This is a genomic window from Sphingobacterium prati (assembly GCF_013167215.1).
Classification (GTDB): domain Bacteria; phylum Bacteroidota; class Bacteroidia; order Sphingobacteriales; family Sphingobacteriaceae; genus Sphingobacterium; species Sphingobacterium prati.
In genome coordinates, this window is record NZ_JABJWY010000039.1 from 131,144 (window position 1) to 246,486 (window position 115,343).

Annotated in this window: 89 protein-coding genes and 1 tRNA gene (1 of these 90 cut by a window edge); 47 read left to right on the forward strand and 43 right to left on the reverse strand. The window is 41.9% G+C overall.

Going from position 1 to position 115,343, the window contains the following annotated elements; all coding sequences use genetic code 11:
- Positions 1-131: 131 nt before the first annotated feature.
- Positions 132-1,142, reverse strand: coding sequence for a GntR family transcriptional regulator (locus HPC41_RS23745; protein WP_216660867.1), 1,011 nt, complete (start codon positions 1,140-1,142; stop codon positions 132-134).
- A 247-nt stretch (positions 1,143-1,389) separates the two neighbouring features.
- Between HPC41_RS23745 and HPC41_RS23750 the strand changes: the two genes are divergently transcribed.
- From HPC41_RS23750 to HPC41_RS23795, 10 genes are all read left to right on the forward strand, one after another.
- Positions 1,390-4,524: a SusC/RagA family TonB-linked outer membrane protein gene (locus HPC41_RS23750; protein ID WP_246251017.1), complete on the forward strand. Its 3,135-nt coding sequence runs from the start codon at positions 1,390-1,392 to the stop codon at positions 4,522-4,524.
- Between the two features lie 17 nt (positions 4,525-4,541).
- Entirely contained in the window at positions 4,542-6,107 is a 1,566-nt protein-coding gene (locus HPC41_RS23755) for a RagB/SusD family nutrient uptake outer membrane protein (RefSeq protein ID WP_172396583.1), read from the forward strand.
- A 31-nt stretch (positions 6,108-6,138) separates the two neighbouring features.
- Entirely contained in the window at positions 6,139-7,023 is an 885-nt protein-coding gene (locus tag HPC41_RS23760) for a DUF5017 domain-containing protein (protein ID WP_172396584.1), read from the forward strand.
- Entirely contained in the window at positions 7,020-9,668 is a 2,649-nt protein-coding gene (locus HPC41_RS23765; protein WP_246251020.1) for a glycerophosphoryl diester phosphodiesterase, read from the forward strand. The genes HPC41_RS23760 and HPC41_RS23765 overlap by 4 nt, the downstream gene beginning before the upstream one ends.
- Positions 9,669-9,690: 22 nt before the next feature.
- Positions 9,691-11,124, forward strand: coding sequence for a glycoside hydrolase family protein (locus HPC41_RS23770; RefSeq protein WP_172396585.1), 1,434 nt, complete (start codon positions 9,691-9,693; stop codon positions 11,122-11,124).
- A 35-nt stretch (positions 11,125-11,159) separates the two neighbouring features.
- Positions 11,160-12,596 carry an SGNH/GDSL hydrolase family protein gene (locus HPC41_RS23775; protein WP_172396586.1) on the forward strand — a complete coding sequence of 479 codons (1,437 nt, stop codon included), beginning with the start codon at positions 11,160-11,162 and terminating at the stop codon, positions 12,594-12,596.
- Positions 12,597-12,762: 166 nt separating this feature from the next.
- Positions 12,763-13,440: a GDSL-type esterase/lipase family protein gene (locus HPC41_RS23780; protein ID WP_172396587.1), complete on the forward strand. Its 678-nt coding sequence runs from the start codon at positions 12,763-12,765 to the stop codon at positions 13,438-13,440.
- A 66-nt stretch (positions 13,441-13,506) separates the two neighbouring features.
- Positions 13,507-15,789 (forward strand): FAD-dependent oxidoreductase, encoded by a 2,283-nt coding sequence (locus HPC41_RS23785; protein ID WP_172396588.1) that lies wholly within the window; start codon positions 13,507-13,509, stop codon positions 15,787-15,789.
- A gap of 43 nt (positions 15,790-15,832) precedes the next feature.
- Positions 15,833-17,515 (forward strand): sodium:solute symporter family protein, encoded by a 1,683-nt coding sequence (locus HPC41_RS23790; protein ID WP_172396589.1) that lies wholly within the window; start codon positions 15,833-15,835, stop codon positions 17,513-17,515.
- Positions 17,516-17,688: 173 nt separating this feature from the next.
- Positions 17,689-18,669: a 3-keto-disaccharide hydrolase gene (locus tag HPC41_RS23795; protein ID WP_172396590.1), complete on the forward strand. Its 981-nt coding sequence runs from the start codon at positions 17,689-17,691 to the stop codon at positions 18,667-18,669.
- A 50-nt stretch (positions 18,670-18,719) separates the two neighbouring features.
- Here HPC41_RS23795 and HPC41_RS23800 read toward each other — a convergent pair whose 3' ends face one another.
- Together HPC41_RS23800 and HPC41_RS23805 are read right to left on the reverse strand one after the other, a co-directional pair.
- Positions 18,720-19,013 (reverse strand): Smr/MutS family protein, encoded by a 294-nt coding sequence (locus HPC41_RS23800; protein ID WP_172396591.1) that lies wholly within the window; start codon positions 19,011-19,013, stop codon positions 18,720-18,722.
- A 45-nt stretch (positions 19,014-19,058) separates the two neighbouring features.
- A complete protein-coding gene (locus HPC41_RS23805) occupies positions 19,059-19,478 on the reverse strand; it encodes a hypothetical protein (protein ID WP_172396592.1) in 420 nt (139 codons plus the stop codon).
- 284 nt (positions 19,479-19,762) lie between these two features.
- Here HPC41_RS23805 and HPC41_RS23810 point away from each other — a divergent pair, with 284 nt between their 5' ends.
- On the forward strand, positions 19,763-20,509 hold the full coding sequence (locus HPC41_RS23810; protein WP_172396593.1) for a copper homeostasis protein CutC: 747 nt from the start codon (positions 19,763-19,765) through the stop codon (positions 20,507-20,509).
- A gap of 34 nt (positions 20,510-20,543) precedes the next feature.
- Here HPC41_RS23810 and HPC41_RS23815 read toward each other — a convergent pair whose 3' ends face one another.
- Both HPC41_RS23815 and HPC41_RS23820 read right to left on the reverse strand, forming a co-directional pair.
- On the reverse strand, positions 20,544-20,723 hold the full coding sequence (locus HPC41_RS23815) for a spore protein (RefSeq protein ID WP_104385646.1): 180 nt from the start codon (positions 20,721-20,723) through the stop codon (positions 20,544-20,546).
- 33 nt (positions 20,724-20,756) lie between these two features.
- Positions 20,757-20,827 (reverse strand) — tRNA-Cys (locus HPC41_RS23820).
- Positions 20,828-21,206: 379 nt separating this feature from the next.
- Here HPC41_RS23820 and HPC41_RS23825 point away from each other — a divergent pair.
- The 4 genes from HPC41_RS23825 (at position 21,207) to HPC41_RS23840 (ending at position 25,232) form a co-directional block, all read left to right on the forward strand.
- A complete protein-coding gene (locus HPC41_RS23825; RefSeq protein WP_108636782.1) occupies positions 21,207-21,821 on the forward strand; it encodes a porin family protein in 615 nt (204 codons plus the stop codon).
- Between the two features lie 116 nt (positions 21,822-21,937).
- Positions 21,938-23,071, forward strand: a complete 1,134-nt coding sequence (locus HPC41_RS23830; RefSeq protein WP_172396594.1) for an AI-2E family transporter — start codon at positions 21,938-21,940, stop codon at positions 23,069-23,071.
- A gap of 511 nt (positions 23,072-23,582) precedes the next feature.
- Positions 23,583-24,239: a hypothetical protein gene (locus tag HPC41_RS23835; protein WP_172396595.1), complete on the forward strand. Its 657-nt coding sequence runs from the start codon at positions 23,583-23,585 to the stop codon at positions 24,237-24,239.
- 369 nt (positions 24,240-24,608) lie between these two features.
- Positions 24,609-25,232: a porin family protein gene (locus HPC41_RS23840; protein ID WP_172396596.1), complete on the forward strand. Its 624-nt coding sequence runs from the start codon at positions 24,609-24,611 to the stop codon at positions 25,230-25,232.
- A 223-nt stretch (positions 25,233-25,455) separates the two neighbouring features.
- On the opposite strand, the gene HPC41_RS23845 is transcribed toward HPC41_RS23840, so the two are convergent.
- Positions 25,456-26,676: an ROK family transcriptional regulator gene (locus HPC41_RS23845; protein WP_172396597.1), complete on the reverse strand. Its 1,221-nt coding sequence runs from the start codon at positions 26,674-26,676 to the stop codon at positions 25,456-25,458.
- Positions 26,677-26,908: 232 nt separating this feature from the next.
- Here HPC41_RS23845 and HPC41_RS23850 point away from each other — a divergent pair, with 232 nt between their 5' ends.
- The 13 genes from HPC41_RS23850 to HPC41_RS23910 all read left to right on the forward strand — a co-directional run bounded on the left by HPC41_RS23850 (position 26,909) and on the right by HPC41_RS23910 (position 46,676).
- Positions 26,909-28,015, forward strand: coding sequence for a DUF4434 domain-containing protein (locus HPC41_RS23850; RefSeq protein WP_172396598.1), 1,107 nt, complete (start codon positions 26,909-26,911; stop codon positions 28,013-28,015).
- Between the two features lie 42 nt (positions 28,016-28,057).
- Positions 28,058-29,461 (forward strand): sugar porter family MFS transporter, encoded by a 1,404-nt coding sequence (locus HPC41_RS23855; RefSeq protein WP_172396808.1) that lies wholly within the window; start codon positions 28,058-28,060, stop codon positions 29,459-29,461.
- Positions 29,462-29,505: 44 nt separating this feature from the next.
- The gene (locus HPC41_RS23860; RefSeq protein ID WP_172396599.1) at positions 29,506-30,699 is read left to right on the forward strand and encodes a n-acyl-d-glucosamine 2-epimerase; all 1,194 of its coding nucleotides are present in this window, start codon (positions 29,506-29,508) and stop codon (positions 30,697-30,699) included.
- A gap of 62 nt (positions 30,700-30,761) precedes the next feature.
- Entirely contained in the window at positions 30,762-32,327 is a 1,566-nt protein-coding gene (locus HPC41_RS23865; RefSeq protein WP_172396600.1) for an ADP-ribosylglycohydrolase family protein, read from the forward strand.
- Positions 32,320-33,768: a calcineurin-like phosphoesterase C-terminal domain-containing protein gene (locus HPC41_RS23870; protein ID WP_172396601.1), complete on the forward strand. Its 1,449-nt coding sequence runs from the start codon at positions 32,320-32,322 to the stop codon at positions 33,766-33,768. The genes HPC41_RS23865 and HPC41_RS23870 overlap by 8 nt, the downstream gene beginning before the upstream one ends.
- Positions 33,743-34,804 (forward strand): glycerophosphodiester phosphodiesterase, encoded by a 1,062-nt coding sequence (locus tag HPC41_RS23875; RefSeq protein WP_172396602.1) that lies wholly within the window; start codon positions 33,743-33,745, stop codon positions 34,802-34,804. The genes HPC41_RS23870 and HPC41_RS23875 overlap by 26 nt, the downstream gene beginning before the upstream one ends.
- A 10-nt stretch (positions 34,805-34,814) precedes the next feature.
- Positions 34,815-36,227 carry a DUF4434 domain-containing protein gene (locus HPC41_RS23880; RefSeq protein ID WP_216660868.1) on the forward strand — a complete coding sequence of 471 codons (1,413 nt, stop codon included), beginning with the start codon at positions 34,815-34,817 and terminating at the stop codon, positions 36,225-36,227.
- Between the two features lie 161 nt (positions 36,228-36,388).
- A complete protein-coding gene (locus tag HPC41_RS23885) occupies positions 36,389-39,556 on the forward strand; it encodes a SusC/RagA family TonB-linked outer membrane protein (protein ID WP_172396603.1) in 3,168 nt (1,055 codons plus the stop codon).
- Positions 39,557-39,567: 11 nt separating this feature from the next.
- The gene (locus HPC41_RS23890) at positions 39,568-41,151 is read left to right on the forward strand and encodes a RagB/SusD family nutrient uptake outer membrane protein (protein ID WP_172396604.1); all 1,584 of its coding nucleotides are present in this window, start codon (positions 39,568-39,570) and stop codon (positions 41,149-41,151) included.
- A 16-nt stretch (positions 41,152-41,167) separates the two neighbouring features.
- Positions 41,168-42,565 (forward strand): DUF5018 domain-containing protein, encoded by a 1,398-nt coding sequence (locus HPC41_RS23895; protein ID WP_172396605.1) that lies wholly within the window; start codon positions 41,168-41,170, stop codon positions 42,563-42,565.
- Between the two features lie 65 nt (positions 42,566-42,630).
- Entirely contained in the window at positions 42,631-43,734 is a 1,104-nt protein-coding gene (locus HPC41_RS23900) for an SGNH/GDSL hydrolase family protein (RefSeq protein WP_172396606.1), read from the forward strand.
- A 7-nt stretch (positions 43,735-43,741) separates the two neighbouring features.
- Positions 43,742-45,106 (forward strand): hypothetical protein, encoded by a 1,365-nt coding sequence (locus HPC41_RS23905; protein ID WP_172396607.1) that lies wholly within the window; start codon positions 43,742-43,744, stop codon positions 45,104-45,106.
- Positions 45,107-45,140: 34 nt separating this feature from the next.
- Entirely contained in the window at positions 45,141-46,676 is a 1,536-nt protein-coding gene (locus HPC41_RS23910; protein ID WP_172396608.1) for a DUF4434 domain-containing protein, read from the forward strand.
- Between the two features lie 164 nt (positions 46,677-46,840).
- On the opposite strand, the gene rpsJ is transcribed toward HPC41_RS23910, so the two are convergent.
- The 5 genes from rpsJ to HPC41_RS23935 all read right to left on the reverse strand — a co-directional run bounded on the left by rpsJ (position 46,841) and on the right by HPC41_RS23935 (position 50,705).
- Positions 46,841-47,146 (reverse strand): 30S ribosomal protein S10, encoded by a 306-nt coding sequence (rpsJ, locus tag HPC41_RS23915; protein WP_028070501.1) that lies wholly within the window; start codon positions 47,144-47,146, stop codon positions 46,841-46,843.
- 128 nt (positions 47,147-47,274) lie between these two features.
- Positions 47,275-49,398, reverse strand: coding sequence for an elongation factor G (gene fusA / locus HPC41_RS23920; RefSeq protein WP_172396609.1), 2,124 nt, complete (start codon positions 49,396-49,398; stop codon positions 47,275-47,277).
- A 133-nt stretch (positions 49,399-49,531) separates the two neighbouring features.
- The gene (gene rpsG / locus HPC41_RS23925; RefSeq protein WP_172396610.1) at positions 49,532-49,999 is read right to left on the reverse strand and encodes a 30S ribosomal protein S7; all 468 of its coding nucleotides are present in this window, start codon (positions 49,997-49,999) and stop codon (positions 49,532-49,534) included.
- 19 nt (positions 50,000-50,018) lie between these two features.
- A complete protein-coding gene (gene rpsL, locus HPC41_RS23930) occupies positions 50,019-50,432 on the reverse strand; it encodes a 30S ribosomal protein S12 (protein ID WP_108636809.1) in 414 nt (137 codons plus the stop codon).
- 96 nt (positions 50,433-50,528) lie between these two features.
- Positions 50,529-50,705 carry a hypothetical protein gene (locus HPC41_RS23935; protein ID WP_172396611.1) on the reverse strand — a complete coding sequence of 59 codons (177 nt, stop codon included), beginning with the start codon at positions 50,703-50,705 and terminating at the stop codon, positions 50,529-50,531.
- 522 nt (positions 50,706-51,227) lie between these two features.
- On the opposite strand from HPC41_RS23935, the gene HPC41_RS23940 reads away from it, so the two are divergent.
- Positions 51,228-51,707 carry a hypothetical protein gene (locus tag HPC41_RS23940; protein ID WP_172396612.1) on the forward strand — a complete coding sequence of 160 codons (480 nt, stop codon included), beginning with the start codon at positions 51,228-51,230 and terminating at the stop codon, positions 51,705-51,707.
- A 72-nt stretch (positions 51,708-51,779) separates the two neighbouring features.
- Here the strand turns inward: HPC41_RS23940 and rnr are convergent, their stop codons facing one another.
- From rnr to fsa, 3 genes are all read right to left on the reverse strand, one after another.
- Positions 51,780-53,912, reverse strand: a complete 2,133-nt coding sequence (gene rnr / locus HPC41_RS23945) for a ribonuclease R (RefSeq protein ID WP_172396613.1) — start codon at positions 53,910-53,912, stop codon at positions 51,780-51,782.
- 292 nt (positions 53,913-54,204) lie between these two features.
- Positions 54,205-54,633, reverse strand: coding sequence for a Fur family transcriptional regulator (locus HPC41_RS23950; protein ID WP_172396614.1), 429 nt, complete (start codon positions 54,631-54,633; stop codon positions 54,205-54,207).
- Between the two features lie 130 nt (positions 54,634-54,763).
- A complete protein-coding gene (gene fsa, locus HPC41_RS23955) occupies positions 54,764-55,423 on the reverse strand; it encodes a fructose-6-phosphate aldolase (protein WP_121126753.1) in 660 nt (219 codons plus the stop codon).
- A 178-nt stretch (positions 55,424-55,601) separates the two neighbouring features.
- Here fsa and HPC41_RS23960 point away from each other — a divergent pair, with 178 nt between their 5' ends.
- Positions 55,602-56,822 carry an MFS transporter gene (locus HPC41_RS23960; protein WP_172396615.1) on the forward strand — a complete coding sequence of 407 codons (1,221 nt, stop codon included), beginning with the start codon at positions 55,602-55,604 and terminating at the stop codon, positions 56,820-56,822.
- Positions 56,823-56,827: 5 nt separating this feature from the next.
- On the opposite strand, the gene HPC41_RS23965 is transcribed toward HPC41_RS23960, so the two are convergent.
- The 7 genes from HPC41_RS23965 to HPC41_RS23995 form a co-directional block, all read right to left on the reverse strand.
- Entirely contained in the window at positions 56,828-57,319 is a 492-nt protein-coding gene (locus HPC41_RS23965) for a retropepsin-like aspartic protease (protein WP_246251029.1), read from the reverse strand.
- A 208-nt stretch (positions 57,320-57,527) separates the two neighbouring features.
- On the reverse strand, positions 57,528-58,466 hold the full coding sequence (locus HPC41_RS23970) for a malate dehydrogenase (protein WP_172396616.1): 939 nt from the start codon (positions 58,464-58,466) through the stop codon (positions 57,528-57,530).
- Between the two features lie 183 nt (positions 58,467-58,649).
- Complete coding sequence (gene tamL / locus HPC41_RS23975; RefSeq protein ID WP_172396617.1) at positions 58,650-60,980, reverse strand: translocation and assembly module lipoprotein TamL; 2,331 nt, start codon at positions 60,978-60,980, stop codon at positions 58,650-58,652.
- A complete protein-coding gene (locus tag HPC41_RS23980; protein WP_172396618.1) occupies positions 60,946-66,231 on the reverse strand; it encodes a translocation/assembly module TamB domain-containing protein in 5,286 nt (1,761 codons plus the stop codon). The genes tamL and HPC41_RS23980 overlap by 35 nt, the downstream gene beginning before the upstream one ends.
- A 364-nt stretch (positions 66,232-66,595) precedes the next feature.
- Positions 66,596-66,970, reverse strand: a complete 375-nt coding sequence (locus tag HPC41_RS23985) for a MauE/DoxX family redox-associated membrane protein (RefSeq protein WP_172396619.1) — start codon at positions 66,968-66,970, stop codon at positions 66,596-66,598.
- A gap of 23 nt (positions 66,971-66,993) precedes the next feature.
- Complete coding sequence (locus HPC41_RS23990) at positions 66,994-67,296, reverse strand: DUF4342 domain-containing protein (RefSeq protein ID WP_172396620.1); 303 nt, start codon at positions 67,294-67,296, stop codon at positions 66,994-66,996.
- A gap of 194 nt (positions 67,297-67,490) precedes the next feature.
- Positions 67,491-70,127: a valine--tRNA ligase gene (locus HPC41_RS23995; RefSeq protein ID WP_172396621.1), complete on the reverse strand. Its 2,637-nt coding sequence runs from the start codon at positions 70,125-70,127 to the stop codon at positions 67,491-67,493.
- Between the two features lie 421 nt (positions 70,128-70,548).
- Here HPC41_RS23995 and HPC41_RS24000 point away from each other — a divergent pair, with 421 nt between their 5' ends.
- The gene (locus tag HPC41_RS24000) at positions 70,549-72,432 is read left to right on the forward strand and encodes an LTA synthase family protein (RefSeq protein WP_172396622.1); all 1,884 of its coding nucleotides are present in this window, start codon (positions 70,549-70,551) and stop codon (positions 72,430-72,432) included.
- Positions 72,433-72,436: 4 nt separating this feature from the next.
- Entirely contained in the window at positions 72,437-74,362 is a 1,926-nt protein-coding gene (locus HPC41_RS24005; RefSeq protein ID WP_172396623.1) for an LTA synthase family protein, read from the forward strand.
- 6 nt (positions 74,363-74,368) lie between these two features.
- On the opposite strand, the gene HPC41_RS24010 is transcribed toward HPC41_RS24005, so the two are convergent.
- The 4 genes from HPC41_RS24010 to HPC41_RS24025 all read right to left on the reverse strand — a co-directional run bounded on the left by HPC41_RS24010 (position 74,369) and on the right by HPC41_RS24025 (position 81,162).
- Complete coding sequence (locus HPC41_RS24010) at positions 74,369-75,448, reverse strand: hypothetical protein (RefSeq protein WP_172396624.1); 1,080 nt, start codon at positions 75,446-75,448, stop codon at positions 74,369-74,371.
- 230 nt (positions 75,449-75,678) lie between these two features.
- A complete protein-coding gene (gene odhB, locus HPC41_RS24015) occupies positions 75,679-76,920 on the reverse strand; it encodes a 2-oxoglutarate dehydrogenase complex dihydrolipoyllysine-residue succinyltransferase (RefSeq protein WP_165309020.1) in 1,242 nt (413 codons plus the stop codon).
- 63 nt (positions 76,921-76,983) lie between these two features.
- Positions 76,984-79,725 (reverse strand): 2-oxoglutarate dehydrogenase E1 component, encoded by a 2,742-nt coding sequence (locus tag HPC41_RS24020; protein WP_172396625.1) that lies wholly within the window; start codon positions 79,723-79,725, stop codon positions 76,984-76,986.
- A gap of 180 nt (positions 79,726-79,905) precedes the next feature.
- The gene (locus HPC41_RS24025; RefSeq protein ID WP_246251031.1) at positions 79,906-81,162 is read right to left on the reverse strand and encodes a deoxyribodipyrimidine photo-lyase; all 1,257 of its coding nucleotides are present in this window, start codon (positions 81,160-81,162) and stop codon (positions 79,906-79,908) included.
- 444 nt (positions 81,163-81,606) lie between these two features.
- On the opposite strand from HPC41_RS24025, the gene HPC41_RS24030 reads away from it, so the two are divergent.
- From HPC41_RS24030 to HPC41_RS24040, 3 genes are all read left to right on the forward strand, one after another.
- Positions 81,607-82,476 (forward strand): NAD(P)-dependent oxidoreductase, encoded by an 870-nt coding sequence (locus HPC41_RS24030; protein WP_172396627.1) that lies wholly within the window; start codon positions 81,607-81,609, stop codon positions 82,474-82,476.
- A 141-nt stretch (positions 82,477-82,617) separates the two neighbouring features.
- Positions 82,618-84,456 (forward strand): UbiD family decarboxylase, encoded by a 1,839-nt coding sequence (locus HPC41_RS24035; protein ID WP_172396628.1) that lies wholly within the window; start codon positions 82,618-82,620, stop codon positions 84,454-84,456.
- A 38-nt stretch (positions 84,457-84,494) separates the two neighbouring features.
- Positions 84,495-84,830 carry a HopJ type III effector protein gene (locus HPC41_RS24040; RefSeq protein ID WP_172396629.1) on the forward strand — a complete coding sequence of 112 codons (336 nt, stop codon included), beginning with the start codon at positions 84,495-84,497 and terminating at the stop codon, positions 84,828-84,830.
- A gap of 217 nt (positions 84,831-85,047) precedes the next feature.
- Here the strand turns inward: HPC41_RS24040 and HPC41_RS24045 are convergent, their stop codons facing one another.
- Positions 85,048-85,509, reverse strand: coding sequence for a VOC family protein (locus HPC41_RS24045; protein ID WP_172396630.1), 462 nt, complete (start codon positions 85,507-85,509; stop codon positions 85,048-85,050).
- 227 nt (positions 85,510-85,736) lie between these two features.
- The gene (locus HPC41_RS24050) at positions 85,737-86,312 is read right to left on the reverse strand and encodes a Crp/Fnr family transcriptional regulator (protein WP_172396631.1); all 576 of its coding nucleotides are present in this window, start codon (positions 86,310-86,312) and stop codon (positions 85,737-85,739) included.
- A 237-nt stretch (positions 86,313-86,549) separates the two neighbouring features.
- On the opposite strand from HPC41_RS24050, the gene asnB reads away from it, so the two are divergent.
- Together asnB and HPC41_RS24060 are read left to right on the forward strand one after the other, a co-directional pair.
- A complete protein-coding gene (gene asnB / locus HPC41_RS24055) occupies positions 86,550-88,238 on the forward strand; it encodes an asparagine synthase B (RefSeq protein ID WP_172396632.1) in 1,689 nt (562 codons plus the stop codon).
- 213 nt (positions 88,239-88,451) lie between these two features.
- Positions 88,452-90,023, forward strand: a complete 1,572-nt coding sequence (locus HPC41_RS24060; RefSeq protein WP_172396633.1) for a M20/M25/M40 family metallo-hydrolase — start codon at positions 88,452-88,454, stop codon at positions 90,021-90,023.
- Positions 90,024-90,179: 156 nt separating this feature from the next.
- Here the strand turns inward: HPC41_RS24060 and HPC41_RS24065 are convergent, their stop codons facing one another.
- Both HPC41_RS24065 and HPC41_RS24070 read right to left on the reverse strand, forming a co-directional pair.
- On the reverse strand, positions 90,180-92,357 hold the full coding sequence (locus HPC41_RS24065) for a S9 family peptidase (RefSeq protein ID WP_172396634.1): 2,178 nt from the start codon (positions 92,355-92,357) through the stop codon (positions 90,180-90,182).
- Between the two features lie 161 nt (positions 92,358-92,518).
- Positions 92,519-93,247 (reverse strand): 3-keto-disaccharide hydrolase, encoded by a 729-nt coding sequence (locus HPC41_RS24070; RefSeq protein ID WP_172396635.1) that lies wholly within the window; start codon positions 93,245-93,247, stop codon positions 92,519-92,521.
- A gap of 178 nt (positions 93,248-93,425) precedes the next feature.
- On the opposite strand from HPC41_RS24070, the gene HPC41_RS24075 reads away from it, so the two are divergent.
- The 3 genes from HPC41_RS24075 (at position 93,426) to HPC41_RS24085 (ending at position 95,316) form a co-directional block, all read left to right on the forward strand.
- Positions 93,426-93,794 carry a dihydroneopterin aldolase gene (locus HPC41_RS24075; RefSeq protein WP_172396636.1) on the forward strand — a complete coding sequence of 123 codons (369 nt, stop codon included), beginning with the start codon at positions 93,426-93,428 and terminating at the stop codon, positions 93,792-93,794.
- A 79-nt stretch (positions 93,795-93,873) separates the two neighbouring features.
- Positions 93,874-94,590 carry an AAA family ATPase gene (locus tag HPC41_RS24080; RefSeq protein WP_172396637.1) on the forward strand — a complete coding sequence of 239 codons (717 nt, stop codon included), beginning with the start codon at positions 93,874-93,876 and terminating at the stop codon, positions 94,588-94,590.
- 282 nt (positions 94,591-94,872) lie between these two features.
- The gene (locus tag HPC41_RS24085) at positions 94,873-95,316 is read left to right on the forward strand and encodes an Hsp20/alpha crystallin family protein (RefSeq protein ID WP_120262112.1); all 444 of its coding nucleotides are present in this window, start codon (positions 94,873-94,875) and stop codon (positions 95,314-95,316) included.
- 114 nt (positions 95,317-95,430) lie between these two features.
- Here the strand turns inward: HPC41_RS24085 and HPC41_RS24090 are convergent, their stop codons facing one another.
- Positions 95,431-95,868 (reverse strand): acyl-CoA thioesterase, encoded by a 438-nt coding sequence (locus HPC41_RS24090; protein ID WP_172396638.1) that lies wholly within the window; start codon positions 95,866-95,868, stop codon positions 95,431-95,433.
- A 122-nt stretch (positions 95,869-95,990) separates the two neighbouring features.
- On the opposite strand from HPC41_RS24090, the gene HPC41_RS24095 reads away from it, so the two are divergent.
- From HPC41_RS24095 to HPC41_RS24110, 4 genes are all read left to right on the forward strand, one after another.
- On the forward strand, positions 95,991-96,494 hold the full coding sequence (locus HPC41_RS24095) for an RNA polymerase sigma factor (RefSeq protein WP_172396639.1): 504 nt from the start codon (positions 95,991-95,993) through the stop codon (positions 96,492-96,494).
- Positions 96,484-97,125 (forward strand): hypothetical protein, encoded by a 642-nt coding sequence (locus HPC41_RS24100; RefSeq protein ID WP_172396640.1) that lies wholly within the window; start codon positions 96,484-96,486, stop codon positions 97,123-97,125. Before HPC41_RS24095 ends, HPC41_RS24100 begins: the two co-directional genes overlap by 11 nt.
- Positions 97,126-97,325: 200 nt before the next feature.
- A complete protein-coding gene (locus HPC41_RS24105; protein ID WP_172396641.1) occupies positions 97,326-98,981 on the forward strand; it encodes an ABC1 kinase family protein in 1,656 nt (551 codons plus the stop codon).
- Positions 98,982-99,047: 66 nt separating this feature from the next.
- Positions 99,048-99,833: an SDR family oxidoreductase gene (locus HPC41_RS24110; protein ID WP_172396642.1), complete on the forward strand. Its 786-nt coding sequence runs from the start codon at positions 99,048-99,050 to the stop codon at positions 99,831-99,833.
- Positions 99,834-99,985: 152 nt separating this feature from the next.
- On the opposite strand, the gene HPC41_RS24115 is transcribed toward HPC41_RS24110, so the two are convergent.
- Both HPC41_RS24115 and HPC41_RS24120 read right to left on the reverse strand, forming a co-directional pair.
- Positions 99,986-100,579: a YceI family protein gene (locus tag HPC41_RS24115; RefSeq protein ID WP_172396643.1), complete on the reverse strand. Its 594-nt coding sequence runs from the start codon at positions 100,577-100,579 to the stop codon at positions 99,986-99,988.
- A gap of 105 nt (positions 100,580-100,684) precedes the next feature.
- Positions 100,685-101,272, reverse strand: a complete 588-nt coding sequence (locus HPC41_RS24120; protein ID WP_172396644.1) for a Crp/Fnr family transcriptional regulator — start codon at positions 101,270-101,272, stop codon at positions 100,685-100,687.
- Positions 101,273-101,546: 274 nt separating this feature from the next.
- Between HPC41_RS24120 and HPC41_RS24125 the strand changes: the two genes are divergently transcribed.
- On the forward strand, positions 101,547-102,086 hold the full coding sequence (locus tag HPC41_RS24125) for a GNAT family N-acetyltransferase (RefSeq protein WP_172396645.1): 540 nt from the start codon (positions 101,547-101,549) through the stop codon (positions 102,084-102,086).
- A 21-nt stretch (positions 102,087-102,107) separates the two neighbouring features.
- Here HPC41_RS24125 and HPC41_RS24130 read toward each other — a convergent pair whose 3' ends face one another.
- The 5 genes from HPC41_RS24130 to HPC41_RS25200 form a co-directional block, all read right to left on the reverse strand.
- The gene (locus tag HPC41_RS24130) at positions 102,108-102,509 is read right to left on the reverse strand and encodes a DUF1634 domain-containing protein (protein ID WP_172396646.1); all 402 of its coding nucleotides are present in this window, start codon (positions 102,507-102,509) and stop codon (positions 102,108-102,110) included.
- Positions 102,510-102,586: 77 nt separating this feature from the next.
- The gene (locus HPC41_RS24135) at positions 102,587-103,420 is read right to left on the reverse strand and encodes a sulfite exporter TauE/SafE family protein (protein WP_172396647.1); all 834 of its coding nucleotides are present in this window, start codon (positions 103,418-103,420) and stop codon (positions 102,587-102,589) included.
- Between the two features lie 480 nt (positions 103,421-103,900).
- The gene (locus HPC41_RS24140) at positions 103,901-105,280 is read right to left on the reverse strand and encodes a sensor histidine kinase (RefSeq protein ID WP_172396648.1); all 1,380 of its coding nucleotides are present in this window, start codon (positions 105,278-105,280) and stop codon (positions 103,901-103,903) included.
- Positions 105,281-105,282: 2 nt separating this feature from the next.
- Complete coding sequence (locus HPC41_RS24145; protein WP_216660869.1) at positions 105,283-105,810, reverse strand: response regulator transcription factor; 528 nt, start codon at positions 105,808-105,810, stop codon at positions 105,283-105,285.
- Positions 105,758-106,051, reverse strand: coding sequence for a response regulator (locus tag HPC41_RS25200; RefSeq protein WP_216660870.1), 294 nt, complete (start codon positions 106,049-106,051; stop codon positions 105,758-105,760). Before HPC41_RS25200 ends, HPC41_RS24145 begins: the two co-directional genes overlap by 53 nt.
- 87 nt (positions 106,052-106,138) lie before the next feature.
- Here HPC41_RS25200 and HPC41_RS24150 point away from each other — a divergent pair, with 87 nt between their 5' ends.
- Complete coding sequence (locus HPC41_RS24150) at positions 106,139-108,652, forward strand: phosphocholine-specific phospholipase C (protein WP_172396649.1); 2,514 nt, start codon at positions 106,139-106,141, stop codon at positions 108,650-108,652.
- Positions 108,653-108,909: 257 nt separating this feature from the next.
- Here the strand turns inward: HPC41_RS24150 and bioD are convergent, their stop codons facing one another.
- The 6 genes from bioD to bioB form a co-directional block, all read right to left on the reverse strand.
- Positions 108,910-109,542, reverse strand: a complete 633-nt coding sequence (bioD, locus tag HPC41_RS24155) for a dethiobiotin synthase (protein WP_172396650.1) — start codon at positions 109,540-109,542, stop codon at positions 108,910-108,912.
- A gap of 165 nt (positions 109,543-109,707) precedes the next feature.
- Positions 109,708-110,502, reverse strand: a complete 795-nt coding sequence (gene bioC, locus HPC41_RS24160; RefSeq protein ID WP_216660871.1) for a malonyl-ACP O-methyltransferase BioC — start codon at positions 110,500-110,502, stop codon at positions 109,708-109,710.
- Between the two features lies 1 nt (position 110,503).
- Positions 110,504-111,211 (reverse strand): DUF452 family protein, encoded by a 708-nt coding sequence (locus tag HPC41_RS24165; protein ID WP_172396651.1) that lies wholly within the window; start codon positions 111,209-111,211, stop codon positions 110,504-110,506.
- Entirely contained in the window at positions 111,208-112,365 is a 1,158-nt protein-coding gene (locus HPC41_RS24170; RefSeq protein ID WP_172396652.1) for an 8-amino-7-oxononanoate synthase, read from the reverse strand. Before HPC41_RS24170 ends, HPC41_RS24165 begins: the two co-directional genes overlap by 4 nt.
- Positions 112,365-113,651 carry an adenosylmethionine--8-amino-7-oxononanoate transaminase gene (bioA, locus tag HPC41_RS24175; protein ID WP_172396653.1) on the reverse strand — a complete coding sequence of 429 codons (1,287 nt, stop codon included), beginning with the start codon at positions 113,649-113,651 and terminating at the stop codon, positions 112,365-112,367. Before bioA ends, HPC41_RS24170 begins: the two co-directional genes overlap by 1 nt.
- Before the next feature lie 42 nt (positions 113,652-113,693).
- Positions 113,694-114,773 (reverse strand): biotin synthase BioB, encoded by a 1,080-nt coding sequence (gene bioB, locus HPC41_RS24180; RefSeq protein ID WP_172396654.1) that lies wholly within the window; start codon positions 114,771-114,773, stop codon positions 113,694-113,696.
- Between the two features lie 142 nt (positions 114,774-114,915).
- On the opposite strand from bioB, the gene HPC41_RS24185 reads away from it, so the two are divergent.
- Positions 114,916-115,343: the beginning of an aminotransferase-like domain-containing protein gene (locus HPC41_RS24185; RefSeq protein WP_172396655.1), read on the forward strand. It continues 1,054 nt past the right edge of the window; 428 of the gene's 1,482 nt are visible here — the first part of the coding sequence; the start codon lies at positions 114,916-114,918; the stop codon falls past the right edge of the window.

The window sequence follows — 115,343 nt, forward strand, 5'->3', positions numbered from 1 at the left end:
AAAGTTAGGGCTTTTTTTGTTTTTAGGGATGGTGAGAACCCTACGACCGCTTAGGTTGCTATGGGCTTCGATCCGAAGGAAGCTCAGCCAATCCTTCCACCCCGACTAAAAAGCGCTAACGAAAGTTAGGGCTAAAGAGATTTCCGAATAATAACTTGGGTGGGATTGCGCTCGTTTAATATTTTCTTCTGAAGGATAGCCTCGGCTGCCGCATTTCCCATCGCCCAAAAATCAGTAGATATGACCGTAATACCCCCTTCAAGGATCTCTTTGACATCAGTGTCATTGTAGGAAATAAGACCTATATCATCCCCCAATGTAAACCCATGTTTTTTTGCCAATTTAATTAAGGATACATCATCGGAATCATAGCGGCTAAAGGTGATAAAGGCGGTGTACTGCTCAAATTTTGTCTCATCTACTTCTGGTAGAATGTCATAATCGATTCCCGATTCCTTACAGTAACGGATGAACCCATTGATAACATGTTTGGCATGTAAGGCTTCCGGATGTGCTATAAGTATGATTCTTTGATATTTTTTGATATTGTGCTGCAGTAGCGTAAGACTATTATAAATATCGTATTCATAATCCTGATAAATAGCCGTATAATTTCCTGAGAGCCCAAGTTGATTATAGTCGATGATAATCCGCTTGTTTGGTGGTATGAGGTTGATGATAGGGGCGGGATCATCTTTCAAAAATGTAACAATGACAAAATGAGTATAGTTGTTGATGTTTTCAGTAATAATATTACGGAATACATTAAAGTTGTGATGGTGAAAGTAGACATCGATCGCTGCTGCACCTTTGGTTTCGGCTAATAACGATTGATAGATCTCTTCACGCATGGTATTCATTTTGTCGAGGAGAAGCAGGATACGGTAAGAATGGTGTACCTGTTTTTTCTTGACATAATATCCTTTACGATAGACAGACTCAATTACCCCCTTTTCGAGTAGATAGTTAAGACCTTTCAAAACCGTTTCTTTGCTCATGCCGAGCTGATCCTGCAATTGATTTAATGAGGGGATGCGGTCTCCGATATGTAAATCATCCTTTTCGATCAATGTATGGATGTGATCGACCAATTGAAGATACTTCATTCGAGAGCCGTTGCCTGTTTCGCTTGTAGTGGACATGTGATGAATAATGATTTACGATAATAGAGTCAAACTTAGATAAACTTGCTTTTATATGCAAGTGTTGATATATCCTAATCTAGCGGTAGGTTTAACTATTTTCTCTCCCTTTAAGACGATCTCTGGAAAAAAATAACATCTTTTTTCACTTATTTTTTGCAAGTGCAAAGATAATTTATACTTTTATAAAAGCAAACCAGTCTAGACCAGACTAGATTGCAAAAAATAACTAATTATAAAGACGACTATGATGCTATTTAATTTAAGGGTTGCTCTGCTCTTGGGCACTCTTTTTCTCTCCTACTTCGCTTTTGGTCAACAGTCCTCGACTGTGAAGGGTGGGGTATTCGATACAGATGGAAACCCTTTAGTTGGAGTTACGGTTTCAAATCAAAATAAATCTAAGACAACGACCACAGATTCGCTCGGGAACTTTTCAATAGCTGTAATTTTACCTAATGAACCACTGCTATTTTCAATGGTGGGTTATGTTGCTGTAAAGATAACAGCAGTATTCGGCCAGTATATGCAGGTCAAATTACTGCAAGATACGCGCATGCTGGATGATGTTGTCGTTATCGGTTATGGTACAACCACTAAACGTGATCTGACCGGAGCGGTAGGTCAGGCTAATCTAACAGATATGCGCAAAGCCCCCGTAGCTAACTTTGAGGAGGCCTTAGCTGGTCGGGTAGCTGGCGTTAAGGTGAGTTCAAATGATGGACAGCCAGGTGCGGAACTTAGTATTGTTATTCGGGGTAATAATTCCGTCACCCAAGATAATTCCCCGCTATATGTGGTTGATGGATTTCCCGTCGAAACATCTGTTGGCAACACCATTAATCTCGAAGAGATTGAATCTCTGGAAGTATTAAAGGATGCTTCTGCGACAGCGATTTACGGAGCTAGGGGAGCTAACGGGGTTGTCCTCATAACAACCAAGAAAGGTAAGGTTGGAACTCCGGTTATTAACTACAACGGCTGGGTAGGACTCAATCAGATCATCAAAACGCAGGAGCTGCTAAATCCTTATGAATTTGTGAAATATCAATTGGAACAGAATCCCACCCTCTATACAACTATATACCTAAAGGATGGAAAGACGCTGGACGATTACCGCAGCATGGAGGGTATCAATTGGCAGGACAAAGTTTTTAGAGATGCGGTTACCCATAATCATTCTATTGCTATACGTGGTGGTACCGATCGTACACGATATGCCGTTTCCGGATCATTATTAAATCAGGATGGGATCATACTAAACAGTGGATTTAATAAATATCAAGGAAGAATAGTGCTGGATCAGACCATCAATAAAAAATTAAAAGTGGGGTTGAATTTAAACTATACAGCCTATAAGCGATATGGTACCGTAGTGTCAGAGTCTCAGCCTAGTCCAACAGCAAGTCTGATGTATGGAATATGGGGATTTAGGCCAATCACCGGAAATCCACTTACAGATGCCTCGCTGATAGACGATCTTTTTGATCCGGATATGGATCCTAGCTTAGGTACTGATTTGCGCATCAATCCCTATCTAGCCGTGCAGAATGAGTATAATCCACTGTTCAGTGCAAATCTCGTGGCCAATGGTTATTTCGAATATAAATTGGCGGCGGCGTTAACATTTAGGGCAACTGGTGGCTATACGCGTATAAACCAGCGACGGGAAGTGTTCTTTAATTCAAAATCCAGAGCAGGACATCCATTTTCAAACAATAAAGTCAATGGTTCTATTTGGAACAATGAGATCACAAATCTATTGAATGAGAATACATTGTCTTACGACAAGAAATTTAAAGGTGGGCATAGGCTAAAGGCAGTCGTCGGGTTTACAGTACAAGATATACGAAACTATACCAACGGCTTTACATCCATTTTGATACCTAATGAAACATTGGGTATCAAAGGGCTGGACGAAGGGCAGATTACGATGGCGCCAGTTACGGACGCTTCCAGCGGGCTGATTTCTTATCTAGGGCGGCTTGATTATAATTACCGTTCAAAGTATTTGCTGACATTGTCTTTCAGAAGTGACGGCTCATCCAAATTTCCAAAATCAAACAGATGGGCTTATTTCCCTTCGGGATCTTTTGCATGGCGATTGAAAGAAGAAAATTTCATGAAACCGATAAATATCATCAGTGATGCAAAGTTGCGGGTTGGAATAGGTTCAACCGGAAATAATCGCGTATCAGAATATGCTTCATTGACTGCCTTGCAGATGAATCCAGCCTCAGGTTACAGTGTAGGCAACAGTGCTGGTCAGGGAATGGTACCGACAAATCTTGGAAATCCAACTTTAAAATGGGAAACTACTGTTCAAACCAATATTGGGCTTGACCTTTCAATACTCAAGAATAGAGTCTCACTTACTACAGACTATTATCACAAAGAGACGCGTGACCTATTATTGAATGCGACATTGGCTCCCAGTATGGGATTCCTTACCGGATTCAAAAATATCGGCCGTGTATCCAACAGTGGTATCGAATTTACATTGGAGACCAAAAACGTACAAACGCCCAATTTCTCTTGGAATTCGAGCTTTAATATCGCATTTAACAAAAACAAGGTTCTTGAACTCAACGAAGGGGAACCGAGTTTGGCTACACGCGTTACCTGGGGCAATTTCAATAATGCCTATCCTTATATAGCAATACCTGGACAGCCGATAGCTTTATTTTATGGTTATCTTTTCGATGGTGTATATCAATACGCAGATTTTGATCTCGTCAACGGGAATTATCTACTTAAAGCAGGTCAGCCCAATAATGGTACCCCTAGAACAAATATTAAACCCGGCGATATCCGTTTCAAGGATATCAATGGCGATGGACAAGTAGACAATTATGACCTCACAATAATAGGTAATCCAAATCCAAAACATATTGGCGGATTCAACAACAACTTTAATTATAAAAACTTCGATCTGAATGTCTTTTTACAATGGAGTTATGGAGGAGACATCTTAAACGCCAATCGCATTGAGTTTGAAGGTGGGGATCCTGTTGCGCGTGGTTTTTTGAATATGTTCGCATCTTTTGCCGACCGCTGGACGCCAGAAAACCAGACCGATGCACTTTATCGTGTTGGAGGCCAGGGCCCCGCAGTTTATTCTTCCAGAACGATCGAGGATGGATCCTATCTACGACTCAAGACCGTGTCTTTGGGTTATACGTTCAATGCCGATCAGCTCCGAAGATTACGGATGAAGTCCATACGATTATATCTGGCCGCGCAAAATTTGGTTACATGGACACCGTATTCCGGGCTCGATCCCGAAGTGAGCACCCGCCCAGGAGCACTGACCCCTTCCTTCGATTGGTCCGCTTATCCACGTCCTCGTACGATAACCGTCGGACTTGACCTTAATTTTTAAACTAACCTTTGATCGAGATGAAACGCATTTTTATTTTTTCCATCTGTATTGTTTGTCTAATCAGCTCATGTTCCAAATTGCTGGATAAAGAACCTGACTTTGTGACCACTGAAAACTATTTTCGAAATGAAAGCGAATTGATGAACAGCCTCAATGGCGTTTACAACAGACTCATCGATACCTATGGGCGCATGTATAGTCGAGGGCTTTTCAGTTATTTTGTTGTGAGTGACGAAGCCTATTTCAAGAATATATCAATAAACAATATTCGGGTAATGGTCATGGACGCTGCTGATTTGGACATTACTAGATTGTGGGAGACCTTATACGAAGGGATAAATCGGACAAATTTATTATTGGAAAATGTCGATCGCGTAGAGATGGATGTCACCAAGAGAAACGCTATCAAGGGCGAGGCGCTCTTCATGCGCGGATATTACTACTATATCTTGACCGATTTCTTTGGAAAAGTACCTTTAAAACTGTCCTCTACACAATCTCCCAACGACCCTTATCCCGCTCAGGCTACATTGCCCACTTTGTATGCGCAAATTGTAAAAGATATGCAAGAAGCAGAAAATTTGGTCCACGAGAGTGGTGTCGTTGCCAACGAACGAGTGTCCAAAACAGCCGTTCAGGCCGTACTGGCCCGTGTATTTTTAAAAATGGCCGGACAGCCTCTTAATGACAATTCCCGTTATCAAGATGTTATCGAATATGCAGATAAAGTGATTGCTTCAGGAAAGCATCAGCTAAATCCCAATTACAAGCAAATATTTATCAATCATTCACAAGATATCAACGAACCGAAGGAATGTCTTTGGGAAGTTGGCATGTTTGGAAATAAGATTGGTAACATCGATCAGGCTGGTATGGTTGGGATCGAAAATGGTATAGAATGTCCTGATGAGCGTATTGGATATTCAGGCGGAGCCATGCGGGTTACGGCCAAATTATACGATCTGTTTGGTCAGAAAGATACGATGCGACGCGATTGGAGTATCAGTCCCTACCGATTTGTGGTTAGCGCAGGCGCAACTCAGAAGCAATACTATATCGCCACCCAGCTTTATGATCGAAATCCGGGTAAATGGAGAAGGGAATACGAGACAGGTACCAGGGCAAGGAGTGCCAATTCGACCAACTTTCCAATTATAAGATATAGTGATGTGTTATTAATGAAAGCTGAGGCAGAAAATGAAGTCAACGAATCTCCGACTACAGCCGCGTACGAAGCGATCAATCAAGTACGTAGGAGAGCTTTCGGCCAGCCATTAAATGTTGCCAATGCCGATAGCGATGCACCCGTGGGATTAAATAAAATGGCCTTTCTAGATTATATACGGGATGAGCGTCTGCGTGAATTTTGTTTTGAAGGTACCCGAAAGCATGATCTGATTCGTTGGGGGATTTACGTGCCCATTATGAATGCTTTAGGACGGGAAATTTCGGTCAATGCACCCGCCGCACATCGATATGGCGGTAATGCCGGCCTGAATACGACTGAAAGAAACGTGTTGTTTCCCATACCTAACACAGAGTTAACCATTAATAAACAGATTATTCAAAATCCGGGTTGGTAAATCTGGAGGATCACACAATAAATAAACAGAAATGAAAATATCGATGATGTTTCTCATGCTGGCCATATTGTTTGCCAGTTGCATGAAAGAAGATATCGCCAGCGCCGATATGCAGGTCAGGGCAAATGCCTCTAGTTACAAGGTTGGCGACACCGTTGTCTTCCGATTTGAGGGGGCTCCAGACAATATTGTATTTTATTCTGGAGAGAACGGACACAACTACGCCTTGAAGGACCGCCTGTATGCGGATAACGATTTACAGGTGGATTTTAAAACACTTGTACAATGGGGTGTTATTTATGACAATCTAAAACTATTGGTTTCCAGTAATTTTAGTGGAATATACACAAAAGAAGAGGTTGACAAAGCCACGTGGACCGATATTTCAGACAAAGCTGTTTTCTCCATCGGGCAAGACAATACACCTTCTGGAATAGTGAGCCTGAAATCATATCTCAGCCCAGTTGATACAGGGTCAATATATCTGGCGTTCCGATATACCGACTTTCAAAAGCCGCAACAGAACAGATGGGTCATTCGCAGTTTTAATGCGGTCAAAGTATCTCCAGAGGGCGTACAGACCAATGTCGCCACGATATCTAATGCGGGCTGGAATGCAGTAAGTTTTCTAAACGACAGTAAGGTATGGACAATCTCCGCAACACAGCTATTGATGTATGGCGGTGTTGCAGCCGATACCGACAATGATGATTGGGTAATTACAAAGGGTTTTAAAGTAAAAGAGTCTATTGCCGACAAAGGAATAGCACTTAAAAATATTAGTTCACACCTGCGGGAATACAAATACGTATACAAGACCCCGGGCGTCTATAAAGCTGTATTTGAAACTTCCTCCAACTGGTACAGCGGTAGCAAGGAAGGGTATGCCGAAGTAACAATAAATATCCAGCCATGATAATTACGCAGCTATTAAATAGAAAATATGGTCATTGTGGTATGGTTTGGAGTATGATGATGCTACTGCCATTCGTATGGTTGGAAAGTGCTTTCGGCCAAAGCAGGGCTGAGTTGCGTTTGGAAAATAGTACGCTACAACTGATCTGGAGTCGCGACAAAAATGGTTATTATCTTCAATCCCTTACCCTAAAGGATGATGCGGGGCAAAAGGAGCATTTAACAATGGCTGCACAGCAGCGAACGATCCTTTACGCTAAAAATAAGCCGCTGGATAAATCGGCAACTGTTTATGATAATGATGGGAAGCTTATTCATTTCCCCGACTCCCAATATCGCTATGTGATTCCAGTGTGGTCACAGAGTTTGTCACCTGTGAGCTTGAACACAGCCGGTGAAGTATTGCATTATCAGCCGACTGCGGTGGCTTCAACTTTGCGCTCCGGACTGAGATTCCGATATGAAAATGAAAAAATTGCTTTGTCCGAAGAATGGAATCTTGATCCAGATCATAGGTATGACATCTGTGTACGAATGACTTTAAAAGCTAAGGAAAGTGGTTATTATTCATTGTCATCCCCTTCATTAGCGATTGGTGACCGGAAGCAGTTTCAGTGGGCGGTTATTCCCGGATTATTTCAAGGAGGAGCACTCAATCCCGACTTTGTGCGTGCCTACGCTTACGGACATGGTATCCCAGACCGTCCGGTCATTGTTCGGGAGCGTACAGCATCTACATTAGCATCGCTATTGACCACGCAATCTGGAGTTACCTTAGCTGCCGTTGCCGAACCCGGTACAGGAAGGGACCCCTGGTTAAAAGGTGTAAAAACTCATTCGGACTGGAAGCTTGGACTGTCATTGATGAACCGAAATAATGAGCTCACACCCACGCTTTATCATCCGGTACTGGGGGAGGAGGGGTCTTACCTGAGAGCGGGACAAGAAATAACATTTTCTTTTCGATATACAATTCAGAAAACTTCTTGGTATAACGTTTTGGGGCATATAATAAAAGATATATACCAATTTAGTGATTTTTTAAAATTGAAACAGACTAATCGTTCCTTTACGGATCGTCTCTATGCGATGTATGATTATGTCATCAGCGATAGCACCTCCAGGTGGCGGACAGCACATTATAAAAATACCGAGATCGGTGCGCAGGATTATCTTGGAGGAGTGTATGGGTCTGAAAAAGACGCCATGAAAAATTCTGATTATGGTGCCATGTGGATGCTGGCTAAACTGACCGAAGATATCAAACTGCAGGAACAACGGCTACCTGAAGCCTTAAACTTCAAGTTGCAACAACAACAGCGCGACCCAGGGTTCTTTTATGGATCAGCTGCGGGACAGTATTACCTATACCGCAGTCATCGGTTTACCGAAGAATGGGGGCCCTATAGTGAACCCATCGGCACCACCTATTATATGTTGATGGACATCGGTAATATTTTACTTTTTGAACCAGATCGGTCTGATATTAAGCTAGCGTTGCGCACAGCAGCAGATTGGCTGCTGTCAAAAATGCATCCCGATGGACACTGGGAGGTTGCTTATGATAACAAGTCAGGCAGTCCCATGTTTGAGGATGTGTCCGATCTGCGTCCAACATTTTATGGACTATTGGTGGCTCATCAGTTACTAAAAGATGAAAAATATAGAGAAGGGGCAATCAAAGGTGCGAACTGGTTTGTCAGACACGCGGCCAAAAAAGGCTGGTTCTTGGGTGTTTGTGGTGATACGCGATTTGCACCCGATTTTGCAACAGCACAGTCTATTCAGGCTCTTCTGGACATGTATACATTGACCAAGGATCAGCAATATCAAACAGCCGCCTACCAAGTCGCGCGATACTATACGACATCGGTCTATACACATCCCATACCCTCTCGTGAAGTCAAGCACGTGAACGGTATAAATCGTCAGGATTGGGAAATCAGTCAAGTGGGGCTGGGATTTGAACATGGTGGTATTATGGGCTCTGCAAATCATCATGGTCCTATTTTGCTGTCGAGTCATGCGGGGCTGTTTGTAAGACTTTATGCACAGACGAAAGACAGCTTATTGCTGAATATGGCAAGAGCTGCGGTATGGGGACGGGACGCATTTGTGGACGCAAGTACAGGGGTCGCTTCTTACTACTGGGATGCCATGAATAAAGGAGCAGGACCTTTTCCGCATCATGCCTGGTGGCAGCTGGGATGGATTACCGATTATCTGCTCTCCGAGGCAGCTCTTCGCTCCAATGGTAACATCACCTTTCCAGGCGGGTTTATAACACCTAAAGTAGGGCCACATCGCAGCTATGGTTTTGAAAAAGGGAGCATATTTGGCAAGCCTGTCGATCTGAAAATGAAAAAAGGGCTTATCAGTCTTGATAATGCACATATAGATTACATTCTTGCTACCAATAGCGACAATAAAGAGCTCTATGTTGTTTTACTGAACAATAGCGTGGATCAACAACAGGCTAGGCTGACACTAGATGCAGACCATTCTCGGGATCTATTTGGGCTAGCTCAGAAGGAGGCCTATCTTCTCAATTCCGATGGGACGGATGCGATACGGATGGCGACATCCTCAGACTGGAAAATTTCCCTGCCGGCAACAGGACTAAAAATAATGAAAATCAGTTATTAATAACATTTAAACTACCAATAGCATGAATAGCAACATGAAACAGTTAAAAAAATGCTGGATTATATCCGTATTCTTTGGAATGATGTTTACGGTTTTAAGTTGTACTGGAGTCGAAAAAAGTCTACAGGCAAATGAAACCCAAGTAGAAAATAAACTTGCAAGAATGGCATCTACAGCCGGACAGTTAGATTCACCCATGGTGAAAAGTCTGGCTTATCAGGTGATCGTCAACAACGATACGCTGGACGTATGGCAAGAAACCTGTTATGATCTGGTGGAGAATGGGGGGCAGACCGACGTACATACCGCTTTATTTACTTATGTGCCAGGTACTCAGGTCAAGATTATTTGCAGCAGTTCTTTCTCAAATTTTACGTTGTCGCCTAAAAGGTTGAATATACCGGTTACCAAGAACGGAAATGAATTGACGTTTACCATCCCAGAGTACTACAATTATGCATTGGCTATCCCTGGTCGTGCGCCCTTACTTTTGTTTGGATCTCCGGATTACAGCGCCTATAAACAGGGGGCAGTTGTTTTTGCCAAAGGAATCCATCATGGTGTAAATGGAGTTTTTAAACTTGAATCCAATAAAACCTATTATTTACAAGAAGGGGCGATTCTCAGGGGAAAGGTATTGATAGAAAACGTATCTAATGTCAAATTGATCGGTCGGGGCTATATTGATGATCGCACCGCCCCTGTGGCGGGAAATTTTGTTAAGGTCTACCGGAGCCAAAATGTGGAACTTCGCGGATTTGGCGTTCGGCATGCGGCCTTAGGCTGGCAGGTGGATATGGTCAATTCGTCGAACGTCGATGTGTCCCATCTCAACTTGTTGAGCTTTGGGCAGAACAATGATGGTTTGGATTTGGGTTCAGGATGCCAAGATGTGCATTTCTCCCACTGTTTTATCGGATCGGGAGATGATGGTTTTGGTTGGCATGCAACAAATGCGGCTGCAGATGGTGAAACACCGCTTTTAAATTGTAGCGCCCACGACTGCATGATCTGGAAAAACCAGGTAGGCGTGGGTATCCGTATAGGATCTTCCTTAGAGACCAGTAGTGTCGAACAGCTCACCTTCAAAGATATTGATATCGCCAAAATGACTTGGGGTGGTCATTCGGTAGCGATTCCACATTCCGACTGGGCTGATGTTAAGAATATCACGTTTGAGGGCATCCGCGATGAGACAACGGGAAATACGCGATTTGTGCTGATGTATATCAAGCAAAATGCAAACTCAAATCCGGTGTATAGGCCCGGGACTATTTCTGATATTCGATTTATTGATTGCGTCAGCAGTGCGACGGCGGCAATTTTCGAGGGCTACGATGCCGATCACATGATTAAGGATGTGACTTTCAAAAACGTAAAAGTCGGGGGTAGGAATATGTTGCAGTCTGATATCGTAGCGAATTCCTTTACCTCGAATATCACCGTTGTGAATTGATGTTCAACTGGTTTCTGATCACTTAAATCAACGAGATGCGTACATATCAATCAGTTATAACGATCCTATTGCTTTTTTTAATAATGACCGATCTGGGCGCGCAGAATAGTGGGGAGCTCAACAAGATTGCAGCCTCACAAGGTGCAGCTTCGCAACTGTTATTTTCTGTGGATCTGGCGAAAGAAGAACTTATTGCGCCTGGTGATTTTAAGCGTGACGATGAGTGTGTAGTGCGTGGTGGTATGCCCAATTTTTTTGCCAAGGTCAGCAAAGGTCAGGATGTAACTGTAGCATTCATTGGTGGAAGCCTGACACAAGCCAATTATTGTTACCGAATGCAGATTTCAGCTTACTTGCAGGCACGCTACCCATCCACTAGATTCAAGTGGGTCAATGCCGGAGTCTCCGGGACAGGTACGGATTTGGGATCCTTCAGAATCAGGGAGCAGGTATTATCGCAGAATCCCGATCTGGTCATCATCGATTTTGCAGTCAATGGCGCCTATGCTGGAGGCATGGAAGGTATGGTCAGGCAGATTATCCTACATGGTCAGCATACCGATATCTGTTTAGTTTATGCCATCTTGGCTGCACAAACCAAGGTATATAATTATGGAAAGATACCGCCACATATTGAAGCTTTGGAAGCATTGGCCGATCATTACAGTATTCCTACAATACATTTGGGAATGGAGATAGCACGCTTGGAATGTCAGGACAAGTTGTTGTGGAAGGGAGATGCAGGCTCTGCAGGAGAACGTATTTTATTTTCTACGGACGGAATCCACCCACTGAAAGCCGGTGGGGACCTTTACGCTGCAGCCATTGCCCGTGGGATTGAGAAGATGAAAGGACATTACCAAATGGAGAAACATCCATTGCCTCAGCCGCTGATATCTGATGAGTGGGATATCGCGGGGATGTACAGACCTAGTGATATTGCTGATTTTGATGTTAAATGGGCCGCGTTTCCTACAGGAGGATCTAAATTAAGGGCGTTCAATGGATGGTTTGACAGCTTGATGGTCGCTGATGAAAAAGGCGCGCGCTTTTCATTCACTTTTGAAGGTGATCTATTTGGGCTGTTTGACATAGGTGGGCCGGAGGTAGGGCAGCTTGAAGTATGGGTAGATGGTCATCAGATAGGGCTCCATAAATCGCAGTCAGGGGGATTTCAACCTTATCAAATGGTGGCAGAGAATCACGACAATATCCTGTTGAATCGGTTTAATAGCTACTGTAATAACCGATATCGAGGTCAATATGATGTGATCAAGGTGCCCAAAGGAAAGCATGAAGTCAGTTTTCGTATATCGCCATTGAGAGCAGATAAAAAGATGATATTAGGCCCGTCCCAACAAGAGGATATTGACCGGCATCCTGAGAAATACGATTCATCCAAGATTTATTTAGGGCGGATACTATTACGTGGCACACCAATTTTAAAGATTGCCGGAAAAGAAAAAGGATGAAACCGCCGAAAGCAACGTGAAACGAGTGTACTGAACGATTGAGCTTACGAACACGTTAAAAATACCGATTTAATGAATAAACGAGCTCATGAATACCATTGAAAATAAATACTTATGACATAATACCTTGGTTAAAGAATAATTGATGAACAAATAATTTATACGAATGAAAATAACTCAGCTATTAAAGCGACTGAACTGCCTGTTACTCTGTTTGGGTATGTCATATACCTATGCCCAATCTGTATTGACGCAACAGCAGAAATGGGAGCAAAAGATACAACGTTACGAACGCCTGGATGCGCAAAATCCACCGCCCAAGAAGGTCATTCTTTTTGTCGGTAGTTCGACCATCGAAAATTGGAAGACGCTAAAAGAAGATTTTGTAGGGCAGGCTGTACTAAATAGAGGAGTATCCGGCACAAAGACAGTGGATCTTCATACCTATCGAGAACGGCTGATTTTGCCATACGATGCAAAGCAGATTTTTATTTATGAAGGCGACAATGATATTGGACTCCGTTGGTCGACAGACCGTATTGTTGAACAGTTCGCTGCCTTATTCCGCGAGATAAGAAAGATGAAACCACATGCCGAGATAATTTATATTTCCATTAAGCCCTCACCGCGGCGATTGAAAGACAAAATGCAAATAGAAGAGGTCAATGCCAAGATTAAACAGTTTATGGAACAGCAGTCCCATACCGGATATGCAGATGTTTATACCCGGATGCTGGATGCTAATGGTGATTTAATACCAGCATATTATCGCGAGGACGGACTGCACCTTACTACCGAAGGATACCACATCTGGAAAGATGTAATTTCCAAATTTATAAAATAGGTGAATTTACCCAAGAATAATTAGGTGTTAAATTGAATTACAAATAAGATAAAAAAGAAAGCATATATGATTTATAGTAAGGGAGGAGCCTCCAGGACATTGAAGAAAGAAGTTATTGCCGCAGATCTCGTAGTTGTTGGCGGAGGGATGTCTGGCGTGTGTGCTGCGATTACGGCAGCTAGGCAAGGTTTGCGTGTCGTCTTGGTACAGGATCGCTCTGTACTTGGGGGAAATGCCTCCAGTGAGGTGAGGTTGTGGATATTGGGCGCTACTTCCCATATGGGTAACAACAATCGTTGGAGTCGAGAAGGTGGTGTTATTGACGAGATATTGGTTGAAAATGTGTATCGCAATCCGGAGGGCAATGCTGTTATATTGGATATGATTCTGCTCGACAAGGTAAAGCAAGAGGCCAACATTCGGTTGTTGCTCAATACCAGTGTCTACGAAGTCCATAAGGAAGCTGGTGATCGTATAAAATCTTTGAGCGCTTTTTGCAGTCAGAATTCAACACAATATGAGCTATTGTCATCCTTATTTTGTGATGCGTCGGGGGACGGGATAGTCGGCTTTTTATCTGGGGCAGCTTTCCGTATGGGCGCTGAAACCTGTGAAGAGTTTGATGAGGCCATGGCGCCAGATACTTCGTATGGTGAACTATTGGGGCACACGCTCTATTTCTATACCAAAGATGTCGGAAAATCGGTGTCTTATACTGCCCCTGCTTTTGCGATGGATGTAACCAAAGAAATACCGAGATTCAAAAATTTCAACGCCAAGGAACATGGATGCAAGCTGTGGTGGGTGGAATACGGCGGGCGTTTAGATACCGTACACGATACCGAAGAGATCAAGTGGGAACTTTGGAAAGTCATCTATGGCGTATGGGATTATATCAAAAATTCCGGACAATTTCCCGAAGCCGATACCTTGACATTGGAATGGGTTGGAATGGTTCCCGGAAAACGAGAAAGCCGTCGGTTTGAAGGTGATTATATCTTGAGACAGAAGGATGTGATCGAGCAGCGTCAACATCCGGATGCTGTTGCCTACGGCGGATGGTCCATTGATCTGCACCCTGCAGACGGAGTGTTTAGCGAGCGTCAGCCGTGCAATCAATGGCATAGTAAAGGAGTATTTCAAATACCTTATCGTTGTTTATATAGTCATAACATCGAAAATCTCTTTTTAGCAGGTCGTTTGATCAGTGTATCCCATGTCGCATTTGGAGCTACTCGGGTAATGGCGACATGTGCTTACGTAGCACAAGCTGTGGCGATGGCAGCAAAACTATGTATTCAGCAGCAGCTTTTACCAAGAGAGATTGGTCAGCCAGGTTACATGAAGGAATTACAAAAAGAACTGCAACGGTCCGGTCAATATATTCCTGGTTTTCATCTATCTGATAGCAGCGATCTTGTACAGCAGGCCGAACTAACCTCTTCGAGCAACCTGGACTTTAAGGGATTCTCCAAAGAGAATATGCTGTGGAAAACCCTGAATATAGCTGCGGCACAACTTATTCCTGTCACTGCGGGTACCTTGCCCATCTTTTTTTTGGATATTGAAGCTACACAGACAACAGTATTGGACGTGGAGCTGAGGGGTAGCGATCGGAAAGGTGGTTTCACGCCAGACCGGGAGCTGGCGAAAATGCAAATTCGTGTAAAACCGGGCTTTCAGACATTAACACTGGATTTTGGATTGGAGATAAGTGAGGATCAGTATATCTTCCTCACATTTCTCCAAAACGAGCATATTCGCTTGGCCTATACCCGCCAACGGATATCGGGATTACTATCCGTTTTTAACGGCGTGAACAAAGCGGTTTCAAACAACGGGAAACAGGTAGCCCTACCGGGATCTGGAGTAGATTCATTTGAATTTTGGACGCCACAACGTCGCCCCGAAGGACATAATCTCGCCATTCAGCTAACAGCGGGCCTATCGGTCTTTGGAGTCGAAAATGTGCGTAATGGTATAGACCGACCAACAATTCGTCCGAATATCTGGGTCGCCACTACTGACGATAAGCAGCCGATGATTTCAGTTAAATGGAAGCAGAAACAGCGCATTAGAAGGATCGAAATTAATTTTGATACCGACTGGGATCATGCAATGGAGTCTGTATTAATGACCCACCCTGAGACCGTTATGCCATTCTGTGTGCGGAATTATAGCATTGAAGATGGAAATGGAAAGACTATATATACGCACCGGGGAAATTTTCAGACTAGAAATGTGATAGAACTTCCGGAATCCTGTGTTACCGACCAGCTGATTGTATCTCTTGAGCACCCTTCTGCGGAAGTGCCAGCAGCCGTCTTTGCTATTAGGTGTTATGCATAGTCTATAAAATGATAATATTCAGTAATTTAATGTTTGATACAAGATGATAGATACAATAGTCATAATCGTTTTTTCGGTATTTATAATGCTGGTCGGGATAAGCTTCTCACGAACCGGAAGAAACCTAAAGTCTTTTTTTGCCGGCGGTGAATCCGTGCCCTGGTTTATAGGAGGGATGTCCCTGTTCATGAGTTTTTTTTCAGCCGGAACTTTTGTTGCATGGGGCTCCATAGCCTATAGCCATGGCTGGGTCGCGATTACCATTCAGTGGACCATGTGTATAGGCGGGCTGATAACAGGGCTTTACCTAGCTCCTAAATGGAAGGCAACAGGAAATCTTACTGCTGCTGAGTTTATTAAGGAGCGTCTGGGGAGTGCTGTGCAGAAGTGTTACATCTACGTCTTTATGATCGTGTCGGTATTTCTGAAAGGGTCGGTTTTGTATTCGGTAGCCAAACTGGTTTCCGAATCGTTGGACTATCCTTTAATACCAGTTACCATCGTTTTGGGGATCTTAATGATTGCTTATACGGCCATCGGAGGGTTGTGGGCGGTAATGGTGACAGATATTCTACAATTTGTTGTCCTGACAGCAGCGATCGTGATCGTCATTCCGTTGGTTTTTGAGGAAGTTGGCGGTGTGCAGTCCTTCTTGGATAAAGTACCGGATGATTTTTTCAATGTTGTCAACGGTGAGTATACCTGGGGTTTTATTGTAGCTTTTGCATTATACCATATTTTTTATATTGGAGGTAATTGGACATTTGTACAGCGCTATACAAGTGTTGATACACCACGGTCGGCATCCAAAGTTGCTTATTTATTTGCAGCCTTATATATCGCTAGCCCGATTTTGTGGATGATTCCGCCCATGGTTTACAAGGCGATCAATCCGGGTTTGACCGGATTGGCTACAGAGACGGCCTACATTATGGTTTGTAAGCAAGTGCTCCCTGCGGGATTACTTGGATTGATGCTTACGGGGATGTACTTCTCTACATCGGCATCCGCAAATACAGCCTTGAATGTTGTGTCAGCTGTGTTTACGAACGATATTTATAAGGGAACGTTACACCCGCAGGCATCGGAAAAAAAACTGATGTTTATCGCCCGTGCATCATCCTGGTTTTTTGGGTTTTTTATGATTATTGTTGCACTGATTGTGCCACTGATTGGGGGGATAGTCGAGTTTACCCTCAGTATAGGTGCCATTACGGGAGGACCATTATTGGCACCGCCGATATGGGCCTTGTTCTCAAAGCGGTTGACAGGTAAGGCCACAGTATATATAACAGCCGTCAGTTTAAGCGTAAATCTTCTGTTTAAAATTGTTTTTCCTTTATTGATAGACTATAAACTTAGCAGAGCCAATGAGATGCTGCTTGGTGTTGTATTACCCTTTGTTTTGTTGGCTTGTGTTGAATTGTATGCAAAGTCACGTGGACAGGTAAGTTCAGAATACCTTTCGCTCAAGCTAACTAAAGCCGCGCGCAAGGAAGCTATACAGCAAATAGATAAAGAAGAGGAGATCGCATTAAAAAGCCAGAATAAATTTGGATTGAAAATGATTGCATTTTCGCTCACCTTTATTGCGTTGTTACTGTACGTATTGTGCTTTTTCTTTGCAGGCGGTTCTCCATTGGTTGGCGGAATTGCTACAGTAATACTTATCAGTGCGTTGATTCCATGGCGCGCAGCCAATAAAGTTTTTATAAATCGGGCTTAAATTGATGTTAATGTAGCAAGTTTTTTATAAGATCATTACTCAGAAATTAGCACATATTACGTGTAAGGCTTTGCTTTCTTAGTGTTTTTTAACTTTATAATGCTTGTAAACCCGCTATTAAACAGTTAAATTGCTTAAAATTTATTGTCAATTAGAATATAAACATAAATAAGATGAAAAGAAATACTGCTTTTCTTTTAGGGATTTTAGCTTCTTGTGCGTTGCCACAAGTGATTTCTGCTAAACCACTCGCAAAAGAATATGTACATTACGAGCAAGAAGTTGAAGGAAAAGAGTTGATCGGGCGTTGGGATATTGAAGTCGACGTCAATGGTACGCCGGCACCTTCCTGGCTTGAAGTGAAATTGTCAGGCCACAAGACTTTGGTAGGCCACTATGTAAGTACTTCAGGAAGTGCACGGCCTGTTTCACAGGTCTTTTATGAAAATGGGAAGTTCAAATTTGCGATACCACCACAATGGGAAGGCGGAAAGATGAATCTCAGTGTAGAAGGCGAGATTTTAAACGGGGCTTTGCAGGGAACCATAACAGAACCAGATGGGAAAACACATCGCTTTAAAGGAGTACGTGCGCCGGAATTAAAACGGACAGCCGCCGTAAAATGGGGGAAACCAATCCAACTTTTTAATGGAAAAGACCTCTCCGGATGGAAGGCTACCGGAAAAACCAATCAATGGATTGTGAAAAATGGCATATTAACCAGCCCTCAATCCGGTTCTAACCTTGTATCGGAGCAAAAATTCGAAGATTTTAAACTACATGTAGAGTTTAAAATCCCTGCAGGAAGTAATAGTGGAGTTTATCTCAGAGGGCGTTATGAGGTGCAGATTGAAGACAGTCCAAAAGATGCACATCCTAATGCGGTACTTTTTGCAGGAGTCTATGGCTTCTTGGCTGCAAATGAAATGGTGAATAAAGGAGCCGGTGAATGGCAGACTTATGATATTACATTGGTAGGGCGTCTGGTGACTGTGGTAGCTAATGGTAAAACAGTAATTAGTAATCAGGAGATCCCAGGCATTACCGGAGGCGCGTTAGATAGTAGGGAAGCTGAACCGGGACCAATTTATTTCCAGGGCGATCATGGACCGGTTGAATTCCGTAAAGTAATTATCACGCCAGCGATCAAATAATAGTGATATATATTTATTTTAGGAGAGACTATCTTTTTGGGTAGTCTCTTTTAGATTCCGATCACGACTACCACCACATCTTCGTTCTGGTAAGAGGTGTAATACCGATCTATTGAACCACTCTCTTTGTAATCTTGTAATTCCTTAAATATCATTTTTTTTAAAGTACCCTTTCCTTTGCCGTGAATAAATTTGATTTCGTTCATTTCCCAATAAATGGCAGCATCCAAGTTGGATCTGAGGAAATCAATGGATTCTAGCATAAGTTCGTCAGCGGAGTAGTCTTCCCAGTCTTCGAGGAAAGCATCTGCATGTAGATCAACTATAGCGGGTGGTTTGCGCATGCTTCAATATTTTACAATACCGCAAATGTAAAATAAAACAATGACTTAATAGGTGAGGTCTTTAGCGAAATCAACTGCTTGAGCAAATTTTTTATGCCATTTTTTGATGATGGCTGCGATTTCATATTCCTCTTTTTCTGCATGGCTTAGCATGAGCAGTTCGAGCGATTGTATCAACTGATGATGATCTAAAAAGAAACCATCGTAATCTCGGTAAGCTGAAACCGCTTCCTGAATAAGTTGCAGGCTGTCGTGTCTGGTCACAATTGTCGCATGGCGGGAAGAAATACGGTCCAGCAACCATTCTTTTTGAAAATCAGATTCGATATGCCGATCACATGCCTGGTTAAACAAAATTTCAAATTCAGCAACCTGGTTTTTCAGGCCATGTAAAGTCGACTGGAGTTCCTCAAAAGTACTGATGATCTTTTCCTGTGTCTCCATATTTCTTGATATAATAGCCATGATATTTTACTTAAAGTTTATATAGTGTTGGTTATTAATATTTTAAATAAAAGCATGTAAGGTATATACAAATGGTTTGGAGAAATGTTTTCCTAACTTGAATAATAGACTAACAATAAGTATAAAATCAAGCATGGTCAACCACCGGGTAGCTATCTTTAAAAGATGGACAATTCTTGCGGAGCTTTAAAAAGGCGATATGTCTGCTGCCTATTAGAAAATAGGTAATTTGCTTTTTTTTTGCGTTATTCGCATTGCATAAAACAGGTTAAAAATAGAATTGAATGAAGGAAACAGCAATCGGAAATTATCAGTTAGAAATATGCTCCAATTCGGTGGCGTCAGCAATTGAAGCAGAGCAAGGAGGAGCAACGCGCATTGAGTTTTGTCAAAATCTGGAGAATGGTGGTACAACCCCGTCTTTTGGTCAATTGAAGTTGGTGCGCAAACTTGTTAAAATCGGGATTCACGTGCTGATCAGACCGCGTGGGGGTGACTTTCTGTATACGGAGGAAGAGATGCTAGAGATGATCGCCGATATCGAGCTCTGTAAGGAATTGGGGATGGATGGAGTCGTTATCGGTGTGTTAAATGCGGATGGGACCGTGGACAAGGCCAATACGAAGCGTTTGGTTGATGCTGCACGGCCTATGCATGTAACATTTCACCGCGCTTTTGATCGTGTTCAAGATCCCTTTGGTGCATTGGAAGATGTCATTGCTTTAGGTATTGACCGTATCTTGACTTCGGGTTTGAGAAATTCAGCTTTGTCAGGTGCACCGTTGCTGAAACAATTGATTGAACAGGCTGCCGGGCGTATTGTGATTATGCCAGGAGCCGGAGTGGATGCTTCCAATATTAAGACGATCTTGGCGGATACTGGCGCCATTGCGATCCATAGTTCAGCAAAAGAGAGCCAACCATCAAAGATGAAATTTTCGCAGGATCAGGTGAAGGGGATGGATGAGGCGCAGTGGATGAGCTCAAAAGAAAAAGTCCACCAAATGGTAGACTTATTAAAAAGCCTTTAAAGTGAAACTTTAAAGGCTGCTAATTTCTTTGTGCTTATTTAGCTTCTGCAGCTAATTGATTTAAGATAGCATCGTTTTTAACGATTTGGTTGTCAGCTTTCATTTTTGATCTTGAACCTAACTCAACGTTAGTTCCTAATTTCAAGAACTGAACTTCAACACGTGAAACAGTTTTATTTCTTCTATCTTTTCTTTTTAAACGTGTAACTCCCATTTTGATAATATTTTTATTGTTTAAAATAAAACGAGGTCGGAAGCGGATTCGAACCGCTGTAGGAGGTTTTGCAGACCTCAGCCTAGCCACTCGGCCATCCGACCCTATTTTTTTTCTTTTGAAGGTCTGCAAAAATAAAACTTATAATTGGAATTAAAAAATCTTTGTGATAAAACTTTTGCGTTTTCGAGCATTATTCTGAAAACCAAGGGGGTAGTTTTTGGTTATGGTACTTATCCAGACTTTAAGAGCACATGCTTTAATGAGTATCATGGTTGAATAAGGGCCAGCTTTAATAAGCTACTGTATCTTTTAGAGGACATTCAAAAAAAATAAGGCATAAGTTTTTTCTTTTGTTTTGAAGTGAATATGAATAGTTTATGCATTTTGGAATAGATATTGCAAATGTCACTGTAATAATTCTCGTACAAGAAATATATGAGAGTAAATGATAAAAGAACAAAGTAAATTAAATTAGGAAACATGAAAAAACTATTATTATCTGCAGCAATTTTATTTGGTTCATTAGGAGCTTTTGCACAAGGTGGATTGGGATATGGACTCCGTGCGGGCGTAAACATTCCTAAATACTCATTAGATAATGAAAGCACAGAATCGAATACAGGATTTTTTGTAACGGGTTACTTGGATGCTCCTGTGTCACCTAACTTTTCCATTCAACCGGGATTATCTCTTCAGAATAAGGGTGGTAAATGGACACCAGGATCTTCCTCCGAAATTAAGGAGAGTGTGATGTCCTTGGACATACCTGTGAATGCTGTAGCGAAATTTCCTACGGGTTCAGGTAATTTCTTTATCGGAGCTGGTCCATATGTTGGATTTGCATTGAGTGGAAAACGTAAAGGGGAAATTGGAGAAGGAGATGTAAAAATAGAACGAGACCTTAATTTTGGAAGTGATGATACAGATGATTTAAAGCGTACTGATTTTGGTGTGAATTTCTTAGCAGGATATCAATTATCCAATGGATTTCAGATCAATGCTGGTTACGGTTTAGGTTTAACTAATTTGGCTCCTGCACCTGGTGATAAGGCTAAAAACCGTGTATGGTCGATCGGTATCGGATTTGGACTATAAGAAATATAAGTATTTAAGCTTATTATGAGGAAAGAGTCCCTGCATGTGTAGGGACTCTTTTATTTCCCTAAACTTAAGTCAGCCGAAATTGTTATTTTTATTCAAAAGAATATTCAATGAAAAGATTCCTCACTTTACCCTTTTATGTGAAGTTAGCCTGCGTATTAATCAGTATCCTTCTTTTAGGTTATCTGGCCAAGATAGGTGATACAATACTGATCCCGATGATTTTAGGCTTGCTGTTCTCTCTGCTTTTGATTCCACTGAGCAATTTTATGGAGCGTAAGTTGCATTTTCCAAGAACATTGGCCGGAATACTCAGTGTGATTCTCTTTTTTGGCGCGTTGGGTTACGGCTTATTTCTTCTGGCGTCACAGCTTACACTGCTCAAAGAGGATTTTCCAGCATTTAAAGAGCAGATCATGGATGGCGCAGGTAAATTGCAAAGTTGGGTCAGTCAACAGTTTGGAATACAGCACAAAGAGCAGATGGAATTCATCAACAAAACAGCTTCAAAGTCGGTTGATTCAGGTACCCTGTTTTTAGGAACGGCGTTGGTTTCACTTTCCTCCCTGTTTATTTTATTTGTTTTCACATTTCTTTATACCTTCTTCCTACTGATTTACAGGGGGCATATTGTCAAGTTTCTTTTGTTTGTCAACCGTGTCGAAGATCGACCTATTGTTGTGGATGTTGTCAGGCAAATTCAATATGTAGTCAAAAAGTATCTGATTGGGCTACTGATCCAAATGAGTTTGGTTTCGCTTTTGGTTTTTATTTGCCTCTCCTTAATTGGTGTGAAGTACAGTCTACTCTTGGCTTTAATCACAGGCGTTTTCAATGTACTGCCATATGTGGGTATCTTCTCGTCCATGCTTATTATCTCCATTCTTACCTTTGCTACCTCGTCGTTGACCCATGTGGTATTAGTAATCTTAGCATTGATTATTGTACATATGATTGACAGCAATTTTATCGTTCCCAAAATTGTAGGATCCAAAGTAAAGGTCAATTCCTTATTTGCCATGCTGTCCATTATTATCGGCGAGATGGTCTGGGGTATTTCTGGCATGTTCTTAGCCATTCCTATTTTGGCGATAGCCAAGATTGTGATGGACCGTATCAAAGAGCTTAAACCTTGGGGATTTCTGCTAGGGGAAGAGGATAGCAAAGATGAGGTATACAAAGATTTATTTGAGACTTTAAATCCCATTGAGAAGAAAATTATTGAAAATGAGGAGAAGGAATAGGTTTGCATTTGGCTTGAACTTGTGAGTAGTTTTATCTTCCTCCATTGGCTACCAGTAACCAACTCGTCTATAGTAACTGAGATGAGATAAATAATGTCGTATATTGTCAAATTCAGAGATAAATAAGCCGCGATCTTTTCATACAGAGAATGTGGCTTAAAAAGGTCTACAAAACAAAAGACACGCCCTGGAACGCTGTTCTTACGGGTAGCGTGGCGTGTACTGTTTCCATATAAAGGTAAAATTGCCCACAATTTTTTTTATTTTCTGAACTTTGAAACAGTTTGACCTCTTTTTGGGAGAAATGTAACTGATGCAACTTTTGATACAAAAGATTCCTCCCCGTTTAAGCCAAATTAAATCAAAAAAAATCAGGGTTCAATTACCTGCGTTACCAGCCAATTTTCAACTGTATTTTACCCGCATATTTCTAGTACCTGTTAAGCACTGCTTAAGCACAGATATAGCACTATTTACGCAATCGTTGCGTAAGCAAATTGACAAAGGAAAAATGTACTATACAGGTACTTGTCCAGTGCTGCAAAAGTGCTGGAAGAGCAGCGATCATAAAATATCTAAGCAAGAGATTTCTTCGACTGGCCTTCGGGCTTTGTTGGGGCGGCCTTCGGACCTGCTCCGTACCTGCGTCGCCCCTCCTTCGGGAGTGCTTCGGCTGCTGTTCGGCTGTTCTTCGGGATGTTCCCGAAGCGTAGTCGAAGGCTTGCCGAAGCCGAGTCGAAGCGTAGCCGAACATGTCTCGAACGAGTCCCGAAGGGGTCCCGAAGCGGAGTCGAAGGCTAGCCGACGAGGGGTAGAGGTATCACCTTCTTCGGACTTTTGCCTGACCAACTTCGCCCCAACTTCTGCCTTTCATGCAGTGGGCCGTCAGTCTTCCTCGAATTTTCCTTTGATTTTTCCCGAGGGTGACCCGAAGCCCACCCGAAGAAATTCCGAGCAACGCTGGGAGAAAGGTGGAAGATGGTCAGGAGTTGGTAGGTACTTAAATAGTCTATTCCTCGGTACCAAAGGTACTGTTAATTCACCGTTAAGCTACCGGGAGTGTACCGAAAGGGTACCAAAAAGGTACTGGGAATGTACTAAAGAGCTACCGGAGATATACCAAAGAGGTACTAAACAGGTACGAGCTGTTGGTGGATCTTGGGTATAAGTCTGATACTGCGATAGCACAGCTCGCAAAAAGGGAGGATACTGGATTGGTCGATAGAAGAGGGAATTGTCATTTTAAATTTGATGGTTTTAAGGTGTTTTAGTGAGGGTGTTATTTTTGTTATTGATTCTCGTTGTCGATGACGTTTAAATGGCTCAGAGGGTTAGAATACCTTGGTTGTTTGTGCGATTATAAAAATAATTTTCGCATGTCATAGACATGCTTGGCGTTTTTTTTAAAGATTAGCAGCCAAATTAGCTATTCTGAAGAAATAATCGTTGTGTATTTACAAATATAATTTTGCCGCATTTTCTTATTGTGAATCAGAAAAATATAACTTATTTTCGTGTTATATTTAATTTATTTTTAATGAAAAGAAAATTACTCTCAATCGCAGCGGCATTATGTTTTATTGCTGGAGCGAAAGCACAGACTTCTTATGGTTTCAAAGCTGGTGTTAACTTTGCTAAATTAGAGATGTCTGGAAGCAATGTCAGTGTTTCAACAAATTCCACAACATCTTTTTTTGTTACTGGTTATGCGGATATGCCGTTAGCAAATAATTTCAGTATTCAGCCGGGTGTTTCTTTACAAGGTAAAGGAGGCACTTTTCCCAATGAATTTGTATTGGAAGGTGGTACTGGTGATGATGTTAAGGTTAATTTAATGTATATCGAGATTCCTGTGAATTTTGTGTATAATATTCCTACTGGTAATTCTGGGAACTTTTTTATCGGAGCAGGTCCATATGCCGGAATTGGTATACATGCAAAAGCTAAACAAGGGAATGTAAGTGAAGGTAGTAGTTTTAGTGATGCTGGTTTTAAAACATTTGATGCAGGCTTAAATTTTTTGGGAGGATATAAACTTTCAAATGGCTTCTTAATCAATGGTGGTTATGGATTAGGACTTACTAATACAGCCAAAGAAACTTTCGGTGGCGCATCGGTTAAAAACCGCGTATTTTCAGTAGGCGTTGGCTACCAATTCTAAACAGAAACTATAACAAGTAAAAAAAGGGCTTTTCTTACGAAAGGCCCTTTCTTTGTTTATCGCCCATATATTAGCTATACTCTTTGACCACAATAATTACAGCTAGATCTTATCCCCTTCATCCATTACTTCCAAGTTGTATCTACCAGCGAAGATAATTTCGCCATTGGGCAATAGGGCTATTACTGTTATACAATTCAGTGAACCGGGGAACATGGCATATCTATGGGTTAATATCGAGAAGCCTATCCCTTACAAGTAAACACGCTCCGATGACACCCGCCTTTTCTTGTAGTTGCGATAGCTTGATTTTTGTGTCTGTACTCACAAGATTTAGTGAATATTTGTTGATAGCACTTTTTATCGGCAGTAGGATATAATCGTTAGTTTGTGCTAAGGGGCCACCTAAAATAATTAATTCCGGATTGTAGAGATTTATTAGAATGGCTATCGCTCTGCCGAGTTTTTCGCCAATTTTCGCCAGTAATTCAATTGCTAGCACATCATCCGAGTGAATTGCCGAAATAATGTGGTTTAAATTGATATCTTCGATCTGGACGGTTTGTGTTAAGGTGGTGGCATAGCCTTCGCTTACTTTCTGTATAAAAAGATCCTTTAAAGCGCGGCCAGAAGCCTCGGTCTCAAGACAACCTTTCTTGCCACAGTGACAGATGATTTCATTGTCGAACATCGGGATATGGCCAAACTCACCCGCAAATCCAGATTGGCCGTAATAAATCTGTCCGTTGATAAGCGTGCCCATCCCAATACCATAATCGAGATTTAGAAAAAGTACATTTTTTTCCTGTTTCACTACCCCTGACATAAACTCTCCATAAGCCATTGCTCGTGAATCGTTCTCAATGAAGGTCTTTATTTTTAAAGTTTCTTCAAGGTATTTGCTTAGCGGTGTCTCACTGAAATAGAAGAAACTATAACTATATCCTGTCTTGTAGTTAATCCGGCCACTTAGATTCATGCCCAAGGCTAAAATCTTTTCTTTCGGAACAGTGGATTTCTTTATAAAATCTTGAATGATTTTACAGAGGTTATCCAAAGAAGCTTGATTATTCGCCAACTTATAGGGAAGGTGCTCGGCAATAGATACAATATTTTTGTTGAGATCAATAAGTCCTATATTCACATGGTCGTGCTTAACATCAACCCCCACAAAAAAGCCTGAAGTGGGAAGTAGGCCGTAGATATTTGGTTTCCTTCCACTAACAGTAGTCGACTTTCCATAATCTTTTACAAGTCCTTCCTCTATCAACTCATTGATTACATTCGTGATCTTTGGTACGCTAAGTTTGAGTTCCTTACTTAATTCTGAGATGGTACTATTGCCGTTCATAGACAGGATGACAATAATATTCTTCTTGATGGAATTGTTCTTGTAGGCTACCCCAGAAATATTTTCGTCTTCAATATGCTCAAAAAATGTCATTGGATATAAATTGTAAGAAACAAATCTAACAAATTTAAATGGAGATATTTAATGTTATGTGTATTTATGGCTACTATAATGTTATATATTTTTATACAAGCTTTATTTATTAAATATTTTTAATAAATAAAGCTTGTATTATTAAATTTTATTTTTAATTTAGCATTGTCTTCTGCCGGGTAAGCCTTATAACCTGGTTCAGAAGGTCGCAAAAATGCCAACTAATAACATTATGGATAAGCAGAATCGTAGAAAATTTTTAAAACAATCGTTTCGTACCGGACTTGCCGGAGTGGGAAGCTCGATTCTGTTGCAGCGTTGCGGTATAGAAGATGGGGCTGATTTGGAAAAAATTCCCACGATCAATACAGAGATTCGAGATACTTACTTGGTGAATTCCAACGATGCTCTTCCAATAACGGCAACTTTTCTTGATGAAATATCGCATGATATTCCACATCAGAATTGGGGCGAGCCGGAATGGGACCTAGATTTCAGGCATATGAAAAAAATGGGGATAAATACCGTTATTTTGATCCGATCTGGCTATCGCAAATTCATTACCTATCCTTCGAATTATTTACTTGCCCAAGGCTGCTATAAACCTAGTACTGATTTGCTTGATATGTTTTTACGTTTGGCGGACAAATACAACATGTTGTTTTATTTTGGCCTGTATGATTCTGGTGCATATTGGGATACAGGGGATTTGTATAAAGAGGTAGAACACAACAAGTACGTGGTGGATGAGGTGTGGTCGAAATATGGGGTAAAGCATAAAAGCTTCGCCGGTTGGTATATCAGTGGCGAGATCAGTAGAAAAACCAAAGGGTCCATCCGCGCATTCCGCGATTTGGGGAGCATGTGTAAATCAATATCAGATGGTTTACCGACCTTTATCTCTCCTTGGATAGATGGCAAAAAAGCCGTAATGTCAGCTTCAGCAGGTCTTTCCAAGTCAGATACCGTCAGCGTTAGGCAACATGAAGAAGATTGGTCGGAGATATTTGATGGTATACAGGGCGTTATAGATGCCTGCGCATTTCAGGATGGACACATCGATTACAATGAACTCGATTCTTTTTTTACAGTAAATAAGCAGCTTGCGGATCGTTATGGCATCGCCTGTTGGACAAATGCCGAAACATTTGATCGTGATATGCCCATTAAGTTTATGCCAATAAAATTCGATAAGTTGCGCTTGAAGTTGGAGGCAGCCAAGCGGGCCAACTACGAAAAAGCGATTACCTTTGAGTTCTCCCACTTTATGAGTCCGCAATCTGCTTATCGTCAGGCGGCAAATCTTTACGACCGCTATATGCAATTCTTTAACCGTTGATAACAATAAATACCAAGATACCTAATGAATAATATCATCGATATGAACAATAACCAAATTAACTTAAATTATATCGGCTTCCTCTCGGTCGTGGCGGCTATAGGCGGATTTCTATTCGGATACGATACAGCGGTTATATCTGGAACCATCGCACAGGTAACGACACAATACGGCTTGGATAACGTTTCTCAGGGATGGTACGTAGGCTGCGCATTGGTAGGTTCCATACTGGGTGTTACCTGCGGAGGTTACCTTGGTGATCGTTTTGGCCGTCGTAAAATGTTGTTTATCAGTGCTGTTCTGTTTTCTGTTTCGGCGCTTTACTGTATGCTTTCTTCTGATTTTCAACAGCTTATTTATGCACGTATCATCGGAGGGATAGGTATTGGGGTGGTTTCGATCATATCACCTATGTATATTTCAGAGCTTGCCGTACCCCAATATCGAGGCAGGTTGGTGTCTCTCTATCAACTGGCGGTTACGATCGGGTTTCTGGGTGCTTATATCGTGAACTATTTACTTATGCAATACGCGATCGGTGATGCACAAAATTTACAAGATGATTGGCTTCGGCTCATATTCTATCAGGAAGTATGGCGTGGCATGCTTGGGATATCTGGATTGCCGGCTGTTTTTTTCTTTCTCATTATCTTCTTCATTCCGGAAAGTCCACGTTGGCTGGTGAGACATGGTCGATCAGAAAAAGCACATGATATATTCCGGCGGATCTATGGCTCGGAGAGTGCGGCCAAGACAGAGCTCAATAAAATTCAGGATGCAAGTTCCAAAGAAAAAAAAGTCGATTGGAAGCTGTTGGCTCAACCCGGAGTACGTAAGGCAGTGTGGATCGGAGCTGCAATAGCCATTCTCGGGCAGTTCATGGGGGTAAATGCCGTGCTTTACTACGGGCCTACCATTTTTGAAAGTAGTGGCATTTCTGGTGGCGACTCACTCTTCTATCAGGTGATCGTTGGATTGGTCAATGTCTTGACAACCGTACTGGCTGTTTTTATCATTGATAAAATAGGGCGCAAGAAGCTGGTATACCTAGGTGTTTCAGGAATGATCGTTTTTCTTTTGCTTATTGGTGTATATTTCTTTTGGGGCAAAGTCCTTGGCCTCCCAAGCTTGTTCATGTTAAGCTGTTTTTTAGCTTATGTATTTTGTTGTGCCATTTCTATATCAGCGGTAATCTGGGTATTGCTCTCGGAAATGTATCCAAACTCCATTCGCGGACTGGCCATGTCCATAGCAGGTCTTTCCCTTTGGTTGGGCACTTACCTGATCGGACAGCTTACCCCATGGCTATTGGATAATTTAAGCCCCGGCGGAACTTTTTTCCTTTTCGCAGCAATGTGCGTACCCTATATGCTCATCGTGTGGAAACTCGTGCCGGAAACAACAGGTAGATCCTTGGAAGATATTGAACGACATTGGATTCATTAACCTGCTTATTATAAATGAAAGTATAAAGAATAATTAGATTATAAATGGATTTTAAAAAACTTAGTGAACAGTACAAATCGGAACTGTTAGAGAACGTATTGCCCTTTTGGTTGGAAAATTCGTTGGATAGGGAATATGGTGGATATTACAGTTGCTTGGACAGGAAAGGGCAGATTTTTGACACCGATAAGTTTATCTGGTTGCAAGCGCGTGAGGTTTATATGTTTGCAAGCATGTATAACAAGACGGAGAAAAAGCAGGAGTGGCTTGAGGCAGCAGAACATGGCGCCGCCTTTTTGCTGGAGCATGGTCATGATGGTAACTACAATTGGTACTTTGCAATAGATCGGGTAGGTAACCCGCTCGTAGAGCCTTACAACATTTTTTCCTATACGTTTGCGACCATCGCTTTCGGGCAGCTTCACCTGGCAACAGGCAATCCACGTTACGCTGAAGTAGCGAAGCAGACTTTCGGACTGATCCGTTCGAAGCTTGGTAATCCGAAGGGTAAGTGGAACAAAGCGGTTCCGGGTAGCCGAAGCCTGAAGAATTTTGCCCTTCCTATGATCCTCTGCAACCTGGCCTTGGAAATTGAACACCTACTTTCAGCGGAGCTGTTGGATAGCTTTATTGATAACTGTTTGCATGAAGTGATGGCGGTTTTTTACAGACCGGAACTCGGTGGTATTGTCTTAGAAAATGTCACCTTGGAAGGGCAGTTGTCGGATACCTTTGACGGGCGCTTGATCAATCCTGGGCATGCGATCGAAGCAATGTGGTTTATCATGGATCTTGGCAAGCGCTTGGAACGCGACGATCTGATCCAAAAGGCCGTAGAGATAACGCTTAATATGCTCGAATATGGATGGGATCATCAACATGGTGGAATTTTCTATTTCATGGATCGGTCGGGCAATCCCCCGCAACAGCTGGAGTGGGACCAAAAACTGTGGTGGGTGCATATTGAAACCTTGATTTCGCTTATTAAAGGCTATCAATTGACCGGCTCGCCGGAGTGTCTAGCTTGGTTTGAACGTGTGCACGATTATACATGGGCGCATTTTAAAGATACAGAATATCCAGAATGGTTCGGATATCTTAACAGACAGGGAGAGGTGCTGTTGCCACTTAAAGGAGGTAAATGGAAAGGTTGTTTCCATGTGCCGCGGGGCCTTTATCAATGCTGGAAAGTACTCGAAGATATTGCCTGTAAAGATTTGTTTGTTCAAGTTGTTTAGTTTGGGGCCGGCGCCGGCCTTTGCCCATCAGGGCCGGCTCTTTAAAAGTTAATTTACCAATTATGATAAAGTCAGTTTTGTTACTTTCGTTAAAACTTTCGCTCTTTTGCTATATCCCTGTATGCGCTTTTGCACAAGGAGCTAAAAAACAACCTTTAGCCCTATCGTTGGAAAAAGCGGTATTGGAAGATAAAATAAAGGGCGGATGGGCTGGTCAAACAATTGGTGTAACCTATGGTTGGCCTACAGAATTTCTCTATCAAGGTACGTTCATGCAGGATTACGAGCGTATTCACTGGGAAGATGATTATGTAAATCGCGCCATGCGCGAGTTTCCTGGATTATTTGACGATGTGTATGTGGACCTTACCTTTATGGAAGTACTGCATCGATTGGGACTAGATGCTCCGGTAGATTCCCTTGCACATGCTTTCGCAAAGAAAGAGTATGAACTTTGGCATGCAAACCAGGTAGCACGATATAATCTCAATAACGGCATTCCGCCAGATAAATCCGGACATTGGTTGAACAATCCACATGCTGACGATATCGATTTTCAGATTGAAGCTGATTTTGCAGGCCTGATCAACCCGGCTATGCCGGAGGCTGTTACGGCCATCTGTGAAAAGACCGGTAAAATGATCGCCTCCGGTGATGGGTATTACGGCGGGCTCTTCGTTGCACATCTATATGCTCAAGCATTTCGGGTGAATGAAGTGAAGCCCCTGATCGAAGAGGCGCTGCAGGTGTTGCCGCCGCAAAGTAAATTCTACCAATGTATACGTGATGTGTTGGCATGGTACGCCCAGGAACCGTCTGATTGGAAAGAGACTTGGTGGCAGATCCAGAAGAAATGGTCGGAAGATCACGGCTGTCCAAACTTTGTTTTTCACCCGCTGAATATCGATGCAAAACTTAATGCCGCTTATGTTGTCATGGCATTACTTTACGGTAATGGTGATTTTTTTCATACCATGGATATCGCGACCAGAGCGGGGCAAGATTCGGACTGCAATCCCGCGACAGCTTGTGGTATACTCGGTACCATGCTGGGATATAGTCAAATACCGAGCACTTGGATAGACCCACTAAAAAAAGCAGAGGATGTGCCCTTTAGTTATAGTAACTATTCCCTCAATGATGTATATCGTGTCAATGTGGAGCTTGCACTGGCAAGCATCGTTAAGGCAGGTGGTGTGGTGGGCAAAAATCGCGTAACCATCCCGTACCAAAAAACAGTGCAAGTGCCTTTCGAAGAAAACTTCGCCGGTCATTACCCCAAAGCGCGTGTAAAGGTTGCGAAATCTTTTCCCCAAAGCTATCAATTTAATTTCGAGGGTTGCGGTGTGGTTCTCAGTGGGCACTTGCAAAAAGTAGATAATACGGTGAGCGATAATGCGGTACAGGTGGGCTTGTATATCGATGGTCAATTAGTAGAAACGGCAAGTCTTTTTTCCAATGCGAATATGCGTCGTCCGGAATTATGTTGGAGGTATCAAATGCCCGATAAAAAGCATCGGGTAGAAATAAAACTATTGATGGAAGAACCGGGGTATCAGCTCTACGTCACCGACTACTTGGTTTATGCATCTCATCCGCAAACGCTAATCCCATACCATCATGATTAAAATAACACTTTTGTTTACGGCGTTACTGTCGATGATCTGCCTATCAACAGCATGTTATGCAAGGGGATTGGAAGTGCAGGGACAGGTGCGACAGGTCGACGGCCAGCCGGTAGCAAAAGTGGCCGTTACTGATGGATATAAAATCGTCTTTTCTGACCATCGGGGACACTATCGTATCATTCCTTCACCTTTGGCCCGTTTTGTCTATATCACGGTTCCTGCTGGCTTTGAGATGTCCGCAAAAAATAACGGGGGTAATTTTTATATCCCATTGCCCAAAGAGGGGACAACAGATGCTTTCAATTTCGTTTTGGAACCTATAGGAATTGATTCAACGCATGCATTTTTCGTATTGGGCGATCCGCAGGTATATAACGCTGCTGATGTGCAACGTTGTGCGCTGTTTGCAGCAGATATAAAAAACTACAAGGATAGCGCTTTGCGCAATATTCCCGTGCATGGAATGGTGGTGGGCGATATGGTGGGTGATAGGCCAGACCTCTTTGTTGGAGTGAAACAGGCATTTGAATTGGCAAATATGTACTACTTCTTTAGCAAAGGTAACCATGATCTACGTACAGACCAACGTTCAAATACGACGGCAAGTATGTTATACGAAGAAAATTTTGGCCCACGTTACTATGCATTTGATCGCGGTTCCATGCATTACATTGTGCTCGACGATGTTTTCTATTTGGGGCGCGGTGGCGAGTATGTAGGGTATATCTGTGAAGAGCAGTTTCGTTGGCTCAGGCTGGATCTTCGAAAAGTGCCCAAAGGTAGTACGATCGTCATGATGTTCCATATTCCGACGGCTAGTAAGGATTTTCGAAAAATAGAGCGAAAGCAACAAGTCGTTAATGTTGAACATCTGTATACGATGTTGAAGGACTATAAGGTGCATATATTGTCTGGACATACTCATTTACACGACCATTTTCAGCCTGCGCCCTGTATTATGGAGCATAACCAAGCCTCGATTTCGGGCATCTTTTGGCAAGAGAAAAATTCCTGTGCGGATGGAACACCAGTTGGTTATTCCATTTATGTGGCTAAAGGCGACAGCCTCACTTGGAGATATAAATCGCTCGGATTGCCTGACAATATCCAATGCAGGGCATATGGTCTAGGTGAAAATCCAGAGCGCCCGAATGAGCTCACAGCTTTGGTATGGAATTATGATAATGCCTGGCGAGTCTCCTGGTATGAAGACGGTGTTTATGCGGGGGAAATGCAGCAGTTCACCGGACATGATCCGCAGACAAGAGAGAAAATCGTCAAAAATAAAGATAAATACGCTTACGATTGGATTTGGACGACAACAACAGACCATTTGTTTGCAGCGAAACCACTGAATCCAGATTCAGAAATGATGATTTTGGTGGAGGATAGATTTGGTATTAAATACAAAACATATGTTCAACAGAAAAAAGATAGATAGCTTGTTCTTGATAGCCCTGGTGATCCTTTTATGCATCACATCGCCATCAATCCTGCTGGCTCAAACACCGTTGATTTCGCTTAGCAATTACACAATCCCACTTAATAGCAGGGGAGCTTATGTCGCATCCATTCATGGTCCGTTGTCGCTGAACCAGCTGCGGATGAAGATTGTCGGTGATACGGCAAAGCTTTTTATTTTGGACAAAAACGGGAAAATTTATCTTCGGAAGTCGAAGCTGGTGCCCGCAAATGATGGTATCCGCGCGTATGGTATAACGGTAGAATTTGACAAAAAAAGGTACGAAGTGGAACTGGTGAAGGATGAATTCCTGCGCAACAAAGTAATCGCACATCGTGGGGCATGGCGTGCAGAAGGTGTCATGCAGAACTCCATCCGCTCTTTTCAACAAGCCGTCGCCCTGGGTTGTGCCGGTTCTGAGTTTGATGTATGGTTGTCTAAGGACCGACAGGTTGTGCTGTCTCATGATCCACATATCGGCGGTCTCGCTGTAGAAGAATCTACGGCACAAGAGCTTTATACATCAACGCTGAAAGGGGGCGATCCTGTACCCACGCTAATCGAATTCATCAAGCTGGCAAAACAGCAGAACAAAACGAAAATGATCCTGGAGATAAAATCTTCGCCAACGGGTAGAAGCCTGGAGCTTGCGGATTCGGTTTTAGCTGTCGTGCACCGCCTTAAGGCACAGGGCTATATCGAATATATTAGTTTTGATTATGCTGTACTTTGCCAAATCGTTAAACGTGATCCGAGTGCTCGCACGGCTTATCTATACGGGAACAAAACTGTCGACGAACTTAAAGTAGATGGGCTCGCCGGACTCGATTATGATTTCTACCAGTATAGGAACGACCCTACATTGATAAAGCGCGCAAAGGAAGCAGGTCTATGGACCAATGTGTGGACAGTCAATACCGTAGACGAGCTGCGCAAGTTTCTCGATAGCGAAGTAGACTGGATTACCACTGACGAACCCGAGCTACTGTTAAAACTAATCAATGAAAAAATCTAAAATTTAGACTATGAATAAGCTGAGAAAACTTTTGCTGTCCTGGATGCTAATCCTTGTCATGGTACCATTTGCTGTGATTGCACAGGAAGGTATATCCCTTACGTTAATTCCACCGACGACGATTACTAATCAGGTTGATCTCGACATCCGTGCTGGTTTAAGAAATGAGGAAGGAATGGCTAAAATTGTAGAACTATCTGTTTACTTAGGGAAGGAACGACCCGAAGACCTGTTGCATTATTCAAAGAAGGAAGTAATGCCCCAAACAGCGTACGAAATCAAGCATATCCTCTCGACAAAAAATTTGGTGGGAAATCAAAAGATTACCCTTGTGGTCAAGGACGGTAATAAAAAATATCGAAAAGTTCGCGATATAGAAGTTATCGCTTCCCAGAAACGTTCCACCGGGCTTATTGATGGAGCATGGGCGGGCATCTATCATTGGAGTGAAACGGAAGGTAAGCACTGGAATAATGATATCAAACAAATGACCGGTGAGCAGTGGCGTGAGATGGTGCGCGCCATGCACAAATTAAAAATGGATATTGTTGTTGTTCAGGAAGTCTTTCGAAATGAAGAATATGTAGGCAAGCATGAGACGACGGTAGATTCCTATAAAGGCAAGGCATTTTATCCATCTGTACTGTATCCCGAGCGGGTTCCGATCACGGCAAAAGATCCCGTGGAGGCCATTTTAGATGAGGCCGATAAGCAAGGTATGCATGTTTTTGTAGGTGTGGGGATGTTTGCTTGGTTCGATTTTACCAAAGAATCGCTGCTTTGGCATAAGAAAGTGGCCAAAGAACTGTGGGACAAATATGGACATCATCCATCGTTCTATGGTTTCTATGTTTCCGAAGAAAGTGGAGGTAACTTAGATAATTGGGAGCATAGCGAAGTGATGCGAATGCAGCGCAAAAAAGAGATTGTTGACTTCTTTCGTGAATTCAAAGCCTACTGCAACCAAATTGCACCTGCCAAGCCAGTCATGCTGGCCACTAATAGCATGCAGGTACCCGTGGGGCTAGATGCTTATCCAGCACTGCTACAGAATCTGGATATTCTCTGTCCCTTTGGCTTCGCGCGGATGCCCGAAGGTGACCTGACGGGCAAAGAGGCTGCCGATCTGTTGCAGTCGCTATGCAACCAAGCGGGAGCTCATCTTTGGTTTGATTTGGAAACCTTTTTGTTTAATGAGGATCAATCGCTTTATCCGCGGCCCATGGAAGAGATTGTCCGCGACCTTAATCTTTTCCAAAACTTCGAAAAAATACTTTGTTATCAATTTCCAGGTGTATTTAACGATCCTAAAATGTCTATCCGCATCGGTGAAGAGCGCACATTAGATCTCTTTAGGGCATATCAGCACTATCTGGAAAAAACAATGAAAGAGCGACTATCAAAAGACAAACGGCCCCGTTAGGAAGGGGTGGTGCGGCAGCGTTGTTAATTTCAGATGAATTTTTCTTAAAGGAATTTATTTATCTCACTTTATATTTTAAAATATTTTAATATTGTATCGTTTTATAAAAATATTTATTAAAAAATATTCGATACCACTACAACTACTAACCAAAAACTTTTATGAAGCCATTTAAACAAAAGCAATCAAGCAGAAAGGGGCAGAGACGTGACCTTACATTCTCTCGTTCCTTGTTTGTGCTGTGCCTCGTTTCTTGTACCCTCGCAAGATCCTATGCACAACAGTCACGACTTGAAGGTGTCGTTCGCAATGCCACTAACAGGCAGCCATTAGAAAGGGCGAGCATACGCGAAACAGCAACGAAGCTCAATACAGCGACAGACCTATCGGGTCGCTTTTCGCTACCAGTCGATGGAAATAAGGTACGCCTTTTACTAACAGCGATTGGGTACGTTTCAAAGGATACTGTAGTCACAGTGGGTAATGGGCCCATTGAGTTTCTGCTGAAAGAGGATAATACCCAATTGGATGAGATTATCATTGTGGGCTACGGGCAAATGAAAAAAGCGAGTGTTACAGGAGCTATTGCGCAGATTAGCGGCGATGAATTGAAAACAGCCCCGACGGCCAATCTTTCTTCGATGCTGCAGGGACGTTTGCCGGGATTGGTGACCCGCCAAAGCAGCGGCCAACCGGGATCCGATGGCGCTTCACTCATGGTGCGCGGCTATAATACACTGGGAAATAACTCGCCACTGATTATCGTGGATGGTATAGAACGCGAGTTTCCGCAGATCAATCCCGATGAGGTAGAAGCGATCTCAGTCTTAAAGGATGCGTCAGCGGCTATATACGGTGTGAGAGGCGCTAATGGCGTAATCCTAGTAACAACAAAAAAAGGAAAGCAACAGAAACCTACCCTAAATTACAAGGGATCTTATGCGCTAAGTAAAAATACCGCCTTTCCCGAGTTTTTAAATGCTGCAGATTATGTAAAATATTACAATAAAGCACAGGAACTCGATGGTGTTGCTGAAGCATCGCGTCGTTTCAATACAGATGAGATTGATCGCATCACCAATGGTGACCCACAAGGGATATTTGGCAATACGGATTGGTTTGGTATGCTTTTTAAAAGCAACGCTCCAACTGTGACCAATAACTTGACTCTCAATGGTGGCTCAGACCGGTACCGTTATTTTGTATCTGCAGGTGCTTTTAATCAAGATGGTATCATCGATCGTACATCCTACGACCGGTATAACGGGCGTATAAATTTCGATGCCGATATCCTTGATAACCTCAAACTTTCACTAAATGTTGCTTATCGGGATGACATCGGTAAGGAACCGGGATTATCTGCTGGTCTGGGCAATAGTTATGCCTCAGTGTTTGCACAGGCCATGATGTCTTATCCGTTTTTACCTACTTACAACGCTGCTGGCATTCCTGTCGGAAGCCTGAATCCAGGTAATGGTAATCAGAATCCATTGGCTGCAAGAGATTTATCCGGCGAAAACTCAACACGGTCCAACCGTTTCCAAAGTAATCTTTCCCTGGAGTATGGAGTGCCTGGTGTGTCTGGCCTTCGGTTGAAGGTAAATGGCGCCTTTGATAAAGGATATACGATGCGTAAAGCCTATTTGTTACCTTATCAATTGGATGTATACAACAATGCTACCCGGCAGTATGCATTAGCTTTTGCACGGCATGCAAATGGAGGCGTAGCAAATTTAAACCAATGGTTTACCGACTCATGGCAAAAGACAATCCAACCATCAATAAGCTATACCAATAAGTTTGGAGCACATTCAGTCAATGCGCTATTTCTCTACGAATATATGCGCACAGATAATAGCTCGTTATCTGGCGGGCGCCGTGGCTATCCGATCACGGACATTATGGACTTGAACTTTGGTGAGGAAGTTATTGATAATCTTGTGAAAGGAGGGCATGGGATGTTCAGTAGAGCCGGCTATTCGTTCCGTTTCAACTACGACTACGCTGATAAATACTTGTTGGAAGTGTTGGGACGTTATGATGGGTCGCCGATGCTCCCCGCCCATACACGCTGGGATATCTTTCCGGCCGTATCTGCCGGTTGGAGAATCTCCAAAGAACCCTTTTTCAAAGAAGCGCTTGACGTGGTAGACGATTTAAAAATCCGTGGATCGATTGGCAAACTTGGAAACGACAGGATCGGAGACTATCAGTTCTTACGGACGATGAGTCTCGGGGCTGATCCCGTGGTCCTCATCGGGAATACGTTAGGAAAACCGCTTAATGTCACCACGGTACCTAATTTTGATATAAAATGGGAAACAACCACCACTTATAATGGTGGTCTGGAAGCTACCTTATGGAAAGGCCTTCTTGGCGTGGAAGCCGATGTATTTTATAGGGTCACCAAAGACATCTTGCAGGGTCAGTCAAATCTAAATCCACCATCATTTGGCGGATATTTTCCCAACTATATCAACTCGGGGATAGTAGATAGCCGGGGCTTCGAGCTTATTCTATCGCATCGCAACCATATCGGCGATTTTAACTACAACATCCGTGGAAATGTAAGCTTTGCACGCAGCAAGGTTATCGAAACAACTGAAAATGCCAATGTACCCGATTATCTTCGTCGTACCGGAAGACCTATTGGTCTGAAATATGGTTTCGTAGCAGATGGATTTTTTCAAAGTGAAGAGGAAATTGAGCGCAGTGCACTTTTTGGCCCTACCCGCGTTGGAGAGATTAAACTGAAAGATCTTAACGGAGATGGTCGTATCACGTTCGATCAGGATTGGACGGTAATAGGTAAGAATGATTTGCCAGAAATGATGTTCGGGCTCAATTTGGGAGGCTCTTATAAAGGTTTTGATTTCAGTGCTTTCTTTCAGGGAGCAGCACGTTCGGATGTCGCTTTGTCAGGTCTTTATACCAATTCAGGAATCTATGATAATACCTTCTATACGATGCCTTTTTATCAGGATGGGAATTCGCCAAAATATTTAGTGGAGAATGCCTGGACACCAGAGAACACAAATGCGAAATACCCTCGTTTGAGTACGCAGTCGGCACAGAGCGGCGGCAAATTCTCATCTTTCTGGATAAAAGACGGCGCTTATCTACGTCTGAAAACCGCGCAGATCGGTTACACGTTGCCGGCATCTTGGTTGAATAAAGCCAAAATTCAACAAGTACGCTGTTTTGTTTCGGGTAGCAACCTGGTTACATGGAGCAGTTTGCCCTATCTGGATCCCGAAATGCCGAGTGTGAATCAAGGTTATTATCCGCAACAGCGCGTTTATGAATTTGGCTTATCTCTTACCTTTTAATTAGTACAACGATGAAATTGATATATAAATATAGCATATTGGCCTTAACCGCCATGCTGAGTTTTCAAAGCTGTTCGATAGAACCGGAACTTACCGATGTATACGATGAACGGGTGGCCTGGAGCGGTGAAGCCAATGTGGAGCTTTCTCTAAACAAGTTTTATCCATTGATAGGACAATCCTATTATTCTGCACATGTCAATCAGGATGCTTACGCTGACTTGCTAAAGAAGAATACACCGAATGATGAGGTCAATCTTTTGATCTTAGGTTCATCTACGATCACACCGGGAGCTAATCCGCTCGACAACTGGCCTTGGGGATACACCTGGATCCGACATTGTAATGAATTTTTGGATGGGTTGAAAACAAAGGGTGCAGGACTGCCCACAGAATTTTATCAACGGGCAGAGGGAGAGGTTTTGTTTTTCAGGGCTTACGTGTATTTTGAATTGGCAAAGCGATACGGGGCTAGCGTAATTTTGTATGATGGCCTGAATGATGGGGTCGGACGCCCACTCAGCAAGCCAGATGAAGTATGGGATTTTATTGCTGCGGATCTGGATAAAGCTGCTGCGCAGCTGCCCGCGACTGTTCCGGCTGCAAAAAGGGGAAAGATAACCAAGGGGGCAGCATTAGGTCTTAAAGCGCGTGCCATGCTCTATGCAAAACGTTGGAAAGCCAGTTCTGATGCAGTAACCGCCTTGCAGGCACTGAACTTGTATGAGCTTTATGCTGATTACAAAGCTTTATTTAACCAACGCCGGAGCGAGGGAGCTGAAAATAAAGAGAGTATTTTGGAGTTCGGTTTCTTGGCACCTAATTTTACTTACTCTTTTGACTATTTCTTTGGTCCACCGTTGGATGGTGGATATGCCCAGATTAGCCCCACAGAAAATTTGGTAAAGGAATACCAGATGGCAGACGGAACGGACTTTACTTGGAACAACCCTGTACATGCAGCCAATCCGTACCAAGGGAGAGAACCTCGTTTCTATGCGTCGATACTCTACAATGGTGCTCCTTGGAAAGGACGTATCTTGGAAACCGTAGTGGGATCGAAAGAAGGGTATGCCGTGGGCGGTGGAACAACCTCAACAGGTTACTATATGCGTAAATTCTTTGATGAAAGACTGACGGATCTCGGAAGAGGGGAATTGACTTTCTATTTCATGCGGTACGCTGAAGTGCTGTTGATCCAAGCCGAGGCCATGGCCGAACAGGGGCAATTGTCGGCGGGACTAGAAGCTTTGAACAAAGTGCGCCGCCGCGCTGGTTTTACAAGGGATCTTACGGCTACAAATACAGGGCAGTTGTTGAGCCTAATTCGCCGAGAACGAATGGTGGAGCTGGCGTTTGAAGGACACCGTTTTTGGGATCTTCGCCGATGGGGACTGGCGCCTAGTGTATTGAACGGTACACATGCTACAGGTGTTAAAATCACCAAAGCGGCCAATGGAAACTTGACTTATGAATTGGTGGATGCCGATAATGGACGCAGTCGTGTTTATCCAGAAAAATACAATCGCTTCCCTATTCCAATAGCGGAACTGCAACGAAATCCTAATATAGAGCAATTTAATGAGTGGAAATAAACCAAGATACAGACCGATGAAAAATTATCTAAAATATACACTGCTGCTGTTGTCTACCCTCAGTTTGCTATCCTGCCAAAAAGTGGAATTGCATAAAGATGCGGAATTTAATCGCGGATTGTTAAATTTCATGTTGGCCATTCCAGGACAGACTACCGAGTACATGGCTAAAACCACTGGACCTTATGCTGATGGGGATACCATCTATGTCGAAGTACCGACAACGGAGGAAGAGCCGATCGATATCTCAAAGTTAAAAGCTACAGCTAGCTTGGAAAATAATGCACGCATGGAGCCGGCGCTGACAGGTGTGATGGACTTTACCTATCCTCTTGAAGTACGGGTAATTGATGGTGATGGAAATAGCAAGCGCCATATTATCAAGGCTGTGCCGACCCTTCCACGCACAGTATTCAAGAAACGCTGGTTCTATACTGCTGACAAAATGGGGATACTTCGCACCAATATCTCTGGAATGACAGTGGTAAAAGACCAACTATTGGTTGCCGATTTTTCGGGAGGCAGCCTTGGGGAAACAGTAGGGGTGCGGGTGTACAATGCCGGCGACGGGACCTATGTGAAGACTATCCCTGCGCCAACAACATTCTGCATGCAGGTGAGCGCAGATGACGCGGATCACTTTGTGGTCAACAGATACAATATCTATTCGGCAGGATTGATGTTGTATTACTACGAAGATGTGGATAGTGAACCCAAGCTTATCCTGAACTATACAGCTGCGGATGGAGCTCCAGCTGAGCTGGGACGTAAAATTTCTGTCATCGGTAATTTAAAACAGGGCAAGGCTTATATTTATGCAACAGCGCCAGCGGTCAATAATCAGATTTATTATTGGGAGTTTAACAATGGTGTGGTCGTGAATTCAAGCCCAACTGTAATTCGCTATGCTGCGGCAGATCCATGGACATTTGCAGCGGTACAGCGTAAATCTTTGGATGCCAATTCGGATCACTACCTGACATACTGTAACTACGTGGCTTCAGATGCCAACCGGGAAAAAGGAAGTCGCTTTGTTAAATTTACACCAACAATGGATGTCGTTCAAATGGCCCCATCAAGCCATTATTATAAGATCTTAGACTTCGAAGTATTTAATGTAGAAGGAAATCAGTTCATGGCTGTCCTTACGCAAGGTTTTTTCGCTTGGGATGCAACACACATTAAGGTTTATGATATTACAGACCCGAACAAAATGATATTGCTGACAGATTCTCCATTTTATCGTGATTTTATGCTGTTCGAATCGGATGCCTATGGTGGTACAAACTACAACCGCTACGGTGATATCGATGTACGCGTGGTGGGTAAAAAGATTTCGATCTTCGCTACCATGGCAACAAATGATAAAGCGTATGCCGGTGTGATGGCCTACGACATGAGTTATAATAGGTAAATTACATAAAGTAACAAAACTCGACACGTTATCCTCAAGGATAACGTGTCGAATCTTTTTTTAAGATGGAAAAAATAACAGCAATTTTATTCTTTGTTTTAGGATGCGTTTGCAACTGCTTTTCACAGGACAGAGAAGGGCGACAGCTCCCAGCAAACACAGCAAGTGTTAACTATGTCGGACGGACGGTTACAAATGCATCTGGCGAAGTGACTTTTGATTGGGTTGGAACTTATTTTGAGTTTGCGTTGGCCGGACAATCTGTAGCTATGCGCGCTTCGGATACAGGGGAAAGTTATTACAATGTTTTCGTTGATGGTAGACTAGAGAAGACATTTCTGATCCATAGCAAGGATACCGTGATTACGATCGTTTCAAACCTGGAAGGTAACAGGGCACATCACGTACGTGTACAAAAACGCTCGGAAGGTGAGTTCGGTTGCACGACGATAAAAGGTTTTATGCTCGGCAATAAGTCTTCACTCGATGGTGCGTTGCCTCGACCAAGTCGATTTATAGAATTCATCGGAGACTCTTTTACGGTAGGATATGGCGCGGATGGAACGAACAGAGAGCAGGACTTTAGTGTGGAAACTGAAAATGCGGACAAGACCTACGCCTGTATACTGGCGCGGTACTTTCAAACAGACTATGCCCTGATCGCACATTCGGGACGTGGTGCAGCTAGAAACTATGGCGATTCGTTAACCAGTTCCCGATACACGATGAAGGATGCCATGTTGAATACCTTGAATAGCGATTCATCCACACGCTATAAATTTGATCAGTACAAACCTGATTTAGTTATTATCAATCTGGGATCGAACGATTTTTCTACGCAACCAATTCCTTCGCAAATAACATTTGAAAAAGCGTATCTCCGCATCATTCGACAGTTGCGTAATGCATATGGTCCCGAGGTGAAAATTTTATGTGTCGTATCTCGCTTAGCGGATCCGGTTGAAAGGTACATTGCCGAAATTGTAGAATGCGCTGGAGACATCAATCTGCACCATACAGCCTCCTTAAAAAACGTTATGAATAATGATTCGGATATGGGAGCTGCTTGGCACCCTGGCGTACGTGGGCAGCAGAAGATGGCTACTTTTTTGGTGCCCTATATCGCTACGGTAATGGACTGGTCGCTGGAAGACCGCGTTATAAAATAAAGTGATTATGAAAATGTACAAACTTACATCCTATTGGCATAGATTATTATATCTAGTGCTGATCGTTGGTGTCCTCCCCAGCTGCGGTACAACCGCACAAGACCCAATAATAATTCCTACACCCGAACTGCCGAATGGTTCCGAAAAGGAATCATTTATTGAAACACCTGCACTAAAAAAAATAAAGGGCAACTCCATACAGATTGATCCGGAGATGCTTTACCAACAACAAATCTCCCCAGAGATGCTGATTGCTGATCTTCGTATGGCCAATGTACAATCGGTACATTTTTTTATAGTTGGTAACTGGGATGGCAGTAGGAATGACCAATTGTTGAAGCCTGCGTATTTGCAGGCACTTAAAGCAGAAAAAATTGCTGTTTGGTTTATGCTGCTCGGGAATTGTATCTATGGCAATTCTGACCTTCCCAGCGACTGGCAAATGGAGTTCCTTAAACCTTATCCAAACCCAGGTATCAAATTTTTTTCTTTCCACAGACAGGAGTTTGTCGATTGGCAAGTAAATCGCGTGAAGCGCATCTTACAAAATTACGAGGTGGATGGGGTCGAATTTGCGGAAAGTTACTTTCCCGAATGGAAAACATTGAATGGAAACGGTTTTTATGGTGATGTGAGCGCGTTTGCGAGAAAGATGTTTACCGAGAAATATATAGGATCGAGATCGGCAACTGTTTCTTTTGATTATATCGTAAAGAATCCGGCTATTTATAGCAAATGGATGGATTTTAGAGCAGAAGCAATTTTGTCCTTTAACAAGCAAATAAAGAAGGTCATTAAAGAGGTTAATGCCGATGTCCTTTACGCGATATGGGGGATGGGCATCAGGCAAGGCACCATTGCTGAAATTCGGGAACATTTTGGCTTAGATATGCCTGCACTTGCCAAAGAAGTGCAACCTGATGTCATGGTTTTGCAAACCGCAGCCCAGGATTGGCTGGATCCGAAACTTCCTTACAACTATCTACAGGATTATGCCCCTTATGCTAAGGCCATACAGGCAGCCAACCCAAAGGTTGCATTGAGTATCCAGGCAGATATCGTCTCCTTGGGCTACAGCAATCCGTCTGTAGAAAAGCGATACCCAATTTGGTGGTTGCCGTTTTTTGATCTAGCTCTGCAATCGGGGTACTATAGCAATGTGGCTTACGAATACGCCTTTTCAAAAAAAGAAGGTATCTGGCCAAAAAATAATATAGACAATCCAGTGCCAAGAAAACTCTATAGGGACCCTTCGCTGCAATCAGCTGTGATTAGCGATGCCATCGCACCATTAGCACTAATAAAAGAGCTAGATGCGCACTGGAAAATGGTCTATACGGAAAAAGGGCTAGGCTGGTTCTATATCAATTAATTATATTTTTATACTAAAATTTTGCCTAAATATCATGAAAAGATTATTCGTTAAAATAGGATGCTTTTTGGTTGTCGTTAGTTTGTTGACTGCCGCGGTTGCTGTAAAGCTCCAGGCACAGGATTTAAAACCATTAAAAGGTACATGGCTTAATTTACCCTACCAAGATGTACGTAATAAATACATGAATCCGGCGCATGTCGATTGTCTTGCACCAGCATTCTGGAAAACAAAAATTGAGGAATACGCGCAGATGGGCCTCAGGTATCTCGTTCTCATGGCGGTGGCCAACGACGGCAAAGCATTCTACCCTTCCTCTTTTATGCCGGCAGCGTATCCAGCGGGGCAACAAAGTCCTGTCGAGGCCATCATGGAGGCTGCAGATCAATATGGCATGCATGTATTTATGAGCTGTGGTTGGGCTGAAAATCAGGATGATAACATACGCGATCCGAAGATCAAAGCGTTGCAACAACGTATTATGCAAGAAACCGCCGCTCTATTCGCAACAAACAAATCATTCTACGGCTGGTATCTGCCTGTGGAGGATAGCATGGAACCTATTCTTTCTGATGAAGCGGTCCATGCTGCAAATACACTTACAGCGATAGCCAAAAATTTAACTCCGGATAAGAAAGTGATGATATCACCTTACGGTGTTTGTTACGCCGCGTTTGGAGACCCGAAGTTTGCCCAACAGATCAAGAAGCTAAACGTCGATATTATCGCCTATCAGGATGAAGTTGGCTGCGTGCGCGAACCGATGCCTTTGCCACGTGTTAGGGATAACTTTAAAAAACTGGGCAAGATACATGAAGGCACTGGGATAGAATTTTGGTCCAATATCGAATCGTTTACCTGGCAGAAGGCGGACAACTCTCGAGAATCTGCGTTGATTCCGGCTGCTTTTCCACGCTACCTGTCGCAACTTGTTGCCGCTTCATTGGCGGGAGCAAAAAACGTGATCAGTTTTTCAGTTTATGGTATTATCGATGATGCAAACTCGATCATGCCAATTGGCCAGCCCATCGAGTCGGCACAGGCGTTCATCGATTTTACGGATTGGAAGCAGCGTAAGGGACGTTGGCCTTTGTTGGAAGCAACCTTTAAAGGCGATGTGGCCAACGACGCGATCGGTTCTGCCGTAAAAATGGAAGGCAACAATTTAAAAGACGCTATACAACAGAAATTGACGGATGGCAAATTCGGAATGGAACATACAAATGACTTGAACTGGCTAGATTTTGGAAATGGAAAGATGAGCGTAGTTCTGGATCTGAAGAAGCAGTCGCCGATTACCTCGTTAGCAGCACGTTTTCTGCACTACCGTCCTGGGGGTGTTTTATTGCCTGCAGCTGTGCATTTTTATGTTTCTACGGATGGAAAGCATTTTGACCGAATGAAAACCGTGACCATACCAGCTTCCAACAATGATCAACATGATTGCTGGATCGACATCGCCTGGACTGGAGAGATGAAAGCAAAAGGAAGATATGTGAAAGTGGTCGCCGATCAAAATTCTACATTTCGGATATTTTGTGATGAAATACTGATTAATTCTAATTTTTAGCTTTTTCCTACATATGGTTTTATGATAGGTATCATGTTAATGACCCTTGGAAAAAGTTATTTTTGAATAAGTGCGTCGAAGGTAATACTTTTTATAAAGGGATATTATGCAAAAAAGGGCTTTTCTTACGAAAGGCCCTTTCTTTTTTCAGTGACTGAAATCTATCACACTTTGATTTCTACTTCAACACCTGAAGGTAATTCAAGTTTCATCAATGCGTCAACAGTTTTAGCGTTTGATGAATAGATATCCAACAATCTTTTGTAAGCACACAATTGGAATTGCTCACGTGCTTTCTTGTTAACGTGTGGTGAACGTAATACCGTGTAGATTTTTTTCTCAGTAGGCAATGGAATAGGACCACTAACAACTGCACCTGTAGGTTTTACTGTTTTTACGATTTTTTCAGCTGATTTGTCAACCAAATTGTAATCGTATGATTTCAATTTAATTCTGATTCTTTGGCTCATTTTTATTTATTTAAAATGATTGCTAATTAGAGCTATTCACAACTAGCAATCGGTGTGTATTTTTTAATGAAAGAACAAAGAGAAAAGATTGAAGTCTTTCATCTTTGTTCCTTTATTCTTGAGTTCAATTATTCAACAGAACCTTTGATTCTGCCTTTTGATTTTGCAATTACCTCTTCTGCAACGTTACGAGGAGCTTCTTCAAAGTGATCAAATTCCATTGTAGATGTTGCACGACCTGAAGTGATTGTACGTAATTGTGTTACGTAACCGAACATTTCAGAAAGTGGAACCAACGCTTTGATTACTTGTACACCGGCACGTGAATCCAAACCTTGCATTTGACCACGACGACGGTTTAAGTCACCCATGACATCACCCATGTTTTCTTCTGGTGTTAAAACCTCTATTTTCATAATTGGTTCCATTAACACTGGAGAACATTTAGGCAATCCTTCACGGTATGCTTGACGAGCAGCCAATTCGAAAGACAATGAATCTGAATCGACAGCGTGGAATGAACCATCAATCAAACGAACTTTCATTCCTGATAATGGGAATCCTGCTAATACACCATTTTTCATTGATGTTTCAAATCCTTTTTGAACAGAAGGGATAAATTCTTTTGGAATTTTACCACCCACGATTTCATTTACGAATTGAAGCGGTGATTTAGTTAAATCAAAATCTTCGTCTGCTGGAGAAATAACAACTTTGATATCCGCGAATTTACCACGACCACCTGATTGTTTTTTGAATACCTCACGGTGCTCGGTAGTACCGTTGATAGACTCTTTGTATGATACTTGAGGAGCACCTTGGTTAACCTCAACTTTGAACTCACGTTTCAAACGGTCAATCAAGATCTCTAAGTGAAGCTCACCCATACCAGAGATAACTGTTTGACCAGTTTCTTCATCAGTTTTAACAACGAATGTAGGATCTTCTTCAGCCAATTTACCAAGACCGATACCTAATCTATCAACGTCAGCTTGCGTTTTAGGCTCAATTGCCAAACCAATTACTGGCTCAGGGAAAGTCATAGACTCTAATACGATAGGCGCTTTTTCGTCACAAAGTGTATCACCAGTTTTGATGTCTTTGAAACCTACAACTGCACCGATATCACCTGCCTCAATAAAAGGAATCGGGTTTTGTTTGTTCGCGTGCATTTGGAAGATACGGGAGATACGTTCTTTGTTTCCTGAACGCGTGTTCAAGACATAAGAACCTGCATCTAACTTACCAGAGTAAGCACGGATGAAACATAAACGACCTACAAATGGGTCAGTCGCAATTTTAAAACCTAAAGCTGCGAAAGGCTCATTAACAGATGGTTTACGTAATATCTCTTCACCTGTATCAGGATTAGTACCTTTAACACCTTCTGAATCCATTGGTGAAGGTAATAATTCCATTACTAGATCCAACATAGTTTGAACACCTTTGTTTTTGAAAGATGAACCACAAACCATAGGAACGATAGAGTTATCCAATACTGCTGCACGTAAAGCATTTAAGATTTCGCGCTCAGTCAATGAATTTGGATCTTCGAAGAATTTCTCCATCAAAGTCTCATCATAACCAGCTACTGCTTCCAATAATTTCTCACGGTATTCAGCAACTTCTTCCAACATATCCTCAGGAATTGGAACTTCAGTGAAAGTCATTCCTTTATCATGCTCGTTCCAAACGATACCACGGTTGTTGATCAAGTCAACTACACCTTGGAATGTATCTTCAGCACCGATAGGCAATTGCAAAGCTACAGCCTCAGAACCTAACATATCTTTTACTTGTTTTACAACTTTCAAGAAGTCAGCTCCTGAACGGTCCATTTTGTTAACGAAACCGATACGAGGTACTTTGTAACCATCAGCTAAACGCCAGTTTGTTTCAGATTGTGGCTCAACACCATCAACCGCTGAAAACAAGAATACCAATCCATCCAATACACGTAACGAACGATTTACCTCAACCGTGAAATCCACGTGTCCAGGTGTATCGATTACGTTTACTTGATATTTGTTGCCACGGTAGTTCCAGAATACAGTTGTTGCAGCAGAAGTGATCGTGATACCACGCTCAGCCTCTTGCTCCATCCAGTCCATTGTTGAAGCACCTTCGTGAACCTCACCAATTTTATGGTTTACACCTGAGTAGTAAAGAATACGCTCAGTTGTTGTAGTTTTACCAGCATCGATGTGGGCAGCGATACCGATATTTCTAGTGAATTTTAAATCTCTTGCCATAATATTTTTAAGCAGCTGGCCTTACGGGCCTTATGTGTTTAAATGTAATGTTAAATAAGTACACCGACCTTGATAAAAGAGTGTTCGTCTATCGGAGGTCGGTGTAATCATATTTTTTTGAATGTCTTCAAAATTAGAATCTGAAGTGTGAGAACGCTTTGTTAGCTTCCGCCATTTTGTGCGTATCTTCTTTCTTCTTAACAGCAGCACCTTCACCTTTAGAAGCTGAAATGATTTCTCCTGCTAATTTTTCGAACATTGTTTTTTCACCACGTTTACGAGCGTATGAAATTAACCATTTCATACCCAAAGCGATTTTACGGTCTGGACGTACTTCCATAGGAACTTGGAAGTTAGCACCACCAACACGGCGTGATTTCACTTCAACAGCAGGCATAACGTTGTTCAAAGCTTTTTTCCAAGCTTCTAGTCCGCTTTCTTGTGTTTTTTGTTCTACTAATTCTACTGCATCGTAAAAAATATCGTAAGCGATAGATTTTTTACCATCTACCATCATATTGTTTACGAAACGTGTTACCTGAACGTCGTTAAACTTTGGATCAGGTAAAATGATTCTCTTTTTCGGTTTTGATTTTCTCATTTTTCTTTCCTCCGTTTAATTATTTCTTTTTACCTTTTGCTGGAGCTGCCGCTGGTTGTCCTGGTTTAGGACGCTTAGTTCCATATTTAGAACGACGTTGGTTACGACCTGCTACACCTGAAGTATCTAATGCACCACGGATGATGTGGTAACGCACACCTGGTAAATCCTTAACACGACCACCACGGATCAATACGATCGAGTGCTCTTGTAAGTTGTGACCTTCTCCAGGGATGTAAGCGTTGACCTCTTTACCGTTTGTTAAACGTACACGAGCTACTTTACGCATTGCTGAGTTTGGTTTTTTAGGGGTAGTAGTATATACACGTGTACATACACCTCTTCGCTGTGGACATGAGTCCAACGCTGGTGACTTACTCTTATCAACCAGAGCTACTCTACCTTTTCTAACTAATTGTTGAATAGTAGGCATTTACCTGTTTTTGTTTATAAATTTGATACCTAAATTATTTTAAGTTCGCAAAGATACTGATTTCGTTTTGAATATTAAATAGTTAGTGTATAAAATTTAGATTATTTTTTGGCGCTGACAAATCTCATTTCCCTGAGACGGAACCATTTCCCCTCGTGGATTGACAAGTTCACGCTGCTTCTCGTGCATTCTGTCCTTGGTCAAAATGATTTCGCCGGGGGGAAGTTTCATTTCCCCATCTGTCGGAATTGGTTCGACGCCCGTCTGTATCATTCTCCGAAGTAACGAAATGATCCAGTTCACTGTCGAAATGATTCCGCCACCTGTCTGGTCCGTTTTGTCAATAGTTTAGATGATTTCGCCGAGTGGAATTTTCATTTCCCCACATGGAAAAATGACTCCGATACTGGTTTGACTGAATCCGACATAGCGCAGAAACGATATTTTACTTGGTGAAATGGAGTAAACACAGTGCGAATGTTTCCTTTTCTGAGATGGCGTAACATCGCGCTTGGAAGTTTAGCAGTTGCTACTGGTTAATATTATGTTGTTAAATAAGGACAATAATAGTGAAGTTGTTTAGCCTTGGAGCGAAAAAAAATGAGATTTTATGTTTGACTCGTAAAAATCTTTATGGTCTTGAATACTAGTTGCTCTGTGTTTTTTCGTAAAAATATTCTTCTACTGGTTTCTGAGTATATTTATCTTTTTGCATGTTTATGCATCTTTTTGGCAGGACGTTTGTCAAACACGGGCAGATAATTAACAATAAAAACAAATTAAAGTATGCAAATTATGAAAATCAAATCGATGTATTTAATGGTATTGACGCTTGTGACTCTTGCGTTTGTGGGATGTTCAAAAGATGACGATCCGAAACCTGTGAACTTCAAAGATCATGATATTACGGCAACAATCACTGTTTCGAAAGAATTCAAAAAAGCTGAAGATGATTATTTTAATTTATCAATTAGTGGAGGGAAAGAAAATGGTACCTTCGTGGATTGGGATATAAATGGTACTAAAGTTACAGATGACATTATACAATTAGGGACGGATGATTTTGATGGAGGAAAAACAATAGTATTGAAATCATTAGAAAAGTTCCAGTTTGGTAGTTTGAAATTCGGAGGATTTGAATTCGGGAGTACTCCGTATACTGTTACTTGGAAAATCGAAGACAATGGAAAAGTAGTGGACGAAGGTAGCAAAGTGATTATTAAGGATGCCGATCCTCAATTTTTAAAAATGGTTTCATTTAACGAAGTTGATTAACAGATCTTAGTCTTTCCGTCATAACAAAAATAAAAAAGGAGAACTAGTTCTCCTTTTTTATTTTTGTGGACGCTACGACAATAACGTAAAATCTATCTGCCTTTTATCCAGATCCACTTTTTTTACGCGGATTTGAACCTCATCACCCAGCTGGAATTTCTTTTTCTTCCGCTGGCCAATAATCGCATAGTTCTTCTCGTCTAGTACATAGAAATCATCCGTGATATCACGTAAGCGTACCATACCCTCACACTTGTTCTCCTGAATCTCCACATACATACCCCATTCGGTCACACCCGATACAATACCGGTATATTCTGTGCCAATCTGATCTTGCAGGTATTCAGCCTGTTTGTATTTGATGGATGCGCGTTCCGCTTCAGCTGCCTTTTTCTCCATTTGTGAAGAGTGCTCCGACATTTTCTCGTAGTGCTCGGCATTGACCTTTGTACCACCATCCAAGTAGAATTGCAGAAGACGGTGTACCATCACATCCGGATATCGACGGATAGGGGAGGTGAAATGGGTATAATAATCAAATGCCAATCCATAATGGCTGGTTTTCTTCGTCGTATAGATTGCCTTGGCCATTGAACGTACCGCCAGGGAGGTTAGCATATTCTGTTCTTTGCTGCCTTCGATCTTGGTCATGATAGCATTGAGGGACTTCGCTGTTTCCTTGTCTGTTTTAATGGTCAACTTGTGACCAAAACGTGCTGCAAATTGCGAAAATGTAGTCAACGTCTCCGGGTTCGGAACATCGTGGTAACGGTATACAAATGTTAATTTGTTTTTACCTCGGCCTTGCTTACCGATATACTCAGCCACTTTACGGTTGGCCAACAACATAAAATCTTCGATCAACTTGTGGGCATCTTTACGTACTTTGGTATATACGCCTGTAGGTTTGCCATTCTCATCCAAGGTGAATTTAACCTCCTCACTTTCAAAAGCAATTGCACCATTCTTAAACTTACGTTCACGAAGGATATATGCCAGTTCATTCAATTTTAATAGCTCATGGCTGAAATCACCAGATTTCGTTTCGATGACTTCCTGTGCTTCCTCATAGCTAAACCGCCTGTCCGAGTGGATAATTGTACGGCCAAACCATTGATCGTGTATATTGGCTTTTTCATCCAGTTCGAATACTGCCGAAAAACAAAGTTTGTCTTCATGTGGGCGTAATGAACAGACGCCATTGGACAGGCGCTCCGGAAGCATCGGAATAACACGGTCAACCAAGTAGACCGATGTCGCACGGTTAAACGCTTCTTTATCCAACTCGGTATCCGGAATCACAAAATGCGATACGTCGGCAATATGCACACCGATCTCATAATTGCCATTCTCCAGCTTTTGGAAAGATATAGCATCGTCAAAGTCTTTGGCATCTGCAGGGTCAATCGTAAATGTCGTAACACCTCTGAAATCACGTCTTTTGGCAATCTCTTCCTTGCTGATTTTCTCTGTGATCTTATTAGCTTCTTCTTCTACCTTCTTCGGGAATTCTAATGGGAAACCAAAGTCTGCCAGGATCGCATTCATCTCGGTGTTGTTTTCTCCTTTTACCCCAAGGACATGCTTGACTGTACCTACGGGGTTTTTACTACCACTTGGCCAGTCAATGATCGAAACCACGACTTTCTCCTTGTCCTTGGCACCATTCAGGTTATCCAACGGGATAAAGATATCATGGAGCATCTTGCGATCATCGGCGATAAAAAAAGCGAAATTATTTGAGATGCTGATCGTTCCGGTAAAGTCGGTTTTGGCCCGTTGTAAGATTTCGACAACTTCTCCTTCTTTTTTGCGACCACCTTTTCGTTTCTCAAACGTATGGACTTTGACAATATCACCATGCAGGGCCTGTCTTAATTTACGGGGTGCAATATAGATATCGTTCTCAAGCTCATCGTCTGGGATGATATAGGCGGAACCGTCAGCTGTCATATCCACTTTTCCGGTCACATATACTTTAAGCTGCTTTAGATTGAATTTTCCACGCTCAACCTCGACAAATAGTCCGCTCCGGACATTGTCCTGCAAAATATCGGCAATAGCCACTTTGGAATCGTTGTCCGTGAGGTTCAGTTTGGAAGAAACTTGCTTATAATTAAGCGGTTTGTTCTCTGATTTTTCGAAAATATCGGTAATCAGCTGCGTTAATACTTCTTTATAGGGATTTTCTTTTCTTGTCTTCATTCGTGTTATTTTTTACTCATTTTGGCCTCGTGAGATGATTTGTAAGACCCTTGGTTGCATGTATATGATGACTGAATGGGCACAGACCTAATTTTTACAAGGTCATGATGTCGTCGTTAAGTACAATAAACCAATTATATACTCAATCATTGTGCCGTATGACTGTAGTTGATACAAGGTACAAAAAAAACAGCATTCAACTGTACAATAGCTGAGCTAATCGGTGCAAAATCCGATTTCCAAACTATAGACAGATCAGGGGAGAAATTGTTTTGAAACAGTATGGTATGATTTATTTTTTACAATGATTACATACGCCGAGTGCGTTTACAGCAATCGCTTCCAGGCTAAACCCAATGGGGATATTTACTTTTGGTAATGTGATTTCATCCAGGCAATAAACCGAGTTGCATATCCGGCAGATAAAATGGACATGCTGGTCATGGTGGTCATGTTCGGAACAGTTGGTCGAGCACATGGCATAGGTTGCGGTTCCGTGTAGATCAAAGATCTTATGGATAATGCCTTTTTCCTCAAAACTGGCCAGTACGCGGTACAAGGTCACACGGTCGATATCCTTGCCCAATAATTTCTCCAATTCAGGCTGGGAGATGGCCGAATCTTTTGTTGAAATAATTTCAAGTACCTTCAACCGGGGTTGGGTGACTTTTAAGCTATTCCGTTTCAGAATTTCTGGATATACGGTATTGGATTGTTCCATGGACTTCTTCGTTAAACCTTAGATCAACTACAAAAATACGGAATTTATCCACATAAGAAAACCGATAAGGTTAAGATTATTGTCATCTTCTCCTTATCGGTTTAAAACCTATACCGAAATATAGTCTATTTTATTTACCTGCAGCTTTTGCGTGGTCAGCCAAGAATGTAGCTAAACCGCTGTCTGTCAGTGGGTGTTTTAATAAAGATAAAATTGCCGATAATGGGCCTGTCATCACATCTGCTCCGATTTTAGCACAGCCTAAGATGTGCGCGCTGTGGCGCACAGAAGCGGCCAAGATCTGTGTTGGATATTGGTAGTTATCATAGATCAGACGGATGTCTTCGATCAATGCCAATCCATCAGTTGAGATATCATCCAAACGGCCAATAAAAGGAGATACATAAGTAGCACCTGCTTTTGCCGCCAATAGCGCTTGACCAGCGGTGAATACCAATGTACAGTTTGTTTTAATCCCTTTTTTGCTGAAATATTTAATTGCTTTCACACCATCTTTGATCATAGGAACTTTGACCACGATCTTGCTGTCTAGAGCTGCCAATGCTTCTCCTTCTTTGATCATTTCTTCGTAAGTAGTCGAAATAACTTCAGCACTCACGTCGCCGTCAACAATAGCACAGATTGCTTTGTAGTGGTTGATTACGTTCTCATCACCGCTGATACCTTCTTTAGCCATTAAACTTGGATTGGTCGTTACACCATCTAATACGCCTAAGTCTTGGGCTTCCTTGATTTGCTCTAGGTTCGCTGTGTCAATAAAAAATTTCATTGTATATGTTATTGAATGATAATTATTTGATTATTTTAACGTTCGAAATAATAGGTGCAAAGTTATTGATTATATTCCAGTATTACACATTGATTTCAATGAATTGCATCATTATTTTTGCAAATAACAATCTCTTCTCTTTCTTTTTTGTTATACTTTTATAGTATTATCTTTCAATATGCAGGTTTTTAGGTCTCTCCATTATAGAAACTTCCGTTTACATGTTATAGGACAAGCAATTTCCCTGATGGGAACTTGGATGCAGCGGATAGCGATCAGTTGGCTGGTGTATGAACTGACAGGTTCTGTGTTCTGGTTGGGTTTTGTTCAGTTTATTTCTTTATTGCCCTCGTTGGTATTGTCCCCTTTTATCGGAAGCTTCGTCGATAAGCACAAAAAATATAAATTGGTGTTATTGACGCAGATTGGTCTGATGATACAGGCCGGTATACTCACTTTGGTGGTTTACCTCAAGTGGGAGAGTGTCCTATGGCTCTCGGTCCTTGGTCTGATACAAGGGGTTATTAACTCCTTTGATGTGCTCGGCCGGCAGTCGTTGATGATGTATCTGGTTGGTGACCGTAAAGACTTGCCAAATGCCATTGCACTCAATTCCACCATCTTTAACGGTGCACGGATGTTGGGGCCTGCTATTGGTGGCATTCTACTCAGCACCTATGGCGAACTGGTTTGTTTTGCTTTGAATTTTATCAGTTTTGTCCCGGTTATCATTACCTTGCTAATGATGCAGGTGGATGAAACTAAAGGGCAACTCAGTAAAGGGAGCAACTGGGAAGGCTTGGTTGAAGGTTTTCGCTACCTCAAGCGTTCGCCACATATCTCCTCCTTGATTATTATTATGACATTCTCAAGTCTGATTGTTATCCCTTATACCTCGCTCTTACCGGCCATAGCAAAAGAAATGTTCCATGGGGATGAACGCACATTCTCCTGGTTTGAAAGTGCAGCTGGATTGGGAGCCATGATCGGTGCATTTAATATGGCGCGCTTGAAGTCAGGATCAAACCTGCGGTATCAGGTGATGGGGGCTGCTGCATTGATGGGATTGGCCTTGCTCTTCCTTGCTCATTCGAGCATGTTGCAGATGGCGCTCGTCTATGTAATGCTGGTTTCCTTTGCAATGATGATGCAGAACTCGAGTATTAACACTTATATTCAGACACATGCCATACCGATATACAGGGCCCGGGCGATTTCATATTATGTCATGGCCTTTCAGGGAATATTTCCGATAGGAACATTGATGATTGGATCGCTGGCCAGTTATTGTGGTCTAAGGACGACTTTATATGCCATGGGGGGATTGGGGATATTGATCGCTATCCTCTATTATACTTACCTTCGTCTGCATATTCATAAAAGGCTTTTTAAATTCTAGTATTATTAGTATTGAGATTTTGGTACAGCAAGCGGGCGGCTTACTTTACTCTTGATTTTTCGGTCGCGTAAGCGTAGTGTTTGCTTTGCGTAATCAATGACGGCGCCATAGTCGGCAAAAATATCACCCCCCAATACCCCAATGACGGGGTCAAGTTCCATTTGTCCATAAGCATAATTGATGGAACTTAGGTCCAATACTGCGGTTTTTAATTTATTGATTTGCCAGGTGCCGATCGACAAACTGGGGATTTCCATGGTAAAACTCTCCATGGAATTGGTACCGAGACCAGTTGAAAGGGTTTCTGATGGCTCCAGCAGCAATTGATCTTCCAGGAGATGGGCCATTTGGGTTTTGTCAAATACAGTTTTGGATGCTCCCGTGTCGATCACCATTTTAAAATTGCGTTCGTATAACGTTACATCAACTAGAATATGCGTTCCTTGCCCCTGAAGATCCAAGATTTGAAATGGTACTTTCGTCATATTCCCAAACATAGCCAAAAATTTAATTAAAAAAAATTTTGACGCTGGCTTATTATCTCACCTTGAAAGTAAATTTAGAGGTCTCATATATGAATAGACGGTAACGGATAGATAATCTATTCCGTTAATGGCGAACTGTAAAGTGGATTGGTCTGGTCAGGATATTACAAAAAAAGCTGTCATTTGAAAGAACAGCCTTTCTTTCATTTGCCTATACCAATTATAATGCGTTTATTTCCTTCAATACATTATTCATTGCGCGTACCGCATCGGCACTCTTACTGAATTTTTCTTTATCCTCCTCGTCCAACTGCAATGGAATAATACGGTCCCATCCTTTTTTGTTAATGATAACCGGAACGCCTAGGTTAATATCTTCTTGTCCAAATTCACCTTCGAGGTAAACGGAAGCAGTGAATAATTTACCTTGATCACGTACGATACTTTCCACAACGGCAGCGGTAGCAGCACCAGGGGCGTACCAAGCTGAAGTACCGATCAGGCTCGTTAATGTGGCCCCACCGACCATCGTCTTATGGACGATCTCTGCCTGCTCTTCGGCCGTAAGGAAGTTGCTGACCGGAATGCTGTTCCACGTGGAGTGCTTGATCAGCGGAATCATGGTGGTATCTCCATGGCCACCTATGACAATGGCGTTGAGATCCGCTGCCGAAGCGTTTAATTTTTCACTCAATTGATATTTGAAGCGTGCTGAATCCAATGTTCCTCCCATCCCGATAATCCTATTTTTAGGCAAGCCACTCGATTTGAGGGCAAGATAAGTCATCGTATCCATAGGGTTTGAAACAATGACAATAATGATATCGGGAGAGTGTTTTACTAAATTCTCTACCACTGATTTGACGATATTTGCATTTGTTCCGATCAATTCTTCACGGGTCATTCCCGGTTTACGGGGAATGCCGGAAGTAATGACAGCAACAGTGGAGCCCGCAGTCGACAGATAGTCATTGGTTACACCTTTGATTTTGGATTCAAATCCCAATAAGGCAGCCGTTTGAGCCATATCCTGCGCTTTTCCTTCCGCAAATCCTTCCTTGATATCCAATAATATAATCTCCTCGGCGACATTTCGACGGATTAAATTGTCTGCTGTAGTTGCGCCTACAGCTCCAGCACCAACAATAGTTACTTTCATATGTAAATTATTTGTTTATTATGGGCATATGGAATATCCAGTCCATTTTCACGAATGAATGCTTTTACCGTTCTTTTGCATGGATATTTCATGAGCATTAATGTGAATTAGTAAATAATGCTTGAATTTAATGAATTATTATCAGTAAATCAATCAATTTCACTGGAATAACTTGATTTTGCGCTAGAAGGGATATCCGATGGCCAAATTGAACATCAGGTTATCTTTTCGCCACTTCGAACTGCCAAAATCGATATCTTTAAATACCCAACGTTCGCCTTTTGGTAAGTAAGGGATACGGAAGGGAATCGAAAAATCCGTCCGGACAATCAGGAAAGTAAAGTCAAAACGTAAACCGGCACCACCACCTACAGCAAGTTCATTTAAAAAGTTTTTGCTGAACTTTGCTCCGGGTTTGTTGACATCTTCACGTTGCAACCAGACGTTACCGGCATCAATAAATGCTGCCCAGTGTACAAAACCCGCTAGCTTAGCACGATATTCGGTATTCAATTCCAATTTGATATCACCGGTTTGATCAGCATAAAACAGGCCATTGCTCAGTTTTTCTGGAGCCAGAGTTCCCGGACCAATAGCGCGGGCACCGAAAGCACGGATACTGTTTGGACCGCCGACATAATATTGTTTCAAATAGGGAAGGGAGCGCGAGTTTCCATAGGAATAACTCAAACCAAGGCTCACCCTTGAGGCGAGTTGTGAATTCTCCGATAACTTAAGGTAATGTCTTCCGTCACCGCTTATTTTGATATACTGAGAGAAGTATGCGTCGAATAATTTGAAGGTTTTACCTTTATTAAAATCCGCTCCTTTGATCAGACCGAGGATATTTCCCGAGAGGTCTAGATTTCCTTTGAAATAGAATGTATTCTTCAAATGCTGCTTCATCGTATTTTGGAACGTGAAGTTGTAATTTGGTCCGATTGTAAATTGGGGATCGATCGCATGCCGTAAAGCAGGAATCGTATCCATTTGCTTTTGGTAATTTTCCGAAATGCCTTTCGGCTGTACATAGGTAATTTCCAGTAAAGCCAAATCATGCTGCTTTTCTTCCGATTCTTGCCAGATGTAACCATAATCCAATGCAATGGAATTGAGGGTATATGCCTTGCGGCGGTTCAAGAATTCGTACCGGCCTTTCACATAGGTTTTGGGAATAAAACGACGCGAGGGATTGATACGCCCGAAGGGAGAGAGTATCCTCGGAAAAGTTACTGTAGCTTCCATTCCGTAGCGGTAATAACTGGAATTTAGATCCGCATTTCCCCCAGTCTGGGTTTCATATCCGCCAAAGACGTTAAAGCTCAATTGCTCAGCGCCTTTAAATGCATTGCGCAATGTCCAGTTGACGTTAACCTCTGTACCGTTGTAGACTGATGCCATTTTTCCTAAAAGCTCTACCCGCAACGATTTTTTTGGCAACGGTGTCAGATAGTAGTAGACATCCAGTGCATTGGGGACTTCCTTGCTATCGACAAAATTGTTCTTCACAAATTTCCAGCTATTTAGATTGACCAAATGACTGATGGTCTGATTGTGTGCCGTACGGTTATAGACATCCCCCGGCTTAAAGAAAATATGGTTGGCAATGACAGGCTTGCGAAAGGTTCGCCTTCGATCAATAAAATAGTAACTGCTATCAAAGAGTTCGGCATTACGCGTTGACCGTTGGTAGCCCGAACTGGTCTCTGTGTAGTTGGGGAAAATATAGATCTTATTGATTTTGGACGGGATCTTCGCTTGGGCAGGTGTTTCCTTTTTTACTGTCACATACATGTCTACCCGATTATTTCGATGTGAGCTATCGACTTCCACCAAAATATAATCCGGACTAAAATAGTAGTAGCCTTTGTTCTTAAGATCATTGTCAATACGGTCACGCTCATTCAGGATAATATCAAGACTGTAATTTTTCCCTATCTGAAGTAAGCTTTTGTCTGAAGATGAAAGGATATCCCGCCCCAATTGGCTTGTGCTATCAATGTCAAATTTGACCGATTGTATCCTATAGATCAGATTCGGTTTGGCTGTATAATTGATAGTTGCCTTTTTCTCTTCAACCAGGGTGTCTGATCTAACCTCGGCATTGAAAAAGCCAATGTTCTCCATCCGGTTACGTAGGAGATTCTCATTATATTCACGGTTGACGTCGCTCAACAGAACGGGTTCTTCTCCGATTTTCTTGAAGAATCTTTTGATCATGTTTTTATTAGCTGAATCACCGGCCATATTATTAAAATATAGCTTAAATGGGACACCCGCCAGGCGCTTATTGGGTTTGGGCATTAAGGAGGACTGGAGATAGGTCGAAAGTTTTTCCTTGTTCTCTTTTGAAATGGTGTCTGAATCTATAATGACATTGCCTTTGACATATAGGCTTTCCCCTTCTTTCAAATTCTTGGTAGAAGAGCAAGATGCTATGACCGTCGTCAGTGTCAATATTCCGATAGCAAATTTCAGTTTAGCTCGCATGATAACTCCTTTCCTCATCTTCATTTTTAATCGCAGTCGTTCTGATCGTATCTAAATTTGTTTTTGGACTCGGATTTTTTGGTGCATTCTTGCTTGAGTCCAATTCTTGTTTACGTTTTTCTTTTTCGCGTTCTTCAATACGTTTTCGATATTCGGGGCTATGGAGCATCAAACTGTCTCTAATCACTGTACGTACACTGTCCCGATAGACCGAGTCGGTTTCCATCCGTTCCACATTAAAACGTTTTCTAAACCCTTTGCTGTCGGTATCATAGTACTCTTTGAGTTTTTTTGAACTCATCCATATCTCTTTAAACTTATTATAGTCCATATTGATAATGAATCCGATACCGGTCTCTACATATTGTCCTTGAAGGGTCACCTGATATTGGTTTTTGCGATACATGCGTGCAAAATAGCGGCCATCCTGTGAAAGTTGGTAATCCAATTGAATATCACCGGCGATATTATTGGACGCCTCGCCAGGACGGGTATTGCCTTCAACCTCAAAATTTGAACCTATCGTAATTTTCAGCCGGTCGTTGAGGAGCATTTTTGAGACACCGATATTTAGATCTGTCCTTGTCTGCCCAGCACCAGTAGCATAATCCTCTTCAGATGTCAAGTTGAAATCCAATTCTACACCCGTAATCAATTCTGAAGCCAAACGATTTAACTGCCCACTCAAAAACGAGCTGATACTGTTTCTGACAATGGCTTCTGTGCCACCGCCCCCGGATAAACTTTCAAACGGATTGGTAGACATAAATCTTCCCAATACAATCAGCGAAAATACCTGTTTATTAAGTTCTGAGGGGTTTTCACGGAGGGTAGTCAGCGCATTGTTTACCTTACTGACCACTTCTTGGGATACAATAGAGTTGTTCTCATCCAAATCAATGTCAAAACCCAATTGTGGCTGGAAGAGCTTATCCGTAATTTTTAGCAACACGTTGAATGGTACACGTTGTTTATACAGATTTGCGTTTTCTGAGCCCAATTGCGTCGCAACTAGTTCCAAAGTAGGCGCTTTGGTCGTATATGCCGCTGTGATATTCAGTCGTGCATCCAAAGGGTCTCCGTTCCAGGTAATGGTACTTCCTTTTTGGAAAGTAAAATCTTTTTTCACTGGACCAAAACTAAACGAGTAACTTCCTTTGTCTACAGTAAATGTTCCCGATAAAGTAATTTTACTGCTAGCATCTATACCGGCATTTAATTCCGCCTGACCTTGGATATTAAGGGCATCCTGGGAGCCTGCATCCAGAAGAATTTTAAATTTAGCCTCTTTGTCTGTCTGCAGGTTCAGATCCACATCCATTCCTGTCAATTTGGTAACGGTCATCGAATCCAACTTGGCAAATACATTCGCACGGGTTGTATCACTCTTGTCAACAAATTCGACCACCCCTTTACGGTCAGCCATCCCTGGGTTTTCATTTGGCATGACAAAGGTGAAGTCAGTTTCGTCAAGTACTTTAATTGTTCCATCGACAACAGGCTTATCTAGATTTCCTCTGATCCGCAGATTGGAGGTAAGGTACATCTTACCATAGAACATGTCATTGTCTGTCTGGGTAGAGTTTAGCACCTCAAAATTGTCGGTATTGACGTTGAGATTAAAATCAAAATCAGTATAGGTTTTTGTATCGATCGAACCTGTTACCTTAGCGATATTTCCTTTTTTGTCTTCCAATGCAAATTTCGGGAAGCTGATCCCGCTATTATCAAAATGCACCGTCTCATCTTTTGCTTTGAAAAGGGCGTTGAGCATCGCGATGTTAAATTGAGCGTCTTTAAACTTGACATCGCCATCTATAAGCGGTTTGGAAGGGGAGCCCGTTATTTTTAGTTGACCTTCGAGGTTTCCTTTTGATTCTTTCAGATAGCCTAAACTAAATGCTTGCACAGTTTGCATGGTCAATGGCTGGATATCCAAGGTGAAATCAAGGCTCGATTCTCCTTTCGGTGGACTGATAAAATCTCCGCTTAACACAACGTTGTTGCCATTTTCGCTGATACTGATGTTTGCATTATAGGTATTTTCCTTTTCATTATTGACTTTGATATTCACGTTTCCAACGGTGTCTTTTCCGACATAGAATTTATCGATGACCAGATCCGAAACAAATACAGGGTTACTTTCTAGTCGTGATATAGTCGCTTGCCCATTGATGCCACCGCCCAGATCCATAATATCGCTTTCGAGCATTTTACTTATAGTCTCAATACGGAAATTTTTGAAGGAAATATTGACGGGCGAATTCAATACGCTGTCCTGTGAAGAGATACTCAATTCTTGTCCCTTGTTGCTCAGTACAAAGTCATTTGCCTGAATGCCCGTGCTTCCAAATTTGAGCACGTTGGCCGGATTTACCGTCCATTTGTCGTAGTTCAGCATCAGTCCGTCCTGGAGTAGGCTAAAGACGAAAGCTCCATTATCCACGCGCATATTGGCACCTAAATGATATTGTTCCTTCTCTTTCTTATCCTTGATCCATAACCCGAAATCCAGGTTATTCTGGATGACCTTACCACTGAACACCGTATTGACCAGTTCAATATTACTGACCTTGATCTTATTGATCAAAGCAGAATAATAGAGGGTGCTGTCCAGGGTATTGATATCTAAGGTAACGTTATTTATTTCTGTTCCATCATAGATTATTTTAGGGGCATCCAGTTTGGCCAATATGGTTTTGGTGGCACTATTGAACATTCCATCTAAGGTAATATCTTTCATTTCTGTCAATTCCGGAACAAAATCCTGTACAAATTTGGTACGGGTCAATTGTGCTGAAAACTCGATGCTCTGCGGTTCATATTTGGGTACGCTGACAGGTTTTCCAGGTTGATAATAAACTTGCAAAATATCCTGAACAGCATTTTGTAATTCTAGAATCTTATATTTCCCAACCAAGTGTGCATTGAAAAAAGCAGATTTTAGGAGCAGCAAATTTCTGGATGTATCCGATTTTGCAATCAGGGAAATACTGTCCAAGGAATAGTAGGCATCGTTGTAGGCAATGGACGAGTTGGTGATATGTGCCTCTCCATTCAGAAAGTTTGGATCAGCTGAAGTAAAATGACCGACCATCTTACCATGGTATTTGAAATCGTCCGCCATTAGTTTCAGATTTTTGAGGTTGATGGTATCCACCATCAGTTCAAAATCTACCTGGGGATACGTGGATTTCATATTGGCCGTGGCATCCAGTTTCAGCTTAATATTGGGATCGGGGCTCACAACCGATGCTTTGATATCTCCTTTATCTGCAGTGATATTCATATCGATATTCTGATACCGATAGCCCATGGCATCCATGCGGTTTACTTTACCATCGAAATTGGCTACAAGTTTCTTGGGATCCGTGCCATGTCCTTTTATTTTCCCTTCAAAGGAAAGAATTCCTAAGGTACTATCCATTTTCATGATCTTCCCAATATCAAAATCGCGGATGCTAACAAGAGCATCGTAGCTGGTATCTCTGCTTGCCATGCTGACTTTACCGTCAAATTTTGCCGTTCCTTTTTCGGTCACCAATGAAAGATTGGTATCAAAAGCTGTCATACCGCCTTTAAAGGTGCCTGTTAGTCCGATCGTATTCGGCAGCTCGATATTGGCTGGCAGCATGGATTTCGCAACGAGTTTTTCAATATCGGAACGTCCTGTCGTTAATTTTTTTAGATTCAGGTCCATGGACATTTTATCCACATTTGGCAATCCTTTGAGTCGCATACTAGCGATTACCCGCGTATTGGATAGGGTCTGGAAATCAATATTAGGAATATTGAGGTCGTTTAACTTGCCTATCACACGTCCATCAATATTGAACTTTTTGTCCATCAAGGGTTTCATGACCTGCATCGTGTCGAGGAAAGGAGCAAAGTAATAAATGTCGCGCATATCGACATGGCTCTTTTTAAGCGTCGCATTCACATAGATCAGTTCCGGTTTTTTGGTAATGATATCCAGGGAAGGGTAAGTTACTTTGAAGTAATCCCGAATAAGTGTACGCGGTGTTTCCGCGTAGAGGTTTTTAATTTCTGCTCCTGTATTTGTATACTTGAAGTCACCTTTGAGCTGTTTGATGACCAAGCCTGAGTGATCGGATGCGGTCAGCTCATTCAGTGACCCACTAATGGAGTCCGCACTGTAATATAAGTCGGTTAGATTTGTTTTTATCCCCGGAATTTTAATATTGAAGTAATCAAAGCCTTTCATGCGTGCCTGATTATCATCTCTGTAGACCAGACTTGTATTATTGATACTGATATCCTTGGCAGAGACAACCCACTTGATTTTTGTGGTATCTGCTGTCGTGCTGCCTTTGGGCGGAGTTTTCCTAGGTACCTTTCCAAAGAGTACCTCGTTATCGGCGCCATCAAGTTGGATGGTTTGAAGGTCGACAATCTCTTTGTTTAAATCAATTTTGTTGATATCAGCCCGAAGATTCTTTATATTAAACTTGGTTTTCAGCGTAGTGGATTCATCCTCATACCGAACAAGGATATTGGCCAGCTCGGCGATCTGTATCCCTACATCCGGAAGGAGGGTCGTTGTTTGCGCCGTCTTGTCCGTAATCCCGAAATCTTCGACCGATGGAGCAGCACCTTCAGCGACCGGCTTCCATTGTTTTACGCTCGCATTCAAACCGTCTATTTTTACCTTCGGTAGGTTGAAGGCCATGTTTTTGGTCAGGTCAAATTTTTTAATATTGGTATTTAGCGTGCCCAGATACACATCAGCGCTTGTTCCAATAACATCGTCAGCATAAACGATATGAAATTTATCAAGCTTTACTTTGTCCAGGTTAAAAACGAGGGCAGAAGTGGTATCTGCGGTAGCTTTACTTTCCTTTTCGGAGGCAAATGCTTTGACGATATAATCAAAATTAAAGGAACTGTCAGGTAATGTTCTTCGAATTTTTGTAGTGATCCCTTCCGCTTCGATACTTTGGATTTCTACGGTATTTTTCAGAAGTTTGAGCATGTTGATGTCCACAGCAATGCTTTTTCCGGCAACGAGTGTATCCTTGCTCTGATCCCCCATATAGATATCTTGTAACACTAACTTTTTCGGAAAATCAATATTGATGTAACCGATTTTAACTGGAGTGCCTATTTTCCCTTCGACATAATGCGTTACTTTTCCGGCAATATAGTTTTGAACGGCGGGTATCCGGATTAAGAATACGATTAAAATAACCAGCGCAATTATTACTCCAATAATCCACAATATTGTTTTGAATGCAATTCGGGTAAATCTGTTCAACGTATAATTTGATTTAAGTATCTAATAATAAAAATTAAAACGGAAAAAAGTTTGCAAAGTTTTTCAGATATTAACTTATATCACTGCTTTTTCAGCAAACTAAGATAAATTTGCTTGTATATGCAAGTTAATTGTGCTCACATGGACAAGCAAATTTTACTAATTCCCCACTTGTGCCTAAAAATCTTGTCAAAGAGGAGTATTATATAAAACACATCAAATAATTGACCAAACCATTTTTGGAGTATAAACTTTTCTGTTTTTTAATTTTATGTTAACAAAAGCAAATGATTTCTATCCATCTGTACAAAGATAGCTGTTTACCTTTGAGAATCTTTCGCTTCTATTAGGAAGAACAAGACAACTACGCCATAAGTTTTTTGTATTTTCCCCAATTTTCAAATACCACCCATAGCCAAATGATGAATAGTACAGCCCAGATCACCAATCCCTGTTGGCTATAAAAAACCATATTATGCGTAAAAATACCAATTAGTATCGGCAGGATAACCAGTGCACCGACAGTTCTTGTCTTAGGGAGGAGAAATAACAAGCCACCGATGATTTCGATGACACCGACAAGGGGCAATAACCATTTTATCGTGCCGAAAGCTTCAAACACCTTTTGCATATCCATGTCCATTGGTGGGATAGGCATATAATGAAGGATTTTATCTAGGCCTGCATTCATAAAAAGTAAGCCAAACAAAACACAAACGATATTCTTTAGGATTTTCATGATCGTAAATTTTAGAGGTCGACTTAGTTGACAGTAATCGTTGTGGGTGGTTCTGCAGGACCATCCTTTTTATCCTCTTCTTTCTTTTCGCTGTTGCGCTCTACTGTGATTGTACATTCAGTGAGCAGGGCTGCCACGGCGCCAATTGCGGCAAATACAGGTGCCAAGATCAATCCGATCGCACCAACAGTAATCGGAAAACTCATGATTTCTTTACCATGCTTGTCCGAAATACTAATTTTATTTACATTACCCTCTGCAATGATTTCTTTGATCTTTTGTAAGAGGTTTTCTCCGTTGATTTGAAATGTTTCCTTGAATCCCATAATGATATAATTTAAGTTCGTTCTTATAAAGTTATTCATTTTTTTATAGGAATCCTTATAAAGTTAAAAATCAGCAAGGGGCTAGCCTGTAAAAAATAGTATGATTCTAACGAGCCATTAACAGAAGGGAAAGTGGACATCAAAAAAAGTCCCGCGGAGGTCGCGGGACTTTGAAAAATTAGGATATTATGTTTTTAACGTAAAGTCGTTAAGCTTTCTTGAAGGATCTTAATTTTAGTCTCTGCGTCTGCTTTTTTACTTTTTTCGTTTTCAACGATTTCAGGTTTTGCATTTTGTACAAAGCGTTCGTTTGAAAGTTTCTTATCAACAGATACCAAGAATCCCTTTAGATATTCCAACTCTTTTTCGATACGTTCACGCTCAGCATCGACGTCAATATTGTTCTCCAATAGCACATAACATTCATCTTTACCAGCCAGGAAACTTGTCGCACCGGCGACTTTCTCTGTAACGAATGTGACTGCCTCGAGGTTGGCAATTTTTGTGATGATCGCAATGTATTGCGCAAGATCAATATCAGATTGTTGGTTAATCGCCAGAGGTAATGCTACTTTTGGAGAAAGACCTTTTAAGTTGCGAATGTTACGCACTTCAGAAATAATTTGTTGCGCTACCGCAAAATCTTTGATCAGCTGCTCATCAAACGTGTTTGTTGTTGGAAATTCAGCGACGATGATGCAGTCTTTCTCGTCTTTAACGCCGAATAGTTCATCATGCCAAAGTTCTTCCGTTAAGAAAGGCATAAATGGATGTACCAAAGTCAATATGCGTTGAAAGAAAGATTTTACCGTTTCTAAGGTTTCCGAGGCGATAGGAGAACCGTAAGCCGGTTTGACCAGTTCGAGATACCAGGCACAAAAATCATCCCATACTAATTTGTAGGTTGTCATCAAGGCATCCGATAAACGGTAGTGCTTGAAGTTTTCTTCAATCTCCACCAATGCCTGGTTGAACCGTGCATCAAACCAGGATGCCGAAATTTTATCGGATTCCGAAGCCGGAGCATCCACAACTTCCAGCCCTTTTACCAAACGGAAAGCATTCCAGATTTTATTGGCAAAATTACGGCCTTGTACACAAAGCTCGACATCAAAAGGTAAGTCATTTCCGGCAGGAGCCGTCAATAGCATTCCCATGCGTGTTGCATCAGCTCCATATTCATTCATCAGATCAATAGGATCAGGCGAATTACCTAAAGATTTTGACATCTTACGGCCTTGCTTGTCCCGGACAATACCAGTGAAATAAACATTTTCAAAAGGTAATTGTCCACGGAATTCATAACCAGATACGATCATACGTGCCACCCAGAAGAAAATAATATCTGGTGCAGTGACCAAATCTTGTGTAGGGTAGTAGTAGTTAATTTCTTTATTTTCAGGATCGTTAATGCCGTTGAAGACAGAAATTGGCCATAACCAAGCTGAAAACCAAGTATCAAGGACATCTTCATCCTGGCGTAAATCTGCAAGCGTTAGATTGGCATTGTTCGACTTTTGTTGGGCCAGTGAAAGTGCTTCCTCGGCAGTTTGCGCAACGACAAAATCGTCGTTACCGTCACCATAGAAGTACGCTGGTATTTGATGCCCCCACCACAATTGTCTTGAAATGTTCCAGTCTGTCACATTTTCCATCCAGTTGCGGTAGCTATTTTTGAATTTAGTCGGATGGAATTTAATCGTATCGTCCATGACATTATCCAAGGCAGGCTTTGCCAGGTCTTCCATTTTTAGAAACCATTGATTAGAAATCTTCGGTTCAATAACCGCACCAGTTCTTTCTGATGTTCCGACATTATTGCTGTAGTTCTCTACTTTTTCCAATAATCCTTTTTCTTCAAGTTCCTTTTCGATCTCTTTACGTACCTTGAAGCGATCCATACCGGCATAATGTAGGCCATTGTCATTCAATTTTGCTTCATCGGTAAAGATATCCACGAATTCCAAATCATGCTTTTTGCCAAGTTCGTAGTCATTGACATCGTGAGCCGGAGTAACTTTGAGGCAGCCGGTACCAAATTCCAAATCAACATATTCATCTTCAATGATATTCACTTTACGCCCGACGATAGGTACAATCACTTGTTTTCCTTTTAACCAGGTGTAACGCGTGTCATTTGGATTGATACATACAGCAGTATCACCAAAGATTGTTTCAGGACGTGTTGTTGCAACAACAATATATTTGTCTGATCCCTCGACTTGATATTTTAGATGGTATAATTTACCGTTCTTTTCTTTGTAAACAACTTCTTCATCGGAAATATTGGTTTTTGCTTCCGGATCCCAGTTGACCATGCGGTAACCACGGTAGATTAACCCCTTATTATATAGATTGACAAATACACGGATCACTGATTGATACAATTCAGGATCCATTGTAAAACGGGTACGGTCCCAATCACATGAGGCTCCAAGTTTTTCGAGCTGCTTTAGAATAATACCACCATATTTCTCTTTCCATTCCCAGGCATGCTTCAAAAAATCCTCACGCGATAATGATCTTTTGTCAATACCTTGCTCCTTTAACATAGCGACGACTTTGGCTTCAGTAGCGATGGAAGCGTGATCGGTCCCAGGTACCCAACAAGCGTTTTTACCCTGCATCCGCGCGCGACGGATCAAAACGTCTTGAATGGTATTATTCAGCATATGACCCATGTGCAATACGCCAGTGACATTCGGTGGTGGCATTACAATCGTATAAGGTTCACGTTCGTCAGGAGTAGATCGGAAAAATCCGTTCGCTTTCCAATAGCTGTACCATTTTTCTTCAGCTTCTTTTGGATTGTAAGTTTTCGCTATGCTCATTTTAAATTTTATATTCAAATTTTTAAGGAATACAAAAGTAAGGAATTCTATGTTATTTTCCTTGTTATCATTGATCTTGTTATTGATTGTAGATCAAAGACCAAGGATAAGGGTTGAAGGATCAACGTTAAGGATCAATGATTAAAGATCAGAGCTGAAGAATAAAGGAAAAACAATTAGAGATCAGAGCTAAAGGATGAAAAGGGGCAAGCATTAGAGATCGAAGAGAATGTACAAAGAGTCAAAAATTAAAAAGACGGAACCATTCAAATAAGCCGAAAGCTTGTACTAGTAGATCTCAATACTCACTACTAACTACTCAATACGCAAACCTTAATACTTTTTTAATCTTTTCTTCATATTACTAACCATTTAGCATGAAATTAATGTAAATTTGCCTGTTTTATTTTTACACGAAAGAATGCAACGATTTGCGAACGAACTTAGGGCATTAACACAATATTTTTTGTTTTGGCTAATCATCTGTTTTATAGATAGATTTATTTTTATTTTTGCTTTTTTTGAGAAGATCGGAACGGGGCATTTCACCGAAATTTTTAGAATTTATTTTCATGGACTAAGCCTTGATTTTTCGGCAGTATCCTATATCTGCGCTCTTCCATTTCTTATTTATTGTATACTGGGATTTTTTCCAAAGGTTCGGCCAAAACGTACCATCCTTGATATTTATACGATTAGTGTACTCGTTTTGTTTTTTGTGACGAGTTTTATCAATGTCAATATCTATCGCGAATGGGGGGATAAAATATCGAAACGGGCTATAGATGCTTTCCTTGCCTCGCCTTCGGGCGCTGTTGCCTCAGCGGAGTCAACGCCCGTATTTCTGCCAATCTTGAGCATGTTGGTGGGGATTTTTTGCGGATATTTTCTCTATCGTTGGATGTTCAAAAAAGTCTATTTTTATAATGTTAAGTCGCCAATTGGAAACTTTCTGAAACTAGCATTAGGTGTTTTCGTACTCTTCACTTTTATTCGCGGGGGATATGGCCGTGCGACATTAAACCCAAGTAAGGCTTACTATTCTGAAGTTACTTTTTATAATCACGCGGCTGTGAATACCCAATGGGCGCTTTTGCGCGACTTTTTTACCAAAAGCACAAAGTTGAAAAGTCCTTATGATTTCTATGGCTCGGACGAACAAACTATTCGAGCGCATCTGAAGCCGGTTTTTCAGAGCCAGCCCGATTCGACTGTCGAGGTATTATCTACCACTCGGCCCAATGTCGTGATTATTATGTTGGAAAGTTTCGTAGGTGATCTCATTCAATCTTTGGGCGGCGAGAAGGCGGTTACACCACATATGGAGGAATTGATCAAGGGTGGAATCTTGTTTGATCACATCTACTCTGCTGCTGATCGTTCGGATAAAGGAATGGTTGCTATCCTGAGTGGATTCCCTGCGCAGGGACCGGAAAGTATCATTAAATATATTGACAAACATGAAAATATGCCTGCAATTGGCCAAGAATTCGACCATGCAGGCTATGAAACTTCGTTTTACCATGGCGGGCAAAGTGAATTTTATAATTTCAAGTCTTATATGCTCACGCACGGTATCTCCAAAGTAGTTGATAACGCCAATTTTGGACTCGATGCTGAACGCGCTTCCTGGGGGGTGTACGATCATGTGGTATTCAATCAGATGATCAAAGATTTTAGTAAGGAAAAACAGCCTTTCTTTTCCACTATTTTCACGCTGATCAATCATGAACCGTTTGAACTAAAACACGGTTATAAATTCGGAAGTACCAACAATGCTGACAAGTTCCGAAGTACGGCAAATTACACGGACTCGGTTGTTTTTGATTTTATCAGTAAAGCCAAGAAAGAGGCTTGGTATAAAAATACACTTTTTGTAATTGTAGCCGATCATGGTCATCGTCTGCCATCGGAAAAATGGGAACTGTACCATCCGAATAGATTCCATATTCCCTTGATCTTTTTTGGGGATGTCATCAAACCTGAATACCGTGGAAAAATCTTCAATCGGATCGGTAATCAAACGGATTTGGCAACAACACTATTGACACAGCTCAAGCTTCCGACCAATAGATATCATTGGAGTCGTGATTTATTTAATCCGACGACTCCACAGATCGCTTTCTATAATTCCAAAGATGCCTTTGGCGCAATCACACCCGAGCAGGCGGTATCTTTTGATAATGTTGGCCGAATCATCAATTATAGATCCAATAAAGACTATCCTGCGGCCAAAACGGACAGTATCTTGAATATTGCCAAAGCGTACTACCAGCAGGTCTATCGTGAATTTCTAAAATATTAACCCAATGAAATTAAGAGGAATATTAGCACCTTACCTTGCAGTCGCCATGCGTTTTGCTTTTCTTTTAATCGTTTATGCCCTACTGCGATGGGGATTTTATCTCGTCAATGCCTCTTTATTTCCTAATGTAAATGCAGGAAAACTGTTTGTGATGTTTGGTGGTGGCCTACGTTTCGATATTGTGGCTTTGCTTTATTTGAATATCCTATACATTGTCATGCAAACAATTCCGGCGCCATTCACCTATAATCAGATTTATCAAAGGATTGCCAAATGGATTTTTGTGGTGGTCAACGCGATAGGAATAGCGCTGAATTTAATCGATTATGCCTATTATCCTTTTACACTAAAACGTACGACAGGTACGGTGCTAAGTCAATTCTCAAATGAATCCAATCTTTTTAAATTGGCATTCGACTTCTGTCTCGATTATTGGTATCTCCTGCTGGTATTGGCACTGGTTGTTTATGGGCTGTCGAAATCCTATCAGCTGATCCAACTGGAAAAGCCAAAGCGTTATTCCTGGAAATCCTTTGTGGTACAGGTTCCCTTCTTTCTGCTGACCGCTTTTCTATTTATCGGTGGAGTCCGTGGCGGATGGGCACATAGCACCCGTCCGATCACTTTGAGTAATGCCGGTGATTATGTAGATACCCCCGAGGAAATGAATATTGTGCTGAATACGCCATTTAGCATTTTGAAAACTTTAAAAGCCGTGAGCCTTAAACCAGTGAATTATTATCCGGAACAGGAGCTGGTAAAGATTTATGATCCAATTCATCTTCCGCAGACGGATAAGCCCTTCAATAAAAAGAATGTCGTTGTTTTGATTTTGGAGAGTTTCGCGAAAGAACATTTTGGCGAATTGAACAGAGACATTCAAGGTGGTAAATACAAAGGCTATACACCTTTTCTAGATTCGTTGATTCGAAATGGCTATACCTTTACAGATACCTATGCCAATGGTCGTAAATCCATTGATGCATTGCCTTCGGTCATTACGGGTATCCCTTCCATCGGTGAGCCCTTTGTACTCTCGGTGTATTCAGGTAATGAAACCACCAGCCTAGCTAAACTCCTGGGGAAAAAGGGCTATGAGACCGCATTTTTTCATGGTGCCCCCAACGGAAGTATGGGCTTCTCCGCCTACATGAAGTTAGCGGGAATACAACACTATTTTGGTAAAACCGAATACAATAACGATCAGGATTTTGATGGAATCTGGGGAATTTGGGATGAACCCTTTTTACAGTTCACCGCCAATAGGATCAATACATTAAAACAGCCATTTTTTGCAAGTTTCTTTTCGTTGTCCTCACACCATCCCTTTAAAGTACCTGAAAAATATCAGGGGAAATTTCCCAAAGGACCGCTGCCGGTACAGGAACCGATCGGCTATACCGACAATGCGCTGCGTGAATTTTTTGCGACGGCCTCTAAAATGCCTTGGTTTAATAATACCTTATTTGTAATCTGTGCCGATCATGCTACCGTAAGTTACCTGCCGGAGTACCAGACCACAGCGGGCGGTTTTCAGATTCCGATTATATTTTATGCCCCTGGGGAAGGATTGGTCGGCAAAGCAGATAAATTGGTCCAACAGATCGATATTATGCCCACGGTCTTAAATTACCTCCACTATGACGAACCTTATTTTGCATTTGGCTCGGATGCATTTAAACCGGGAAGGGATAATTTTGTGCTGAACAATAATGCAGGAAGCTATAATTTTTATTATAAAGACTATATGATGTCTTATGATGGTCTTAAGCCGGTATCGCTTTATAATATGAAGCAAGATCGGTTGATGAAACAAGATTTACTCAATCAGCATCCTGCAATCCTGGATACCATGGAAACCAAGATGAAAGCTTTTATTCAGCAATATAACAATCGCATGATTGAAAATAAGCTGACCTATAAAAAATAGGCCAGCTTACTCCCGTTGTCTTTTCTGAAATTGCGCCCTGATACTCCTGTCAACAACAAATAGGATGAGGTCATAGACGATATAGATCAGAGGTAGCGTAAATAAGACCAGGAGGATATAGCCCCGGGCATTATGCTCAAAAATGCCATTGATCAAGAAATTTGCCAGACTGGTCCAAAACCAGCAAAAGCCGTAAAATGACGCCGGTACAATAAGATTTCCTAGCAGCAGTGCATAACGATAAGCGCCTATTTTGTATTTTTTGTAGATATACCTGATGTGCAAATAGAGCAATAGAATGGATCCGACTAGGGCAAGGACTTCGGGATGGATCCAAAGGAGTGCCTGTGCGGGACAGGATATTTTTTCGCCTACTTCGATTGTAAAACTGCCCTGTTTTCCCGGGGATTCAATGATCCAGTGAATGAGCGTGTCAGTTTGCTCTTTCGGGGCTCCCAAATTTTGAGCATAAGCCTTCATCTTATTTCCTAGGTGCAGGTATAGGTCAATAGGACCGAAAGACGACCAGTACTTGGAGGGAAATAGGAGGTATTCAATTTGGTACTTCTTCAGAATATCCCTTCGATCAAAGCCCATAAAAGCACGGTACTGAACTTTGATGCTGTTTTCACCCTTCTGAAGCTTGGCTGTAAAATAAAATGCGTCATTCAGGTTAATTCGTTCCCATTCCGCTTTTCCATAGCTGATCTCATAATAACCATCTTTGAAACGTAGGAAAGAGAATTTTGTGTCCGATGGATCCAAAGGGACGGATTTAATCTCTTTTTGATTAATGATCACCTTTTCTAATCCATCTAAATTAAGGGCAAGGAATACTAATGGAAGATTCATGCTTTGCTCGGCATGTACGATATACTCGACTGCGAATTGGCTTTTATATGTGTGGTCGAGGGTATCGTGTACAATATGAATGTTTATCCGTTCGTGGAGTACTTTTGCGTTGTTGGCTGGTACCAATTGTGCCGTGATGCTATGTGGGCCATAGGGGTTGGCCATGTTGGCAGAGAGTGTCAACACAGCGAGCAAAAGAATCATCGTCAGGCCTATTATCTTTCTGTTCATCATTGTTTATATCCTAAAGCTTTCATGCGCCGGTACATATCCACCGTTGAAAGTATAAATTAAAAAGAAGAAATGAAAACCCTGATGTAGATTCGCAGCGGCAAGTTTGGCAAAAGGTACGTCAGACGGTCTATGTGGCGCGGGATAGGGAGCAATGATTGATATTCGCAAAAAGAAAAGACCTATACGACGATCGTATAGGTCTTTTCTTTGTTATCATATTTTGGTAACAATTATACACCCAACAATAAACGGGCTGGATCTTCCAATAATTGTTTTACACGAACCAAGAAGCTTACTGACTCACGACCGTCGATAATACGGTGATCGTAAGAAAGTGCGATATACATCATTGGACGGATCACAACTTGACCATTCTCAGCGATAGGACGTTGGATAATGTTGTGCATACCCAAGATTGCAGATTGTGGAGCGTTGATGATAGGCGTTGACATCATAGATCCAAATACACCACCATTAGTGATTGTAAATGTACCACCAGTCATCTCGTCGATCGTTAACTTGTTGTCACGTGCTTTACCCGCCAATGTAGCAATCGCTTTTTCGATTTGCTCCAATGACATCGCATCTGCGTTACGGATAATAGGAACAACTAGCCCTTTAGGCGCGGAAACCGCAATTGAAATGTCTGCAAAATCAGAATACACGATTTCATTTTCTTCGATACGAGCATTCACTGCTGGCCATTCTGCCAATGCTGTTGTTACTGCTTTAGTAAAGAAAGACATGAAACCAAGACCGATTCCAAATTTCTCCTTGAACGTATCTTTATATTTGGCACGAAGATCCATGATTGGCTGCATATTGACTTCATTGAATGTTGTCAACATGGCCGTTTCGTTTTTAACAGCTACCAAACGTTTTGCGATTGTTTTACGTAAAGACGATAATTTCTCACGACGTTCATTTCTTGAACCAGCAACTGGAGCCGCTGCAGGAGTAGCAGCCGGAGCCGCAGGTTTTGCCGCTGGAGCCGCAGTTTTAGCAACAGGTTGTGCTTTTTCAGCATCTTCTTTGGTAATGCGTCCATCTTTACCTGTTCCTTTTATTGTCGAAGGATCAATTCCTTTTTCTCTTAAAATTTTTGCGGCAGCAGGAGAGGCCGTACCAGCAGCGTAGCTATCTGGATCTTCGTCTTTTGCAGCAGCAGCTGGAGCTGCAGTTGATGATGCCTCAGCAGCAGGTGCAGCAGCCGGAGCTGAACCGCCAGCAGGAGCTTCACCTTCTTCAATTGTACAAACAACAGCACCGATTTCTAAAGTATCACCTTCTTGTGCAATGATTCTTAAGATACCTGCTTTTTCAGCTGGTAATTCAAACGTTGCTTTGTCTGATTCCAGTTCGGCGATGTTTTCATCCATCTCCACATAATCGCCATCTTGTTTCAACCATTGTGATAAGGTTACCTCCGTGATTGATTCACCTACGGTTGGTACTTTAATTTCTAAGCTCATATATAATGTTCTTTATTGACAATTGCGTCCTATAGATAAGACGCAATTGATTTTAAATTGTTTTTATTCGAATGATTTATTTAAGATTGCTGCTTGTTGGGCAACGTGTTGTTTCATATAACCTGTCGCTGTACTTCCGCTTTCTTTACGTGCTACGAAACCTGTAAACGCAATGTCGGTACCCATCAGTTTGCGGCAGTAGTAAGACCATGCGCCCATGTTCTCATTTTCCTCTTGCACCCATACAAACTCTTTGGCCTTGTTGTATTTTTTACGGATCGCTTTCAACTGCTCAGCCGGAATTGGGAATAACTGCTCGAGGCGAACAATCGCAACATCTTTACGTTTGTCAGCTTCTTGTTTTTCCAATAAATCATAGTAAACTTTACCAGAACAGAACAATACACGTTTTACATCTTTTGCAGCAACATTTGCATCGTCAATCACTTCCTGGAATACGCCTTCCGTGAAGTCTTTCAGTGGAGAAACTACTTTCGGGTGACGCAACAACGATTTTGGCGTAAAGACCACCAATGGCTTGCGGAATTCACGTACCAGTTGACGGCGCAACAAATGGAAGTAGTTTGCCGGTGATGTACAGTTTGCCAAGATCATGTTCTCATCCGCACATAATTCCAGGAATCTCTCGATACGTGCCGAGGAGTGTTCAGGCCCCTGTCCTTCCATACCGTGTGGCAACATCATCACCAAACCGTTTGAACGTTTCCATTTTGTTTCTGCACTTGACAAATATTGGTCTACAATGATTTGAGCTCCATTGTAGAAATCACCGAACTGTGCTTCCCAGATTGTCAATGAATTTGGATTAGAAGATGCATAACCATATTCAAAACCCAAAACAGCATATTCTGAAAGTAAAGAGTTGTAGATCGAGAACTTGTCACCACCTTTGATATTTGCCAATGGAACATATTTCTCTTCGGAATCTTCCAGCGTCAATACCGCATGACGGTGTGAGAAGGTACCACGTTGTACATCCTGACCTGAAATACGAACGCGGTTGCCCTGATCCAATAATGTCGCATAAGCCATTAATTCACCCATTGCCCAATCGTATGCATCATTGCTGATCATTTTGGCACGGTCTTCAAATAAACGGGTGATCTTACGGAAGAATTTTTTGTCCGCAGGTAATGTGGTAATCTCTTTCGCTAATTTCAGGAACGTATCTTTCGCAACTTGTGTTTTATCGGTTGTTGTTAATACTTCTCCTTTTTTCGCTGGACGTAATCCTTCCCATGCACCTTTAAACATCGGAATTTCTTCAGTCAATACTTCAACTGTTTTTGCTTCCTCAAATTTAGTCTGCAATTCCGCTTTAAATTCTTTCTCTATATTTTTCGAATACGCTTCATCAACGCTTCCTTCGGAGATTAGTTTTTTTGCGTATACTTCTTTTGGGTTTGGATGTTTTTCAATGATTTTGTACAACAACGGTTGTGTAAACTTAGGCTCATCTGCCTCGTTGTGACCGAATCTTCTGTAACATAACAAGTCAATAAATACGTCTGTTTTGTATTTTTGACGGTATTCAACGGCTAAGTTGATCGCGTAAACGACAGCCTCAGCATCATCTCCATTGACATGGAATACGGGTGAAGATGTAATTTTTGCTACATCTGTACAATATGTGCCAGAACGTGCATCTTTATAGTTTGTTGTAAACCCAATCTGGTTGTTAATGACGATATGGACTGTACCTCCCGTTTTGTAACCGTCTAGTTTGGACATTTGAGTGACCTCATATACAACGCCCTGACCAGCGATTGCAGCGTCACCATGGATAATGATAGGTGCAATTTTCGATGAATCGCCATCATATTTGAAGTCGATTTTAGAACGTACCATACCTTCGACAATTGGATCTACTGTCTCCAGATGGGAAGGGTTTGGCGCTAAACTAAGATGCACAGATTTGCCATCGTTGGTTTTTACTTCTGAGGAGAAACCCAAATGGTATTTTACGTCACCACCGAAGTTTACTTCAGGATCGTCCGCATAGGTTTTGCCTTCAAATTCAGAGAATACGGATTTGTAGGATTTACCCATAATGTTGGTCAATACATTCAAACGACCACGGTGTGCCATACCGATCACAAACTCTTGGATACCGATGTCAGCACCTTTCTCGATGACAGAGTCCAATGCAGGGATTAAACTTTCCGCACCTTCTAATGAAAAACGTTTTTGACCCAAAAATTTGGTTCCCAAAAAGTTTTCAAAAGCAACAGCATCGTTAAGTTTGTTTAAGATTCTCTTTTTGGTATCCAAAGAGAATTTTGGCATATTACGATCCGCTTCCATGCGGTCCTGCAACCATTTTATCTTTTCTGGATTACGGATATATTTGAATTCTGCACCAATAGAGCGGCAATAAGTGTCTTCAACCAGTTGACGGATGTCTTTTAATGTTGCTGGACCTAAACCCACTTCGACACCTGCATTGAAAACCGTGTTCATGTCTGCTTCGGCAAGACCAAAGGTTTCCAATTCCTTTCCAGGGTAGTACTTACGTCTTTCGCGAACAGGATTGGTGTGTGTGAAGAGGTGCCCGCGGTCGCGGTAACCATTGATCATGTTCAGCACATTGATTTCTTTCAATACGTGCTCAGGGGTAGCCTCGCCTACTGAACTTGTTGTTCCACCAGCATTTTGACCGAAATCAAAACCTTCAAAGAATTTTTGCCATCCGAAATCTACCGATTGGGGATCTTGCTTGTACGATTGATATAAGCCATCGACATAAGCCGAATCAGCATTACTCAAATATGTCAGATTGTCCATTTACAATTAAAACTATGAAATTTGTCAAAGTTATGAATAAAAAAAGAGTTTCTAATACTGAAATTGAATAATTTAATCAATAAATCTATCCAATTATTAACTTTTTTGGCATGATTTAAAAAGGGCTTACAATCCCTACAAATTTCTTTTGTTTTGAAATTATTTATTTCTGCCGAAGATTTATTTAGCCAATATTTCATCCAATTTTGGAAGCCCATTTGGGAAGTTTGTTTTGATCAATTTTTGCCAGTCCAAAGCTTTGTTGTCTTTTTCACTGGTGCCAACACCAGCGACGTGGGACCATTGTCCATATACGGTAGCTGGAGAATAATCCAATAGCTGTTCTTCAAACCAGGATGCCCCCTTTAACCAATTGACCTGATATTCGTGTACTAGATAACTCGCTGCAATCAATCCCGCCTGATAAGGGATATATCCCGTTTTCTTTAGTTGTATCATGGTGCTATTGATAAAATCATGGTCGGTCTGCCCAGCCTTCCACTTCTCAAATAATTCTTCATTCACCGTTAATGCCGGGATCGCTACCGTGCTGCTGCTTTTAGTGCCTAAGGGTTTGAAAAATATATTGGGATATTTTTTGAGCATAAAACGGAAATAATCCCGCCAGAGTAAAATGTCTATTATTTTCTCAAATCGTTTATCTTTTTTTCCTTCTCCTAATTTCTTAATGTTGTTGTAAAGAAGAATTGGTGATAAGGCTCCGGCAGCAATAAAGGGACCTAATATGACCGGATCCTGCTCTGTTTCCGGATAAGTGGACAAAACCGAATGCATAATACTCAATGCCGTGTCTTCCCCACCTAATATATAAATATCATCAACTGACTTAATTTCCTCATCCGAATAACCCAAGTCCTTTAACGTAGGAATTTTGGTGTCTTCAAGATGTGGGGGTGTCAAGAAATTTGACGGGAAAGGAATCGGCTGGCGCACCGAACTCTCACGTTCTACTTTTTTCTTAAAAACGGAAAATCCATTAGGAATATCCTTAATTGGAAATGGGAGATCTTCTTTGTGGTAAAGTGTATGGCCTATAAAATGACGGAGATTGATTTTGCTGCTCCATAATTCACTCTCTACTTTCTCGGATATAGAAGTCTCGCGAAGTGCAACTTCCCGATGATGATAGACTTCATTGACTTGGTATTTTTGAGCAATCCGAGGGATAATATCTTCGGGTTTGCCAATATACGTCAGTAGGTCGCTGCCGTGGCTTTTCAATTTTTCTTTCAGAGCGGTGACTGCTTCGATCACAAAAGCCGCACGCTGTACGCCTGTATTTAAAGTGCCAAATTGATTGCGGTCAAAATAACGGGGATCAAAACAATAGACGGGAATGATGAAGGAACTCTTCTCAGAGGCTTGATAAAATACTTCATTGTCATGAAGTCTTAAATCATTTCTAAACCAGATCATTGTAGCCCTTTTGTCCATAGAGGTGAAGATAAATACTTTTTAGTGCAGCCTATTTTCAGAAGATTTACAAATATATAAGGATATTACGTTTGTGAAAATATTTAGGCATGAATTGACATAAAAAGGACAAAGAAGTGGTTTGGGACAAAATTTAAGGAAATGTAATAAGTTTCTTACAGTACTAGGATGTACTTGAATTCTGGGCTAGAACAAGGGCTGACTGATTAATACTCATTCCCTTATGAGGATGATTAAGTTATCTAAATAGAAAAATAAAAAATAGTGTTAAACTTATTTGGGGTTTCTCTGTTCTAAAATCAAAGAATTATGATAGTTGTTAGTCAGCATATCGGAAACAAAACCATCGTGAGCTTACGTAATCTATAGGGCCAGCTAATACATATTTGTGCCATTGAAAGCGAATGCTCAGAAATAATTATAAGAATGAAAAAGGTTTTAATCAGTGGGCTAAATACCTATTTGGGACGACGGGCATCATGCTATTTACAAACGAAGGATTTTGATGTGACGGGGTTGGTTCGCAACTTATCCATTTTTAATAAAATCGTGAAAGAAAAGGTGACGGCGAAACTATTTGAATTAGATCTCTTGCGGAAAGGCCCTGCGTACGATAAATTTCAGATCAGCGATTTGAACTTTGGAATCTATTTTACGCAAGTTCCCTCTCTCGATAATGATATTCAGCTTCAGCTGGAGCTGCTAGGTCTCCGTAATTTTGTGGAAATCTGTAAGCGTGCTGGCAACAATCGGGTGATTTATGTGGCTAGACTGATGGATGAGCATTTTTTGGAACCCGTTCGTAATCTGTTGGAGGTTTTACGGGTACAGTATACTATTGTGGTCAAAAGCAGTGTTATTGGAAAAGAAAGTGTGTTGAACCGAATTTTTGGTAAACTGGCCAAACGGCAGACAATATTCTATTGGAACTGGGTAGCCTCCCTAAAATTTCATCCTTTACCCTTGTTGGATGTGTATCGTTGGCTTCGGGAAATGCCCTGGGAAAATAATTTTATCTCTGAGGTGATTTACCTCGGTGGGCATGAAGAGGTGACATTTAGGAACTTATTTTATCAATTTCTGAGTTCTACTTCCAATACACAAAAAAGGGAGATCGGAGTAAATAAATTTCTTGCAAAACTATTGTTGAGTCGATTTAACGATATCAATAAAGAGGATATTGATGAATTTAGACGGGTGCTGTATTATGAAAAAAATGTCGACAACTCAACCTGGCAGAAAGTGCAACCTTTTGAATTTACACCGCTGAAAGCCTATGTCAAGATGGATACCTGATTGTTTGACACCTGCCGATCACTTGATGGCTGAGCGAGAACCCTTGGCCTGATTTTCCGAACTGTTATTGGTAGCTGCATAGAGCAGTTTTAATTTATTCTGTTAAATTTGTGGATTAACGCGTTGATACAGATTTAATATATGGGATACAATAGTCTAGCAGCATGTGTTGCGGATCTTGAAAAAAATGGCCATTTAATCCGCATTAAAGAGGAGGTGGATCCTTATCTGGAAATGGCCGCCATTCATATGCGGGTGTTTGATGTTGAGGGACCTGCCTTGTATTTTGAAAATATCAAAGGCTCGGAATTTCCTGCGGTATCCAATCTATTTGGGACGTTGGACCGTTCGAAGTTTATGTTCCGTGATTCCTTGGACCACCTTAAAAAATTAGTGGATGTCAAGATGAATCCGGGCGCTGTGCTAAAAAATCCATTCCAATATATCGGTTCCTCCATGACCGCATTGGGTGCTTTGCCCTGGAAAAAGAAATTGAACGCCCCCATCTTACATGGTGAAACGAGCATCAGTAAGCTTCCTCAGATCGTTAACTGGCCAATGGATGGAGGGGCTTTTGTCACCATGCCACAAGTCTATACTGAAGATGTGAATAATCCGGGAATCATGCATGCCAATCTGGGGATGTACCGGATTCAGCTTTCGGGCAACGATTATATTCCGGATCGAGAAATTGGACTGCATTATCAGCTGCATCGCGGCATCGGTATCCATCAGACCAAAGCCAATAAGCTCGGCCTGCCACTCAAGGTAAGTATTTTTGTGGGGGGGCCGCCAGCGCACCCGCTTTCTGCGGTTATGCCTTTGCCAGAAGGGCTTTCGGAGATGATCTTTGCCGGCGCATTAGGCAATAGAAGGTTTCGTTATTTTTACGATAATGAAGGTTTTTGCATTTCTGCGGATGCTGATTTTGTCATTACAGGTACGGTATATCCCAATGAGAATAAACCCGAGGGACCTTTTGGTGATCATATTGGCTATTATAGCCTCACGCATCCATTCCCTTTGATGAAGGTACATCATGTGTATCATAAGAAGGATCCGATCTGGTCTTTTACCGTGGTGGGGCGACCGCCACAGGAAGACACGAGTTTCGGCGCGCTTATTCATGAAATTACGGGTTCAGCAATCCCACAGGAAATCTCAGGGTTGCATGCAGTAAATGCAGTAGATGCAGCCGGAGTACATCCATTATTGTTTGCGATCGGATCGGAACGTTACACACCTTACCAAACGGTGGACCGTCCTCAAGAAATTTTAACCATTGCCAATCAGATTCTTGGAAAAAATCAGCTGAGCTTAGCCAAATATCTTTTTATTTCTGCGCATGAGGATGATCCCAAATTGGATATTTATGATATTCCGGCATTCTTTGGTCATATCTTGGAGCGGATTGATCCGACAAGAGATCTCCATTTTCAGACCAATACGACGATAGATACGTTGGATTATTCAGGTGATGGGCTAAACACGGGGTCGAAGGTGGTTTTTGCGGCAGCAGGCACCAAGAAAAGGGAGTTAGCACACGAACTGTCGGCAAATTTTGATCTACCAAGACCTTTCAATAAAGCGAAGGTTGTGATTCCAGGTGTATTGGCAGTCGAAGGGCAGCCCTTCACGACCTATACGGATGAGGCTGTGCTGGTCCAGGAGTGGTGTCGTGCCGCAGAGGGACTGGCTTGGGAAGGTTTTCCATTGCTCGTATTGTGCGATGATGCCGGTTTTACCGCCGAGACAGTCAATAATTTCGTCTGGACGACCTTTACGCGAAGTAACCCAGCATTTGATATATATGGGATCAAGAGTTTTACGTCCTTCAAACACTGGGGCTGTGCGGGGCCAATTATTATCGATGCACGTACCAAGCCACATCATGCACCGGCACTGATTAAAGACGCTGCAGTCGAGAAACGGGTTGACGAATTGGGAGCGAAAGGGGGCTCGCTTCACGGAATTATTTAGGATCAATTAAGCAAAATAAGAATAGACAATTTAATCTGATGAAAACAGAAGAATTATTAGTAAAGTCAAAAGAGAACCAGCTGCAGTTTCAAAACGTATTGGATCACATTGCAGCAAATTATACGTATAGTCCAGCTGCATTCCAAAATGGAAACGTGAAAAATGCAGCAACGGAAAATCAAGGGAGTGCAAAAGTCCTGTATTTTGCCAAGCTCCATAATCTTTCGCAGGCAGATACATTGCTGTTGTTTGCAGAACATTATCAAAATGTATTGGACGATCCAGCAGGGGAGGGGCATCAGAATATCCGGCAGTTTATGGCAAATGGCTGGAACGGGGTCATTTTTGATGCTGTGGTATTGACTGATAAGTAAAATCAAGCGTACAGTTTCCCGTTTCGTAAAACGCAGATCAACTGATCCGGAATGGGCATCGTCAGTTCACCCGATGGAACCGAATAGTTGAAATGATAGAGCAGAAGAATACAAACGAAATTTTCAATTTTTAGTTATTCTGCTTCCGCATATAATTAGGGCTGTTCACCTTTGTACAGCCCTAATTTGCATACGAAGTGTAGAACGGCAATCTTCTTTAACTATTGCTTTCGCAATCTTCATCTTTGCTGCCGCCGTAATAGACCATCCAGCAGATGCCAAACTGATCTTGGAATGAGCTGTAGAGCTCCGCGAAAAATGTTTCGCCCAAAGGCATTTCCACCACTTTTGCATTGACACTGAGTGCTTCATAAAGTATTTTTGCTTCGTCCCCATTGTCGCACATCAACATGACGTAGGTATTGTTGCCCTGCACATACTGTTGGCCGAAAGCGGGGATAACATCTGCACCCATGAGCATGCTTTCCCCATTGATGGAAATAGCCGTATGACAAATTTTGTTTTTGGCTTCATCCGGAATTGCTGGCATTTGCGGATCTGCAGGAATGTCGCCATAACGCATGTACCCCGGATTTTTTGTTTTAAAGACTTTTTCATAAAACATGAATGCTTCTTCGCAGTTGCCATTGAAATTTAAATAAGCGTGTAATTTTGCCATGATTCTAATTTTTGAATATATTTATTATTTCGTTGGGCATGCATCTATAGCTTTGATGAACTGAAAAGATACACGCGAAACCTTAGTTTTCTCAAATTTTCTTTCCTATATAGCCCAGAAAAATAGAAGGGCTATCATCGGATATGAAGATAAAATTAAGGGGAACTTTTGATAATGATCTTGCCCTAAGGCAAGATTTAAAAATTGGCTTTCGTGGTGTATGCTCTTTAATTGCCGTGAACAATTTCTTTCCGTATGCGGCTTAGCGAGGTGTCTGTAATGCCCAGGTAAGAAGCGATGTGCTTCAACGGAGCTTGCTGGATTAGGATGGGTTTTTCTTTAATGAGACGCAGGTAGCGACTGGTCGCAGGTTCGGTGATCATGGCTATTGCCCTGTTTTTGCTGTGAACCAGTTCTGTTGCCATCCACGAACGCCCCCATTCCCTAAACTCAGGAATACGATGAAATAGCTCCTGGTGATCTTCAAACCGTATTTTCCAAAGCTTTGTGTCCGTAAGGGCCTGAATATTTTCCACTGTCGGTGTGCGCTGGAAAAAAGAAGCAACTTCGATCACGACATCGTTGTCGCTGCAAAAACCGATGGTAACTTCATTGCCTTCATAGTCGTGTAAAAATGATCGGGTAAGGCCATATTCAATTAAATAGTAGGCATTGGCAACCTGGCCTTTGCTTAATATAAACTCACCTTTTTTTATCGTAATGGCCTGATGTTTCTCTTTTATGGAATTCAGTTCATCAGGCGTAATTGCGAGGTCACTGTAAAATGTTCCTATTAGATCCATGTCCTTGGTTTATTTGATTACGTAGTGAATTTAAAGATAAATCTTGAAATGCATTATTAAGCTATTGTGTGATTATTGTAAATAAATAAAGGATTTGTTGTTAAATTGATTTGTTTGAAGAGTGTTTATTAGTAAAAGTGTAATAAAAATAAAAAATTATTATGAATTTAGTTTTTAATTGTTTTACTTTGTATCAATAACATAATGTAAAAACGAAATATTTAAAATTTTCATAATATGTGTGGAATTATTGGCGCTTTTGAATTGAAGCAACCTGCAGACTCATTGAGATCCCAAGTATTGGAAATGTCAAAACGTATTCGTCACCGTGGTCCAGATTGGTCTGGTATATTCACTGGCGAGAAAGCTTTATTGGCGCATGAACGATTAGCTATCGTTGATCCGAAATCGGGTAGTCAGCCTCTATACAGTCCGGATGGTAAAGTTGTACTGGCTGTGAATGGCGAAATCTATAACCACCATGAATTAAGAAATAGTCTTCCTGATTATGAATTCGCAACACAAAGCGATTCCGAAGTAATATTGGCGCTTTATCTGGCCAAGGGGCCATCATTTGTCGATGAGTTGAACGGTATCTTTGGTTTTGCATTATATGATTCACGTGATGATTCCTTTTTTGTCGCACGTGACCACATGGGAATCATCCCATTGTATTATGGAAAGGACACCCAGGGGCAATTGTTCGTGGCATCTGAATTAAAGTCGTTGGAAGGTTTCTGTGAGACGATTGAACAATTTCCTCCGGGACACTATTTGTATAGCAAAGAGGGTACGGTCCCGCAACGCTGGTACCAACGGGATTGGGAAAGCTACGATACTGTGAAAGATAGCGATACTGATATTGCTGTCTTGCGTAAAGCCTTGGAAGATGCAGTACATCGTCAGCTGATGTCTGATGTGCCCTATGGTGTATTGCTGTCGGGTGGACTTGATTCCTCTGTAATTGCTGCTGTGACCAAAAAATTTGCGTCCAAGCGGATTGAAACAGATGACAAAGAAGAAGCCTGGTATCCACAATTGCATTCTTTTGCCGTCGGATTAAAAGGAGCTCCGGATTTAATTGCGGCACAAAAAGCGGCGGATCATATCGGGACAATCCATCATGAAATCAATTTTACCATACAAGAGGGCCTGGATGCTATCCGTGATGTAATCTATCACCTGGAGACCTATGATGTCACGACTGTGCGTGCTTCAACACCGATGTACTTATTGGCACGTGTGATCAAATCCATGGGGATCAAAATGGTGCTATCAGGTGAGGGTTCTGATGAGCTTTTTGGTGGTTATCTATATTTTCACAAGGCTCCAAATGCGCAAGAGTTTCATGAAGAAACTGTGCGTAAGCTGAAAAAACTATACCTTTATGATTGTTTACGTGCCAATAAATCACTGGCAGCCTGGGGTGTTGAAGGGCGCGTACCTTTCCTGGATAAAGAATTTATGGATATCGCCATGCGCATCAATCCATCGGATAAAATGATCCGTGATGGCCGAATGGAGAAATGGGTCGTGCGTAAAGCTTTCGAAGATTATCTTCCTGAAAGCATTGCGTGGCGTCAAAAAGAACAGTTTTCGGACGGTGTTGGGTATAGCTGGATCGATACCTTAAAAGAGCAGGCAGAGAGCAAAGTTTCGGATCAAGAATTTGCGGCCGCTGCCGAGCGTTTCCCCGTCAATACGCCGAAGAATAAAGAGGAGTTTTTGTACCGCACGATATTTGAGTCGCATTTTCCGTCTGCTGCAGCTGCGCAGACCGTTCCTTCGGTAAAATCGGTAGCTTGTAGCACACCCGAAGCGTTGGCATGGGATGCTTCTTTTCAGAACCTGAACGACCCGTCAGGTAGAGCTGTAGCCTCGGTACACCAAGAAAGTTACGAGAAATCCAAAGTGGAAGCCGTGTAGATAATCAACCGACCATATACTAATGCTGTAAAGCCTAAGGAGAATTTCTTAGGCTTTTTTGCGATACAGTCAGTAGAATTAAGCAAAGTCAAATGGCCTCACAACCTTGAATTGCATCTAAAATGAATATGTTTTTTGAATTATCTTTAGTAATTTTCGGAAAAACCGATCCCACCTAACCTAAGGGTAAGGGATGTGAACAATTAAATACAAATGAAAGGATATACGAAACAACGAAATTTAAAGTCTTTTGGATTAGCGTTTTTGCTATTGAGCATGAGCAACACAGTTATATTTGCACAGAATAAAGATGCTGTCGTCGCAGCTATTGTCCAAGAAGCCCAGGCCAACTCCCAGCTTGAAAACTATGCATTTGAACTTGTTGATATGATCGGTCCGCGGTTGGTCGGGAGCCCACAGATGCAACAGGCACACGACTGGGTAGTCAAACAATATACTGCACTTGGTGCGGACGCGCGAAATGAACCTTATGGAGAATGGCGTTCCTGGGAGCGCGGAACCTCTCAAGTAACAATGACCTACCCCCGAATTAAATCACTCGAAGGGACACAGCTGGCTTTTAGTCCAATGACAAAGGAAAAAGGTGTGGAAGCTGAAGTGATAGCGATGCCGCTGTTTGGTTCTCAAAGCGATTTTCAATCTTGGTTAAATAGTGTAAAAGGTAAAATTGTCCTGATCGGAATGAACCCCATTTCAGGTCGGTCGGATGGCAACTGGAAGGAATCGGCCTCTGCTAAAGCTTATGAAAGATATCAGAACCTCAAAAACGAGCAGCTCAGGCAATGGGAGCTGAGTATGTCCTATACAGGAAGTACCCGCCGTACTTTGCCGGTAGCCTTAGAAGCTGCAGGTGCTATAGCTGTGATCGATTCCTATTGGACGGAACTGCCGGGCATCACGCGGATTTTTGATGCAAAATCCAAACAGATTCCGGTCTTTAACCTTGCTTTGGAAGATTATAGTCTCCTTTATCGCATGGCTGAGCGTGGGGTCAAGCCACGGATACTTTTGCAAGGAAAGTCCAAAGAGCTCGGAACCGTGAAGACGTATAACAGTATTGCCGAGATCAAAGGGAAAGAAAAACCCAATGAATATGTGGTTTTGTCAGCACATTTGGATTCATGGGATGGGGCTTCGGGCGCGACGGACAATGCAACAGGCGTTATCACCATGATGGAAGCAGTTCGGATCTTGCGAAAAGTATATCCCGATAATAAAAGAACCATTCTGGTGGGTAACTGGGGTAGCGAGGAACAGGGATTGAACGGCTCATCGGCTTTTGTGGAAGATCATCCGGATATTGCCAAAAATATACAGGTCGTATGGAATCAGGACAATGGAACTGGACGTATTGTACGTATAGCAGGAAGCGGTTTTGAAAAGGCTTATGAATACATTGGTCGTTGGTTGCAATGTCTGCCCGAAGAATTTCGCAATGAAATCCAGACGAGCTTTCCTGGAATGCCGGGAACCGGCGGAAGCGATCATTCCTCATTTGTCCAAAAAGGCATTCCGGCCTTTGGTCTTTCTTCCACCTCTTGGGATTATGGTAAAGTAACCTGGCATACCAATAGGGATACCTATGACAAAATTGTCTTTGATGAAGTCCGGCAAAATGCAATTATTGTTGCGGTGCTGACTTACCTGGCCTGTGAGGAACCGAGCTTGGTATCGCGTGACAAAATTGTGTTGCCCCTAGACAAAACAGGTAAACAAATGGAATGGCCAACAAATTTGAGGGCCAAAAGAACAAGTGCTAATTAATGACGGAGCAGCTTGTACTTACTATTGTATTCCTTTGAAGGCTGTTCAAATGGTTGCCGGAATAAAGATAATGTTGATTAGAGACAACTATTGTCCCAAAAGAGCAAAGGCGCCTTTCTTTCTGATCGGCGCCTTTGTTTTTAAAGATATGCTCGTTTATTTTCTGAGATGCTGATTAAAATAATCTGCAATTTTCTCGTACATATGAATGCGGTCTTTACCCATGACGTTATGTTCGTGGGTGGGGTATAAGAAATAGTCGACCTGTTTGCCAGCTTTAATGCAAGCCTCCAAAAATTCCATGCTGTTTTGTTGTACAACGACCGGATCCTGTGCCCCATGGATGATCAATAGACGTCCTTTTAGTTGATCCGCTTTATTTAGTAAAGACGTTAATTTGTATCCTTCAGGGTTTTCCTGAGGTGTGTCCATATAACGTTCACCGTACATGACTTCGTAGAACTTCCAATCAATGACCGGTCCCCCGGCGACTGCCGCTTTAAAAATGTCGTTATGATGTAACATGAATGACGTGGTCATAAAACCACCAAAGCTCCATCCAAAAATCCCCATGCGCTGTTGATCGACAAAGGATTTTGATTTCAGGAATTCAATCCCCTTTAATTGATCAGCCATTTCATTTTGGCCAAGGTTGCGGTGGGTAGCGGTGTAAAAATCACGACCACGGTAATTGGTCCCCCGGTTGTCCATTGTAAATACAAGATATCCCTGTTGCGCCATATAGAGATCAAAGTAGCCAGCACCACCTAGCCATTTGTTGGAAACCAGTTGAGAATGGGAACCACCGTACAAATAGTACATGACCGGATATTTCTTGGCTGGATCGAAATCATTTGGATAAATAATACGACCGGTCAACGGGTATTTGCCATCTGCCGAAGTCAGTTGGACAAATTCTATTTTTGGGTTATTGATTTTTCCGTTAAATGGATTGTCTGCTTTGACCAGTACAGTTCCCTTGCCTGATTTGACCGCTTTGATCTGAATTATATTCGGCGTCTTTAGGTTGCTGTATTGATCATATATGAATTTCCCGTCCCCACTCAGGGATGCATGGTGTATGCCTGATTCATTTGTCAGCTGTGTGGTTTTTCCGGATTTAAGTTCTACCTCAAATAATTGACGGTCGATGCCATTGTTGGTGACGCCAATATAGCTTACTTTGTTTCCATCACCTGAGAAATCCAGTAGGTTTTCCAGTACAATATCCTGATATCCTAGTTTTTTGATCAGCTTACCCTCAGTATTGTAGAGATAAAGTTGGTTGTAGCCATCTTTGTCGGATTGGTAAAGAAATTGATCTGGTTTATTGGGCAAGAAGGTTAGCGGGTTTTCTGGTTCTACCCAAGTCGTTGCGGTTTCCTCAAACAATGTTTTAACCAATGCGCCAGTTTCTGCATTGTATTTGTTGAACTTTAGGTCATTTTGATCCCGGTTGAGGACGCCCACGTAGATAAATTTACCTGATGGATCCCAGGTTACGCTTGTAAGGTATTGCTCACTATGATCTCCGGTCTGTAACGTTACTTTTTCTCCTGTTGCAGTGTTATAGACCACCAGGGTTACCTCCTCTGATTTTTGCCCGGTCATGGGATATTTTATCCATTTGATTTCTGCAACTTTGGGGCTCCACTGCGGCAGCGGATAATTGGCAACCATGGTTTCATTCTTGCGGTAGTAAAGCAGCTTGTCATTTTGAGTGTTCCACCACATTCCTTTTTTTATGCCAAACTCCTGGCGATGGGTATAATCGCTGCCATTGACGATGCCTTTATCCTTGTCATTGGTTACCGCTGTTATTTTTCCATTTTTGTCAACGATAGCAATATTGTTGTCAACCAGATAGGCAATTTTAGAAAAATCTGTGCTCACTTCACGGTTGGCTCCCTGGCTATCGTTACCGATAAAATGTTCGATGCTTTTAGATTTGCTATTATAGGTTACCGAATATACCTTGTTCTTTCCATTGACCTGGAGCAACAGCGAAGTACCGTCAAGCCATTTGTAGTCGTAAGGAAACATTTGCAAACTGAATGTTTCGTTTGGAATCGCGGTTCTTAAGGCTGTCTCGAGTTCTGTTTTTGACAGCACACTCATTTCGGTCCAGTTGTTTGCCGCGCTTTTGGCGAGCAGGTTTTGATACGATTTATCGAGGTAAGAGAGGCTGTTTGATTTTGGGATCCAGGAAGCTGCAGTGATAGATTCCGGTGCGTAGGTGCGTGGTCCAAATACCGTTTCTTCCAAATTAAGGTTTCGCTGGGCATGGCCGGTTAAGGCACTTGCCAACAAGAAGAATAGCGCAATTCTTTTCATTAGAATAATTTATTTTTAATGATGCCATACCGATCATAAGTATTTTTTCATGCCCTCATAATGGTATTTGCTTGTAGATTTTATAGGGCTAAATTAGGTAAATAGCCCTATAAAACCTAGTACAGAATTGTTGCTTATCTAACTGAAATTGCTGTGTTGAACTATAATTTGCGGAGCCAGATATTTCTGAACTGGACCAGATCGCCGTGATCTTGCAGGACGATGGGCCCCGGGCCATGACTTACTTGCTTAGGAAGTCCAATATACTCAGTTGTACCATCAATCTGGGTGTTATTCTGAACGACCACGCCGTTATGGAGGACGGTAACCGTACCTTTGCTGATTAATAGACTATCTTTGTTAAATTGAGGTGCTTTGTAGATGATGTCGTATACATGCCATTTGTCTGCTACGATGACCTGCGCCAGTGGCGGACGTTGTTTGTAAAGACTTCCTGCTCCCCCGTTGACATAAGTCGGGTTATTATTATTGTCCAAAACCTGGATTTCATAAAGACCTTGCAGGAAAATACCACTATTGCCCCTGCCTTGTCCTTCGCCTTTGATTAGCTCCGGACTCTTCCACTCGATATGGAGTTGAAAGTCGGCGAAATGCTCGGCTGTTTCGATGTTTCCACTTCCAGGTTTTACTTCAAGGGTATTATTGGCGACAGTCCAGTTTGCTTTTCCCTTTTCGCTCTTCCATTTGCTTAGGTCCTTTCCATCAAAGAGCACAATGGCGTCGCTCGGGATTCCCTTGTCAAGCGTTATTGTAGGCGGAACGGGACTGTAATATTCGGTATCGCTGGGCTTCATATTCGTTTGGGCATGAAGTGCACTGGCACCACATAAGATCGCCAATGCTAGTACTGAAGGTAAAGAAAAGTTCATCTGTTGGTTTTTTGTTGTAGTTAAACTTAGGAAAATTTGTTTTTAAATACAATTATAATTTCAGAAATAGAGAATATTTGCCTCTCACATCTATTAAAGGCTATTGCGGTAGATTTCCGCATAGAATTTCTTGCACTTATTGTTTTTTTGATTTGCAACAATTTGTTTAGGTTTGTACATGGCAACCATTATACAGACAGTATCGTTGAAAGAAGCGCGGTTTTTTGCGCCAATAGGGTATTACGAAGAAGAACAGATTCTGGGTAACGAATTTTTTGTGTCTATTGATGTTTGTTTTCCTTTTCGTAATACGGAAACGGAAGAACTGCGCAATACATTGAACTACGAAGAGTTGTACCAAATTGCGGCGAAGGTGATGCAGCCCCAAAGAAAGTTACTGGAATCTGCGGCAGCAGAAATTTTAGAACAGATCAAAGCTGCTGTGTTGCATGCCGAAATGATTGAGGTTGTTATCCGTAAATCAAACCCACCTTTTGGCGGAGATCTATCCTGTTCGCAGGTGAGTCTTAAATACCTGAAAGATTAATTTTCAAACTGGACCAGCAAAAATTAGCAATGCATGCTTAATTTTGCGGACCCATTGTATAAAAGTATTATTTGGTCAAATGAATATTTATGATCTTGTTATAGCCGATAAGGAAAAGGTTGCGCTAGAAGACGTTTTTTTAGCGGAGGAAAGTCGGCAGAAACTGCAGCAGCTGATTAAGGAACATCGTTATATTCAAGTACTCTCACAATATGGTCTGCCCGTTAGCAATAAGGTCCTTTTGCACGGTTATTCGGGGTGCGGAAAAACAACGACCGCAAAAGCGCTTGCAGCAGCACTCGACAAACCCATCTATGTGTTGAATTTGAGTAATTTGATTTCATCCCGTATCGGTGAAACTTCACAGCATATCAAACAGGTATTTGATAAAGCAGGCCGTGAAAAAGCTGTTCTGTTTCTGGATGAATTCGATCAAATCGGAAAAGCCCGTATCAGTGAGGAGAAAGATGTGGGGGAGATGCGCCGCCTGGTAAATACGATTATCCAATTAATCGACTATTTTCCCGCAGAGGCCGTGCTGATAGCAGCAACTAATCATCCCGAAATATTAGACACCGCGATTATCCGGCGATTCCAGCTTCGTCTGGCGTTTGAATTGCCCACCCCTGCACAGTTGGATGCTTACTACGATAAATTATTTTCCGCATTTCCGGAGTATGAGGTATCAATATCACGTATTTATAGCGTTTCTTACGCCGAGGCAAAAGATTATATCTACGATGCAGTTAAATTTTTGCTAATTTCTACACTGGAACAACGCGATGATGAGAAGTAAGAAAGCTAACTGCCGATAAGTTAATGTTTTGTAAAATTAAATACCTGTGAAAAACAGTTTATGTACTGCGACGTTATTGCTATAACAGATAGTGGGATCTTTGCAATGACAAGAATGTTCATTTTTAAAGCTATTTTTAGTTAAATTATGTCAATATGGCATTATTAATTATGGTTGTGTGACATTTTGTCTTTTTTTTACAACTGGTATGCGAATTGAATATCCCCTATAAAAGAGTTAGAAAATACAGCTTAACAAAATAAAAAATTAGGAGGACAAAAAATGGCATTAATTAAATTCCCTACAAAAAGTTTGAATACCGACGCAGTAAACCCTTTTGTGAATACCGTATTTGACAATCTATTCAACGATAATTTTATTTCAGATCGTTTGGTGTCACGTGTTCCAGCGGTAAATATTTCGGAATCTGAAAAATCATTTAAGATCGAAATGGCTGCTCCGGGATTGGATAAGTCAGATTTTAAAATCAACGTGGATAAAAATCTGATTACTATTTCAGCTGAGAAAAAAGAAGAGCAAGTAAGTGAAGAGAAATTATATAGCAAAAAAGAATTCAATTATAGCTCGTTTTCAAGATCATTTACCTTGCCTGAAACCGTTGACTATAGTAATATTGAGGCAGCCTACGAAGGTGGAATATTGATCTTGACTGTTGGAAAGAAAGAAGACGCAATTATTGCAAAGCGTTTGATCGAAGTTAAATAGTTTAAGTAACAGACATACCTTGACCTGGGGTGGAGGGATGTTTCTTAAGATAGTTTTTAGGTTTAGTTTATGTTTTAATCCCTCGGAATTCACTTGTATTCCGAGGGATTTTTTTTATCCAACTTCCTCGTATCCCGCAGCACGGGGTACTTTGGCGAGATATGGTTCCATTTCTTCAGGTAATTTGGTCAGTTTTCGCCGCTTTAAATCTAGCCAGGCACCATCAACATGGACAGTACAACATAGTGCACCGTCTTTACGGTAGACCTGATGTACAAAAGAAAATCGGCTGTTGTTTTTGTTGTATTTGGTTAATTCTACCTTTACCTGTACATATTCGTCAAGATGCACCTCCTTGGAATAGATTAGCTCTTCTCTAAATAGAATGGGGCCGATCTGGAACTCGGCAAACTTATTCAACGAAAATCCCATTTTATTTAACATATTGCTCCGTGCCTGTGCACAGATATCTGCATAAGCGGAATGGCGCATATGTCTATTGGCATCGATTTGCGCCCAAATGACCTGTCCCTCATAAAATATATTTTCCATAATTATTATCCTGATTTGCCTCCTTTTTATAAACAATTTACATAATTTTAAGTTAAGCTGTAACACTTTGTTTGTTTGCCATACTTATTAACTGAAAAGATCTTAAAAGTAAAATTTACCAGGTGGCCCATTCGGAAACAGAATTTCTTCGGTTGATTGACGAAAATAAAGGAATTATCGTCAAGGTGAGCCGTATGTATATGGATGATCACGACGGGCGGCAGGATCTCTATCAGGAAATTGTATATCAGCTCTGGAAATCCTACCCAACGTTTAAACAGCAAAGTAAGTTTTCGACCTGGATGTATCGGGTGGCCTTGAATACAGCCATCGTATTTTTAAAAAAGGAAAAGAAACACCAGATTTACGATAGCCTCCAAGAACGACATGATTTTCCGGAAGAGGCTTATGATTCGGAAAAGGACGAACAGTTAAAAATATTCTACCAGGCAGTACATGAACTGAATGCAATAGAAAAAGCATTGATCTTTTTATTTTTGGAAGGTCAGAGCCACCGCGAAATAGCTGCACACCTAGGGATATCCGAAGTGAATGCACGGGTCAAATTAAATCGTACAAAAGAGCGGATTCAACAAATCATTAAAAAATACAATTATGAATTTTGATGAATTAAAAAAATCTTGGCAAGAACAGCCTACAGATGAGGATTTACAAAATCCAAATCTCAAACACTATAAGGAAGTCGGCAATATCATGGCTAAACTGAGACGCAATATCAAACGTGAATTTATTTCCTGGGTGGTGTGCATGTTTTTCCTGATTGCTGTTCCCATGCTTCCAATCTATAAAATCTCGGGGTATGCGGCTTTTGCGTATTACTTTTTTCTTGTACAGATTTCTTTATCGAGCCTGCTGTATTACCGGAGATTTTATTATCTGATAAAAAGCGCCAAGCAGATTGATCTGCTGGCATCCCGTGAGCATCTCCTCAAGCTTTATTATGACCTCAAATATGCCGTGGAGACCTATCGTATTGTTGCCTATGTCATGATTCCGCAAGGATTATTTCTGTATCTAATTATGATCGGCCAAAATAGGGCTGTCGCTTGGTTTGAAAAATTATATCATTTCAAAGAAACTCTCCAGCAGGATCCTAATTTTATACTGTGGATGATCCTTTCGGCTCTTATCTCCATTGTAATTATTGTGGTGATTACCGAAATTATGATCCGTGCCTACTATGGAGATTATCTCAAGCAGATCAAAGAAAATTTGGACGAAATGGAAGTTGAATAGTGTTATTTGAAATGGCTAAGCCACAGTTGAAAACAATGAATTTTTATTTTCAACAAACCCTGATACGAAAAAGGTAAGGTTTTTGTTCCATTTATTCGTTACTTGTTTTTTTTAAGCTAAGGAATATTCAGTTCGTTTTCATAAGTGTTTGTGTTTTCGAACATGGATATTTTGTATCTTGTTTTCGAAAACCCTTGTCCATGATGTACAATCCAACCAAGAAATTACAGCGTAGTTCCCAAATCTTAAGCATATTGGCAAAATATGGTTTCAAGGATGCCATTGCCCGACTACCTTGGAAGGGAGCAAGAGCGAGCTTAGAACGTAATATTGATGTTGACAAGATTAGTGTGTATACACGTATCCGAATGGCCCTGGAAGAGCTTGGTCCTGCTTTTATTAAATTGGGACAGTCAGCTTCTACGCGCGAAGGTCTGCTCCCAAAAGATCTTGTCGAAGAACTCAAACGGCTCGAAGACAATGTTTCCCCTTTTGAAGTTGATATCCGGGAATATCTTGCTAAGGAACTGGGATTAGACGTTAGCGAACAATTTCAAACGATCGAAGCACAGCCCTTTGCCGCCGCATCGATCGCGCAGGTATACAGGGCAACATTGAAAGATGGTACAGAAGTCGTTTTAAAGGTACGCCGGCCGGGAATTGACGAGATCATGCGCATTGATCTTGCGCTCATGCGGGATATTGCTAAGATTCTGACCATGTACAATGATGCACTGGAAAATCTTAATCTTTCTTTGATCGTCGAATCTTTTGCGATGACCATGCAGGAGGAGATGTCTCTGGTCATCGAACGCCATAACGTCGAACGGTTTGCTAAGAATTTTAAAGGCAATAAACTGATAAAGGTTCCTAAAGTCTATCCTGATCTGTCCACTGACCGTGTGCTTTGTATGGAGTATCTCGACGGATTCAAAGTGACAGATATAGCGGAAATTAAACGACGGGGAATGGATGTGGAAACCTTGGTGAAAAATGGTATTAACCTTTACCTGGAACAGGTGATTATCCACGGCTTTTTTCATGGCGATCCGCATCCCGGTAATATGATGGTGCTGCCCGACGGCCGTATTGCCTTTCTGGACTTTGGCAACATGGGTAAATTGCTGGGAATTGACCGGCGGCAGCTCGAAGAGTTTATTCAGTCCGCGATTTCTGAAGATGCGGTTCGGCTTGCCGACGTTATTGAAGATGTGGCTGTCGTGAGCCATATTCCAGACAGGAATCAGTTTGAACGCTCTCTGTATGAAATATTTGATATGATTGATAATGTCTCCTTGGGTGATCTTAGCCTCGATCTGCTGTTCAATAAACTTTGGAAAATCATTGGTGATAATCGGTTGTATTTTCCAGAATATATTTATCAGCTTATGCGTGGCATCTCTCTGATGGAAGGCATCGGTCGTCAGCTTTATCCTGATCTGAATATCATGGAGAGCATTAAGCCTTTTGCGCGACGGATCATGATGGAGCGGCTTTCACCAGAGGCTATTTTCAAGAAAGGAAAACATAAAATCGAATCTTTTGCGCGGGATGTTGAAAAGCTTCCCGAAGATATGCGTGCCTTGGTGCGCCTTTTTCGTACGGGTAATTTTACCCTGAACCATCGCTTGATCAGTGCGCGTTCCTTTAATGCTATTCTCCGTAAAGGAGTAAACCGGATTGTGATCGGCATTATGTTTATGTCCCTTAACTTATTGGGCGGAATGGTTATTGTTGCGCGTATTGAACCGAGATGGTGGGGTATTCCTGTTTTTGCCTGGATATGTCTAGGCTCAGCATGGGTCTTTGCTGTCTATTTATTTATTGCGATGATCCGTGCGAAGGATAACGATTAAGTTGCTTGCTGTTGTTACCCTATTTTTTTGTGTAAATCCTGTATTAAAGTAATAGCATCATAAAATATGGAAATCAATCTAATCGGAAAAAAGGCATTGATTGGCGCCAGTTCCGCCGGTATAGGAGCCGGGATTGCCAAAGTGCTGGCATCCTGTGGAGCATCAGTCACCCTAGCCTCGCGGAATGAGGAGAAATTGAAACGTACCTTGGAAAGCCTGGATACCTCAAAGGGGCAGGAGCATCAATATATCCTAGTCGATTATAATGATCACGAAGCTTATAAAATGAAAATAGATGATTATTTTCGGTCAAATAAAGTAGATATTTTGGTCAATAATTCCAATGGACCGCAGGCGGGGACGATCGACCAGAAAAATCTGACAGACTACCAACATGCTTTTGAACTTTTGTTTCAAAATCACTGTTATACGACTTCTTGTGCATTACCCTATATGCTGGCAAATGGATATGGACGTATTATCAATGTATCTTCCTCCACGGTTAAGGAGCCTGTGTCCAATCTGGTATTGTCAAATACCATACGTACGGCATTGATGAGCTGGAGCAAATCCCTTTCGGACGATGTTGCCAAGGAGGGCGTGACTGTCAACAGTATATTAACGGGCTTATTTGATACCGAAAGGATTCAATCGTTGACCAATATGGATGCCCAGCGTTTAGGGATTTCTTATGAGGAGGCTTTACAGCTACGATTAAAACAGGTACCAGCAGCACGCTTGGGGGAGCCTGATGAATATGGTTATTTGGTTGCCTTTGTTTGTTCTGCGTACGCCAACTATCTCACTGGAACCAATATTCCCTTGGATGGTGGTCTATTAAAAGGCTTTTAAGTTGAAAAGAAAGTTTGCTCGAAAAATGATAGGGAAGCACTCCTGCTTGGCAATACAGGAAAATACGTTTATGGTTAAAAAGCTGTAAACTAACATTGGCTATCCAATTTTTGGATAGCCTATGCTAGTTTGTATGATTTTAAAAATTTTGTTTAGTTCAACACCAATTCAGTATTGACAATAATGTCCACCTCAGAGGCAACGGCTTCTACACCTGAAGGTAATTTGTCATTATATTTTATGCCAAAATCATGACGGTTGATTTTTGCTTTTGCAGTAAAGCCCGCACGTGTTTTTCCCCAAGGATCGGTAATGACACCGCCATTTTGAGTGACATCAAACGTTACTTTCTTAGTGACCTCGCGAATGGTCAAATCTGCGACCATGAGGTATTTTCCTTTCATCTTGGCGCTTTTGAATGAAACTGATTTTAGGGTCATTTTTGGAAACTTATCTGCAGCGAAGAAATCATCTGTTTTCAAGTGATTGTCACGTGCCTCAATACGGGTGTCAACACTGTTGACATCAATGGAGAAGTTTACTTTTGCATTGTTGAAACTTGTAGCGGTTGCTGTTTCAACTGTTCCTTCAACTTTTGTAAACTCGCCATCCACGAAGCTGATACCAAGGTGTTTTACATCAAATCTTGCATTGGTGTGTGCAGGATCGGCAGACCATTTTACTTGCGCTACAGCAACATTAACCATTAATGCTGCTATGGCCAGAAATTGGAAAAATCTATTCATGTTATTTCTATTTGTTATTTATCAAACGTTTAATTGTTCAAAATGTTTGTTTGAACAAGCTTTTACAAAGGTGGGGTAAACTTGAATAGAAAACATTGATGTAGGTCAAGAATTTCGATTAGGCTTCAAAATCTGTCTTTTTAAGCGGCTCAAAAACTCTTGCGTCACCCCGAGATAGGAAGCTAACTGCATGTTCGAGATCCTCGGATATATTTTGGGATACCGCTTGATAAAATCCAGATAACGTTCCTGAGCCGTAAAACCTATACTCGATATGATGCGGTGTTGGGAGGCAATTTGTGCTCGCTGGGCCATAATTCTGGAAAGCTTCTCGTAGATCGGATGGTCTTCATAGAGTTTATCTTTATCCGTTTTCGAAAGCGTAAGTATGACCGAATCTTCCAGGGCCTGGATATTTTGCAAGGCTGGTTCCTGATAATTAAAACTGGCAATATCACCCACCCACCAGTCTTCAATGGCAAATTGCAAAATATGTTCGATACCATCTGCCGTAACATAGAACGACTTAAAAAGACCACTGACGACATAAGCTTCATAGTGGCAGATTTCACCTGCCCTTAAAAAGTATTCCTTTTTCCGGATTTTTCTGACATGATAACGCGATACAATATCATTTAATTCTTCTTCGCTGACATGAATGCGCTGTTTTACAAATTCCTTGAATTGTTCCATTAGGGTGTAAAATACAAAATTTTGTTTTGCGAATTTAATAAGCTAAGCGATTTTAGTCAATTTTGAGCGTAAAATAATTTGATGTGCGTGATTGGTATGAAAAATAACAATAATTGCGGGATTTATTATTGCACCGGCATAGTAGTCTGTTAAATGAACATTTTGGTGTAATATTTGAATAAAGACAAGCTAATTCCGTTTGGTTTCACCAATAATTGGTATCTTATATAGAAATTTTGAATTTTGGTAGAAGTCCAACGTTAAATATGTTCTAATGAAGTTTGTAGCACCGAATAAACTCGAAAATGATAAGGTCGTATTAAAGTTACTTGATCCAGGCGATTTTGATATCCTGTATCAAGTAGCGAAAGATCCCTTGATATGGGAGCAACATCCTAATAAAGACCGTTGGAAAGAGGATGTCTTTCGGTCCTTTTTTGATGCTGCGCTGGAGAGCAAAGCTGCGTACCTTATTCTGGATAAAACGACAGGCGAATGCATAGGAAGCACCCGATATTATGGTTTGAATGAGGTTGAAAAATCTATTTTTGTTGGCTTTACCTTTTATGCAAGGGCCTATTGGGGAGCAGGGATAAATCCTTTGGTCAAGGAAATGATGTTCGACTTTGCTTTTAATTTTGTGGATAAGATCTATTTGCATGTGGGTGCCGAAAATTATCGTTCACAAAAAGCGGTAGAACGTTTGGGTGCAAGCAAGGTCGCTGAGAAAATGGTCTCCTATGTCAACGAGCCCGAACGGATGAACTTTGAATATATACTGGAAAAGTCCACATGGCTTAGAGCCAAGCGATAAGCAGTTTATCTCTTCGTAGAATTATCCCTTTACTCCGCTCAATATGCTTCCGATAATAACAGTCAATACAATTAATGTAATGATGATATAGAGCTTATCTTTTTCAATAACAAAACCAAATAGGGAGCCAATCACCCGGACTATCGGTGTGCAGATCAGGAGCAAGACCCCAAGTTGTATGATTTGGGGAATATTTTGGTTGAATGCTCCTACGATAATTCCTGTAATGGTCGTATTGGACTTACCCTCTCCGATAAAATCGCTGTAGTTGGGCACTGCATCCTGTCCGTGGACGATCAGGTACCAGATGCCACCGATCATCAAGATAGAAGAGGCGAGGATAACACCGATCCGTAAAATCTGTCCCACCAAAAGGGAGATATCCTTATCGTCCCAATAGTTTTTTGAAAATACCTGTTTCATCTGTAATCTTTATTTTTTAATGTTATGACCAGCGCCCGAAACGGTACGTGCTGAAAATCAACCGTGGAATGATCCATCTAAAATTTTTGTTGAAACCCATTAAATATCATCTCCAGTGCCACTAATGTGATCGCAATAGCGAAAATAATACGCAAGGTCTTGGGGTTCATTCTCTTCAAAAGCTTTGAGCCTGTAATTGCACCACAAAGTACACCTAGAATTACTGGAAAAGCAATCCCTGGATCCATATAGCCTCGTTGCAGATAAACTACAGCTGAAGCCGCGGCGGTTACCCCAATCATAAAATTGCTTGTTGTTGTACTTACTTTAAATGGAATTTTCATCATGCTGTCCATGGCGAGTACTTTAAGGGAACCGGAACCGATACCAAGCAATCCCGATAGAACGCCGGCGACGCCCATCAAAGAAAAACCGCCGAGCACATTGGTCAGTTTGTAGGGGACAAGCTTACCATTCAAAGGGTAGGTACTGTTCAATTTTAACCTTTCGGCTAAAGCTGAGCCACCAGAAAGAGCATGTTCATTTTTCTTGCGTATAGTCATTGCTGCCGAAAAGATCAGTACTACGCCAAAGATTATAGCGATGGTATTTGTCGGCATATAGATCGCGATAATAGCACCAATGACAGCGCCGATCGTGGTTGCAATTTCTAAAAACATTCCAAGCCGAATATTGGTGATTCCTTCTTTTACGTAAGCGGTGGCTGCCCCCGAAGAGGTTGCTATCGAGGCCAGTAAGGCTGCCCCAATGGCGTAACGAATGTCAACGTGAAAGAGGAGAGTCAGCAATGGAATCACGACGACCCCTCCACCTAAGCCCGTCAGTGACCCTAAAAGCCCTGCTACAAATGCACCCAAAAGGAGGATGAGTGTAAAGGTGAGAATAGTCATATATTTTGTTTGTTGCTCCCGGGTATCAGATATACCCAAGAAGGTAATTTGTTGTAAACTTAAGGGCTTTTTGTTGTTTTTGAAACTTTATGATCCGAATAGATACAAATGTTACACCAATATGTATCCTTAGGGAGATACAGCATTGCAAGCCACAGCTTATCGCAGCGTTGAGGCTGTTAATGTTATAAGTTGTTGCATATCAGAGGAAAACTATTGTTCTTGAAGTCTTTGTTAAACGCTCTGCCCGGTCGGAGATATCGTAGATGATGAAAGAACTAGCAAGGTTGGGACAGTGACTTAAAAAAAACTTAAAATTTAACCATTCGAGGGGAGAAGTTCTTGCCTATAAAAAAGCAGAGGAAAAAAAGTTAAAACAGTACCGGGAACTTAAAAGAAAATGGGCTAATTTCTGTTAGCCATATAGTATTCGAGCCGGTAAAAATTATAAAGGTCTGGTATGAAGGTCGCGAAGGCAAACTAAAGTTGGGGAGCTTCTATTGCTGGTTTAGGAAAATTGAGTACAAATATGTGCGCTGAATGTTCAGTATCGGCTTTGTATTCGATGCTGGCCTGCTGTGAATCCATAATGCGTTTGACGATCCGGAGCCCTAAGCCTGAGCCGGTAATTTCAGATGCGTTTTCACCACGGCTGAATGCATCAAAAATACGCTTTTGGTCATTGGGGCTGAGCGATGGACCATGGCTGGTAACCATTATTTTTAACCATGTTGTAGACTCTTGTATAACTACCTCTACCTCGGGATTGTACGAATATAGCGCTGCATTTTTGAATAGATTAGTAAAGGCAATTTCAACCAATTGAGCGGAACAAAATAAAGTCAGTTTGGGCTCTGCGATACTTTTGATGGAAAAATTGAGTTGCAGATTGGGAAAGGTCTTTGCTACCTTGTCGTATGCAGTAAAAATGATTTCATCAATGCGTTCTTCCTGGTAGGTTGCCTGTAATGTTGCTGAATCAAATTTTGAAAGTAACATCAGTGAGTTTGTTACTTCGGAGAGATGCTGTGTTTCTTTTGAAATATTATCAAGTACATGGCCGACGCGTTCATCAAGCTGATATTGATGTCGGAGATTCTCCAATTGAAATGATATTCTGGCCAGCGGCGTCCGTAGTTCATGGGATGCGCTGGAATTGAACTCTTTTTGCGATTCAAATGCATTGGACAATCGTTTCAGCATCGTATTGAATGCTAAGGTCAATACTGCGATCTCATCCGTGTTTCCCGTATATTTAACAGGATTGGTCAACTTACTGGCATTGATTTGTGTAATGTCTTTTTTGAGTTTGTCTAATGGGTTCAATAAACGGAGGATAAGGTTGTAACTAAAGATCCAGACCAGCATAGTACTCAATAAAAACAAAATCGTTAATACGATGGCCAGGTGATCCAATTTTTCATTGCCCGAGTAATCTTGTGCTTTGACCAAAAGATAATAAGCTTGTTTGTCCACCAGGTAATATTTGCCCATTATTTCATATTGATCCTGCTTATAAAAAATACGTTTTTCATTTTCCAAACGGTTTACAATAGCCTGATCCCAGATAATTGTTTTGTCTTTTATTGTGCTGAAAACAAGTTTTTTATCCTTATTCAGAATAATGACATCCTCATAAAAGAGGCCGTCTTCGATATCCTGAAAATAAGTTTTATAAGATTCAGGGTCGAAGGAAGGTGCGTTAGCAATGTAATGAGAAATATAGTCCAGTTTATCCTCCAGGCGCCGACGGAATTGATCAGTTCTGAAATCGACACTGGCATAATAGATAATAAGCATTGCAATTCCAAATAAAACGGAGAAAGCAATGCTAAAACTGATCGCTATTTTTTTTTTCAAGGTCATTTATCGGCAGCGAGGTAATAACCAAATCCTGGTCTGGTATGAATCAGCTTATGTTCAAAATTCTTGTCGATTTTTTTTCGTAAAAAATTGATGTAAACTTCGATAGTATTTTGTGTTGTCTGAAATTGATTTTGCCATACCTCTTCAGCGATACGCTGTTTGGACAAGGTCCGTCCATTGGCCTGCGCCAAAATCAGGAGCAACTGAAATTCTTTCTGCGTCAGGCCGATCTCCTCATTGGCCCGAAGCACTCGGGCTTCAGTTGGATAAATAACCAGATCATCGATAACCAATGTTGTGGCGTCGTTGTTATCGTTGTGCTGATGACGGCGCAAAAGTGAGTTGATACGCATCAACAATTCATCCAGGACAAAAGGCTTGACTAGGTAATCATCTGCGGCACGCAGAAAAGCTTCTTTTTTGTCGTCGATATCGTCATAGGCGGAAAGAATGATAATCGGGGTCAGCGCATCATGACTTCTTATTTTCTTGCATATTTCCAAACCATTTATCTTGGGGGACATTGATGTCTAACAGGTAAAAACCATATTTCTTTTGATGCTTTTGGGCCAAAAATTCGATGCCATCAAAAGCCTGGTCACAGGAGAATCCCTGACTCAATAAAAAGGATTTAATTTCTGTAGAAAGAACCTTGTCATCTTCCAATAGCAAAATGTCCACCATAATATCGCATTGTCTTTCTGTAAAAATAAGCAAATTTTGCCATCCTTCATCAAGCGATGCAGTGTAGCTCTTCTTGGGCATACAATTTAGTAACATAAGATTTACACGAAGAAATATGAAACAAAAAGAAATCTAAGTAGATTCAAATCGAAATTATAAATAAATATTATGGAAAGCAGAAGAGAGTTCCTTCGAAAAAGCTTATTATTTTCAGGAGCTGCTGGTATTGCGAGTTTTATGCCAGCCTCAATTCAAAAAGCCTTTGCAATAGATCCGGCACCGGGGAGTAGTTTTCTTGATGCAGAACACATTGTAATCCTGATGCAGGAAAACCGCTCCTTTGACCATACGTTGGGCAGTCTCTCCGGTGTTCGTGGTTTTAATGATCCACGCGCTGTACGGCTACCCAATGGCCTCCCTGTTTGGTATCAAACGGACAAGACGGGGAAAGTATTTGCTCCTTTTCGGTTAAATCTCAAAGAAAGCAAGGTGACTTGGATGGGCTCACTTCCACACAGCAGGGCAAGCCAGGTAGACGCCTACAATCGGGGGAAATACGACCAATGGTTGACCGCGAAGCAATCGGGGAATAAACAGTATGCTACTATGCCCCTTACTTTGGGGTACTTCAACCGAGAAGACTTACCTTTTCATTATGCGCTGGCGGATGCCTTTACCGTGTGTGATCAGAATTTCTGTTCGGGCATGACCAGTACAACACCCAACCGCGCGTTCTTTTGGACAGGTAAGATCACCGAGTTGAAGGACGGTTTGCAGAAGGTTAATATTCGCAATGATGATTTTGGTTATGGTAAAATGACCTGGGAGACCTTTCCTGAGTTGTTGGAAAGGAATGGCATAGATTGGCGTTTTTACCAAAATGAGACAAGTTGTGGTGGTGGATTATCGGGCGAAGAGCGGGCTTGGCTTTCCAACTTTGGCTGTAATGTATTGGAATTCTTTCAGGCGTATCAGGTTAAATTCAAAGATACCTATGTTGACAACCTCAAGGTGCAGTTGCGGGATCTGCCTGGGCAGATTTCTAAACTCGAGGAGCGGTCACCAGAATCGGAGGAACAGGCTGAAAAGATCCGCATTGATATTCGTAAGAAAAGCGACGCATTGGAGCGGGCTGAGGCTGAGCTGAAGGAATTCAATGCCGATAATTACGATAAGCTTTCCGATGTTACCAAATCTTTGCACCAGCGTGCGTTTACAATCAACAGAGAGGACCAGAATTACCGTAAGCTCGAAACTTTGGTGTTTAAGGAGCAGGGGAAAAAAAGGACATTGGAAGTGCCTAAAGGCGATGTGCTCGATCAGTTCCGAAAAGATGTAAATGCAGGAAAATTGCCAGCAGTATCCTGGTTGGCTGGTCCCAAAAACTTCTCGGATCATCCCAGCGCACCTTGGTATGGTGCCTGGTACGTATCAGAAGTACTGGATATTCTGACCAAAAACCCAGAAGTCTGGAGGAAAACCATCTTTATCATCACGTATGATGAGAATGATGGTTATTATGACCATGTAAAACCTTTCCTGGTTCCGGACTTAAAGAAAAAAGATACGGGGGCCTGTTCAGCAGGGATTGATAGTGAGGTGGAAATGGTGCGGCTGGACAACGAACTCAAACAGGGGATTCCGAAGAAACAGGCCCGCGAAGGAGCTGTTGGATTGGGCTTCCGTGTGCCGATGTATATCGCATCACCTTGGTCGCGTGGTGGAAAAGTCTGTTCACAAGTGTTTGACCATACATCTACCTTACAGTTTTTAGCGTACTTCTTTAATCATAAATACAATAAAAATATCCAACTTGACCATATCAGCGCCTGGCGACGAGCGATCTGTGGTGACCTGACAGCCGCCTTTACACCCTTCATTCATGAGAAGGAAAAACTCCCTTTCTTGAAGCGGAATCAATATATCGAAACCATCTATAATGCGCAATTCAAAGATAATCCGAGTGGATTTATCGAAATTACTGACCTGAACCAGGTTAAGCAGGAGGTATGGGCTCCGAAATTTAATCGTATACAGGAAAAGGGAACCCGTAGATCCCCTAGCTTACCTTATGGCCATGATGTGGTCGGCTACGTGGAGAATGGGCAATTCAAATTGATAATGCAGGTGGATACGACCCTATTTGGTAAAAAGACAAGCGGCGTGCCTTTTAATGTGTATAGTCCGCTAAGTTATACAGATGAGGAGGGGCAAATTGAAGCTTATCGAAATTGGAATTTCGCAGTCAAAGCGGGCGATCGGCTCCACTATCAATGGGATCTTAAGAGGTTTGAGGGGCAGGGATATGCTTTTGAATTGCATGGACCAAATGGCTATTATCGACAGTTTGCTGGGCAAAAAGATGCGCCAGCAGTGTGGGTGGCGGTATCTCCAGAACTTAAACCGCTGACCAAAGCGCCTACGGGTAAGTTACAGTTATCGTTGAAAAATTTTGATGCAAAGGCTATTCAAGTGGAGGTCGAAAGCTTGAATTATCAGGATTATAAAACGACAAGAGAAATCAAAGCCGGCGAAGAAATCGTTTTGATTTTAGATATTGCTGCGCAGGGAAATTGGTATGATCTGGCAATTCGGGAATTGGGCAATTCAAGTTTTGGATTACAGCTTGCCGGACGATTAGAGACTGGCGTGGAAACTACAACTGATCCCTTGTTGGCGTAAATTGACGATACAAGCAAGCAAGTAAGCAAGCAAGCAAGCAAGCAAGCAAGCAAGCAAGCAAGCAAGCAAGCAAGCAAGCAAGCAAGCAAGCAAGCAAGCAAGCCTGACTTTGCTAAAGAATTATTTGCAGGACTTTGGAAAGTTTTATAGATATTCCCGTATTGTATAAGTTATATCGGGCAGGATTGTCTAAATGTGCGTATTTACAACCTGAAATAGCGTTGCATGGCTCAATTTGATGTAATGTATTCCTGCATTTATAGGATGATAAATTTGGTTTCTGGAAACTGTGTTTGTATATAATTACGCAGATACCGTTGTGTATCTGTATTGATAATGTTGTCTGCTTCTAAGGGGAATGTGTTGTAAATTAGCGTATGCAGATGAATTCTACGTTTAGCGATGGCTTCTAAGCTTAAAAGCGTGTGATTGATGCTGCCCAATTTTCCAGAGGTAACAAAAAGTAGGGGATAACCCATTTCCTGAATGTAATCTATGATTAAGTAATCTTCAGTGAGCGGTACCATTAAGCCTCCGGCACCTTCGATCAATACCACATCATACAGTTGGCTCAACTGAATTGTTGCTTGTCTGATTTTCTCAAAATCGATGTCACGGTTGTCTATACTTGCTGCTAGATGGGGAGAAGCAGGGTAGCTGAAAATTTCGGGCATAGTCATTTTCTGTTCGTCTTCTTCAGTAAAGGTGATGCCCATAAGTTGGCGATGCAGGATAATATCTTCTGAGATAGCTGTATTTCCGGTTTGTATCAATTTTTGCGTTATTGTGCGTAGACCAGTGGCATTCCATTGCCTTGCGATAAGTCCGGTTGCGTAACTTTTCCCAATCCCTGTATCTATGCCAGAGACAAAATAAATATTGTTTTTCATTTCTATATGTGTTTGTTGCTTACCTAATTATTTGAACAGCTTTTATTTATGAAGCTGTAGCACGGGTCTACTGACCTTCAGGTTGTTCGTGTATGGACTTCTGTATTTAGGCTATGTTCTAGCATCGTTTTACTTCGTATAAAATGATGCAAGTGAATGTTCAAATCATTTTTTGTTGTGTGATCTTCTTTTCTTCGCGATGATATAGACGGGATGATAAGTGAGTGATACCTGCGTTTTCACAGCATAGCGTGCTGTATATACAGTACAATAGGTCTGAAGTTTACCTTTTGTCCAGCTTTGACTTTTTATACCTGTTACTCCAGTTTGTTTTAGATGCCTGAGTACCTGTAATGGGGTATCAAAGTATAGTCTTATCAACTCTTCCGCTGCGAAAAGAATCTCATAGTCCAATGCCAACAGCGCTGCAACAAGGCTTGATTTAGAACTGTAGGTTAACCCCACTTGGGTCGTAGTGCTAATTTCGCGCATATTTTCTTCACCAAAGGTGCTAAATGCCAGTATGCCATCTGCATGGAGCAAAGTATGGCAGCGCGCAAAGAAAGCAGCGGGATTTTCAAACCATTGGATGGTGGAGCAGGAGGTAATAAGATCCAACTGTTTGGGTAGGGGGTAGATTTCGGCGTCTCCACAGATAAAGCTGCATTGGATCGAACGATGCTGCGACCTAACCATAGCCATCACTTGGGTTATCATTTCTAGGCTGATATCATTGAGGAATAGCTGTTTTGGTAAGAGACGCTGAAGCAATAAGCGGGAGAAAATTCCCGTTCCACAACCTATCTCCAAAACCTTTTCTGCTCGTAAAGGGATCGTTCCTTGCAACAGGGTAATCATTTTTTCGGCAACTTGACGTTGCACAATAGCTGCCGACTGATAGGTCGATGCGGCTTTGGAAAAGCGCGATGTGATCCGTTGTTTGTCCATAACTATGCTCATTTTAAATCTCCTGCAAGAGCGCTTTAAATAGTTTTTCAGCATAATGACCTGCATTGAAAAACGTGTGGGGTGTATGTTCCCATGCCCGACGTTGGTTTTCTGGGCTGAATATTCGGTCCTGCCTTCCGATGTAGGCATGATCCCATTGCAGTGCAGTAACGGAACTTTCAGTTACCTGTTTTTCTATTTCGAACAACTCCTTTCGAAGACTTTCGATATTCCGTTTGGGTACGTTAGCAAGAAAATGTTGCAATAGTTCGCCTGAACCACACATCCGTAGCCGGAATTTATAAAGCGTTCCCTCGCTCAAACTGTCTAGGGTTCCTCTGAATAATTGGGTTGGAATGCCCTTCTGGTCGTTAATTGGAAATGGGGTACCATTGATGGCGGAGCAAGTAAGAAGCGGATAACTTTTGCTCTGCAGCCCTGGTACTACTTGGGAGGCGGCCCACACCCCGAAAGACCATGCAAAAACCCGAATTTCGTCATAGCCCTTGAGTAGGCTTTCGTCTATTGCCAAGGAATAGTAGTCATAGGCCACGATGAGGTCCCAGTTGGATGGGGCATATGTTAGGAAAGGCTGCTGATCCATGCCCCAGCCCGCAAAAAATAAAATAAGCTTTTTGTTGGATGGTACAGAATGATTCAGCAGATTCGAATTGCTGAGGTGCGCGACATGGGGCACAGGTATAATTTTTTCGAGTTTCATAAGTTTGCTGCAAGTTGATGGATAAGCGATGTTGTTATATTGGCCGTTAATGAGAGTCGTATTCTCGCGGTTCCTTCCGGTACAGTAGGTGGACGAACGGGGAGTACATAGAATCCGTTCCGCTGCAATTCTTCAGCTTTCAATACCGCAGCCTTGCTATCACCGATAATAAGGGGCAGAATATGACTCTCCGAACGGCAGTCATAGCCTTTTGCAACGATCTGTTTTTTGAGTAAGGCGCTATTTTTTTGTAATTGTCGACGTTGATCCACGAAACTATCCAAGCGTTCCAGAATAAATAAACTCCACATCAGGTTGATTGGCGGGAGAGCTGTTGTAAACATTAGGGTTCGCATTTTATTGACCAGGTAATCCCGAATAGGCTGGCTGCAGACCAGATAACCGCCCAGGGAAGCCAGTGCCTTTCCAAAGGTGCCGGTCAAGAAATCAATTTCAGCTTTGCATCCTTGTTCTTCGGCGCAACCAAGCCCTTTTATGCCGCGCACCCCTATGGCATGAGCCTCATCCACATACAGGAGAATATTGCGGTAGTGATGTTTGAGGCGAACCAAGTAACTGAGGTCTGTGCAGTCGCCATCCATGCTGAAAATGCTTTCGGTGACGATAATAATGCGTTCAAAGCGGGAAGCATACTTTGCTAATAAACCTTCAAGATGTGCATAATCGCCATGACGATACCGAAAATGCTGAGCCGCCGAAAGCCGGATGCCATCAATTAGGCTGGCATGGACCCATTTGTCGGCCAAAATTAGGGTGCGCTTATTACTAATTGCAGGAAGTATTCCCATATTCATGTGGTAACCGCTGTTAAAAACCAGTGCACTTTCGGTACCAAACATATGGCTCAGCTGTGCCTCTAGCTGTGCGTACAGGACATGATTTCCTGTTAGCAAGCGTGAAGATGAAGCACTGAAAATTGCGTTGTCTCTGCTCATCGAACGTAGGAATTCTTCATGTAATGCAGTATCCCTAGCTAGCCCAAGGTAATCGTTTGAGGAGAGGTTATAGCCGCTTTTCTCTTCTTGTTGTATCATATTGCCCTGTTGTGTAATTAGGTGGAGCTCTCGGCTATTTCCTTGTTTTTCGAGTTCTTGAAGCTCATTTGAAATGCTATGCAGGAGATTGTTTTCCATTATTTGATTTCTTTGACGACCCGGAGCAAAGCCTGTGTTAATCTGTTTAGCTCTTCGGTGCTGATAATAAAAGGGGGCATGATATAGACTAGCTTACCAAAAGGCCTTACCCAGACACCTTCTTCAATAAATCGTTGTTGTATGCTGGCCATAGCCACAGTTTTCTTCATTTCAATGACAGCAATGGCACCCAGAACCCGGACATTTTCCACCTGGGGGAAGTGTTTTGCAGGTGCAAGCGATCGTGTCAACTGGGCTTCGATGGATTTAATCTTTGTTTTCCAGTCTGTAGACAATAATAATTTGATTGACGCAAGGGCAACAGCACAGGCCAGGGGATTTGCCATAAAAGTAGGACCGTGCATAAATGTTCCGGGGCTACCATTGGAAATAGTTTCTGCTATGGTCGTGCTGGTAATGACGGCTGATAAAGTCATGTATCCACCTGTCAATGCCTTTCCGATACAGAGGATATCCGGTTCCACTGCTGCATGTTCGCAGGCAAATAACTTACCAGTGCGACCGAATCCGGTTGCAATTTCATCAACAAGAAGCAGGATGTTATTTTCCTTACAAAGTTGAGCTGCTCGGCGTAGGTATTCGGGATGATAAAAGCGCATGCCACCGGCACCCTGAACAATGGGTTCGAGGATCAGACCTGCGAGTTCGTCCTCATGGGTCCTGATCAGTTGTGCCAGTGGTGCAATGTCGTTTTCGTCCCATGTTTCATCGAATCCGATCTGGGGTGCCTCAACAAAATAACGTAGCGGCAAGGTATTGCCAAAAATGCGATGCATTCCTGTTATCGGATCACATACAGACATCGCATTCCAGGTATCGCCATGATAGCCTGAGCGAATGGTGACAAAGTTGGTTTTATTGACCCTGTTTTGTGCCACCCAGTACTGTACGGCCATCTTGAGAGCCGCTTCTACCGCAACGGAACCGGAATCGGTATAAAATATTTTGTTAAGCGACTGTGGTGTGATGTCAATGAGTATTTTACCCAAGGCAATTGCCGGTTCGTGTGTCAATCCGCCAAACATTACATGCGACATGCTGCTGATCTGCCCAGTTACCGCTGCATTTAACACAGGGTGGTTATAACCATGGATGGTACACCACCAGGACGACATGCCATCGATAAGCTGCTGTCCATTTTCCAGTTCGATCATGCAGCCTTCGGCCCGACGGACCTTGTAGGCAGGCAGTGGATTCATGATATTGGTATAAGGATGCCATAAATGGTTTTTGTCGAATTCGTCCGTAGCGTACTGTTGTGTCATGCTGTTATTTTTGATTATAAAAACTGATTTTTTGTCTGTGCTCTACTTCTCCTGTTGTTTGGCTAGGTTGCGTTCAATCTTGTGGTCGGGGCGTGACCACTGTGGCCGCTCGCCGAGTGCATGATATTGGGTTACATCTGTTGCGATCGTGTGGGGTTGGCTTTTCTTTTCAAAGGGTTGTTGGGGTATCAGCCCAAGTATTTTGAACATATCCATATCCTCGTTTACATCCGGGTTGGGCGTTGTGAGTAATTTGTTGCCCGCAAAAATAGAATTGGCACCTGCAAAAAAACATAGCGCCTGTCCCTCGCGGCTCATGTTGCTGCGACCTGCAGAGAGGCGAACCTGAGTCTGCGGTAATAAAATGCGCGCGGTAGCAACCATTCGTACCATTTCCCAGATGGATATCTTTTCCATTGCTTCCATAGGAGTGCCTGTTACCGGGACGAGCGCATTAATCGGAACTGATTCCGGTTGGGGAACAAGCGATGCAAGTGTAATCAGCATATCTGCACGGTGGGCTATGCTTTCGCCCATGCCAATAATGCCGCCACTGCATACCGTAATGTTGGTCTTGCGTACATTTTCGATGGTTTGCAAACGGTCATTATAGCTTCTGGTGGAGATGATTTCTTCATAATAGTCAGCAGAAGAGTCTAGGTTGTGGTTATAGGCATAGAGTCCTGCCTCCGATAGACGTTGTGCTTGATTTTCGGTCAACATACCTAAGGTGCAGCACACCTCCATATCGAGTCTGTTCAGGGTGCGGACCATGTCCAGTACTTGTTCAAACTCAGGGCCATCTTTGACGTTTCGCCATGCGGCACCCATACATATCCGCGAACTGCCATTAGCTTTGGCGGCCAAGGCTTGTGTTTTGACCTGTTCCACGCTCATCAGTCGCTCCGCCTTGACGTTAGTATGGTAACGTGCTGCCTGCGGACAATAAGCACAATCTTCGGGACATCCGCCTGTTTTAATGGAAATCAAGGTGGACACCTGTACTTTATTTGGATCGTGGTAGCTTCGGTGAACTGTCGCTGCTTGATACAATAACTCCATAATCGGTTTGTTATATAAAGCAACAACTTCCGCTTGTGTCCATTTCTTTTTTGAGTCCATATTTCATGTGTTTATCGTTTGTAAATCAGTTGTTTGTTGTATTGTTATTGCCTGTATTTTGAATTTTTGTATGCGTATTTTTCCAGATGAATTGCAAAGATTATAGTTTAAATCTTAATTTTGGTAGTCCGAAATAAACATAATGAGTAGTCCGGTTAGTGTAAATTTTTATTCAATTATTAAGATTGATCGTCGCAAGGAAGATGCTGTTTATATACAGATCGTGTATCAATTTATCAATGCTGTTAAACGGAATTTGCTGGAAGATGGTGATCTTCTTCCGGGAAGCCGAAAGATCGCGACGGAATTGAAGGTGCACCGAAAAACGGTCGTCGCTGCCTTGTCCGAGCTTCAGGAACAAGGCTGGGTGGAGATCCGGCCAAACAGGGGGACTTTTGTTAAGAACCCCGATCGTGTTGCGAACGCAGCTTCATCAATTGGAGCTTTTCGACAACCGCCGGATAAAGCCCCATACCATTTTAGGCGGGAATTGATCCTGGACACGCCCGTGTTTGAGATTCCGGAAAAATATTATTTTACGGATGGTACTCCCGATTACCGTATCATTGA

What these genes read in the sequence shown, in the direction of transcription:
- HPC41_RS23745 (WP_216660867.1), bottom strand. Translation starts at nt 1,142, where the DNA reads ATGTCCACTACAAGCGAAACAGGCAACGGCTCTCGAATGAAGTATCTT.
- HPC41_RS23750 (WP_246251017.1), top strand. Translation starts at nt 1,390, where the DNA reads ATGATGCTATTTAATTTAAGGGTTGCTCTGCTCTTGGGCACTCTTTTT.
- HPC41_RS23755 (WP_172396583.1), top strand. Translation starts at nt 4,542, where the DNA reads ATGAAACGCATTTTTATTTTTTCCATCTGTATTGTTTGTCTAATCAGC.
- HPC41_RS23760 (WP_172396584.1), top strand. Translation starts at nt 6,139, where the DNA reads ATGAAAATATCGATGATGTTTCTCATGCTGGCCATATTGTTTGCCAGT.
- HPC41_RS23765 (WP_246251020.1), top strand. Translation starts at nt 7,020, where the DNA reads ATGATAATTACGCAGCTATTAAATAGAAAATATGGTCATTGTGGTATG.
- HPC41_RS23770 (WP_172396585.1), top strand. Translation starts at nt 9,691, where the DNA reads ATGAATAGCAACATGAAACAGTTAAAAAAATGCTGGATTATATCCGTA.
- HPC41_RS23775 (WP_172396586.1), top strand. Translation starts at nt 11,160, where the DNA reads ATGCGTACATATCAATCAGTTATAACGATCCTATTGCTTTTTTTAATA.
- HPC41_RS23780 (WP_172396587.1), top strand. Translation starts at nt 12,763, where the DNA reads ATGAAAATAACTCAGCTATTAAAGCGACTGAACTGCCTGTTACTCTGT.
- HPC41_RS23785 (WP_172396588.1), top strand. Translation starts at nt 13,507, where the DNA reads ATGATTTATAGTAAGGGAGGAGCCTCCAGGACATTGAAGAAAGAAGTT.
- HPC41_RS23790 (WP_172396589.1), top strand. Translation starts at nt 15,833, where the DNA reads ATGATAGATACAATAGTCATAATCGTTTTTTCGGTATTTATAATGCTG.
- HPC41_RS23795 (WP_172396590.1), top strand. Translation starts at nt 17,689, where the DNA reads ATGAAAAGAAATACTGCTTTTCTTTTAGGGATTTTAGCTTCTTGTGCG.
- HPC41_RS23800 (WP_172396591.1), bottom strand. Translation starts at nt 19,013, where the DNA reads ATGCGCAAACCACCCGCTATAGTTGATCTACATGCAGATGCTTTCCTC.
- HPC41_RS23805 (WP_172396592.1), bottom strand. Translation starts at nt 19,478, where the DNA reads ATGGCTATTATATCAAGAAATATGGAGACACAGGAAAAGATCATCAGT.
- HPC41_RS23810 (WP_172396593.1), top strand. Translation starts at nt 19,763, where the DNA reads ATGAAGGAAACAGCAATCGGAAATTATCAGTTAGAAATATGCTCCAAT.
- HPC41_RS23815 (WP_104385646.1), bottom strand. Translation starts at nt 20,723, where the DNA reads ATGGGAGTTACACGTTTAAAAAGAAAAGATAGAAGAAATAAAACTGTT.
- HPC41_RS23825 (WP_108636782.1), top strand. Translation starts at nt 21,207, where the DNA reads ATGAAAAAACTATTATTATCTGCAGCAATTTTATTTGGTTCATTAGGA.
- HPC41_RS23830 (WP_172396594.1), top strand. Translation starts at nt 21,938, where the DNA reads ATGAAAAGATTCCTCACTTTACCCTTTTATGTGAAGTTAGCCTGCGTA.
- HPC41_RS23835 (WP_172396595.1), top strand. Translation starts at nt 23,583, where the DNA reads ATGTACTATACAGGTACTTGTCCAGTGCTGCAAAAGTGCTGGAAGAGC.
- HPC41_RS23840 (WP_172396596.1), top strand. Translation starts at nt 24,609, where the DNA reads ATGAAAAGAAAATTACTCTCAATCGCAGCGGCATTATGTTTTATTGCT.
- HPC41_RS23845 (WP_172396597.1), bottom strand. Translation starts at nt 26,676, where the DNA reads ATGACATTTTTTGAGCATATTGAAGACGAAAATATTTCTGGGGTAGCC.
- HPC41_RS23850 (WP_172396598.1), top strand. Translation starts at nt 26,909, where the DNA reads ATGGATAAGCAGAATCGTAGAAAATTTTTAAAACAATCGTTTCGTACC.
- HPC41_RS23855 (WP_172396808.1), top strand. Translation starts at nt 28,058, where the DNA reads ATGAACAATAACCAAATTAACTTAAATTATATCGGCTTCCTCTCGGTC.
- HPC41_RS23860 (WP_172396599.1), top strand. Translation starts at nt 29,506, where the DNA reads ATGGATTTTAAAAAACTTAGTGAACAGTACAAATCGGAACTGTTAGAG.
- HPC41_RS23865 (WP_172396600.1), top strand. Translation starts at nt 30,762, where the DNA reads ATGATAAAGTCAGTTTTGTTACTTTCGTTAAAACTTTCGCTCTTTTGC.
- HPC41_RS23870 (WP_172396601.1), top strand. Translation starts at nt 32,320, where the DNA reads ATGATTAAAATAACACTTTTGTTTACGGCGTTACTGTCGATGATCTGC.
- HPC41_RS23875 (WP_172396602.1), top strand. Translation starts at nt 33,743, where the DNA reads ATGTTCAACAGAAAAAAGATAGATAGCTTGTTCTTGATAGCCCTGGTG.
- HPC41_RS23880 (WP_216660868.1), top strand. Translation starts at nt 34,815, where the DNA reads ATGAATAAGCTGAGAAAACTTTTGCTGTCCTGGATGCTAATCCTTGTC.
- HPC41_RS23885 (WP_172396603.1), top strand. Translation starts at nt 36,389, where the DNA reads ATGAAGCCATTTAAACAAAAGCAATCAAGCAGAAAGGGGCAGAGACGT.
- HPC41_RS23890 (WP_172396604.1), top strand. Translation starts at nt 39,568, where the DNA reads ATGAAATTGATATATAAATATAGCATATTGGCCTTAACCGCCATGCTG.
- HPC41_RS23895 (WP_172396605.1), top strand. Translation starts at nt 41,168, where the DNA reads ATGAAAAATTATCTAAAATATACACTGCTGCTGTTGTCTACCCTCAGT.
- HPC41_RS23900 (WP_172396606.1), top strand. Translation starts at nt 42,631, where the DNA reads ATGGAAAAAATAACAGCAATTTTATTCTTTGTTTTAGGATGCGTTTGC.
- HPC41_RS23905 (WP_172396607.1), top strand. Translation starts at nt 43,742, where the DNA reads ATGAAAATGTACAAACTTACATCCTATTGGCATAGATTATTATATCTA.
- HPC41_RS23910 (WP_172396608.1), top strand. Translation starts at nt 45,141, where the DNA reads ATGAAAAGATTATTCGTTAAAATAGGATGCTTTTTGGTTGTCGTTAGT.
- rpsJ (WP_028070501.1), bottom strand. Translation starts at nt 47,146, where the DNA reads ATGAGCCAAAGAATCAGAATTAAATTGAAATCATACGATTACAATTTG.
- fusA (WP_172396609.1), bottom strand. Translation starts at nt 49,398, where the DNA reads ATGGCAAGAGATTTAAAATTCACTAGAAATATCGGTATCGCTGCCCAC.
- rpsG (WP_172396610.1), bottom strand. Translation starts at nt 49,999, where the DNA reads ATGAGAAAATCAAAACCGAAAAAGAGAATCATTTTACCTGATCCAAAG.
- rpsL (WP_108636809.1), bottom strand. Translation starts at nt 50,432, where the DNA reads ATGCCTACTATTCAACAATTAGTTAGAAAAGGTAGAGTAGCTCTGGTT.
- HPC41_RS23935 (WP_172396611.1), bottom strand. Translation starts at nt 50,705, where the DNA reads ATGATACAGACGGGCGTCGAACCAATTCCGACAGATGGGGAAATGAAA.
- HPC41_RS23940 (WP_172396612.1), top strand. Translation starts at nt 51,228, where the DNA reads ATGAAAATCAAATCGATGTATTTAATGGTATTGACGCTTGTGACTCTT.
- rnr (WP_172396613.1), bottom strand. Translation starts at nt 53,912, where the DNA reads ATGAAGACAAGAAAAGAAAATCCCTATAAAGAAGTATTAACGCAGCTG.
- HPC41_RS23950 (WP_172396614.1), bottom strand. Translation starts at nt 54,633, where the DNA reads ATGGAACAATCCAATACCGTATATCCAGAAATTCTGAAACGGAATAGC.
- fsa (WP_121126753.1), bottom strand. Translation starts at nt 55,423, where the DNA reads ATGAAATTTTTTATTGACACAGCGAACCTAGAGCAAATCAAGGAAGCC.
- HPC41_RS23960 (WP_172396615.1), top strand. Translation starts at nt 55,602, where the DNA reads ATGCAGGTTTTTAGGTCTCTCCATTATAGAAACTTCCGTTTACATGTT.
- HPC41_RS23965 (WP_246251029.1), bottom strand. Translation starts at nt 57,319, where the DNA reads ATGTTTGGGAATATGACGAAAGTACCATTTCAAATCTTGGATCTTCAG.
- HPC41_RS23970 (WP_172396616.1), bottom strand. Translation starts at nt 58,466, where the DNA reads ATGAAAGTAACTATTGTTGGTGCTGGAGCTGTAGGCGCAACTACAGCA.
- tamL (WP_172396617.1), bottom strand. Translation starts at nt 60,980, where the DNA reads ATGAAGATGAGGAAAGGAGTTATCATGCGAGCTAAACTGAAATTTGCT.
- HPC41_RS23985 (WP_172396619.1), bottom strand. Translation starts at nt 66,970, where the DNA reads ATGAAAATCCTAAAGAATATCGTTTGTGTTTTGTTTGGCTTACTTTTT.
- HPC41_RS23990 (WP_172396620.1), bottom strand. Translation starts at nt 67,296, where the DNA reads ATGGGATTCAAGGAAACATTTCAAATCAACGGAGAAAACCTCTTACAA.
- HPC41_RS23995 (WP_172396621.1), bottom strand. Translation starts at nt 70,127, where the DNA reads ATGAGCATAGCGAAAACTTACAATCCAAAAGAAGCTGAAGAAAAATGG.
- HPC41_RS24000 (WP_172396622.1), top strand. Translation starts at nt 70,549, where the DNA reads ATGCAACGATTTGCGAACGAACTTAGGGCATTAACACAATATTTTTTG.
- HPC41_RS24005 (WP_172396623.1), top strand. Translation starts at nt 72,437, where the DNA reads ATGAAATTAAGAGGAATATTAGCACCTTACCTTGCAGTCGCCATGCGT.
- HPC41_RS24010 (WP_172396624.1), bottom strand. Translation starts at nt 75,448, where the DNA reads ATGATGAACAGAAAGATAATAGGCCTGACGATGATTCTTTTGCTCGCT.
- odhB (WP_165309020.1), bottom strand. Translation starts at nt 76,920, where the DNA reads ATGAGCTTAGAAATTAAAGTACCAACCGTAGGTGAATCAATCACGGAG.
- HPC41_RS24020 (WP_172396625.1), bottom strand. Translation starts at nt 79,725, where the DNA reads ATGGACAATCTGACATATTTGAGTAATGCTGATTCGGCTTATGTCGAT.
- HPC41_RS24025 (WP_246251031.1), bottom strand. Translation starts at nt 81,162, where the DNA reads ATGATCTGGTTTAGAAATGATTTAAGACTTCATGACAATGAAGTATTT.
- HPC41_RS24030 (WP_172396627.1), top strand. Translation starts at nt 81,607, where the DNA reads ATGAAAAAGGTTTTAATCAGTGGGCTAAATACCTATTTGGGACGACGG.
- HPC41_RS24035 (WP_172396628.1), top strand. Translation starts at nt 82,618, where the DNA reads ATGGGATACAATAGTCTAGCAGCATGTGTTGCGGATCTTGAAAAAAAT.
- HPC41_RS24040 (WP_172396629.1), top strand. Translation starts at nt 84,495, where the DNA reads ATGAAAACAGAAGAATTATTAGTAAAGTCAAAAGAGAACCAGCTGCAG.
- HPC41_RS24045 (WP_172396630.1), bottom strand. Translation starts at nt 85,509, where the DNA reads ATGGCAAAATTACACGCTTATTTAAATTTCAATGGCAACTGCGAAGAA.
- HPC41_RS24050 (WP_172396631.1), bottom strand. Translation starts at nt 86,312, where the DNA reads ATGGATCTAATAGGAACATTTTACAGTGACCTCGCAATTACGCCTGAT.
- asnB (WP_172396632.1), top strand. Translation starts at nt 86,550, where the DNA reads ATGTGTGGAATTATTGGCGCTTTTGAATTGAAGCAACCTGCAGACTCA.
- HPC41_RS24060 (WP_172396633.1), top strand. Translation starts at nt 88,452, where the DNA reads ATGAAAGGATATACGAAACAACGAAATTTAAAGTCTTTTGGATTAGCG.
- HPC41_RS24065 (WP_172396634.1), bottom strand. Translation starts at nt 92,357, where the DNA reads ATGAAAAGAATTGCGCTATTCTTCTTGTTGGCAAGTGCCTTAACCGGC.
- HPC41_RS24070 (WP_172396635.1), bottom strand. Translation starts at nt 93,247, where the DNA reads ATGAACTTTTCTTTACCTTCAGTACTAGCATTGGCGATCTTATGTGGT.
- HPC41_RS24075 (WP_172396636.1), top strand. Translation starts at nt 93,426, where the DNA reads ATGGCAACCATTATACAGACAGTATCGTTGAAAGAAGCGCGGTTTTTT.
- HPC41_RS24080 (WP_172396637.1), top strand. Translation starts at nt 93,874, where the DNA reads ATGAATATTTATGATCTTGTTATAGCCGATAAGGAAAAGGTTGCGCTA.
- HPC41_RS24085 (WP_120262112.1), top strand. Translation starts at nt 94,873, where the DNA reads ATGGCATTAATTAAATTCCCTACAAAAAGTTTGAATACCGACGCAGTA.
- HPC41_RS24090 (WP_172396638.1), bottom strand. Translation starts at nt 95,868, where the DNA reads ATGGAAAATATATTTTATGAGGGACAGGTCATTTGGGCGCAAATCGAT.
- HPC41_RS24100 (WP_172396640.1), top strand. Translation starts at nt 96,484, where the DNA reads ATGAATTTTGATGAATTAAAAAAATCTTGGCAAGAACAGCCTACAGAT.
- HPC41_RS24105 (WP_172396641.1), top strand. Translation starts at nt 97,326, where the DNA reads ATGATGTACAATCCAACCAAGAAATTACAGCGTAGTTCCCAAATCTTA.
- HPC41_RS24110 (WP_172396642.1), top strand. Translation starts at nt 99,048, where the DNA reads ATGGAAATCAATCTAATCGGAAAAAAGGCATTGATTGGCGCCAGTTCC.
- HPC41_RS24115 (WP_172396643.1), bottom strand. Translation starts at nt 100,579, where the DNA reads ATGAATAGATTTTTCCAATTTCTGGCCATAGCAGCATTAATGGTTAAT.
- HPC41_RS24120 (WP_172396644.1), bottom strand. Translation starts at nt 101,272, where the DNA reads ATGGAACAATTCAAGGAATTTGTAAAACAGCGCATTCATGTCAGCGAA.
- HPC41_RS24125 (WP_172396645.1), top strand. Translation starts at nt 101,547, where the DNA reads ATGAAGTTTGTAGCACCGAATAAACTCGAAAATGATAAGGTCGTATTA.
- HPC41_RS24130 (WP_172396646.1), bottom strand. Translation starts at nt 102,509, where the DNA reads ATGAAACAGGTATTTTCAAAAAACTATTGGGACGATAAGGATATCTCC.
- HPC41_RS24135 (WP_172396647.1), bottom strand. Translation starts at nt 103,420, where the DNA reads ATGACTATTCTCACCTTTACACTCATCCTCCTTTTGGGTGCATTTGTA.
- HPC41_RS24145 (WP_216660869.1), bottom strand. Translation starts at nt 105,810, where the DNA reads ATGTCCCCCAAGATAAATGGTTTGGAAATATGCAAGAAAATAAGAAGT.
- HPC41_RS25200 (WP_216660870.1), bottom strand. Translation starts at nt 106,051, where the DNA reads ATGCCCAAGAAGAGCTACACTGCATCGCTTGATGAAGGATGGCAAAAT.
- HPC41_RS24150 (WP_172396649.1), top strand. Translation starts at nt 106,139, where the DNA reads ATGGAAAGCAGAAGAGAGTTCCTTCGAAAAAGCTTATTATTTTCAGGA.
- bioD (WP_172396650.1), bottom strand. Translation starts at nt 109,542, where the DNA reads ATGAAAAACAATATTTATTTTGTCTCTGGCATAGATACAGGGATTGGG.
- bioC (WP_216660871.1), bottom strand. Translation starts at nt 110,502, where the DNA reads ATGAGCATAGTTATGGACAAACAACGGATCACATCGCGCTTTTCCAAA.
- HPC41_RS24165 (WP_172396651.1), bottom strand. Translation starts at nt 111,211, where the DNA reads ATGAAACTCGAAAAAATTATACCTGTGCCCCATGTCGCGCACCTCAGC.
- HPC41_RS24170 (WP_172396652.1), bottom strand. Translation starts at nt 112,365, where the DNA reads ATGGAAAACAATCTCCTGCATAGCATTTCAAATGAGCTTCAAGAACTC.
- bioA (WP_172396653.1), bottom strand. Translation starts at nt 113,651, where the DNA reads ATGACACAACAGTACGCTACGGACGAATTCGACAAAAACCATTTATGG.
- bioB (WP_172396654.1), bottom strand. Translation starts at nt 114,773, where the DNA reads ATGGACTCAAAAAAGAAATGGACACAAGCGGAAGTTGTTGCTTTATAT.